This is a genomic window from Solwaraspora sp. WMMD937 (genome assembly GCF_029581175.1).
GTDB lineage: Bacteria > Actinomycetota > Actinomycetes > Mycobacteriales > Micromonosporaceae > Micromonospora_E.
Genome location: NZ_CP120738.1, coordinates 1,094,588 through 1,209,930, shown reverse-complemented (window position 1 = coordinate 1,209,930; position 115,343 = coordinate 1,094,588). Strand labels below are relative to the sequence as shown.

Sequence of the window (115,343 nt, the reverse complement as noted above, 5' to 3'; positions counted from 1 at the left end):
GTGCCGCCCCGCATTCGATGGTGCAGCAGCTGCTGAACCGCAGCGACCGGCACCTGTGGGCGGTGCTGTCGAACGGGCAGAAGCTGCGGCTGCTGCGGGATTCGACGACGCTGGTCGGTTCGGCGTCGATCGAGTTCGACCTGGAGGCGATTTTCGACGGGGAGCTGTTCGCCGATTTCGTGCTGCTGTACCGGCTGGCGCACGCGTCCCGGATGCGTCCGGCCGATCCGGCGGCCGGGCCGGTGTCGTGTGTGCTGGAGCAGTGGCGGGCGGCCGGCGCCAAGCAGGGCGAACGCGCGTTGGAGCAGCTGCGCGACGGGGTGGAACGGGCGCTGGAGATCCTCGGCACCGGTTTGCTGACCCATCCGGAGAACGCCGCGCTGCGCGGCCAGGTCGCCGACGCGACGCTGCGCCTGGAGGACGTGAAACGGTCGCTGCTGCGGGTGATCTACCGGCTGTTGTTCTGGTTCGTCGCCGAGGACCGGGATTCGCTGCTGGACCCGCAGGCGGACGCGGCGACCCGGCGACGCTACGCGACGTTCTTCTCGGCGGCCCGGCTGCGGGACCTGGCGGTGCGGCGGCGGCATTCCCGCCACGGCGACCTGTGGGAGGCGGTCCGCCTGGTCTTCGACTCGCTGGGCCGGGAGGCGGGCCAGCCCCGACTGGGTCTGCCGGGCATCGGCGGGCTGTTCGAGCCTGGCCCGCTGGACCGGCCGTTGGCGGCGGCGAAGCTGTCGAACCGGCATCTGCTGGAGGCGATGGAGGCGCTGGCGGTGCTGCCGCAGCGGCGCGGCGGCGGCCGGCAGCGGGTCGACTTCCGGCACCTGGGCGCGGAGGAGCTGGGCAGCGTCTACGAGTCGCTGCTGGAGCTGCGGCCCCGCTGGGACGCGTCGGCGTGGCGGTTCGGCACGGAACGGCTGGCCGGCAACGAACGTAAGACCACCGGCTCCTACTACACCCCGTCGCCGCTGGTGGAGTCGCTGCTGGACTCGGCGCTGGATCCGCTGATCGACGAGGCGTGCGACCGGCCGACCCCGCCGGAGCGGGTGGCGGCGCTGCTGGAGTTGACGGTCTGCGACCCGGCGTGTGGGTCGGGGCATTTCCTGATCGCGGCGGCCCGGCGGATCGCGAAGCGGGTCGCCGCGGAGGAGACCGATGAGTTGGAGCCGACGCCGCTGGCGGTCCGCTCGGCGCTGCGCCGGGTGATCGGCCGTTGCATCTACGGCGTCGACGTCAACGAGATGGCCGCCGAGTTGGCGAAGGTGTCGCTGTGGCTGGAGGCGATGGAGCCGGGCCGGCCGCTGGGCTACCTGGACGCCAACATCCGGGTCGGCAACTCCCTGCTCGGGGTGACGCCCCGGCTGCTGGCCGACGGCATCCCGGACACGGCGTTCACCGCGTTGACCGGCGACGACAGGAAGGTCGCCACCGCGTTGAAGAAGCAGAACGCGGTGGAGGCCGGCGGCCAGACGGAGCTGTTGTGGAGCGGCGGCGTCCAGGTCGGCAACGCCACGCTCGCCGAGGAGGCCGCCCAGATCACCCGGGCCGAGCCGGGGTCGCTGGCCGACGTGCACGTGCAGGCCAAGCGGGCGCAGGTCCTGGAGCAGGAGCGCCGTCACGCCCGGCTGGTCGCGGACGCCTGGTGCGCCGCGTTCGTGCAGCCAAAAACCCCAGATTCCCGGGGTACGGCGATCACGCAGGCGGTGTTGGAGCGGCTCGGCAAGGGTGAGGCGTCGCTGGAGTTGGCCGCGGTCGAGGAGCAGGTGGAGCGGCTGCACCGGCAGTTCCGCTTCTTCCACTGGCACATCGAGTTCCCGCACATCTTCCGGGTGCCCGACCACGGCCCGGTCAACGACGCCACCGGCTGGCAGGGCGGCTTCTCCTGCGTCCTCGGCAACCCCCCGTGGGAGAAAATCGAGTTCAAAGAGCAGGAGTTCTTCGCGGCACCAGCGCCACACATCGCGAACGCGGCCCACGCCTCGGCGCGGAAGAAGGCGATCGCCGCACTGGAGCACGCCGAAGAGCCCTCGTATCAGTCGCTGTACCGGGACTACCTGAACGCTGTCCGCGAAGTCGAGGCGATCAGCCACATGATCCGCAGCTCCGGACGCTATCCACTGACCGGCCAGGGCCGGCTCAACACCTACGCGATGTTCGCGGAGTCATCTCGCATCATCCTTGCACCTGCCGGTCAGCTCGGCATGATCGTGCCGACCGGGATCGCCACCGATGCGACCACCCAGGACTTCTTCAAGGACCTGGTGCGTCGGCGGAGTCTGGTGTCGTTGTTCGACTTCGAAAACGAGGACCGGGTTTTCCAGGGGGTCGATCATCGGGTCCGGTTTTCGTTGTTGACGGTGGCGGGTGTGCGGCGGTCGGTCGATCGGGTGTCGTTGGTGTTTCGGGTGCGGCAGGTGGATCAGATCGCGCGGCGGGCGTATGTGTTGACGCCGGAGGAGATCAGCTTGTTGAACCCGAACACGGGGACGTGTCCGGTGTTTCTATCTCGGCGGGATGCAGAGATCACGTTGGGGATTTACCGGCGGGTTCCGGTCCTGTGGCACGAGGCCAAAGTGGGCGGCAACCCGTGGGGTGTCTCGTTCAGTCAAGGCCTGTTCAACATGGCCACGGACTCGGGGCTTTTCCGAACGAGGGAGGTCTTGGAGCCAGACGGCTGGACGTTGGAGGGCAACCACTTCGTCAGAGGCGACGATCGGATGCTGCCGTTGTACGAGGCGAAGATGGCGCACTTCTACGACCACCGGTTGGGCACGTATGAGGGTGCGACGCAGGCGCAGTTGAACGTCGGGACGCTGCCCCGCTTCACCGACGCCGATCATGACGATCCGGCGCGGCTGCCACTGCCACGCTATTGGGTGTCGAAGCAGGTGGTGGACGAGCGGCTGGCCGGGCGCTGGTCGCACGACTGGCTGCTGGGTTGGCGCGACATCGCCCGCAGCACCGACGAGCGCACCCTGATCCCAGCCGCGCTTCCGCGCGTTGCCGCAGGAGACAAATTGCTGCTGGCCATGCCGTCCAAAAGCGCTGTTTGTCTGCAGGCAAATATGAGTGCCTTCGTTGCTGATTATGTGGTGCGTCAGAAATTTGCCGGTACTTCGCTGAAGTACTATTTAATGAAACAGATTGCGCTGCTGCCGCCGAGTGAATATGAGAACCGAACTCCTTGGTTGCGCGATGACATCGAGTTGAGGAAGTGGATAGGCGCCCGTGTTTTAGAGTTGACATATTCGGCTCACGACATGTCAAGCTATGCTGCGGACCTGGGTGACGACGGGTTGCCTTTCCGATGGAATCTGGGTCGACGGGAGCTGATCCGAGCCGAGTTGGACGCTGCCTATTTCCATCTGTACGGGGTGGACCGGGATGACGTCGACTACATCATGGAGACCTTCAAGGTTGTCCGGGAGAAGGACGAGAGGGCACACGGCGAGTACCGCACGAAGCGCCTGATCCTGGAGCGCTACGACGCCATGGCCGATGCCGTCCGCACCAGTACGCCGTACCAAACCCCGCTAGACCCCCCACCTGGCCAAGGCCCGCGCCACTCCGCATAGGGAGCCAATCACTGATGAAGCTGGGCCGCTGTGCAACGGTCGGATGCGGGGACTTGGTCTGCTGACGCGCCAAAGGTTTCCCTTGCCGATTTTTCCAGTGCAGTAAATAAGAAATCTACTTAAGGTCTTGTTCGTTAGCATTAGACGTCTAATGATTCCCACTGGACGTCGGTCGGAGTGGCGTTGGGATTGACGAATTCATCCCAATCCACACCGGCTGGGCGACTGTCCGTAGCGACCAACTGGCGGACGAGCGCGATAGCCCGACCAGGCGTGATCCGCGTCTCGGAGGGATCATAGCCGGTGGGCTGGCCGCCATAGCTGAACTCGATCTCACAACCCCAGGGCTCAATACCAGGCTCGACCGCGTACCCTCCGTCTGGCTCGCCAAAGTAGAGCACGAACGACCGGTGCGCATGACCTACCCCGACTTGGACGCCACCGTCCGGCCTGCCGTCGCGGTACCGAAAAACATCGACCACGCAGGGCTGCCCGGCCTCGTGTAGTGGACCAAGCACGTCGTCGATCTGCGAGGGGTCGGTCACGACGGCGTGGCCCGTCCCCAGCCAGGTAACCTCGTATGTCGTCACGTGACTGTTCCTTCCCCGGTGCCGATATAGGTCTTCCAGAGTCGGGCCTGGCCATCCGCACTCGCGAGATAGACCGTTAGACGAGAGTTTACGGGTAGGAGGGCCGGCAGGACCGCGTTGCAGCCGTACGGCCCAGGGCAAGGCGGCTGGCTGACGACCAGGACCGCCTCCGTTGGTGCGCCCGCGCGACGCATGACAGCTGCAGCGTGGCCCTCGACATGCTCGACCGCCGACTTCAACCGCGGCCACTGGTTGATCTTGTCATCGCGCCGTAGACCCGGCGCGCCCGCGCCCGGACCTTGTCGTCCGCTCCAGATCGGCTTGCTTCGGGTACGCCCATCGGGAAGTGCGAGGACACCGGCGGTCTTGCCACCGCCGGGCATGAGCGCGTAAACGGCGCTTGCGACGTCGTGCACCCAGGTGGGCACAGCATCCGGGCGAAGGTACTCGGGCTGCCGTAGCGTGCGACCGCTGCTCTCGGCGGATAGCGGGAATCCCAGCACCGTTGTGGAGAAGTGCGCGAGGCTTTCGGTCGTTTGGATGACGAGGGAAGCGCCATGATCGACCCGAACCGAGCAGCGGACCAGCTCCGCGATCGCCTGCGAGGGGCCCGCATCATCAGTGCCGCGCGTAGCGGCGGCCATCTGCCAATGTGCCCGCTCGATCTTTGAGCGAGCGGTGTACAGCTCACCGATGGCCACGTTGAGATCAGCGACTCGGGCTCGCACGATCGCGGCGACGTCAGTAAGGATGCTCATGACCTTCACCCATCGAACAGACGCTCACGGTCTGGCGGCCTACTCGCGCTGTGGGAGGATGAGGACGTCGTAGGTGGGGGAGTTGTCCCAGTTGGGGCGGAGCTGGGCGACGGTGCGCCAGCCCCAGGAGGCGTACGCTGCCTGCGCCGGGGCGTTCTTCGGGTCGGCGAGCAGGGTTGCCCGGGACTCTTGCCGGTTGCCGAGCAGCGCGTCGTGCAGCGCGCGGGCGATGCCCTGTCGCCGCCACGACTCGCGGACCATGAGTTCGCTGATCGCGAAGGTGCGCTGCCCGTCTTCCTCGGTGAAGCCATCCGGTACGGGCGTGAGTAGCCCGGCCCACCAGCGGTCCGATGAGAGCGGGAAGCCGTAGGCGTAGCCGACGAGTTCGTTGCCGACTGTGCCGGTGACGAGCTTCCAGCCGGGCAGTGTCATATGCCCGTTGATCTGCCGGCGGTAGCGGTCCTCGCCGTGGAACGCGTCGGCCGGCTCGTCGTAGATCTCGATGTAGACGGCGACCAGGTCGTCGAGGATTACCTTTGCCTGGTCAGCGTCGTAGACGTCGAGCTTGAGACCGTCGACCGCCATCAAGTCGCCTTCCTTTGAATCCAGTCTCTAGTGGGCTAGGCCGCGAGAACCGCCAGTGGGTGGCTGTTGGTCCGCTGCCCCATGATCTCGCCGATGGTCGTGCTCTCCGAGATTCCCAGATCGACGAGAGAACGCGCGTCTTCGTCGAGTTCTTCGCTGTTGGTGAAGTGGAAGGTCCAGATGAAATTGTCTGCCACGCTGCAGACAATTACTGCAGCGTCCCCGGAGGGGTGGAGTTGCGCCGCCAGCTCGCTGAGCGTGTCGGAAGCGACCGCGCTGATGAAAAGAACTTCGCCCGTTCGGGTGCGGGGCGAACTAAGGAGGTCGTACCGCTGTCGCTCATCCGTCAGTGCTGCCCGGAGGCGGTTGGCAGTCGCCGCACGGTCCTTGCGATAAGGATCCTGAGCCACTCGAATGACGTAGTCGGCATCGGTTGAGTCGTAGATCTCCTCAACGTGGGTCCGGAGGTGCGCAGAAAAATCGACTCCGGCAAAGCGGAGGATTTCGGGTAGATCCTCGCGAAGTTGTAGAAAGCTGTCGTGACCGCCCGCCAGCCCGGGAATCTGAGGGCTGTAGATGATCCAGTCTTCCTCGTCGGTCTGTGGAGAAACCACAATCAGGTCGAGAACGGTCTCAGGCATCCTTCAACACCTCTCTCGCCTCGTCCAGCGACAGCCTTCCTGCTGGCTCGGCCGTCAGGCGACCTTGGCGGCGTCGTACGCCTCGATGAAGTCACGAGCCGCCGGCACATGGGGAGCCGTCCGCCCGAGGTCGGCACGCAGGGCCGCCAGTCGCTTCCGGGTTCGACGGGATTCAATCGAGGCCACGGCCGGCACGACGTCGTTCGCGACTCTGCCGGCTTCGACGTAATCGCCCTGCTGGTACAGGGCATCTGCGACGTCAACCCTGGTAAGGACGAGGTTCCGTCGAAAGAGGGGATCGGGATCCACGAGACCTTCAGCGAAGAGGCTGGATGCACGGTCTGGTCGGTTGAGGGCGAGATGACCGGCGCCCTCGATGCCAGTCATCTCCAACGTGTTGACGAACTGAAGGTATGGCGGGTCGTCGAGTGCCGTCCCTCGGTCGAACTGGGTCTTGGCCTTGACCAGCTCGCGTCCGAAGCCGGATGCATCGCCCGCCTTGGCGTAGGCCAACGTCGCGCGCAGGTGCAGGAGGGTCTTTAGACGGGGCGTAGCCCAGGGCGCGGCGATCCGCTGGGCAGCGTCAGCGAAGCGCAACGCCTCCGATGGATTGGCATCCCGTACCAGCATCGAGAGTTGTTGGAGGGCACGCACCTCAAGCCGGGGGTCGTCGCGGAGCCGGGCGCGGACGAAGGCTTCGTGTAGGAAGTGGCGGGACTCCTGACGGCGTTCGGCGTCGAGGGCGAGCCAGCCGGTCTGGACCTCCAGGTCACCGAGGCAGTCCTGCAGGGCCTCGCCGACCTGGCGGCTGTAGCTCGTCTCGCGCTCCCAGCGGGTGAGTCGGCGGTGCATGGCGATAGCGACGTCGCACAGGCTGTCACCGCCGACCGCCGCGTCGGCACGGCGGAAGGCCAGGATCGTCTCGGAGACCTGCTGCATGTGCTCCATGCCGAGGTGCTGCGGCACCTGCGGCGATGTGATCCAGTCGCGCAGTGGTGTGGCGATGCCGAGGCCGGCGAGAGCGGTGTTGATCGTGAAAGCGCGGCGGTCCACAAGATCACCTCCATCGGTATCCCCAAATGCCACCGTACCGCCGGAATCGGTGCTGTCCAGAGCGAGATTCGTCGGCTCATCAGCGAGCAACGCATCGAGCTGATCAATTGGCAGGTCAAGGGCTTCGGCGAGTCGTGCCCGTACCGCTGGGTGTGGGTCTGTGTCACCGCGCTCCCAGCGGGCGATCGTCGTGCGATCGACCTGTAGGAGCCTGGCCAGTCCTTCCTGGCTGAAGCCTGCCGTCCTGCGCTGCCTGACCAGGCCCTGTCGCCGTGCCGTCACCTGGACGCCCTCCCGTCGCGTCGGACCAATGTCCACGGTGCACGTAGTACACACAGATCTACAAGATCAAAGCAATGGGCTGTGGATAACTCTTGCGATCGACTTACCGTGGAAATTCCACGGCGATGCGGGTAGGTTAACGCACACCTGTTTGTGCAGGTCAGCGAGCGATGCAACAGAAATGCATCAGAAGTGCCGCAGAAATGCATCTGCCGGCGGGCCGCGTGCATCCGGCATCGTGGTGGCACGGCCCGGGGCGGGTGCCCGGCAACGCGGCTCCCAGGTCTGCAAACTCGGTTGGCGTGATCCCGCCCGCCCCGGCGCCTCTCCACGATTCTCTCCCACCAGGAGGCACAACGTGTTCAGGCGCAACGCGGCGACCGTACGGCGCCGGCTGACGGCGGCGACCGGCGGCGACTACCAGAGCAACAGCGGACGCAACGGCGTACGGCGATCGCGGCTGACCGGGCCGGCGGTGCGTGCCATGCGGTTCCTGCCGCGCCGCTGGCGCGGCGGCCTCGACCCCGACGAGGTGTACGGCTACCTGGAACGGGTCGCCGACGAGGTCGACGAGCTGCGCCGTGAGCTGCGGATGGCCTGGACCGAAGCCGACCGGGTGCGCAACGCGCTGCGCGAATGGCAGACCGAGCAGTTCGAGGCCCGGTTCGACCCGCAGCGGCAGGCCAACGGCCGGCACCACTATTACGCGGGTGCGCGGTGAGCAGCGGGCCGTCCGTCGGGGAGGCGGTGCCGGTCCGCGAGGACCTCGTCGCCGTCTACCGGGACGTGCTGGCCGCCCACACCGACTCGCCGACGCTCAAGGTCTGCGTGTCCTGCCTGCGGAGCCGCTGCGACGACTGGCTCTGGGCGTACGAGCGGCTCGCCGCCGCTGGCCGGCTCCCCGACGGAGTCACCGACGACGGACCCGTACTTCCTCTTCTCGACGAGGAGGAGTAGCCCCATGAGCTTGTACGACGGCGCGAAGTACCCCGGCATCCTGCTGCGCGACGGGCCGGCCGGGCAGCGGGCGGCGCTGGCCGGCGGCCCCGACGTGTGGGAGGTCATCGCCGCGCGGCACGCGCTCAAGGCCGAAGCCCCGGAGCTGGACGGCGACGAGCTGGTCACCGAGATGATGGCCAGCACCGGGCTGGCCCGGCACAGCGTCGACGTCGCGCTGCGCTACTACGCCGACCACCGGGCCGAGATCGACGAATGGATCGCCGCCAACGAGGCAGCCGCCGAGCAGGGCGAACTGCTGTGGCGAGCCGAACAGGCCCGACGAAGCGTCAGATGAGTCGGCCGGTCTCAACCGGCAGCGCCGTCGCCGTTCATCGGCTCCAGACAGTCACGCAGCATCTGCCAGCCTGCCGCGTCGTCGGCCGAGCCGGTGTGCGAGCGGCTAGATTAGGTACTTAGCACCTGTCTGTCCGTAGATTACCGATATGCCATGCTGGCAGCTTGACTGCTAGCTCCTCGCCTGGGGCTACACGCTCACATGATCAGGTGCAGACTTCGCAACGCGGTCGCCGTACCAGCCTAGGACCAGTATCGTTGAGAGGTTAGGTGCTAGGTGTTGCCGGGTACTTTGGTACCAAGGTACTGTAGGTCACAGGAAGGGGGCCTCATGGCTGCAACGTCCGCTCCCATCAAGGTTGACGTCGGTACTGACCAGCTCATCTCTCACGCCGCCCACTTTCTGGGCATGGCCAAGAAAGACATCGTCGACGCTGCTGTGCGCGAGTACATCGAGGCGCATCGTAGCGAGATCAACGAGGGCGTTCGCGCTGCTCTTAGCCATCTTGACGGTTCGTCCAGGTCCGCTGTCTCACTCCTTACCGGGGTGCCTGCCGATCGGCTTGACGAGTACGGTGGCATGCCTGACGGGCGCTGAGCCCGTCTGGATTTGGGCGGGTTTGGGCTCTAAACTCATCGAATGAGCGGTGAGGCCAAGCCCGTCCGACCAACGCGCGTCTGTATGACGAATCTTGATCTTCGAGTTCCACCTATCACCGAATCGCTCAGTGAGCATGATCATGATCTGATAGTAGAGGCTCAGCGCTTACCGGAAGCACATGCTGCTGGAGGTGTTGAAAGGGTCGTTACTCTGAAGGACCGCGTGTGGTTCAAAGTCAAGACGGGTCGTTGGCGCGGTGTTGCCACTCGCTTGTTGGAAGCAGACCACGCAGATGCGGGACCACAGGTTCGCGCTGCTCCATGGTGGATGGGAGCCGCCGGATTTAGACGCGAGGGCGATCCGGCCGACTTCTATGAAGCCCTTGCTGGAGCTGTTAAGCGCGAGGGCGGATCATCCGAAAAGTGGCTACCTGCAGACTGGGACTGGAAACGCCTCGAACTAGAACATGCCGCAGCATGGGAGGCGGAAATACGTAGGATCGTATGTGACCTAATTGCTCGATCTCTCCGGAGTGGCCACGTTTATCAGGCAGAGTTCCACAACTACAGCGTGAGGGCCTGGGCCAGGGCTAACGATGGCGAGACCTACCTGGTTATAGGTGCTGAAAACGTCGCCGATCCGAAGGTGTTCGCGGTAATCATAAACGCGATTCCTGATGTTGATCTCAGCAGCTGGATGCCAGAGCCAAACGGTGTGGTTGGGTTGAATCCTGGTCCCGGTGAAATAATCTGGTCAACTATTTTGCCACCAGCTGTCGCTGCACGGCTCCTCGACGGATATCCCGGAGACTGAGCTGCGGCGCTATACGGCTCCATCAGCTACGGCACCGCCCGGACGCCGGTCGCCTACGGGGCGGTAGATGCCATGGGCGAGCCGGTCAAGCTCTCCGGCACGAGCCATGCTGGCCAGCCTGACTGCGGTGATCCCGAGATGCGCGGCCTGTGCTGTGCTGATCATGCCCCACTGGTCGCTGGCGACGCCGGCCAGAGCTGTCGAATTTGTCCGGTTCACCACCGCTCCCTGCTGCAAAATTTTGCTGCCTTCTGCAATATCAGTCGTACAGGCAAGTTTTGCAGTAGCTGAGCCGAATGTTGCAGCCCTCGCGGTGGCTGTGCCGCCATGTTCACGCCTGAGCTAACCTGGATGTTACTAACATCGGTGTTACTAACATGGGAGTTAGCGTGGCGAGCTTCGTTGGGCGTACCCGGGAACTCGGCACCCTCGCTGCCGAGCTGGACCGCATCGCCTCGGCCCGGGACGACCGGCCCGGCCGCTGCCTGCTCATCCGAGGGCGGCGGCGGGTCGGCAAGTCCCGCCTGGTCGAGCGGTTCGTCGACGACGCGCAGGTGCCGTACCTCTACTTCACCGCCGCCGGTGCCGGCACCGCCACCGAACTGCGGCAACTCGTCGCCGACGCGGCCGAATCCACCCTGCCCGGCCGGGACCTGATCGCCGCCGCCAACCCGTCGGACTGGGACGCCGCGTTCCGGCTGCTGGCAGCGGCGCTGCCCGACGACACTCCCAGCGTCGTCGTCCTCGATGAAGTGCCCTATCTGATGGATCCCGAGCAGCAGTTCGAAGGCGTCCTGCAGCGGGCCTGGGACCGGCTGCTGTCCCGCAAGCCGGTGCTGCTCGTCCTCATCGGCTCCGACCTGGCGATGATGGAGGCGCTCAACGACTACCGTCGGCCGTTCCACCAGCGTGGCCGCGAGATGGTGCTCGGCCCGCTCAACCCGGCCGACCTCGCCACCATGCTCGACCTGCCACCCGCCGACGCGATCGACGCCGCCCTGATCACCGGTGGACTGCCGCTGGTCGCCGCCGAATGGCCGCCCGGCGCCAGCGTCTGGGACTTCCTCGGCGCGGCACTGGCCGACCCGACATCGGCGCTGCTGGTCTCCGCGGAACGGTCACTCGCCGCCGAGTTCCCCGCCCAGCTCCAGGCCCGCAAGGTGCTGACCGCGATCGGCTCCGGCGAGCGGACGTTCACCAACATCGCCCGTACGGCCGGCGAAATGTCGGCTACGTCGCTGCAACGATCCCTGGAAACCCTGCAGGCCAAGCGGCTCGTCACCGGTGAACTACCGCTGTCCACCCGCCCGTCGAAGGACCGCCGCTACCGGATCGTCGACCCGTACCTGCGCTTCTGGCTGCGGTTTCTCGCCCCCGCGATGCCGGAGATCGAACGCGGCCGGGGTGACCTGACCCTGACCCGCATCCGGACGAGCTTTCCGAGCTGGCGGGGCCGGGCCGTCGAGCCACTGATCCGCGACGCGCTCGCCCGGCTGCTGCCCGACGACTCGCTGCCGGCGGCACCCGCCATCGGCGCGTACTGGACCAGATCCAACGACGTCGAGATCGACATCGTCGGTGCCGACCGGGCACCGATCGCCCGCGAGTTGTACTTCGTCGGCTCGATCAAATGGCACGACCAGTCGCCGTTCGACGGGCACGACCTGTCCGCGCTGTTCCGGCACCGGGCATCGCTGACCGACGAGCCGGTGCCGACCGTCGCCGTCTCCCGCAGCGGCGCGTCCTGCCGTGGCCTCGACGTGCTCTACCAGCCCACCGACCTACTTGCCGCCCGGCAGGACCGGTAGCACGCGGTGATCTGTCGGCTACTCGACAGCGAAAGATTGCTGATCGTGACTGAATGATCGCCACATGTAGACGCGGGGGCTCGGCCTGGGGAGGGCGAGCATGGCGCTGGCGCACTCGGCGGTCAACCTGGTCGGCAGCCTGCTGCCCGGCGGCGTCCTGGGCCGCATCCGCGACGGCGACCCGACCGTGCCCGGCATCGACGCCCGCTCATACCACCTGACCGCCGGCGAATCCGTCCGCCGGATCGCCAACCGCGACTTCGGCTACCTGCGCGACGAATTCAACCGGTACGCCGACCAGCAGGCCGGCACCGGCAGCCGCCGCACCCGGCGGCGCGCCGCCGACGACTGGCGGCACACCCTGCTGCGTACCCTCGACTTCGACGGCATCGAACGCCTACCCGGCGGCATCGTCGTCGACGAACAGCCGTTCCCGGTCAGCCACCGATGGCAGCAGGCCCTGCCGGTGCACCTGGCCCCCTGGGGTGCCGACCTCGACCGGCGGGCCGCCGGAGTGCCGCGCGGCACCCGCTCCCCGTCCGACGCGGCACCACACGTCATGGTGCAACGGCTGCTCAACCAGAGCGACCAGCACCTGTGGGCGGTGCTGTGCAACGGGCCGCAGCTGCGACTACTGCGCGACTCCACCAACCTCGCCGGCAGCGCGTACCTCGAATTCGACCTGGCGGCGATCTTCCAGGGCGAACTGTTCGCCGACTTCCTGCTGTTCTACCGGATCGCCCACGCCAGCCGGTTCGAGATCAGCGACCCGCAGGCCGGCGCCGCCTCCTGCCCGCTGGAAAAGTGGCGCATCCACGGTGCGGAGCAGGGCGAACGCGCCCTCACCAGCCTGCGGTACGGCGTTCACGAAGCGTTGGAAACCCTCGGACAGGGCTTCCTCAGCCACCCGCACAACCGGCAACTGCGCGACGACGTCGCCGCCGGCCGGCTGACCCTGGCCGACCTGAAACGCTCCCTGCTGCGGCTCGTCTACAAGCTGATCTTCTGGATGGTCGTCGAGGACCGCGGCGTCCTGCTCGACCCGCACGCCAGCCGGGCCGCCCGCGACCGCTACGACACCTACTTCTCCTCCCGCCGGTTGCGCCGCCTCGCCGACACCCGCCGCCACTCCTGGCACGGCGACCTGTGGCAGAGCACCGCCCTGGTGTTCCAGCTGCTCGGCTCGGAAACCGGCGGCCAGGTGATCGGCCTGCCCGCCCTCGGTGGCGTCTTCGAAACCAGCGAACTCGACCTGCCGCTGCGCCGCGCCCTGCTCGCCAACTCGGCACTGCTCACCGCCGTAACCCAGCTCAGCGTCCTGACCGGCCGGCGGGCCGACCGCCGGCAGTGGGTCGACTGGGCGCGGCTCGGCGCGGATGAACTCGGCAGCGTGTACGAGGCACTGCTGGAGCTGCACCCCTGCTGGGACGCCCACACCGGCAGGTTCTGCTTCGTCAAGGTCAAGGGCAGCGACCGGAAGAAGACCGGCGCCTACTACACCCCGCCGTCCCTCGTCGACGAACTCCTCGACTCCACGTTGGAGCCGCTGCTCGACGAGGCCTGCGACGCCGACACCCCCGCCGAACGCGTCGCCGCCCTCGAACGCATTACCGTCTGCGACCCGGCCTGCGGATCCGGGCACTTCCTCATCGGCGCGGCCCGCCGCATCGCCCGCCGCATCGCCATCGAGGAAACCGACGACCTGGAACCCCACCCCGACGCCGTCCAGGCCGCGATGCGCAAGGTCACCACCCGCTGCCTGTACGGCGTCGACAGCAACGAAATGGCCGTCGAACTGGCCAAACTCTCCCTCTGGCTGGAAGCGGTCGAACCCGGCAAACCCCTCGGCTACCTCGACGCGCACCTGCGGGTCGGCAACTCGCTGCTCGGTGCCACCCCGGCACAACTCGCCGCCGGCATCCCCGACGCCGCGTACACCGCCCTCGACGGCGACAACCGAGCCGTCGTCACCGCCCTACGCCGGGAAAACGCTAGCCAGTCGCCCGGTGTCCGGCCACTGACCACCGGCAGCGCCGGGAACCTCGACCTCGCCGCCGAAGCCGCCGCCATCGCCCACCTGGCACCCTGCGAAACCCTTGCCGACGTGCACATCCAAGCCCAGCGGGACCGCACCCTCGACCCGCACCGGCGCCGACTGCGGCAGATCGCCGACGCCTGGTGCGCCGCGTTCGTCGCCCCGAAGATCCCCAGGAACCGGGCGTACGGCCTCACCAACGCGATGCTGGCCCGCATCGCCACCGACGAGCGCAGCGACGACGTCGAGCGCGCCCGGCAGCTCGTCGAGACGATGGTCCGGCAGTACAGCTTCTTCCACTGGCACATCGAGTTCCCGCACATCTTCGAAGTCCCCGCCGACGGGGTCCACGCCGACAGGGCCGGTCTCGACCCGGCCACCGGCTGGCGCGGCGGCTTCAGCTGCGTACTGACCAACCCGCCCTGGGAGCGGGTCAAACTCCAGGAGCAGGAGTTCTTCGACGGCCAGCACGAAGCGGTCGCCGGTGCGCCGAACGCCGCTGCCCGCAAGAAGCTGATCGCCGCACTCGCCGACAGCGAGCAGCCCGCCGAGCGTGACCTGCACCTAAGCTGGACGAAGGCGCTACGCACCGCCAGCGGGATCAGCCACCTGCTGCGCACCGCCGGCCGGCACCGGCTCACCGGCCGCGGCGACATCAACACGTACGCCGTCTTCGCCGAAACCAGCCGGACGCTGCTCGCCCCGCGCGGCCAGCTCGGCATGATCGTCCCGACCGGGATCGCCACCGACGCGACCACCCAGGACTTCTTCAAGGACCTTGTCCGTCGTCGGAGTCTGGTGTCACTGTTCGACTTCGAGAACGAGGACCGGGTCTTCTCGGAGGTGCATCACTCGTTCCGGTTCGTTCTGTTGACGGTGGCGGGTGTGCGGCGGCCGGTTGATCGGGTGTCGTTGGTGTTCCGGGTGCGGCAGGTGGATCAGATCGCGCGGCGGGCGTACGTGTTGTCGCCGGAGGAGATTAGCTTGTTGAACCCCAACACGGGGACGTGTCCGGTGTTTCTGTCCCGGCGGGACGCGGAGATCACGTTGGGGATCTACCGGCGGGTGCCGGTGTTGTGGCGGGACGACGCTCCGGACGGTAACCCGTGGGATGTGTCGTTCCTGCGAATGTTCGACATGGCCAACGACTCGGGGTTGTTCCGTGGCTACGACGACCTGGTCCAGGATGGCTGGGCGTTGGAGGGCAACCACTTCGTTCGGGGTGGTGAGCGGATGGTGCCGTTGTACGAGGCGAAGATGGTCCACTTCTACGACCACCGGCTCGGTACATACGAAGGGGCGACGCAGTCGCAGCTTAACGTCGGGACGCTACCCCGGTTCACCGACGCCGATCACGAAGATCCGGCGCGGTTGCCGCTGCCACGCTACTGGGTGTCGAAACAGACGGTGGACGAGCGGCTGGCCGGGCGCTGGCGGCACGACTGGCTGCTGGGTTGGCGCGACATCGCCCGCAGCACCGACGAACGCACCCTGATCTCGACCGTTATCCCGTTCGCGGCCGTCGGGGACACCTACCTGCTCGCGATGCCCAGCATCGTTTCGGCTGGACTGCAGGCCAACATGAGTTCGTTCGTCTTGGACTACGTGGTGCGCCAGAAGGCATCCGGGACTCACCTGAAGTACTACGTCATGAAGCAGCTACCTGTCCTCGCGCCCGACGGCTACCGTGACGGTGGCCGGCTGGCCTCTTGCCTCGGATCGTTGGATTCGTGGATCGCTGACCGCGTTGTCGAGTTGGCCTACACCGCTGACGATCTGGCCGGTTATGCCGAGAGCCTCGGCTGCGACGGCCCGCCGTTCCGGTGGGATCCGCAGCGACGTGAACTCATCCGCGCCGAACTCGACGCCGCCTACTTCCACCTGTACGGGGTGGACCGTGACGACGTCGACTACATCATGGAGACCTTCAAGGTCGTCCGGGACACGGACGAGAACGCGCACGGCGAGTACCGCACCAAACGCCTGATCCTGGAGCGCTACGACGCGATGGCCGCTGCCATCCGCAGCGGTACGCCGTACCGTTGCCCACTCGACCCGCCCCCTGGGCGTGGCCGGCGGTCCGATCAGACTGTGGAGACGAGGCGCTGACGGTAGGCCTGAAGCTGGTCACCGTCGCGGGTGTGCCAGCACGGCCCGAGCTCCCAGCCGAGCCGTTCGTAGAAGCCGGTCGCTCCGGCCGACCCGACCGGGGTAACCAGCTCCGCCTCCGCCGCCCCGGCGCGCCGGGCGTCCGCAACGAACCGGCGGACAAGCTCCGCCCCGATGCCACTGCCCCGCCACTTCGGTTGCACCGCCACCGCGACCATCACCGCGACCTGCGGATTCTCGGACGGCGCGTCCGCCGGGGTCGGCTGGCCGGACCGGCGCTGCGCGATCTGCCGGGCCCACGGTCCAACCCGGGAGGACAGCTGGCGGGCCAACCATGGACGGCGGACCACCGCACCTACGCCGGAAACTGACAGTGCGGCCAGCGCCCGCCGGTCGGCGAACAGCGCCGCCATGTGGGCGGCCTGGTCGGTGGTACCCAGCAGGAATCCGACAACGTCGTTGTCGGGTGTCGTCGGGTCGGTGACCACGTAGCCGACGCCGTGCCGCGAGTCCAGGTAGGTGCGGTGCCAGCGACGAACGAATCCGGGCCCGAGTGACGGAAACAGCCCGACCGGTAGGAACTCCACATGCGTACGGGCCGTGGTCGCCAGGTCGGCGTGCTCGGCTGGCCGCACGAGGGCTCCGCTGCTACGCGACCCCGTCACCGGAGTGCGGGACCGCGTCAGAGTGTTGGCGCTGCCCATCATGGCCTACGAGTACCCGCCGTCAGGGTGGTCATGCGAGGGCTGGACCTGCCGCCCGACGGGGTCAGGCCCGCAGGTCGAGAAGCAGGGCGCGGTGGTCGGAGACTTCCGGCTGACGCACGATCTCGAAGCGTTCGACGGCGGCGACGTCGGAGACGAGCAGATAGCTCGCGTGCCGGACCGGCTTCGGATAATGCGACGTACGGGTGTCCGCCGCGCCGACCAGCTCAGTCAGACCGATACCGCCCAGCACGTCGAACGTCTCGCTGTCGGGCAGCACGTTGAAATCCCCGCACACCACCACCAGATCGTCCGGGTCGCGTACCCGCTGAACCAGCTCGGCCAGCCGTACCGCCTGGGCCCGGCGCGCCGGGGTGTCCGCCTTGCCGACCAGGTCGCGCAGCCCGTGCACCTGCACCACCCACACCCGCCGGCCGTCCGTGCGCCCGACGACGCCGACGGCGAGCGCCACCCGTGGACGGTCCGCGACGGTCCACTCGCCATGGGCGACAAACTCCCCGTGTACGAAGGCCGAGTCGACACCGACGACAGGCAGCCGTTCGGCGACCATCGTCGCCACGCCGAAGTCCTGCCGGTGCCGGGCACCCGTCGCGTCGGTCACCGGCCCGGAGTCACTGGTCAGGAAGAACCCCTGGTGGCGGGGCAGTACGGCGCGGACATCGTCGAACAGGTTCGCGCGCTGCGGCAGGGCGCGGTCGCCATCGTCGAAGCGGGTCCACCCGGTCAGACCAGGCGTCCGGGTCACCTCCTGCAGACAGACGACGCCCGCCGGGCAGTCGGCCAGCCAGGGCAGCAGCCCGTCGGCCAGCGCCCCACCCCAGGCGTTCACACTCACGATCCGCATCGTCCCCCCGGACCCCATGGGATCACGGGATTCCGCTCTCCGACATCCGAGTTTCGAGTCGGTGGCTCGTTGGTCGTAGGCTGCGAGGTCACCTGAGATCAAGGAAGGGTGACGCTCGTGGCTGACGGTGTGCGGTACGGGCTGCTGGTGCGTACCTGCCTGGAAGTGCTCCGCGACAGCGGGCAGCGGCTGCATGGCAGGGACGTGCTCGACCAAGTCGCGGAGCGGATCGATCTCAACGAGGCCGAGATGCGACCGCACCGCAACGGTTCACCGGCCTGGGCGGTCGCGGCCCGCTTCTACGCCGGCGACGCTGCCACCATCGGCTGGCTGATCAAACGGGACGCGCTGTGGTGGATCACCGACGACGGTTTGGCCGCCCTAGACATGTTTCCCGACCCGGACACCCTCTTGAGTGAGATCAACAAGCGATACAACGGCATCGTCCGAGATCGAAAGGCCGCACGGAAGAAGTACGACGACCGGCTCGAGAAGATCACCAGCACCCTGGAGCTCGTACCGGCCGGCTCCTGGACGGCGTACGACGATCTGGCCGAGCTGGTCGACGGCACGCCGGACGACATCGCCCACCTACTGGCCGACACCTACGTCGACAACGCGCACCGCGTACTCGACGCTTCCGGGCGGGTTCCCGACGCCAGGCACCAGCATGCCCGGCTACGCGGTAGCGACCTGGCGGCCCGGCTCAGCGAGGAAGGTGTCGAGTTCGTCGACGGTCGGGCGAACGCCGAACAGCGGATCACCGCTGACTTCCTCGCCGAGCGACTCGCCGAGACCGCCACCCTCGCGGCTGAACCCGTCGCGCGGCGGGCCTGGCTGGTCCGGGGCAGCAACGTCGACGGCGCCGACCTGGTGCCGCAGTGGCTAGCCGAAGGTTGGGTGTCGCTGGCCGCCTCCCAACTGCCGCAACTCGGCCCCGGCATCGACGAGCAGCAGCTGACCCAGGCCGTCGCCGACGCCTACCGGCACAAGAGCTATTCGGTACGGGAGAAGCTGACCGGCGAGTTCAACGCCTTCCTGCGGCTGATGCGGGACGGGGACTTCGTGGCGACCGCGCACCACGGCGACGTACACCTCGGATTGGTCACCGGCCCGCCCAGCTTCACCGGCGCCGGGGAGCTGCCGTCCCACCTGCGCCGGCCGGTGCGCTGGCTGGAGCTCGACCCGCCGGTGGACCTGTCGGCGCTGCCCGCCGCCCTGTCCAACCTGTTGCAGAGCCAGGACGACGTGGTCGACCTGACCGACGGGCTGGCCGCGCTGGAACACCTCGCTGCGCCGCTGCTGCGCGAACCGGCGCCGACCGCGGCACCGGCCACCCCCGCGACGCCGCCGCCAGGTCCGGTGGCGACCCCGACCCCGACCCCGCCGCCGGCGGCCGAAGCGCGACTCGGTGACGTCCCCGCCGACCTGGCCGACACGCTGCTGCTCGACCTCGACTGGCTGCGGGAGCTGCGGGAGCTGCTGACCAGGCGGCGGCAGATCATCCTGTACGGCCCACCCGGGACCGGCAAGACGTACGTCGCCCGCGCCCTCGCCGCCCGGCTCACCGAACCCCACGCGGTACGGCTGATCCAGTTCCACCCGTCGTACACCTACGAGGACTTCTTCGAAGGATTCCGGCCCGAGGCCGGCGACGACGGCACCCTGCGATTCAAACTCACCTCCGGACCGCTGCGCCGGCTCGCCGACGCCGCCCGGGAACACCCGTCCACGGCGTACGTGCTGATCATCGACGAAATCAACCGGGGGAACCTGGCGAAGGTCTTCGGGGAGCTGTACTTCCTGCTCGAATACCGTGACCAGCCGATCGCGCTGCAGTACTCGGCGAAGGACTTCACCCTGCCGGCCAACCTCTACCTGATCGGCACCATGAACACCGCCGACCGGTCGATCGCCCAGATCGACGCCGCGATGCGCCGCCGCTTCGCGTTCGTCGAGATGCACCCCGACCGGCCGCCGGTGGCCGGCCTGCTGCATCGCTGGCTCACCGCCCGCGACCTGCCCACCGAGGCCGCCGACCTGCTCGACGCGCTCAACGCCCGGCTCGCCGACGCCGACTACGCCGTCGGGCCGACGTACCTGCTGGACGAGGCCGACCACCGCGACCCGGACGGCCTCGACCGGGTCTGGCGCCATGACATCCTGCCGCTGCTCGCCGACCACCACTACGCCGACGACCTGGACGTACCCGACCGGTACGGGCTCGACGCGCTGCGGACCGCCCTGGCTGATCGGCAGCCCTCACCGTGATCCGGGCGATCCAGCTGCGGGAGGCCGGTCCGGCGCTGAACGTGGCACTGACCGGCGAGCAGGCCCGGCAGCTGGCGGCGGCCCGCGCGGGCCGGCAACCGGTCGTCGAGGTACGCCCGGGCCCGTCAGCCGGGCGTTGGCTGCTGCGCGCCACCCGGCTCGTCGGCGCCGCCCGCATCGGCGACCTCGATGTGTACGTCGCGCCGAAGGTGCCGGTAGCGCGGCTGTTGTTCCTGTTCGGCTACGCGCGGAACCCGCACCGGTGGCAGCCGGCGAGCCTGCCGGTGGGTGCCAGCGACGAGCTGGCTCCGGCGCTCGCCGAGGCGCTGTGTCGGCAGGTCGACCGGGCGATCCGGGGCGGGCTGCGACACGGCTACCAGGAGGTCGACGCCGCATCGACGGTTTTGCGCGGGCGGATGATGCCGGCCCGGCAGTTGACCCGTCGGCTCGGCCAGCCGCTGCCGCTGGAAGTCCGCTACGACGAGTTCACCGCCGACACGCCGGAGAACCGCATCCTGGTCAGCGCGGTCGAACGGATGCTGCGCGTTCCCGGCGTGGTGCCGTCGGTACGTCGCAGGCTCGGCCAGCTGGCTGAGCGGTTCCCCGGTGTCACTCGGCTGCGTCCCGGCGCCCCGGTGCCGATCTGGCGTCCGGGCCGCAGCAACGCCCAGCTGCACACCGCCCTGTGGCTGGCCGAGCTGGTCCTCGCCGGATCGTCGCTCGACGCCCGCGTCGGTGACCGGGCCGCGAACGGCCTGCTGCTCGACATGGCGCGGGTCTTCGAGTCGTTCGTCGCCGCCGCGCTGCGGGCCGTGCTGCCCGCCGGCCAGCTGCGCACCCAGACGGCCGGTCACCTCGACGAGGCCGGCCTGATCGGAATCCGCCCCGATCTGACCTGGTGGGACGAGGGCCGGGTAGCTGCGGTGGCCGACACCAAGTACAAGACCCGGACGCCCGTCGACGACTTGTATCAGATGCTGGCCTACTGCGTCGCGTACAGTCTGGACACCGGTCATCTCATCTACGCCGGGGAGGGCGGTCCGACCGCGCACGTGGTCCGCCGGACCGGGATCCGGCTCGTCTGCCACCGGATCGACCTGGACGGGTCCACTGGCGACCTGCTGGAGCAGGTACGGCGGGTCGGTGCCGGGATGACGCTGGGCCGACGCCCGGGACGCGGGTCGATAGAGTCAGCGGCGTGAACGCGGCGTACCTGGTGGTGCTCGGTGAGCGGGCAGCGATCCGCTGGGTGCTGGAGCAGCAGCGGATGGCGTTCCCGGCGACCCCGCGGGCTGAGGTGGCCGCGTTGGCCGCCGGCGACCAGCTGCTGCTGTACGCGACCCGGGGCGCCTGGCACAACCCGACCCGGGACCGGGGCCGGGTGATCGGTACGGCGACCGCGACCAGCGCGGTCCGCGCCTTCGGCGAGCCGGTCGAGATCGCCGGGATGCGGTTCGTCTCCGGCTGTACCTTGGACGTCGACGGGGTGGTGCCGTACCCGGGCGGGGTGGAGTTGCAGCCGCTGGTGCACCAGTTGGCGGCGTTCCCGAAGCCGCATGCGTGGAGCATCTACCTGCGCCGCCCGCTGCTGCGGCTCGCCGCCGCCGACGTCGAGTTGCTGGCCGGCGCGCTCCGGCCGATGCTGGCTGCCCGGCCGGCGGCGCTGTCGACCTATCCGACGCAGCCGAGCTGAGGCGCGGGCTGACGCCCGCCCTCTCGAGCGGCTGCCAGCCGCCCTTGTCGATCTTGTCGCGACAACAGCGCCGATGCCGGGTTTGCGGCTGACATCGCCTACTTAACGGCAAAGATGACAACGAGTCGTTGTTACGCCCAGGTAGGGCGGTAATAATTCGGCCTGTGGGCATAGCTTCATTTGCGGGACGATTATCCTCAAGTTCGGATTGAACGAGCCGCTGGTTCCTCCCGGGCTAACTTGAAGTATTGACATGCTTGCGCTCCGGTTGGGGCGCTGTTAGCCTTCTGTCCGTGGCCCGGTCAGGGGCCGGTAGGTCGATCTATTTCACCTGAGTTACGCCCGCCAAGACAGTCTCAATCAACCACCCCTTGGGACGTTCATGTCGACGATGTGGCCGAAGTGATGACCGCTGCCTCAACCGCTGATTCAACGCCGACTGATGGAGATCGTAAGAGGGATTTCCGGCTGTACTGGATAGCCGGGGCCGTCGACCAACTCGGGTCGCAGACCTCCGGCATCGTCTTTCCGCTGGTCACCCTCGCGATAACCGGTTCGCCCGCCGCCGCCGGTCTGGTGGGCGCGCTGGCCCTGGCCGGTCGACTTGTCGCCGCGCCTGCGGCCGGCGTACTGGCCGACCGGTTGCCCCGCAAGCGGATGATGGTGGCGTCACTACTGCTGGCCGCCGCCACGATGGCGGTGCTCTTCGTCACGGTCGCCAGCGGTACGGCGACCCTGGTGGTGCTCGCTGCCGCTGCCTTCGTCGAAGGGCTGGCTCAGAGCGGCTACGAGGCGGCCGGCGCGGGCTCGATCCGTCGGGTGCTGCCGGCTGACGACAAGAAGGCGCTGTCCCGGCTGGAGGCGCGCAATCATGCCGTACAGATCGTCGGTCCGGTTTTCGGTGGTGCACTCTACCAGATAGGCCGGTGGGTGCCATTCCTGGTGGACGCTGTGTCATATGTGGTGTCCGCATTCCTGGTCGGTGCGATCCGCACCGATCTCACCCCGGACCGTGTCGAACGCACATCGTTCCTCACTGATCTGCGGGACGGCTTGCGCTTCGTGTGGCGGCAGCCGTTTCTACGATTCGTGACCATCTGGGCTGCCGGGATCAATTTCACCTTCGGCGCACTCATCTACTACGCGATTCTGACCGCCGGGCAGCAGGGCGCGGCCGCGTCGTCGATCGGCCTGGTGCTGACCGTGGCCAGCGTAGGCGGGTTGACCGGCGCGTTGTTGGCGCCCGCCGTGTTCAGCCGGGTCCGGCCGATGACCGTCATCGTCGTCGCCTCCTGGGCGATGGTCGCCCTGGTCGCGGCCATGTCGCAGGCCCGGCAGACCTGGACGTACGGCCTGCTCTTCGGCCTGGTCTTCCTGCTCAGCCCGTTGCTCGGGGTCATCTTCCAGTCGCGGGTCATCGCATTGACGCCGGACGAGCTGCAGGGCCGGGTCGGCACCGTGATGGGCACCGCCGGCGAGGTGCTGCAGACCCCGGCGCCGCTGCTCGCCGGCCTGCTCGTCGCCTGGTACAGCCCGACCGCCGTCGCGCTGATCTTCGCCGCCGCACTGGCCGGGCTGGCCGTCTACACGACGGTCAACCTGCGCCAACTGCGCGCCGGGGCGGAGGACCCACCAGACGACGCGACGTCGACCGAACCCGACGCGACGTCGACCGGATCCGTGGCAGAGGAGGCACGCCGATGAGCCGTGAATACCGACTGTTCTACCCGGCACTTCCAGCGGTCGCCGAGCACGCGCCGCACCGGGTGGTCTACGTCGGCGACGCCGACGGTCGGTGCCAGATCCTGGCTTGGGACCGCCGGACCGACACGGTCACCCAGCTGACCGACCGGGCGACCGGAACGATCCGGGCCGCGTTGGACCCGGACGGCGAGACGGTGTGGTGGTTCGACGACGACCTCGCCGGGGTGGGTGTCTGGCGTACCCGCGACTTCCCGAACAGCGCCACTGACCAGGTCACCTCGCCGGTCTCGGCTCCGGCGCTGCCCGGGGTGACGCCGGCGCGGCACGCCGGGATCGCGATGGCCGACGACGGAACCGCCCTGGTCGGGCTCGCCGACGACGACGGCCTGACCCTGCACCGGCGCGACCCGCACGGACGAATCACCGAGGTCACCCGGACCGCCGGGTACGCGTACCTGGTCGACCTGGACCCGACCGGTGAGCTGGCAGCGGTCGGCACCGACCCGGCCGCCGCGGACGCCGTGACCGTGGTCGGCCGCGACGGGGCCACGGTCGGGGTGGTGTCCGGCCAGCCGGATCGGCGGGTCTGGGCGCTCGGCTTCGCCCCCGGCGGCGGTCAACCCCGGCTGCTGCTCGTGCTGGAGCAGGACGACCGGTACTTCCCGGCGACCTGGACCCGGACCGACGGACTACAGCCGCACAGCTGGTGCTGGTTCGACACCGAGATCACCGCGAGCTGGTACCCGGACGGCCGGCGGATCCTGATTCGTCAGGATCGGCACGCCCATACGATCCTGCACGAGGCCGACCTGACGGTGCGGGCCAGTGCGGTGCTGCCGACTCCGCCGGGCAGTGTGCTGGACGCGGCGGTCTGGCCGGACGGCGACGTCGTCTACATCTGGACCGACTCGCTGACCCCGCCGCAGCTACGGTCGGGCCGTGACGTCCGGCTGCCGGACAGTGGCGCCGGTCCGGACCCGGCGGCGTCCGCCACGGTCGACGACTACCAGCGGCAGGAGCTGTGGGTGCCGGGGCCGGGCGGGCCGATCCACGTGCTGCTGACCACACCGAACGACGACCGGCGTACCCGTCCCGCCGTTTTCCTGGTCCACGGCGGACCGTCGCAGCACGCGCGGGACGCGTACGACCCGCTGGTGGAGATCCTGGCCAGCACCGGCTGCGCGGTGGTGCGGGCCAACTACCGGGGGTCCAGCGGCTACGGCTCCGCCTGGCGTAACGACTTCAGCTCCGGCGTCGGGCTGACCCAGGTCGCCGATCTGGCGGCGGTCCGCGAGCATCTGGTGACCGAGGGGTTGATCGAGGCGGGACGGGCCGCCCTGTGGGGCACCTCGTGGGGTGGCTATCTGACCCTGCTCGCCCTCGGTGTGCAGCCACGGCTGTGGCGTCTCGGGGTGGCGATCAGCCCGATCGCCGACTACGCCGCAGCGTTCCATGCGGCGTCCCCGGCGGTCCAAGCGCTCGACGTGATGCTGTTCGGCGGCACCCCGGAGCAGGTTCCCGAGGCGTACGCCCGGTCGTCGCCGGCCAGCTACGTCGACCAGGTCACCGCGCCGGTGCTGCTCGCCGTCTCCAGCGACGACGTGCGTTGCCCGCCGGCTCCGGTGGAGCGGTACGCCGGCCTGCTGGCCGCCCGCCGCGTTCCGCATCAGCTGGTCCGCCGCCGGGCCGGGCACGACGACTTCGACGCCCGCAGCCATCTGTCGCTGATGCAGACCGTGCTGCTGTTCATGCAGCGGCACTTCGACGGCGTGCAGGAGGAGGGTACGGCGGTCGCGCTCGCCATGGCGCGGCCAGTGGCCTGACCCTGTTCCCCGCACGTTGGCAGGTTCGGTCCGATCGGGAGAGGAGGTGAACGGCATGCGGAAGAACGTTGTCGAGAACGACCCGATCAACGGCAACCGCGACCAGCTTCGCAGCGCGAACGTCACGGTCACGGTCTCGGTCAAGATCAAGTTCTGATCCGGGTCGTACGGGGTGGAGGCGGGCGGGTCGCGCCCTGGCCGGCATCGCCTGACCGCCTCCATCCCATCGCCGTGGCCGTCGCCACCCCACCGGGTCCTGACCGCCTCCGTACCTCCGGCACACCTGTCCACCTCCGACACCCGCGCTGACCGGGATCGTCGGTAGCGGCTCGCATAGAAGGGAAGGGCACATGCGGATCCTGCTGGTCAACATGCCGTGGTCATCGATCGATGTCCCGTCGCTGGCACTGGGCATCCTCACCAACAGCGTCCGCCAGAAGATGCCGGACGCCGAGGTCGAGGTGATGCACGCCAACCTCGATTTCGTCGACTGGGTGGTCGACCGACGTGAGTTCGGCCTCGGCGACTACTACTACTATTCGCTGTTCACCTACTTCTCCGGCTGCGGTGACTGGGTCTTCTCCTCCGCCCTCTACGACGACCCTGAATGGCGGGTCAGCGAGTTCACCCGCGTCGTCCAGGGCCAGATGTCCGAACGCGACCTGAGCCGCAACATGGACCTGCACCGGGCCGCGCCGGAGTTCATCGACGAGATCGCCGCCCGGATCGTCGACCGGGCACCAGACCTCGTCGGATTCACCTCGACGTTCCAGCAGAACACCGCAGCGCTGGCGACTGCCCGGGCGGTGAAGAAACTCGACCCCCGGATCCGTACCGCCCTCGGTGGGGCGAACTGCGACGGCGAGCAGGGCGCGGCGCTGCACCGCAACTTCTCCTTCATCGACTTCGTGGTACGCGGCGAAGGCGAAGCGGCTTTTCCCCGGCTGCTCACCGCGCTGGCGGCCGCGCCAGCGGACAACCAGGGCGACTTTTCCAGCATCGAGGGCCTGTGCTGGGCCACCCCGGACGGCCGACACGTGGCCAACCCGATGAGCACCGCACCACTGCCGCCGGCTGAGATCGTCAGCCCGGACTACACCGGCTACTTCGAGCGGCTGGCCCGCTCCAAGGCGAACAACTGGGTCGAACCCCGGCTGGTGGTGGAAGGCGCCCGCGGCTGCTGGTGGGGCGAGAAGCACCACTGCACCTTCTGCGGGCTCAACGGCTCGTTCATGCAGTTCCGCAGCAAGCATCCCGGCCGGTTCTACGACGAGATCATCGGGCTGGTCGAGCGCCACCAGGTGCTGGACATGTTCGTCGTCGACAACATCCTCGACATGAGCTACGTCAACTCGCTGCTGCCCCGGCTGGCCGAATCCGACTACGACCTGCGGCTGCAGTACGAGATCAAGTCGAACATGCGCGGCCCGCAGGTGCAGGCCCTGGCCGACGCCGGCCTGGTCAGCGTCCAGCCAGGCATCGAGAACCTGAACAGCCGGGTGCTGAAGATCATGGACAAGGGGGTGACCGGCTGCCTCAACGTGCGGATGCTGCGCGACGCGGAGACCAGCGGCATCACCATCGCCTGGAACTACCTGTACGGCTTCCCCGGCGAGACCGACGCCGACTACCAGTCGATCATCGACCAGATGCCGGCCCTGCACCACCTCTGCCCACCCGACGGCAGCACCCGGATCGCCATCGAACGGTTCAGCCCGTACTTCGTCAAGCCGGAACTCGGCTTCACCGACCTGCGGCCGGCCGCCCAGTACCGGCTCATCTACGACCTGCCCGAGTCGGAGCTGATGGACCTGGCGTACATCTTCGACACCCCGACCCAGGGCATCGACGAGGACCTCGCCGAGACGCTCGACCGGGCCGTCACCGGCTGGCAGCACGAGTACGCCCGCAGCCGGCTGACCCACCACGACCTCGGCACCGAGATCGTGCTGGTCAGCGAGCGGCGGCAGTTCGACTGGCACGTGCTGCGGTTGACGGATCCGACCGAGGTCGCCGCCTTCCGGCAGCTGGACCAGCCGCACAGCGTCGCCTCACTGGCCCGGCGGATCTCCGCGTCGGAGGAGGCGGTGGCCACGCTGCTCGCCCGCTGGAGCGACCTCGGCCTGCTGTTCAGCGACGCCGACCAGTTCATTCAGATCGCACCGCAGGCGATGAACCAGGACCTGCTCCGCATCGACCACCTGCACCAGGAGCGGGCCGCCGCGCAGGCGGAAGCCGCGTCAACGGATCCGGCCACGTCCGCCGGGCACCCCACGCCCGAGCCCGCGCTCACCGCCGTCTGACAGGAGCACCGCGTTGATCAGCACCGACATCGAGGCACCGCCGACCGGGCCGGTCGTGGTCCGACTGCACCGGGACCACGATCCGGCGGTCGCCGACATTCCCGGCATCGACCTGGGCACGGCCGAGTTCACCGGGCTCGCCGCCGACACCGTCGCGGACTGGCTCGACCGGGGGGTACGCAAGGTGGCGCTGCCCGGCGTCGTCGACCTCACCGCCGCCGGCTCGGTGGCGGCGGCCGACGCGGTCCGCCGGCTCGTCCTGGTCCGCGAGTTGACCAGCTACGCCATCGAGGTGGACTGGTCGATACGGCTGCCGGGCGGCGACGGCGACCTGTGGCGGGTGTACGGGCATCTGCGTCCGCCAGCGACGGTCGAGATCGTCGGCGCAGCCGGCTCCGTTGACGCGGCTGGCTCCGCCGGCGCCGACCCTGAATCCGACCCGGGTACGGTGGCCGCTGCCGCTTGGCGGGACGCGTTCTACTTCGACAAGTGCACCTACCGGCGTGGCCCCGGCTTCGTCCAGGTCCGGGATCGGCGGGCTGGTCGGCTCAACCTGCTGACCATCGACGACCCGGCGTACCTGGCGGTGCTGGAGCAGCTGCTCGACGGTGCCGAGATGACCACTGTCGACCTGGACATCGCCCGCGAGTTCGGCGAGGAAGGGCTGGTCACGAAGGTGGGCGACCGGCTGGTCTGGTTGCCGCACCGGCTGCGCCGCTGGCCGCTGCCGTCGATGGTGGTGTGACCTCGTCGCCCATCGCCTCCGCCGGGACGCCGGTCCAGCGGGAGTACGCGCTGTCCACGAAGTACGCCTCGCCCGGATCCCAGGTGTGCCCGGTGGGCCGCCGATGGTAGAGGTAGCCGAGCGGATGGGTGCGGTAGATGGTGGCGCCCTCCGCCCGGAGCCGCTCGATCAGCCCGAGGTCGACCGAGCGGGGCACCGGGCGCCAGCCGCCCACAGCCTCCAGATCGCTCTTGGCGAGCAGCATCGTGCCACCGGCGACCACTCCGCCGTACGCCTCCGGGATGCCGGACCGTCGGCGGAGGGTGACGCCCTGATCGTCCAGGTGGACGAACTCGGCACCCTTGCCGACCAGGGTGGCCCCGGAGTAGTGCCGGGCCAGCACCAGATCCCAGACGTGTTCGACGCCGTAGCTGTCGTCGTCGTCGAACTTGGTGATCAGGGTGCCACGGGCGCGCCGGGTGGCCGCTGCGAGCCCGGCGCCGAAGTCGACCGACTCCGGCAGGTGCAGCACCTCGAACGGGCGGCCCGCGTCGGACAACGCCCGGCGGGCCGACTCCGGCAACTCGATGCCGTGCAGTCCCAGGATGATCTCCATCTCCGGATAGGTCTGCGTGATGATCGCGGCCAGCGCGGTGGTGACCAGCTCCGGCCGTCGGGTGATCAGGACCGCGCTGACCGATGGCGGCCGACCGAGTGCCGGCAGCCCGCCGTCGGCGAGGCCGGGCAGCCGCAACCCTGCGGCGTGGCCGCGCATCGCGGCCCGGCGCTGCCGTACGCTGCGCGCCTCGACGGTCAACGACCCGTCCGGCCCGGCTGATCCGTCCGGCCCGGCTGATCCGGGCGGCTGTCCGGTGACGAGCACGCGTAACTGCGGGTCGAGCAGGTCGGCCACGGCGGGCGGCAGGACCGGGGCGTGCACGAGCACCCCGGTCGCGGCGAGCTGCACCAGCAGCCCGGCGGTCTGCTCGGGATGTTCACCGGGCACCAGCCGACAGTGCACCGCGCGGACCCGCCGCAGCGCGGCCAGCGCCGCAGCGTCCAGCCCGGGGCCGGTCAGTGACCCGTACCGGGACGATCCACTGACCGGTCCGCGGAACCTGCTGGCCCCGGACCGGTCGGCGCGGGCGAACTCCAGAGAGATCTCTGCCGCCTCCGGCCGGTACGCGGCAGCCAGCCGGCCACGCGGGTTGATCCGTTCGGCGTCGATCAGCACGAGCCGCTCGCCAGCGGGCGTCGTGACCGCGTGCCCGGCGCCGGCCAACCGGACACCGTACGCCGCACCGCGCTCGCCCTGCGGGCCGGTGGCATCCCGGCCGGGATCCTGCGGGCCGCTGACGTCCCGGCCGTCGAGCACCAGGTCGTGGGCGCGGATCTCGTCGCGCTCCGGCAGCGGTCCGGCGGTCAGCACGGTCGCCCCCGCCGGCAGGTACGCCGGCGGGGGACCAAGCGCGGTGACACCGGTGGTGCCGGGGGAGGGCATCGGCCGAGACCCGTCCAATGCGCGCAGCGCCGCCCGTACCGCCGACCGCAGCGGCACCGGGGCGGCGAGCGCCAGCCGGACGGTGGCCGCGCCTCGGCGCAGCCTGGGCAGCCCGACCCGGTGCCGACGCAGCTGCGGCAAGGTGCCGACGTTGCCGGACCAGCCAAGCCCCGGGTACCGCCACCAGACGACGACCACGGTGGCAGCGCGTACCGGCTGACCGGCCGACGGGTGGTGGGGCAGGTCGCGTAGCCGGTCCACGGTGCCGGCTACCACCAACGCGCGCCGGATACCGGGTATCCGCAGCACCCGCAACCCCACCGCGCGGCCGAGGCGTTCGGCGGGGTGGGGTGCCGGTAGTCCGGTGAGGCGCCAGGTGATCCGGCTACCGGCCGGCGCGGAGGCGTCGGAGCCGGCGTCGCGCCTCACCTGATCGCCCCCTCCTCGGCTTCGTCGTCGACCGCACCATCCCGGGCGGGTACGGTGCCGGGCCGCGCCGCCGCTGACGGCGGTGTCCGACCGGCTGTGGTCGGCCGCCCACCGGCTCCAGCAGCTCCACTGGTCCGGTCGGCCCGGCCGAGCAACCGTTTGCGCAGTGACCAGATGGCCATCAGCGTTCGATAGAGAGAATAGGCGTTCGCCGCGACGAGTCGGTGCTTGACCGTCTCGTTGCCGTTGCCCGGCACCGGGTACCCGCCGGCCGGCCGGTACCGGTGGTAGAGCTCACAGACGCGCCGGAAGTAGCGCCGCCGGTGGGACCTGGGGACCCGGTGCTGGTGTCCGAGCACCTGCAGGCAGTGCCAGATCATCCGACCGAAAATCAACGGGCGTACGCCGGCGGCCCGGCCCGGGTGGGCGTCAAGGTAGGTGAAGACCCGCTGCCACTGGTCGAAGACGTCGAAGTGCCGGTCGCTGACCGTCCGGGTGATCGCGCCGTCGTAATGCTGTCGGTACGCGTAGCAGTCGCGATCCAGCACGGCGATCCGGTCCATGGCGACCAGCAGCGGGATCACGAACGAGACGTCTTCGTACCAGCCGGACTGGAAGGTGATCCCGGTGTCCATCAGCCGGTCCCGCTTGATGATCTTGTTGCAGGCGATCCACAGCACGTCGAGCAGCCCCGGCTCGTCGGCGAAGCGGAAGACCTCCGGAAGCTGGCGGCCCGGGGCGATGCCGGTGACCGGATGTTCCTCAGCCCGGCCGTCGGGATAGACCCGGGAGTACCCGGTGATCAAGATGTCCGGGTCGGTGTGCTCGAGCCGGTCGGCGACCGCGTCCAGCGAGCCGTCCGGCAACCAGTCGTCGCTGTCCACGCACCATACGTAGCGACCGCTGGCATGGGCGATACCCGCGTTGCGGGCGGCGCCTAGCCCGCTGTTGCGGTCCAGGGTGACCACGGTGATCTCGGGGTGTCGCTGTGCGTAGCTGGCCAGAATGGCGCTGGACCCGTCATCAGAGGCGTCGTCCACCGCCACGATCTCCACACCCGCCCGACGCTGCGTCAGGACCGAGTCGAGGCACGCTGCGAGGTACTTCTCGACCCGGAACACCGGGATGATCAAGCTCAGCAGTGCCATCGGTGCAGCGCGCCTTCCACGTACGTCGGTGCGTCGGTCCGGCGGCGGGGGGCAACCGTCGGTCCGACATCGTCCGTCGGGTAGGGGAAGGGGGCCCTGGCAAAAGGCTAACAGCTGGTGACCAGATGGCGAACGTCCGGGACTTTCCGCCCCATGTCACCGATCGTCGCCCATGCGACGTCTATCTCAGCAGGGGTCGGACACCGGCAGGTCCACACCGGGGAGGGTGCCCAGGCATGGGAGTGCAGCGTGTACGGCGCGGCTGAGATCATCCTGCCCGGACATGTGGCGGGCAGGCCGCGACCCGCCGTCGACCAGGCGGTATCCGCGTCAACGTTCCTGGACGGGTCGAGGACGGCGGACCGGGCTCCGTCCGGGGCGGTGGAGGAGGAGTTCGCCGCGTTCGCCTCGGCCGCCGCGCCACGGTTGCGCCGCACCGCCTACCTGATGTGCCGCGACTGGCATCTGGCCCAGGATTTCACCCAGACGGCACTGGCCAAGATGTACGCCGCGTGGCAGCGGGTGTCCCGGTTCGACAATCTGGAGGCGTACAGCCGCAAGGTGCTGCTACGGGTGGTGCTCGACCACCGCCGCCGGCTGAGCGCCCGGGAGCTGCCGATCGCCAGCCCTGGTGAGGACGGGGATCCGGCCCGGTCCGCCCGGCCCGATCTGCGGGTCACCATGATCGACGCGCTCGGCTGTCTGCCGCCCCGCGACCGGGCGATCGTGGTGCTGCGCTACTGGGAGGACCAGAGCGTCGAGACCGTCGCCGAGACGCTCGGCGTCTCGGTGTCGGTGGTCAAGACGCAGAGCCGGCGTTCCCTGGCTAGGCTGCGGGAACTGCTCGGCGACAGCCGCGCCGACCTGCTGGCCGAGGACCCCTGACCGGCCGCCGGCCAGTCGACGCCAGTCGACGTCAGCGATCGGTCGGTATCAGCGGGTCGGTATCAGCGGGCGGCCAGGCGGCGCAGCCGTTGGCGGCCCTGGCGGGCCACTCGGACCCCGCGCCGCGCCGCGCGTCCGGCCTGGTAGCGGGCCATCCGGCTCCACCTTGCCGGTGTCGCGGCGGCGGTGACCAGCGGGTCCGAGACCACCAGACGCAGCCCACGGCGGCCGGGTGCGACCCACACGGCACGCCCCCGGGCGGTCAGCGTCGCCCGGGTGCCGGGCGCGCCCGGTGCCGGCGGGAGCACCAGTTCGGCACCGTCGTCGCGGGCGACGATCCGCAGCGCGTACCGGCCGCGGGGCAGCGTGGCCAGCGGTACGTCGACCCGCCAACGAAGCCGGCCGCCGCTGCCGTCAGCCACCGTCAGCGGCAGCCGCAACCGGGTGTCGCCGATCTCCAGTACCAGGTCGTCCCGCTGGTCGCCGGGCGCGCCGCCGGGGCCGGGCAGGCCGCACCACCCGGTCAACCGGACCACCTCGTCGCCGGCCGGGCCACCACGACGGACGTGGTGCACACCGACGGTCGGCGCGGGTACCCGCAGCAGGTCACGGTAGCGGTCCCAGCGCGGATGGTCGAGGTAGAGCTGTCCACCGCACAGCCGTACCGGGCCGGCGTGCCGGGGCTGGCGTACTCCGTCCGGGTCCTGCTCGTAAAGGGCCACCGCGCGTAGCCCGGCGTGCGGGTTCCGGCTGAACTCGGCGGCGACCGGCACCGGTACGTCGGCCAGCAGCGCCGCCATCCGGCGGGTGAAATCGGTCAGCTGCCCGTCGTCGAGGGCGTCGGCGGCCCGCCCGGCGTAGTGCAGCTGCATGTACGCGACCCACCGCCCGATCGCCCCGGCCACCTCGGGCGCGACGTCGGAGCTACCGGCGACCAGCCGCTCGATGATGTTCAGATGCTGCATGATCTTCACCGGCCGGAACCGGCCCTCCATGATTGACGAGCCGTTGCCGCGTTGCCGGTAGAGGTAGACCAGTCGCGGGCTGAGCGCGGTCAGCGGGGAGCGGACCAGCAGCGGGACGGTGAACAGGACATCCTCGAACGCGCTGCCCTCGGTGAACTCGGCCCCGACCTGGTCGACCAGGTCGCGGGCGAACACCTTGTTGCAGGCCGACGGGTTGCCGATCAGCAGCGGCGCCTCGGCGACGGACCCGATGGTGCGGGCCGGCCCGACGATCTCCGCCCGCCAGGGCGGGCTGGGCCGGGGCGGGAAGCCGTGCATGTCGCCGACCGCCACCGGCGCCCCGGCCCGCTCGGCGATGTCGACCAGGTGGTCCAGCCCGCCGTCGGGGTAGAGGTCGTCGGAGTCCAGGAAGCCCAGGTAGTTGCCGGTGGCCAGGCGTACCCCATGGTTGCGAGCGGCACCGAGACCGGCGTTGTCCTGCCGGACGTATCTGACCCCCGGCGCCCGCCGGGCGTAGTCGCGGGCGATTTCGCTCGACGAGTCGGTGGAGCCGTCGTCGATGATGACTACCTCGAGCTCGGTCCTTCGCGGCTGACGGTCGATCGACGCCAGGGCCGCGCCGAGCCAGGCCTCGGTGTTGTAGACGGGTACGACGACGCTCGCCCTCGGGGCAGCCACGATCACCTCTCGGCGGGTTGTCCGACGATGCCGTGCCGCTCCCGGCGGCGGGCCGGGTAGGCGGTGGCAGCGGCGGTCAATCTACCGCGCCCGGGTGACCGGTGCCCCTCGGCACGGCTCACCGGCCGTCGGGTGCATGATGGCGGACGTGCTGGGGAAACTGCAGACTGAACCGGTCCGGGGCCGACTCGACCTGGTGGCCCCGCCGGTGGCGGCCGCCGTTGAGCAGTGGTCGGCCGAGGTGCCGGTCGACGTGGATGACGTGGTGGTGGCGTCGATCGATCCCGAACTCGCCGACACGGCGGCCTTCTGCGCCGCGTACGGGGTAGCGCTCGACGCGTCGGCCAATTGCGTGGTGATCGCCGGCAAGCGGGGTGGTGTCGTCCGGTACGCCGCCTGCATGGTGCTGGCCACCACCCGGGCGGACGTCAACGGGACGGTCCGTCGGCTGCTCGACGCCCGTAAGGCGAGCTTTGCTCCGATGGCCGACGCGGTGCAGACGACCGGGATGGAGTACGGCGGGATCACCCCGATCGGGCTGCCGCCGGAGTGGCCCATCCTGGTCGACGCGCGGGTGGTGGCGGTGCCGCACGTGGTGATCGGTTCCGGGGTGCGGGGCAGCAAGATCGTGCTTCCCGGTCCGGCGCTGGGGGTACTGCCCAACGCACGGGTCGTCGACGGGCTCGCGCTCCCAGCCGGCACCTGACCGGGCTCGCGCTCCCAGCCGGCACCTGGCGGGGCTCCGCCGGGGGTGAGACTCGGCGTCGGTGACGGTACGGTGATCGGCGGGCGTCGGGTCAGCGTGGACACCGGAGAATCAGTCGGCGGCATCTCGGTGACTGAACGGTCGTTCAATTCGGCTCGACACACGGTTAGGCTGGCCAGGTGACGGTAGATCAGCAGGCGGCAACGACGGACGGGGCGGACCCGGGCGCGCCACGGCGACGCTCACGTCGCGACGAGATTCTCCAGATCGCGGTCGGGCTCTTCGCGGCCCGCGGCTACCACGGCGTGTCGATGGACGACATCGGTGCCGCCGCAGGGGTCACCGGTCCCGCTCTTTACCACCACTTCGCCGGCAAGGAGGCGATGCTCGCCGCCGCGCTCATCCCGGTGAGCGAGGAGCTGCTCGACGGCGGCCGCGCCCGGGTCGCGGCGCGGCCCGGCGAAGCCACCGCCGCGCTCGCCTCACTGATCGAGTTCCACGTCGAGTTCGCCCTGGCCAACCCGGCGGTCATCGCCCTGCACCTGCACGAGCTCGACCGGTTGCCGGAGGAGCCGCGTCGGCGGATCCGGCGGCTGCAGCGGCTCTACGTCGAGGAGTGGGTGGCGGTGCTCACCGCGCTGCGGCACGATCTCGACGCGGCCGAGGCCCGGGTGCTGGCGCACGCCGCGTTCGGCCTGATGAACTCCACCCCCTTCCTCGGCGGCGAGGTCGACCGGGAACGACGGGCCACGCTGCTGCGAGCCGCCACGCTCGCCGCCCTGCACGGCTGAGCAGCACCCCGGGCCCATCCCCGCGCCCGGCAGCGGGCGCCGCACCCCGCGAGGAGAGGCATGATCGAGTCGTTGCTGGTGGCCAACCGGGGCGAGATCGCCCGGCGGATCATCCGAACCGCCCGACGGTTGGGGGTCCGGACCGTCGCCGTGCACTCCGAGGCCGACGCCGGTATGCCCTTCGTCACCGAGGCCGACCAGGCGATCTGCGTCGGGCCCGCGCAGCCGGCGCAGAGCTACCGCGACACCGGAGCGATCCTGGCCGCCGCCAGGAGCAGTGGCGCGCAGGCGATCCACCCCGGCTACGGGTTCCTGTCGGAGAACGCCGACTTCGCTCGCGCGGTCGAGTCCGCCGGCCTGACCTGGGTCGGGCCCGGTGGTGACGCGATCGAGGCGATGGGCGACAAGATCAACGCGCGGAACCTGATGTCCGCCGCCGGGGTCCCGGTGGCCGCCGGCAGCACCGAGCCCGCCGAGACCGTCGAGGCCGCACTCGACGCCGCCGCGACCATCGGCTACCCGGTGATGGTCAAGGCCGCTGCCGGCGGCGGCGGGATGGGCATGGGCGTCGCGGCCGACGACGCCGCGCTGCGGACCGAGTTCGACAAGGTCCGGGCGTTCGCCGCGCGCATGTTCGGCGACGGGTCCGTGCTGATCGAGCGCTACTTCCCCCGGGTACGCCACGTGGAGGTGCAGATCCTGGGCTGGCGTACGGCCGACGGCACCGACCGGGTCGTCGCCCTCGGCGAGCGGGAGTGTTCGGTGCAGCGGCGCAACCAGAAACTCGCCGAGGAGTCGCCGTCGCCAGCGGTGACCGACGAGATCCGGGCCGGGTTGCTCGCCGCCGCCGTACGGGCCGGGGAGGCGGTCGGCTACCGCAACGCCGGCACGGTCGAATGTCTGCTCGACCCGACCACCGGCGAGTTCTTCTTCCTGGAGATGAACACCCGGCTGCAGGTCGAACACCCGGTCACCGAGCTGGTCTACGGCGTCGACCTGGTCGAGGAGCAGCTGCGGGTGGCCGCCGGGCTGGAGCCGACGTTCGACCCGGCCACCCTCGCGCCGCGCGGGCACGCGATCGAGCTGCGGATCAACGCCGAGGACCCAAAACGCTTCCTGCCCGGACCGGGCGCGATCACCGCCTGGTCGGAGCCGACCGGCGACGGGGTCCGGGTCGATTCCGGGTACGCCGCCGGCACCACCGTCACGCCGTTCTACGACTCGCTGATGGCCAAGCTGATCGTCTCCGGCGCCGACCGGGCCGAGGCGATCACCCGGGCCCGGGCCGCGGTCGCCGGGTTCGAGGTGGCCGGGCCGAAGTGCAACCTGCCGTTCTTCGCCGAGCTGCTGGAGCACCCGGAGTTCGTCTCCGGCGACTACGACACCGGCATCGTCGGCCGGATGCGGGCGCGGTGACCTTCACCGGATCCCATTGAGTGGACGGCACGGGCGCGGGATGCTGGACTGATGGCAGCGACGCCCCTTCCCGAGTCCGTGTCGATCCGCGAGGTCGGGCCGCGTGACGGCCTGCAGAACGAGCAGCCGATCCCGACCGAGGGCAAGGTCCGCCTGCTGGACGCGCTGTCCGGCACCGGCGTACGCCGGATCGAGGCGGTCTCGTTCGTCCATCCGAAAGCGATCCCGCAGATGGCCGACGCCGACGAGGTGTGGCAGCGGGCCCGGCGGGTGGCCGGGGTGCGCTACTCGGCGCTGGTGCCGAACCTGCGAGGTGCCCGCCGGGCACTCGACGCCGACTTCTCCGAGATCGAAGTGGTGGTGTCGGCCAGCGACACGCACAACCGGCGCAACGTCAACCGGGGCACCGCCGAGTCGTTGGACGACATCGCCGAGCTGATTGCGCTGCTGCACGCCGCCGGGGCGCACGTCGAGGTGATCGTGGCGACGAGCTTCGGCTGCCCGTACGAAGGGGACGTCGACCCGCACCGGGTGGCCGGCATCGTCGACCGGGTGGTGGCCGACGGCGCGGACCGGGTGGCGTTCGGCGACACCACCGGGATGGCCACCCCACGCCGGGTCCGCGAGCTGGTCACGGCGGTGCGTGACCGGCAGGCGGCCGTACCGGTGCTGCTGCACTTCCACGACACCCGGGGTACGGCGTTGGCGAACCTGCTGGCCGCGCTGGAGCTGGGGGTCACCGAGTTCGACGCCAGCGTCGGCGGGCTGGGCGGCTGCCCGTACGCGCCCGGGGCCAGCGGCAACGTGGCCACCGAGGAGGTGGTGCACATGTTGCACGACATGGGCGTCGAGACCGGGATCGACCTGGATGCCCTGCTGGCCGCCGCCGAACTGGCCGAGGAACTGGTCGGCCGGCAACTTCCGTCCGGGGTGCTGCGCGCCGGCCCCCGTACCCGGCTCACCCCGACCAGCTGACCCGCTGGCGGGGGGTCGCGAGGGCGACCGCCGTACGGTAGCCTAACGATCGTTTAGTACGGGCTGCGGCGAGGGGGCGGCGTGACACTGAACGGTGAGGCGCTGGATCGGCTCGACAAGCGGATTCGGGCCGGCGGTGCGGAGAAGTACCATGCGGCCAACGCCGCCCGGGGCAAGATGTTCGCCCGGGAACGGGTCGACCGGCTGGTCGACGCGGGCTCCTTCGTGGAGGACGGCCGGTACGCCAACGCCCTCGCCGACGGGCTGCCCGCCGACGGCGTGATCACCGGCACCGCCACCATCGACGGCCGCCAGGTCTGCCTGATGGCCAACGATTCCACGGTCAAGGCCGGCTCGTGGGGCGCCCGTACCGTCGAGAAGATCATCCGGATCATCGAGCGGGCGTACGACGCCGGCCTGCCGATGGTCTACCTGGTCGACTCCGCCGGGGCCCGGATCACCGACCAGGTCGACCTGTTCCCCGGCCGGCGCGGTGCCGGCAAGATCTTCTGGAACCAGGTCCGGGCCTCCGGGGCGGTCCCGCAGGTCTGCGCCCTGTTCGGGCCGTCGGCCGCCGGCGGTGCCTACATTCCGGCGTTCTGCGACGTGGTGGCGATGGTCGAGGGCAACGCCAGTATGTACCTCGGCTCGGACCGGATGGTCGAGATGGTCACCGGTGAGAAGACCACGCTGGAGGCGATGGGCGGTGCCCGGGTGCACTGCGCCGAGTCCGGCGTCGGGCACTTCCTGTGTAAGACCGAGGACGACGCGCTCGACGTGGTCCGCCGCTACCTGTCCTACCTGCCGGGCAACTGGCGGCAGCCGCCACCGGCGACGGCGGCCGGCGATCCGCCGGCCGGGGTCGACCTGGCCGCGCTGGTGCCGGCGAGCGAACGGCAGGCGTTCGACATGCGCCGGTTCGTCAAGGGACTGGTCGATGAGGGCAGCTTCCTGGAAATCCAGGCGTTGTGGGCCCGCGAGCTGACCGTCGGCTTCGGCCGGCTGGCCGGCCAGGTGGTCGGCGTGGTCGCCAACAACTCGATGTTCAAGGGTGGGGTGCTGTTCGTCGACTCCGCCGACAAGGCGACCAGGTTCGTGCAGCTGTGCGACGCGTTCAACGTACCGCTGCTGTTCCTGGCCGACGTGCCCGGCTTCATGGTCGGCAGCGCCGTGGAGAAACAGGGCATCATCCGGCACGGCGCGAAGATGATCAGCGCGATCTCGGAGGCCACCGTACCCAAGATCTGCGTCGTGGTCCGCAAGGCGTACGGTGCCGGGCTCTACGCGATGGCCGGCCCCGGATTCGAGCCGGACGCCACCCTGGCCCTGCCCACCGCGAAGATCGCGGTGATGGGCGCGGAGGCTGCGGTCAACGCGGTCTACGCCAACAAGATCGCGGCGATCGACGATCCCGACGAGCGGGCCGGCTTCGTCGCCGCCCGCCGCGCCGAGTACGAGCGCGACATCGATCTGACCCGGCTCGCCAGCGAACTCGTCGTCGACGACATCGTCCGGCCCGAACAGTTGCGTGCCGAACTGGTCCGGCGGTACGCGGCGGCCGCCGGCCGGGACCGGCAGTTCTCCCACCGCAGGCACGGCGTCACCCCGGTCTAGCGGCACCGCGGGTGCGGCGACCGGTGCCAGTGACAGCCGACCGGGCTGCGAGTCCTCCAGAAAGGATCTGAGCATGGACTTCAGGCTGACCGACGAGCAGGAGGCGCTGCGGGAGAGCGTCCGCGAGTTCGCCCGCGAGGCGATCGCGCCGGTGATAGGTGACTACTACCAGCGGCACGCCTTCCCGTACGACATCGTCCGCCAGATGGGCAAGATGGGGCTGTTCGGGTTGCCGTTTCCGGAGGAGTACGGCGGGATGGGCGGCGACTACTTCGCGCTCTGCCTGGTGCTGGAGGAGCTGGCCCGGGTCGATTCCAGTGTGGCCATCACGCTGGAGGCGGCGGTCTCGCTCGGTGCGATGCCGATCTACCGGTTCGGCACCCCGGAGCAGCGCGAGCGGTGGCTGCCGGAGTTGGTCAGCGGGGTGGCGTTGGCCGGTTTCGGGCTGACCGAGCCGGGATTCGGGTCCGACGCCGGGGGGACGGCCACCCGGGCGGTGCGCGACGGCGACCATTGGGTGATCAACGGTTCGAAGGCGTTCATCACCAACTCGGGTACCGACATCACCTCACTGGTGACGGTCACTGCGGTGACCGGGACCAGACCGGACGGGTCGAAGGAACTGTCCACCATCATCGTGCCGGCCGGGACGCCGGGGTTCACCGTCGCGCCCGGCTACTCGAAGGTCGGCTGGTGTGCCTCGGACACCCACGAGTTGACGTTCGACGATTGCCGGGTTCCGGCCGATAATCTGCTGGGTGAGCGGGGTCGGGGGTTCGCGCAATTCCTCCAGATTCTTGACGAGGGGCGGATCGCGATAGCCGCCCTCGCGGTCGGCCTCGCGCAGGGGTGTGTCGACGAGTCCGTCCGGTACGCGGGTCAGCGCCGCGCATTCGGCCAGCTCATCGGCGGGTACCAGGCGATTCAATTCAAGATCGCGGACATGGAGGTACGGGCGCACACCGCCCGGCTGGCCTACTACGACGCGGCCGCCCGGATGCTCGCCGGTGACCAGTTCAAACGTCAGGCCGCGGTGGCGAAGTTGCACGCCAGCGAGTGCGCCGTGCAGAACGCCCGGGAGGCGACCCAGATCCACGGTGGTTACGGCTTCATGAACGAGTTCCCGGTCGCGCGATTCTGGCGCGACGCGAAGATTCTCGAGATCGGCGAGGGCACCTCGGAGATCCAGCGAATGATCATCGCTCGTGATCTTGGGCTGGCCGACGCTTGATGAGCTTGTAAGGGTGCCCGGAGGGCACCGCACCTCACCGGTTGTGTCGGAAATCCGTTCCTTTCGGGTCGTGAGCCGGACGGAAAGCTGACCCGGGCACCCTGCAATGCGTACCCTCTCCTGCCATGAGTCCGGATCATGCTCCTGACCAGAGCAGGGTCGGGTTCGACGAACTACTCCGCAGCCGTCGGCTGGCCGTCGGCCTGACCCAGGCGGAGCTCGCCGCGGTGGCCGGGGTCGGCGTGCGTACCGTCCGGGACCTGGAGCGGGCCCGTACGGCCCGGCCGCAGCGGACCACGGTCGATCTGCTCGTCGCCGCGCTCGGCCTGACCGGCGAGGACCGGACGGAGTTTCATGCGGCGGCGCGGGGCCGCCCGGCCGAGCCGCGTGCGACGATTCCGCGCCAGCTGACTCCGGCACTCGCCACCGCAGCGTTATCGGCCGGGTCGCGCGGCGAGGCTGCCGGCGACATCGAGACATTGGTCGGGCCCGGCCGTAGCCGGGGTGTCCCACTGCCCGGCGAACTGATCGGCCGCGACTGTGACGTGGCCGACCTGGCCGGCCTGCTGACTGCGGGACCCGGTGCCGGGGCAGGGCTGGTCAGCCTGGTCGGACTGGCCGGAGTCGGCAAGACCAGCCTGGCGCTCGCGGTCGCCGCCGAGGTGACCGACCGGTATCCGGGCGGCACCGGTGGCATCGTCGTCACCGAAGGTTCCACTGTCAGTGACGTACTGACCGCCTCCGCCACCGTCTTCGGCGTCGGGCGGGTCAACGATTTGGCGGCCCGGCTCGCCGACGGCCCGGCACTGCTGCTGGTCGACGCGGTGGAACGGGCGCCGGTGGCGATAGCCGATGCGCTGCACTGGCTGACCCGTACCGCGCCGTCGCTGCAGGTAGTGGCGACCGGCCGGCACCCGGTCGGGCTCCCCGGTGAACGGGTCTGGCCGGTCACGCCGCTTGAGGTGCCGCCGGCCGACACCGAGACCGACCTGGCCACGGTCGCTGGCTACCCGGCGGCGCGGCTCTTCCTGGCCCGGCTCCGGCAGGTACGCCGGGAACCGGTGCACCCGGGCGAAGTCGGCGCGCTGGTCGGGCTCGTCCGGCGGCTCGGCGGGCTGCCGCTGGCCATCGAGCTGGCCGCCGCCCGAGGGCGGGCGCTCGACCTGAACGAGATCTTCAACCGGTACGGCGACCGGCTGCTCGATCTGGCGGTGCCACCACCCAGCAGGGAAGCCGTGGCGGTAACCCTGCGCGACGCGGTCGCGGCCAGCTACGCGCTGCTCACCCCCGCCGAGCGGCGCGGCGTACGTCGGCTCTCGGCGTTCCGCAACCGGTGGTCGGTCGAGCTGGCCGAGGGGATGCTCGCCGAGGATCCGATCCAGCCGGATGTCGGCCAACTCGACATCGGCCAACCCGACATCGGCCAGTCGGATCACGACGGTCGGGTCGACCCGGTGCCGTTCCTCGACCGGCTCATGTCGTTGGGGCTGCTCGGTGCCCGGGGCGCGGGTCCGTACCGGTTCCGGCTGATCGACGTGGTGCGGGATCTGGCCACCGAGCGGGCCGCCGCACACGGCGAACTTTCGGCGATCCGGCGTCGGCACGCCGTGCTGTTCGCGCGGCTCGCCGAACGGGCGGCGGTCGACCTGGCCGGGCCGAAGCTGGTCACCGTCGTCAGTCGGCTCGACGAGGTGGCCAGTGACCTGTGGGCCGCGCTCGCCCACTCGGCCAACGACGACCCGCACACCGCACTGCGCCTGGCCGCCGCCCTGCCCCGGTGGTGGCGGTTCCGGGGACGCGACGTGGCCGGACGGCGCTGGCTGCGCCGGCTGCTCGACGACCCGCGGTCGGCCGACGCGGACCCGGCGATCCGGGCCTGGGCCCAGATCGGCGTGGCTCAGCTCGCGCTGGAGCACGACGCCGGTCCGCAGGAACTTCCGGCGGTCCGGTCGGCGCTGGCCAGCTTCATCGAGCTCGGGGAGACGTCGGGTGAGCTGGCCGCGCGTACCGTGCTCAGTTCTGCCTGCCTGGCCGCCGGTCGGTTCGACGAGGCGCGGGCGCACTCCGAGGCGGTGCTTGCCCTGGCTGGCCGGATCGGCCGGGTCCGGGAGATGACGCTCGCCCAGCACGCGTTGGCCCGGCACGAGATCCGTTCGGGTGACCTGCGGGCCGCCCGGCGGCGGCTGGCGGCGGTCGACCGGCTCGCGGCCAGGTCCGGCGAGGACCGGTTGCGGCTGCTGGCCCGGGCGAACCTGGCCGAGGTAGCCAGGCTCGAGGGCCGGTACGCGCGGGCAGCCGACCTGGGACGCCGGGTGCTGGCGGCGTTGACCGCCGTCGGGGATCCGAGTCACCGGCGGCAGGTGTTGGGCATCGTCGGGCTGGCGCTGGCCCAGGACGGCCGCCTCGCGGAAGCGGCCGACGCCCTGACCGAGCTCCGTGGCCAGGTGATGCCGGTGGAGGTGGTGGACCGGCCTGGTCACCCTGCCGACCAGGCCGGGCCGGGCGACGATCCCCGGTGCGCGTTGATCGAGGCGACTCTCGCGGCGCGGCGCGGGGAACGGGAGCTGGCGTTGGAGTGGTACGCCGTGGCGGCCCGTTCGCTGGGCAACGGCCCGGAGCCGCGGGACGCGGTGGAGGCGATGGTGGGGCTGGTGGTGCACGCCGAGACGGCGGTGTCGCGAACCGCGGCCCGGGACCGGTTGGCGGCGGCCTGCCACAGTGCCGGGATCACGCTGCTGCCCCGGGAACGGGACGCGGTGGGCCAGGGATGAATCAGGCCAAGACGCGGACGTCCGGCGGGGCCATCACTGGCCACCCGCCGGACGTCGACACGCCCCCCGGGTTGGCGCGGAATCGCCCCCCGGCCTGGACCAGATGTCCTGGCCTTCGCGCCGCACCCCCCGTTACGCTCCCGGTCGCCAGTACGCTATCCGGCCCATCCGAGCTGTTTGCGGCTTTCACGGCCTTATGTCGTTGATAGAGGGTGCTTTCTGCCGGTCCTTCTGCCGGTGCCGGCGTCGGTCAACGGGCCGGCGCGGTCGCTTCGTCACTGCCGGCGGTCGCCTGCGGATGCACCGCGTCACGAAGGCGCCGGAGGGTGTCGAGCAGCGTCGTCAACTCCGCAGGCTCGAACTGACCGGTGAACCACTGCCCGATCAGCTGTAGATGACCGGGGAGGGTGTCGTCGAGGCGTTGCTGACCGGCCCGGGTGAGCACCGCGTACGAGCTCCGCCGGTCGGACGGGCAGGCGCGCCGGCAGACCAGCCCGTCGCGCACCATCCGGTCGACCACCCGGGTCGCGCCACTGGTGGACAGCGCAGCCTGAGCGGCCAGGTCGGTCATCCGCAGTTGGTGACCTGCGGAACGGCGCAGCCGCATCAGCACCTCGAACTCAACCGTCGACAGGCCGTGCTCCTCGAACTGCGCCGCGAAGCGGGCCGCGAGCCCGGTGTGGACTTCGAAGAGGAGGCCGATCGCGGTGATCCGGGGATCGTCGGCGAGGTTCTCGGTCACCAGGTCATCGTAGCAGTACTTGACATGAGGAATATTGCCTAGTCTATTGTTGCTGTCGCACATGTTCCCCCTTCAATCGGATGTCCCGCGAGAGGCAGCAGCCATGAGCACCGACCAGACCACCCGCGAGTGGAACGGCATCACCATCCCCACCGCCGGCACCTACGAACTCGACCAGGCCCACCGGCGGGTCGGGTTCGTCGCCCGCCACATGATGGTCAGCAAGGTCCGAGGTGAGTTCACCGACGCCACCGCCACCATCACCGTCGCCGAGGACCCGCTGCAGTCGTCGGTCACCGCGGTGCTGCAGGCGGCCAGCATCAACACCGGGCAGGCCGACCGGGACGCCCACCTGCGAAGCGGCGACTTCCTCGACGTCGAGAAGTTCACCACCATCGAGTTCCGCAGCACCGGGATCGTCTCGCACAGCGGCAACGAGTTCGTGCTCGCCGGTGACCTGACGGTCAAGGACGTGACCCGGCCGGTGGAGCTCGCCGTCGAGTTCGAGGGCGCCGGCCGCAGCCCGTTCGGCCAGGACATCTTCGGCTTCACCGCCAGCACCGAGATCGACCGTGAGGAGTTCGGCCTGACCTGGAACGTCGCCCTGGAGACCGGCGGCGTGCTGGTCGGCAAGAAGGTCAAGATCGAGATCGAGGGCGAGGCCATCCGTCAGGGGTGAATCCTGGCGCCCGTACCCGGCGTGACACAGCGGCACCCCGGCCACCTCCTCGGTGACCGGGGTGCCGCTGTCTGTAGTAACCCCAGTAGAAGACGCCCGTCGGATGTGAAAAGGTGAAACCGAGCGCTTCGGTCCGCTCACTTTGGGGCGATCAACGCCTGTCCCGGCTGGGGGAGCCGACGACAGCTGCGGTCGAGCAGGGTTGCACCACCACACAGTCGGAACGGTTCTGCCGCGCCGCTCGGCCAGCGAGCGTGGCGGCGGTCGTTCAGGGCGCGCCGGGGAGGGCATTATGGGCAGGGATGTCGGTTCACGCGCGTCGTTCAGTCGGGAGGATCGCGTACGTTACCGGCAAAAAGTTCGCCGCTGCCTCGACGTCTTCGCGCTGATGCTCGACGACTTCAAGTTCGACGCCGACCGGCCGACGACCGGGCTGGAGATCGAGCTGAACCTGGTGGATCCGTACGCGGAGCCCGCGATGCGCAACGCGGAGATCCTGGCCAACCTCGCGGACCCCACCTTCCAGACCGAACTGGGGCAGTTCAACCTCGAACTCAACGCGCGCCCGCGGCTGATCGAGGCCGACGGATTCGCCGACTACGAAGCCGACCTGCAGGCCAGCCTGGCCCGCGCCGGTGACCGGGCGGCGAAGGCCGAGGCGGCCATCATCCTGATCGGCATCCTGCCCACCCTCACCCCACAGCACCTGGTGCTGAACAACATCTCCACCAACGGGCGTTATCGGGTGCTCAACGAGCAGATCGTCGCCGCCCGCGGGGAGGACATCCGGCTGGACATCCGGGGCGTGGAGCGGCTGCAGGCGTACACCGACTCGATCGCCCCGGAGGCCGGCTGCACCAGTGTGCAGTTCCATCTGCAGGTCTCCCCGGACAACTTCGCCAACTACTGGAACGCGTCCCAGGCCATCGCGGCGGTCCAGGTGGCGCTCGGGGCCAACGCACCGTACTTCTACAGCAAACAGCTCTGGGCGGAGACCCGCATCGTGCTGTTCGAGCAGGCCACCGACACCCGGCCGGACGAGCTGAAGGCGCAGGGCGTAAGGCCTCGGGTGTGGTTCGGTGAACGGTGGATCACGTCGATCTTCGACCTCTTCGAGGAGAACGTGCGGTACTTCCCGCCATTGCTGCCGATCTGCGCCGACGAGGACCCGGTCGAGGTGTTGCAGGCCGGCGGCGTGCCCGAGCTCAGCGAGCTACGGCTGCACAACGGCACCGTCTACCGGTGGAACCGGCCGGTGTACGACATCATGCACGGTCGACCGCACCTGCGGGTGGAGAACCGGGTGCTGCCCGCCGGGCCGACCGTCGTTGACATGCTCGCCAACGCCGCCTTCTACTTCGGCCTGGCCAGGGAGCTCGCCGAGGCGGACCGCCCGGTGTGGAGCCAGCTGAGCTTCGGCGCGGCCGAGGAGAACTTCCACCAGGCGGCGCGGCGCGGGATCGCCGCACAGATGCACTGGCCGCAGCTCGGCGAGATCCCGGTCACCGATCTGGTGTTGGACGTCCTGCTCCCCAAGGCGTACGCCGGTCTGGACCGGTTCGGGGTCTCGCCACAGCAGCGCGACCGGCTGCTCGGCATCATCGAACAACGCTGTCGGTTGAGACGCAACGGCGCGGTCTGGCAGACCGAGTCGGTCTGGCGGGCCGAGCGGGAGCAGGGCCTGGCCCGACCCGACGCGCTGCACCAGATGCTGCAGCGCTACGCCGAACTGCAACGCAGCAACGAACCGGTGCACACCTGGCCGGTTGACTGAATCGCGTTGTTCAGCTGCCGTCGGGGGTGGTCGGCGCGGGCCGGCCCCCGCCGGTGACCGAAGCCGTGCCCCGGGCCGGCGGGTCGGCCACCTGGCCACTGGTCGGCTGCTCCGGCACCGGCGCGTCGCGGCCTTCAGCGGAGCCGGTTGCGTCGTCCCGTCCGTCGGCGGACCCGCCGGTGGCCGGGGCATCGGTGGCCGAAGCGCCGTCGTGGTCGCGGTCGGTGCCGCTGGCGGGCTGCCGGCGGGACATCTCCAGCCGCTGCGCGATCGCGGTGACCAGCACCGACCCGGCCAGGCCGGCGATCACCGCGTACGGGGCGAGCAGATGCGCCGAGAGTTGCTCCGCCCGCGGCCCCACCAGCCGGGGGGCGGCCAGGAAGTACGCGGCGGCGATCAGCACCGGGCCGACGCCGCCGGAGATCGCGGCGCCCACCCGGCGCCGGGCGTCGCGGGCGGCCGGCCAGGCGGAGACCGCACCGATGATGAACGCCGAACCCAGCGACAGCGCCGCCCCGGGCAGGTAGATGTTGCGGAACCAGTACTGTTCGCTGTCCGCGGTGATCTGCCAGACGCCGAGTTGGGCGCTGGTCAGCCCGGTGCCGGAGACCACCGAGTCGATCACGGCGACCACCGCCAGCAGCCAGAGCCAGCCGACAGTGGCGATGGCGTTCGCCGCCGCCGCCCGGGAGGCGACCGCCCAGATCGCCATCAGCAGTCCGACGACCGCGCCCACCATCGCGTACCCGGCGGCGATGGTCTGTGGGGAGAAGGTGTCGGCCCGGGTCGCACTGCGTGCGGGTACGGCGATCAGGGCGACTGTGAGCATCCCGCCGATCGCGGCCGCTGCGGCGAGGGCGAGTCGCCACAGGCTTGCGGTCAGCAGGCTGTCCGGCGTTCGATCCGGATCGGCGCCGGCCGACAGCTCCGAATTGGGAGGTGACGGCGCGAGCCGGTCCGCGACGACGGCACCGATCACCACTGAGGTCGCCGTGATCCACGTCGCCCAGGCGAGGCTGGCGACCCAGGAAGCCTCTCCTCCGCCGTCGACTGACGGTAACCAGGCAACTATGCCGAGGCCGTAGCCCAGACCGAGCTGCGCGGCACCTGCGCCCGCAGCGATGCCGGTCGCCGTCGCGACCGATCTTCCCCAGCCTCGTACGGCCATGCCGGGCACTGTAGCGGTAGTGGCGAACTCCGGCGACTCGTGGGCGTGGGGCGCGCTGTCCGGCGGCCGGGTCGATATCTTGAGCCCTACGGAAAGTCACGCCCGGTGGTACGGAGAGGACGAGTCATGGCCGACAGACCGAGGGATCCTGCGCAGGACGGCTCGGCGGGGCGTGACGCCGGGGACTACACCAGCCAGCTGCCCCGGCCGGTCGACCCCTGGGCGACCAGGGCCGGTGGGTCAGGTGACCAGGCCGGCGAGTCGACCGGTGGGGCCGACCAGCCGCCCGGTCGGCCCGGCACACCGGGTGGCGACCCGGGAGCGACGGTCGCCGACCGGGGCGGGCACCTCGGCTCGACCGCACCCGACCTTCCGGCGGGTTCCGCCGCCGGCGGTGCCCGTGAGCCGGCGTGGTCCGGCCGGGCCGGGGTGCCGGTGCGCCCGGCGACGGGTGGCGGCGGTACCGGCGACTGGCCGGGACCGGGCGGTACGGAGGGCGGCGGCCGGCCGTGGTGGCTGCCGATCCTGATCGGTGTCTTGGTGCTGCTGCTGGTCGCGTTGGTCGGCCTGGTGATCTGGTGGGCCAGCACGCTGGACGACTCCACGGATCCGGGCGGGCCGACGCCGACGGCGGTGCCGACCGCGACGGTGCCGACCGCGCAGCCGGAGACGGAGCAGCCCGAGCCGACCGAGGAGCAGCCGGAGCCGACCGAGGAGCAGACCAGTGAGGCGCCGCTGGTGGTCGTACCGACGCTTACCGGGCTGCCACTGGCGGACGCCCGTGCCGAGCTCGACGAGCGCGACCTGGTCTACCGGCTGGAACAGCGCGGCTCAGACCAGCCTGCCGGCACGGTGCTCGAGACCGATCCGCCGGCCGGGACGGAGGTGCCGCCCGGCACCGAGATCCTGTTGGTGATCGCCGCGACCAACACCGAGCCGACGGGTCCGGCTGAACCGACCGGGGCGGCCGAGCCGACCGGGGAGCCGGGCGACGCAGACGAGGATTGAGCCGGGGTCAGCTGGCCCGCGCCGACATCACCGTCGAAGCCGGCCGCCGGGCGGCTGCCCGACCCGGCCGGTCGGCCACCACCCGGAGCTGGCGTAGGCCGTCGATCTGGACGAAGATGGAGCGTCGGTCGACGGCATCGCCGCTGGCGTTGAGCTCGTAGCCGTCCAGCCAGACCCAACCATGGTAGGTCGGCCAGTCGTGGACCCGGATCACCCGGAAGAGGAGCGGCTCGAGGAACTGCACGCTTGCCGCACGGGTCACGTGGAGGACGTCTCCTGAGCGGGGTAGTAGCACCGCTACTCCTGTTCCGAGCTGCCGTTGTCCGATTGCTGCCAGGCATGCGGATCCGCACCGGGCACTGTCGGATGTTCCACCGGTTGCCGGTGGTCAGACGGGCACGGCGTTGCCGGTGTCCGGGCAGCAGGCACCGTCGCGGTACGGCGCAACCGCGGCGGATACGATCTTGGATGAACGCTGAGTGACCTGTGGCCTACGCAAAGAGTGCACCACCGTCGCCCTCGATGCAAGTTGCAAAGTGGTTTTGGCGTTATGCGAAAATCACTCGGTCGATTGCTGCTTGAAGTCCTACATGTACGGGCGGCAGACTGAACAGGCTTTCTTTCCGCGTCGGCTTTCCTCCCCGTCCACGCACGACCGCTCGCGACGTCACCCCGTCGCCCCTCAACCGCGTGCGCGGGGCCGGCCGACTGCCCCTGCACCCCTGACCGGAGGTGACCGGTGACCGAGCGTCGAAGCCCAACCGTCCGTCGCCGCCGTCTCGGCGCCGAACTGCGCCGGCGGCGGGAAGCCGCGAAAGTCACGATCGATGCGGTGGCCGAACGACTGGAGTGCTCCGCCTCCAAGGTTTCCCGGATCGAGACGGGACACACCACCGCGACTCCGCGGGACGTTCGCGACATGCTGGGGATCTACGGCGTGACCGGTGTCGAGGCCGAGGAGCTGGTGCAGATCGCCCGGGAGGCTCGGCAGAAGGGCTGGTGGCATCCGTACTCCACGGTGCTCACCGGCGCGTACGTCGGCTTCGAGGCGGCGGCCCGGTCGGTCCGGGCGTACGAGCAGCAGGTGGTTCCCGGTCTGCTGCAGACCGCCGATTACGCCCAGGCGATGATCCGCTCGGCCCGGCCCGACATCACCGACGAAGAAGTTGCCCACCGCGTCCATGTCCGACTGAAGCGTCAGTCGTTACTGACTCAGGAAGATCAGATCGATGTATGGGCGGTGCTCGATGAGGCGGTGTTGAGTCGGCCGGTCGGCGGCGACGCGGTGATGCGCGCCCAACTGCACCGCCTTGTCGAGGCGGCGGATCTGCCGAACGTGACCCTGCAGGTCCTTCCGTTCGAGGTGGGGGCACACGCGGGGATGGACGGGACGTTCACCATCCTCGACTTTCCGGAGCCCAGCGACGCGGACGTCGTCTACGCGGAGAACGCCACCGGTGGGCTCTTCCTGGAGAAGACCGAAGAACTACGCAAATACCTATTTATCTTCGATCACATACGCGCGGCGGCACTCACTCCCGAGGAGTCCGTCGCGATGATCGCTAAACGCGCGAAGGAGCCATTGTGGACATCGAGGTCAAGGGGCTTCGGGTAGACCTGACCCGTGCGGCCTGGCGAAAGAGCTCGCGTAGCGGGCCGAACTGCGACAACTGCGTGGAGATCGCGTTCGTCGACCAGGCCATCGCGGTTCGCGACTCGAAGAACCCGACCGGGCCGGTCCTGATCTTCACCTCCGACGAGTGGGACGCCTTCCTCGGCGGTGCCCGAGACGGCGAATTCGACCTGGACTGACCAACGGTTGGGCCCCGGGCACGTCCCGGGGCTCAACCGTGCCCAACCTCGACCGTCCCCCGGCGTGGCCGCTGGGCCAGCCCAGCTCAGCCTCTGGGTAGCCGCCCGACCAAAGCATGCTCAGCGAGCGCGCTGTGCCGCAGTGCATGTCGCACCCCGATGGCGACCAGCAGGATCACCGCCACCGTCAGCACCAGCCCGTCGGCGACCGCCCCCAACCCTGGCACGCCACCGAAGTACCGCGCCGCCACCGCCACCAGCGCCAGCGCCGTCACCTGCACCGGCAACGCCACCAACGGGTGCGCCGCGCGGGCCAGCAGCCCTGGCGGACTCGGCGCGGCGGGCGCGGTGACGAACGCCGCCGATCCGCCGTACAGCCGCCGCAGGCGCGGCAGGGTCACCACCGCGACCGCCGCCGCCGGGACGGCGACCAGCAGTACCTGGGCGCTGGCCGCCCCGCCACCGATCAACCCGGCGATCCCGCCCAGACCGGCCAGCACGAACGCGGTCAGCCAGCCGACCCGGCGCCGTAGCGTTGCGGGGCTGCCCGCCGACGGCAGCGACTCGGCGATCACGGCGGCGGCGAGCCAGCCACCAGTCAACGCCAACCAGCAGACCAGAGCGATGTCCATGCACCGAATCCTGCCGGTCGGTCGATGTCGGCACCTCCGGGTGCAGCCCTGGTCGACCCCCAACGGTCACCCGTAAGGGCGCCGGCAGGTTGAGGCGTCCGCTGGCTACTACAGCGTCCGTACGTGGAAGCCACCGTCGACGTCGAGCACCTGGCCGGTGCTGAACGGCAGCAGGTCGGTGGCGACCGCCACCACCGCCCGCCCGACGTCGTCCGGCTGGCCCCACCGCCGGATCGGCGTCAGACCCTGGTTGAGAATCAGATCGTCGTACTTCGCCTGGACCGGACCGGTCATGTCGGTGGCGATGATGCCGGGCCGGATCTCGTAGACGTTGATGCCGTGCTCAGCGAGGCGGGCGGCGTACAACTTGGTGGTCATCGCCAGTCCGGCCTTGGCCACGCAGTAGTCGCCCCGGTTGACGCTCGCCGTGTAGGCGCTGATCGACGAGACGATGACGATCTTCGGCGCGGTGACGGTGCCGGCCGCCACCATGTCGATCATGGCTCGGCTGACCTGCTGGGTCAGAAAGAAGGGACCCTTCAGATTGATGTCGATCAGCCGGTCGAAGGACTCCTCCGTCGCGTCGAGCAGGTCCGCCCGCACGTCTGGGGCCACACCGGCGTTGTTGACCAGCAGATCGATCCGGCCGAAGGTCGCGACGGTCTGATCGACCAGCCGTTGCCGGTCCGCGCCGACCGACACATCCGCGCCGACCAGTAGCGCCCGCCGGCCGGCCGCCTCGATCTGCTCGCCGGCCTGCTGGGCCGCCGTCGCGTTCCGGGCGTAGTTGACCACGACGTCGTACCCGGCGGCGGCGAGCGACAGCACGATCCCGCGCCCGATCCCCCGGGAACCGCCGGTGACGATGGCGACCCGCGCGGAGGCGGTCACCGCCCGCCCCCGACGGTGCCCGCGCTGTCGGCGCTGCCCGTGCCGTCGGTGGCGTCGGCGTCGGCCGGGCCGAAGAACGTGTAGTACGGCTCGTCGCGGGCCACCCGCTGCAGGTAGAGCGCCAGTTCGCGGGCGTGGTAGTCGCCCCACATGCTCGACTCGCCGTGCGGCACCCGGCTGCCGGCCGGCACGTGGTCCCAGCCGTTCGGTCGGTGGTAGATCGAGTGCAGGATCAGTCCCTGGTGGCGGGTGTCGGTGCTCAGGTACGGCTCGTCGAACAGGGTGCCGGCCACGGTCAGCCCGGCCTGCCAGTAGCGGCGACCGGCGTCGGGCTGCCCGGCACCGGTCAGGTAGCGGCCGAGTCGCAGCAGCCCCTGTGCGCCGATGCAGGCGGCCGACGAATCGACCGGCTCATGATCGTTGTACGGGTCCGCCGGGCGATCCAGGTAGTCGCCGAGATCGGCCAGGCCGGGCGCTCCGGTGTCCCAGTACGGGATGCCGTCGGTCGGCGTGTGTTCGAGGTAGAAGTCGCAGGTGGCGGTGGCGGCCCGCAGCAGCGTCGCGGTCACCTCGGCCCGCCCGCCGTACGGTTCGAGGTCGCTGTCCGGCAGCACCGCCAGGTATTCGAGCTGCTCCGGGAAGCCGAGCATCGCCCAGGCCAGCCCGCGCGTCCAGGTGGTGAACGGCGAGTAGCCCTGCTGGGTGCTGGGGCAGCGGAACCGGCCGTCGTTGACGTTGAAGATCGACTCGTGGGCGGTGCGGCCCCGGATGTCGTAGCTGTCCCGGCCGTCGCCGTAGAAGACGTTGTACCGGGCGGTGTTGGTGGCATGCTCGATGAGCCGGCCGAGCAGCGAGATCCGCTCGTCCTGTTCACCCATGAGTACGTGGCCGAGCAGGTGGGACACGGCCAGCGCCCGGCAGGAGCGGATGGTGTCGACGAACAGCGACTGCGGCCCGTTGAACGAGTAGATGTAGCCGGTGCCGTCGGCGGTGTCCCGCCAGCGGGCCGCCTGCACCGCCCCGGTCAGCTTCAACGCCAGCTCGTAGAAGTCCCGTTCGGCCCGGTCGTGCGGGAGCCGTCCTTCGGCCATCAGCCGCCACAGGTTGCCGTACGTGCTGACGTTGTTGAAGCCGTGGTCGTGCACGCCGATGTGGCTGACGTGGCTGGCCATCACAGCGACGGTCAACTCGCGGGCGGAGTCCAGAAACCGCTGCTCGCCGGTGGCGTCGAACTGCAACAGGGCCGAACCGTACTGGAAGCCCTGGGTCCACTCGGTCCAGCCGCGCGCGGCGTACCGGCCGTCGACGGTGAAGACCGGCGACGCCGACCCGGGTGGGCAGGTCTTCTCGATCGAGTCGATCTTGTGGGCGGAGGCTTCCCAGAGGCGGTCGATCCTGGGTTGCAGGCTGGCCGGGGTCAGCGCGTCGTCGATCCGAATCATCGGGTCAGCATAGGAAAGCGCTTGCCTAGGCGGAAGACCTTGGCCGTGGCGGAAGACCAGGCCGCCGAACCCGCGTCCCGCTACGCGACGAGTTCGACCCGGCAGTACGCGCTCGCCGCGCGGGCGAGTTTGCCGTCGGCGGTCACCAGCGTCAGTGCGCGGCGTTCCGCGAGGGCGACGTAGGGGGCGTCGTACGCGCTGATGTTCGCCTTGACCTGCCACATGCGGGTGAGCAGGTCGTCGATCGGGACGGTGTCGACGCCGAGGCGGCTGATCCGGTCGACCGCCCGCGCCGCCGTCTCATTGGTGATCTTTCCGCCGAGGGCGAGCCCTCGCATGACGGAGAAGACCTCGACCTTCCAGTGTTCCGGTGCCGCCCACTCGGGGTCTCGGCCCAGGACGGCGCGGGCCTTGCGGCCACGGTCGTCGCTGTAGACGAGCACGCTCGCGAGGACCGAGGCGTCGACGACGATCACGCGACGTCTCGCCCGGATGGCGCGGAGTCCGGGAAATCCCGTTCAGCGCGGGAACGGGCTAGCAGGTCGGCGGCGTCCGGCGCGGTCGGTCCGGCTCCGCTGCTGCCGCCGTCGAGTTCGTCGCTGAGCTCGGCGAGGAGCTGCCGGTTGCGGCAGAAGTCGGCCTGACGGTTGAGGACTGCCAGCAGGTACGCCTGCAGTGACTGGCCGCGCTCGCGGGCCTGCTGGGCCAGGAGGTCCCGCACTTCTTCGGGTACGTCGCGGATGGTGAGCACCACAGTCATGACTTCATTCTGACTGCATCGTGATCGCAGAATCAAGTCACCTTCGGGATTGGCTGGTGGACTGCGAACCCGATCTCGCGCTCGCGCATAGAGATAGCTGAGAGGATGCAGGCAGGAAGGAAGGATCATCGTGAACCTATCGCCACCGCTGGGCTCCGGGTGAGGGGCATTGCGGCGGAGTCGACCAATGATGCTGTGATCATCGTGGCGTCGCTCGACGACCCCGATCGATTCGCGCAGGTGTACGAGAAGCACGCCGGGATGTTGTACGGCTATGCCTACCGACGGGTGGGCCGGGAGATTGCCGAGGACGTCGTCGCGGACGCGTTCGTGGCAGCGTTCCGCGCCCGGCACACCTACGACCCTGGCTACCCGAACGCGTTTCCGTGGCTGCTCGCGATCGTGCACCGTGAGTTGGCCCGACATTACCGCGCCGAGAGCGCCCGGTACCGAGCGTATCTGCGGGTGAAGCCCGACAGTGGCGAAGAGGCGTTGGCGGATCGGGTGGCAGCCGCAGCGTCTGCCCAGGCGTGGCGAGGACCGCTGGCCACGGCGCTCGCCCGGCTCGGCCGCAAGGAGCGGGACGTGCTTCTCCTGGTTGCCTGGGGAGACCTGAGCTACGAGGAGGTCGCTCGAGTCCTGCAAATCCCGATCGGCACGGTCCGATCACGATTGAACCGGGCACGCCGCAGGATGCGGGACGTGTTGGAGAGCGATCCGGCCCGGAGCACTTTGACAGGTACTGAGCTTGAGGAACGATGGTGGAAGAAATGGAGCAGGGCGTGAGTGAGATGGATCGACTCAAGGAACTCGGCGCCGACTTGGCTCCGGACGCCGGGGACGCACCGACAGCCTGGCGCGATCGCATCCTCGATGGACCCAGCGCGGAAACAGGAGTGCCGCGCGGCGGCACGGCATGGCCCGGCCGGCGGTTGAACCTCGGCCTGGCAGGAGCGGCATTAGCTGCCGTTCTCGTGTTCGCCACCGCAGTCGTAGGAGGCGGGTGGCCGGTAGGTGGATCAGCGCCCCCGTCGGGCGCGGCCGAGGCTTCTTCCATCCTGCGTACCGCTGCCTTGGTGGCTCACGAAGCGGACCTCCCCGTCCCGGCAGCTGGACAGTTCGTGTTCACCGAGACGGTGGCGAGCCCGATCAACCAGGCGCAGCAGCCGGACGGTGGCTTCACCATTAGCAACGGGCCGCGGGTATTGCGGCAGATCTGGCTTTCGGCAGACGGTGCTCAGGACGGATTGATCCGGGACAGGGCGTACCAGCAGGACCAGGCCGAGCCAAACGACCTAGTGCTGCCGGCCTGCTCACCGAATCGTTCCGGTCCAGCCGCCGATCCGACGAGTGACCAGCCGTGTGTGCTGCAGCGGGGGTACGACGCGGAGATGCCGGACAGCCCAGCAGCGGTGCTCGACTGGCTCCGAGCTGATGTGTCTTCGGTGGGGGAAGCGCAGTCAGAGCTGCAGGTCACGTCCTCTGCCTCCCCAGATGGCCGAGCAACTGATGCGCTCGTCTTCCAGCGGGCCGGTGAGTTGCTGGTCGGTGGTAGGTACCTCACCTCACCTCAGCGAAGCGCTTTGTTCGACGCGTTGGCCTCGCTGCCAGGCGTGACCGTCCGACAGCAGGCACAAGACCTTGCCAACCGGGATGGGGTAGCGGTGGGCATGCCCGAAGGGACGACGCTCATTTTCGATGCGACGTCGTTCGTGTTTCTCGGCACCACCAACAGCGCCCTGCTACGCCAGGTCATCGTGAACGACGCAGGTAGGTCGCCGGCCTGACTGAGGCACGAACCATAATCGACGTTGTTACCATTCTGTTATCCGATCGCACTCTGTCACTCCTTCGGCTAACTCGGGTTAGATCTCCCCTGCTAGCCCTGGCATCAGGCGGTCGTCCTACAAGCACTCTCTGTCATGTCGATCATGGAAGGCGAGCATGGCGCACCGCAATCCGCTCAAAAAACCTCTGTGCATCGGTAGATGCCGATACAATCGGCTGTGGGTCGACCGCCGTGGATCGACCTACGGGTGCCTGTCGCGATTGGTTTTAGCTTGCTAGGAAACAGCTTGCGTCACCCGTTCCAGTGTGTACGGAGCAGGGGGAGTCCAGATCTTGGTGAACCAACGTATTGGACGCACGCTCTTGACATTTGTGACTGTGTCGATGGTTATCCTGACCTCAGCGGCCTCACCAGTGCAGGCTAAGAGTCTTCCAGCAACGCCTCAACACTCGATGGCACTCCAGTCTCTGCTGGACTATTATCCAGGATCTATCGCTATCGACGAGAACACGGTCCGAGCGGCACCCGGCGTGCTCGTCACACTGCCTGCCGATCATCCGCGGGATAAGCGCTTCGCCAACACCACCGCAGCTGAAATGCCGACCGTCACTAAGCGCATCGCTCCACCCGCACCGTCCGCAGTTCATGTAGCCAAGAACGCCGAGCCAATTTCGCCCGCCGCAGATGACTATTTCTACGGCTGCTACTATGAATATCTTTGTCTTTATACAGAACCAAATTTGCATCCTAGTAGTGCGATCATTTCTTTTTATTACTGCCAGTTCAAGGATCTTGGTGCCATTCCATTCCCTGGGGGTGGGTACTGGAACGATCGAATCTCATCCTGGGTGAACAATCAAACACCAAATACTGCTAGCCATTTCTACAACTGGAACGGCGTCAACCAATGGACCCTCCTGTTTAGCTCCTATGCGTTCGAGTACAATACTGGAATGGGTCCATACGATAACATTCTCGATGCCGTCCGCGTTTGTTAGTGGCTCTTGAGGATCGGCTCTGATATTTAGCTCGCTGGCTTTGCCGGTGGCGATGGGGTGAATCGCGGTCTGGCTGCGCTCTCTTCGCCACCGGCAGTTTGCGATAGTTTGTAACGAACCCGGCAATATGTCTTTACCAGGACGGTTAGTATCTGCCGGCTAGATTTGCAGTTCCCGTTTTCAATCGACGGGGGGATGTAGGGGCTCGGCTCAGTTGCGGCCGCATGAAGTCTCCCACGGGGTGCGTGCTTCGGCCGGCGTACTCATGAAATGTCATCAGGTTGCCGTGGGGTGGGTGCGGTCGGGGTGGATGCGGACGGTAGCCGGGGTGCCGGGGTGGGTGGCGGCTTGGTGGCGTACCTCAGTGATGAAGCTGGTGGTGTCGGGAGCTGGGCCGGCGGTCGCGGGCCGGTGGGGGACGGACATGGGCTTCTCGGGGTCGGTGGGGATGGTCGCGCGGAGTGCGCCGTGCAGGTAGCGATTGCACAGGGCGACGGCTTCGGGCAGGGCGGCGCTGGTGGGGACCGGGTCGACGGTCGGCGGGGTGGCCGGGTCGGCGACCTGGACCGACCAGGTGTGGCCCTGCATCAGCTCCGGTCGGCCGATGCTGTCGCGGTGGTCGACGACGGTGATGTCGAGGGCGAGGCCGAGTCCGGTGACGAGTCGGGCCAGCTGGTCGAGGGTGGGGCCGGGCCAGTCGGTGGCGCGGGCGATGACGCGGGCGCCGTCGTGGGCGGCGGCGGCTTCGGCGAGGTACGCGGCGAGCGGGTCGCGGCCGTGGTGGATCTGGCTGACCCCGTTGCGCAGGTGCTGGTCGATGACGTGTTCGCCGTCGATGTCGGTCAGGTCGGTGGGCTGTACGCCGAACTCGGCGGCGAGGGAGCCGATCCGGTAGTGCTCGGGCAGTTGCCACACGCTGGTGCCGGACGCCTGGTCGGTGTGGGCGAGGGCAGGTGGGGTGCCGTCGTCGTCGGGTCGCCAGTTGCGGTGCACGGTGTGGCCCCGTAGGTCGGTGACGGTGACGACGGCACCATGTCGGACCCGGCGGGTGCCGTAGCAGTCGGTGCAGTAAGGCGGATCCGCCGCATTGGTGCATTGTGGGCAGGGGCGGGTGGGGATCGGCTCGCCCCAGTATCTCGGAGCCGGCGGCTGCCAGCCGCGCCGGAACCTGCCGCCGCCCTCGCCCGGCTCGGTGTCGTCGGGTCGCAGGCTGGTGTGCCACCAGTGCCGGTTACGCCAGATCGCCTGCGCGCCGCCGTGCTGCTCGGCGTCGGCGATCATGCGTCGTTCGAGTTGGTCGAGGTCGTGGCCGCCGGGGTGACCGTCGAGCCCGACCGGCACCGGGTGCGGGGTGAGGGCAGCCTCGGTGAGGTAGTGGGCGGGCAGGTTCCAGTCGGCCACGGCCAGCCCGGACGCGGCCCGTTCCGGGCTGATTGCGGCGATCGCCGCCGGCAGGTCGGCTACCCAGCGGTGCGGGTAGTCAGGCACTTTCCCGCCGGCGAGTTCGTACCGGATGTCCCAGCTCAGCCCGCTCGGGGTCGACGCTGGTCGGGCTTCGAGGACTAGGTCGACGTGGAGTTGGTTGGCGAGCGCGCACAGCCGGCCGAGCAGCCGGGCCGGGTCGCCCGGTGGCGGCGGTTCGCTGCTGCGGCCGACCAGGACCAGCCACGGCGCGGTGAGCCGGTTGGCGAGCGCAGACGCCTCACACCGGTGGCGGTCCCGCTCCGGTGCACCGGGCTGCCACTGGATCGGCAGGGTCAGCCCGGACGACGGGAGCCGGCCGGGTTCGTCGGGGAAGTCCGGGTCGCGCAGCGTCGCGGCAGCCACGCCGGCACGCTGGGCGAGGTCGGTGACGATCGGTGCGTACGGCAGCCACCAGGTGCCGTTTGGGGTCGGCAGCGGCGTGAACGAGCCGGGGACGAGGCTGGTCGAGGCCACCGCCCCGGTGTCGAGGTTGGCGACGGTGACGACGAGCTGCGCCCGCCGCCGCTCGGACCCGAACCCGACGACGCGGACCGGGCTGGCCGGCACTCCGTTGACCCCGGTCACCCCGTCACCCCCGTCCCTGCCTGGAACTGTTGGAACTGCTGCGACTGCCAGTCCCGCAACGCCTGCTTGACCCGTACGTTCTCGTCCTGGGTGGCGCGCAGCTCGGTTCGCAGGGCGGTCAGCTCGTCGGCGACCAGGTGCAGGAACGTGCGTACCTCGGTGGGGTCACAGCCGCGCCGGGTCCGGTCGCCGAACCGACGCTCGCGGACCAGGCCGGGACTGATCGACGGCCGCACCGCCCGCCCGTACAGGTGACCGACGTTGTTCGGTGCCCGCCGCACCGGCCGGCGCTGGCCGGCCGCAGCGTCGATCGGCCGCTGGTTGTGGCGCGCGATCTCGGCGAGCAACCGCCGATTGCGCCGGCTCCGCACCGGCAGTCGACGGAACAGGTCAAAGAACCTACGCACAGCAGGAACCACCTTCCAAGAGTCGGAAACCTTCAGGGGTACGGGTCGAGAGGGCGCGGCTGACGTCGCAGTTGTGCCGCCGCCCTGGTCAGCGGTGTCGGCGCGGGCGCGGTGCCCAGCGGAGACCGTCACGCTGGACGAAGATCTCCCGCCGTTCGCGGGCTTCACCGTCCGGCGCCAACACGTACCCGGACAACCAGACCCAGTCCTGATACGTCCACCGTTTGTCCACTGTCGTCACCCGGAACCGGAAACCTCGCCCAGCCGCGAACTGCACACTCGCCCGGCCGTCGATGATCAGCTCATCGCCGGGCCGGGGGGCCGCCGGCGACCGGTCGGCCGGCACGCTACCGATCAGCCGCGGGCTGCGTCGTCCGACCGCAGTCGGGACACCAGCGAGACTTGACCTTGAAACTGAACAGCCCTGCGAAGAACCCGAGCAGGACTCCGCACGACAGTGCGGCAAACGCCACCATGATCAACCCTTTCGATTGGGCTGGGGCGACGAATGGGACGCCGCCGTGTTGAGCGCCAGCGCACTTGGCGCTACGCCGGATCTTCCGTGCCTTCTGGCTGACAACCGGATGTCGATAGGGCAACGATCTCACTCGATCTTGATGGGCGGCAGGTGTCACTGCGGTGACAGGTCAAAGTCCCCTGCCATATCACCCCTGTGTGGTGGATACTCGAAGTCATGAGGGATGAGCTAGGGGAAGACTCCCGGCCGGCGTGGGCGCAGCGGCTTCGCTCGGAGCGGACTGCCCGGGGGTGGTCCCAAAGTGACGCGGTACGGGCACTCAGGGCACACGCAGCCGAACCGTTGCCTTCCGACAGCACCCTGTTGCGCAACTGGAAGCGCTGGGAAGCCGGTAGATCCGAGCCCGATCCTTTTTACAAGACGCTGATCGCCAAGACCTACGGCACTGTCACGGCGGCGTTCTTCCCTCGCCAGGGTGGGGCGCATGTCGAAGCGGACTTGCTGGCGGACAGTGGCCTGGAAACCCTCGAAATTCTCTCCCGCATCCGCGCTTCAGATGTCTCGGAATCCTTACTTGACGCGCTCCGGATTACCGCCGACCGGCTCTGCTGTGAGTATCCATACGCCCCTCCGGATCAGCTCTACGTGGAGGGGAAGGCGTGGCTTCGACGCATTACAGGGCTCATGGACCGCCGGTTGACGCTCGCGCAACACCGAGAGGTCCTGTCGCTTGCTGGTCTGGTTGCCCTGCTCATCGGGTGTATCGAATACGATCTGGGGCTGCGGCGAGAAGCGGAAGGCACCCGTAAGGCGGCGTTGACCCTCGGTGAAGAGGCGGGCGACGCTGCAATTATCGGATGGGCGTACGAGATGCGCGCGTGGTACGCGCTGACGCAGGGCGACTACCGGGGAGCGATTGCCGCTGCTGACACGGGGGTAGCGAAGGCCCCCAGCCAGAGTGTTGCTGTGCAGCTGGCAGCACAGCAGGCCAAGGCATGGGCACGTCTCGGAGACCGCAGGCAAGTGGAGACGGCACTTGATCGAGGCCGGTCACTCCTGGAATCGCTGCCCTACCCGGAGGATACCGACCACCATTTTGTCGTTGATCCGTCGAAGTTCGACTTCTACGCGATGGACTGCTATCGGTTGGCCCGAGAAGACCAGCTTGCCGGGATGTATGCCCGTGAAGTCATGCGGTCTTCCACTGATCCGGACGGCACCGAACGGAAGCCCATGCGGAACGCCGAGGCACGCTTGACGCTAGGTGTGGTCGCCGCGCGCAGCGGAGAGATCGAGGAAGCGGTGGCCTACGGCCGCGAAGCGCTGTCCGGCGACCGCAGGTCTTTACCGTCACTGCTCATGTGCTCCCGTGAGCTAGGGCAGCTGTTGCACGAGCGGTACCCGAACCACCCTGAGGCGCTGGCCTTCCTGGACGAACTGCGAGTCCTAAGCACCCCAGCAGGGACTCGGTAGTTCAGGCAACGTCTGGTGTGGGTGATGATGCCGGTCGGCCATGCCGTGGCAACTACCCGCAGCGGCGTCGAACCAGGGGATGCGTGATGCCCTCAGCACCAGCCGATTACCGACGGATCGCAGACGAACTGACCGCGAAGATCAAGAGCGGCGAGCTACCGCCGGGCACGAAGCTACCCAGCACCGCCCAGCTTGCCGACCTGTACGACGTCAGCCCGGCGACCGTGTACCGTGCCGTCTCACTCCTGCACGACCGAGACCTCGTCGTCGGACATTCCGGTCGTGGCGTCTACGTAGCGGAGAAATAGCTACGGTCCTACGCTCAACTCCCCGGCACAGAACGTCAGCGTCTCCAGGCGCAAGCCGCCCTGCGGCTGCTGCGCGACTGTTGCGTGGTCAACGGCCACCAGGGCAGGGCGCGTCCGTCGCTGACTAAGCTATGAAGATGTAGCAACTGCCGCCGGCCAGGTGGCGCAGACCTGCGGTGCCTGCACACCGAGGCGCGGACCATATGGGACGGACGTAGCGATGGGTAGGCGTTCGGGTGACGGTGATTGCTGACACTCTGTTGTATGAGCATGACCAATAGACGCGCCAGTCTTACCTGGTAGAGCAACGTCAAGTAGCCGGGCAAGCGCTTCAGTACTGACAGACATGCCCACACCCGATGTCACAGGTACGAAGGTTGGGATGCGCCGGCACATGAAGCTACAATGATTCAGCTTGGCGGAAGGCCGACCAGCTTTGATGGACGGCCGAACTCCAGCGGTAGATCTCCGAAAGGCTGACGCTATGACCTGGCCCGGATCACTAGAACATCGGCCGCTACTTGTGGCGGCAAATCAGCTCGTCGATGAATTGCAGGGCCTTCGGGGACGGCTCCGACACCAGAACGACACCCAACACATGCAGCATACCGACTGCGCAGACCGTGTTCGAAACCTGGGCATGTATCTGCAAGCGGCACTACTTCAGGCGCAGAGCAATGCGTACCTGTCTGCCTTCGCGACCTTGCGTACAGCGCTGGAACACATGCTCGTGGACCACCTTGTATTTTCGGGTGCCCGTTACATTCGTGTCATCAGGGGTGTGGATGATGCGACCTGGTCAGAATGGCAGCGGAAGCGTGCTGCCGCTGAAGAATTTACCGACGTCATCGATTGGGTCCGTAAGAAAACCGATGTCGAGATCACCACCGAGGGCCTTCGGTCTGCACCGGACGACGGTGGACAGTCCTACATTATCAGCCCGCACTACTTCTTGCTTCGCGAGTATCAGCCATATCTGGGCCCCGCCAGCGCGCAGGCTGAGTTCGATGACGGCATTGGCGACCTCGCGGATGACCGTAAGTTCGCCAAAGAGAACGACCACCTCTACCGGACGTATTTGAGCTGGTCCAGCATCAAGAAGAATCTGCTGTCAAACGACTTCGTTGACGAGAAGACGATCACGATGATCGAGGTCCATTACCGCTTCCTGAGTTCCTTCGTTCATCCGATAGCGGACGTTACAGAGATTGTTTACGGGCGCAACAATTCTAGTGTACCGTCCTATGATCACTACAGCAGTGAGCTGGTTCTCCTCTATGTCATCGTAATCGCCGTCGAGGAGCTGAACCACTTTCACGAGATGGCCCAAAGGTACCCCGTTGTGGGTATCGCAGGCTGGTCGTCGACGATGGATCTATGTCGGAGCGCATGGCAACTAGCCTCCCATCTTTGGTTCCCGGGGCACCGGCCGCATCGATACGACTACATTCAGGAGGCGAACACAAGGGCCTTCCGGCTGCTGCAGGAGGATTCAAGCGGTGAAGTCCAGCGCGAAGATCCGATGTCCATACCTGAAGATGAAGTCCGATACTATCGCGACCCAATGCGGCGGCTGGTCGCGCTCCACGGAAGCTTCTCGGAGATTATGAGCGGCTACTCCTACATTTCTCCATGGCCTCGTCCGGACGCGCGATTCCGGTAATACTCAGCCTTCCTGTGGCTGCGCTAGGTAGCCGTGGCGCATGGTCAACTAAAAAAGATAATCATGTATGAACTGCGTCGTCAGAGTATTCTCGAGGAGTGTGTAGTTGGGCACCGACGAGACGTGGCCTTTTCGCATCGATTATTTAGCGAGGCACGAGGATGCTGAATGGCCTGGTCATCTCGCTTGTTCGGCCTTATCGCCAGCGTCCAGCGCTGCCGTGACTGTTCCGGGTGGCTCCGGATGTACCTCGACGTCTACTGTGGCTGGGTCTATCTCGAGCAGCAACGCGATCGCCTCGCGAGCCATGGTGGCGACTTGGTCGAGTCGGCTGGCCTGGGTGTGGACGCCTTTGAGTTCGGGCACGCTGACGGCCCACCAGCTGCCGACCCGCCGGCAGGACACGGAGTAAGTCGTCATTTCACCAGTCCTCCCCGAGTTGGTCATCGAGATCACTCATGATGCCTCGTCCATACGTCCCGTGGCACATGTGTCGGCCAGCGGCAACTCAGCTCGGCGCACGCGGACAGGGAACCCGGAGCCGGGGCAGGGTGAGTGGGGTCAGACGGCGAAGGTGGCGGGGCGGTCGGTGGCTGCCGGCGGCGGGGTAGCTTGCCACATGCCGAGCTTCTGTGCGCCCAGCCGGCTCAGGTACGCCGGGTTGAGGATCACGTACCGGCGCCACAGCCGTTTCGGCTCCAGCCCGAGCCGCCACAGCCACTCCAAGCCGTACCGCTGCATCCAGGACGGCGGCTTGCGCAGCAGGCCGGCGTGGTAGTCAAAGGCCGCGCCGACCGCCATCAGCGGCATGTCCAGCAGCGGGCGCATCGCGTACGCGAAGACCTCCTGACGCGGGCAGCCCAGCCCGACCAGCACCAGCCGGGCACCAGAAGCCCGGATCCGGTCCGCAATCTCCACCTCTTCGCCCGGCTGGACGGCGCGGAACTTCGACGGCTCGACGCCGGCGAACTTCAACGCCGGGAACATCTGCTCCAGCTTCGGCACCAGCCGGTCCAGCGTTTCCTCGGTGGATCCGTACAGGTAGACCGGCAGCCCTTCGTCGGCGCAGCGCTGCAGCACCCGCAGGGTCAGTGTCGGCCCGTAGACGCGGTCGGTAAGACCTGCGCCGTGCAGCAGGTTGAGTCCCCAGCGCACCGGTTGGCCGTCCGGGGTGACCAAGTCGAACGAGTTGAGCCGGGCGTTGTGCGCCGGGTCGAGCACCCCGGTCATCACCCCGTGCACCGCCAAGGCGGTCATCGCCAGCGGCCGACGCTCCCGGGCGGCGGCGAGGATCCGCTCACTCGCGGCCTCGTAGTCGACGGCGTCGACCAGTACGCCGAGGACGTTGCGCTTGCCCTGGTCGATCATTTTCCGGGCACCCACTTGTCGACGTTGGCCTGGTAGATCTCCTGCAGGATCATCGGCACGTCGTAGACCTGCTTCCAGCCAGGGTAGTCCCGCTGGAAAGCGGCGTTCGAGCCGATCCACCACTGGTGGTCGCCGACCCGGTTCGCCTCCTGGTACTCGGTGATCATCTTTTCGCCGGTGATCTGCTCGGCCAGCGCGAACGCCTCCAGGTGCGAGCAGTTGGAGTGCCGGCCGCCGCCGAGGTTGTAGACGGCTGCCGGGCGTGGGTCGCGGAAGAACGCCTCGAAGGCGGAGACCACGTCGTGGCTGTGGATGGCGTCGCGGACCATTTTGCCGCCGTACCCGAAGATCTTGTAGGTGCGTCGCTCCATGTTGCAGCGCATCAGGTAGCCGAGGAAGCCGTGCAGCTCGGTCGCCGAGTGCGCCGGGCCGGTGAGGGTGCCGCCCCGGAAGCAGGCGGTACGGATGCCGAAGTAGCGGCCGTACTCCTGCACCATGATGTCGGCGGCGACCTTCGACGCGCCGAACACCGAGTGCAGGCAGGCGTCGATCGACATGTCCTCGGTGATCCCACCGGCGTACGGGTGGTCCGGGGCGATTTCCCAGCGGGTCTCCTGCTCGATCAGCGGCAGGCTGTTGGGCCGGTCGCCGTACACCTTGTTGGTGGAGCAGTGGATCACCGGTGCTTCCGGGCAGTGTTCCCGGACGTTCTGCAGGACGTTGAGGGTGCCGCCGGCGTTGACGTCGAAGTCGGTGAACGGGTCGCGCACCGCCCAGTCGTGCGACGGCTGCGCGGCGGTGTGGATCACCACGGCGATGTCCCGGCCGTACCGCCGGAACAGGCCCGCCAGGGCGTCGCGGTCGCGGATGTCGACCGCCTGATGGGTGTACGCCGCACCGAGGTCACGCCGCAGCGTCTCGACGTTCCAGGCGGTGGACGCCTCGGGGCCGAAGAACTCGCGGCGCATGTCGTTGTCGATGCCCACCACGTCCAGGCCGAGTCCGGCGAAGTGCCGGGCCGCCTCCGATCCGATCAGACCGCCGGAACCGGTAACCAACGCGACGCTCACACGACACTCCTGAGCTGGGGGGTGGAGTAAACGGTCAACAGGATATCCGGGCGATATGTGAAGAAGGCCCCGCCGTCGGGCGGAGCCTTCTCAATCGTTGCTAGCTGGTGCAGGCGGCTGATGCCGCCCGACCTGCTGGTGGGGAAGGGGGGAGTTGAACCCCCACGCCCTTTCGGGCACACGGACCTGAACCGTGCGCGTCTGCCATTCCGCCACTTCCCCGGATGCTGTCCGGGACAGTCGGTAGAAGACTAACCCGGCCGGTCCTTCCCGATCCCGGTGGGGGTGTCGGTCGGGGCCACCCGCTGGCAGGTGCCGAGACATACTACGCTGTCCCTGGTCGCCCCGAGCCAAATATCGCCCGCGACGCCTGGCGAAGAGTAGCACGGGGCGGGTCGGTCGTTCGGGACAGGCCGGGAGCGGTGGTCGATCGGCGTGCGGGTGGCACGGGCGACGGCCGGATACCATCATGTCCTCGGAACCCGAGGAGGAGCCGGTGAGCGTGCTGCAACGCTTCGAGAAGCGTCTGGAAGGCCTAGTCGAAGGGGCCTTCGCCAAGGTGTTCAAGGGTGTCGTGCACCCGGTGGAGATCCTCAACGCGATGCAGCGGGAGGCTGAGGCCCACAAGGCGATCCTGGCTGGCGGGCGCACGCTGGTGCCCAACCGCTACGTGATCGATCTCTCGCCGTACGACCACAGCCGGCTGGCTCCGTACGCCGCTGCCCTGGCCCAGGAGCTCGCCCAGTCGCAGGCGGAGTTCATCGGCGAGCAGGCCTGGACGGTCTACGGCGACGTGATCGTCGAGATCGAGCGGGGCGACGGGCTCGACACCGGGATGTTCCGGGTGACCGCCGAAGTCTTCACCGGCGGCGACGTCGCGCCGGTGCAGCAGCCCGGGTACGACATGCCCGGCGGTGGTCAGGGCGGCTATCCGCCGTACGACCAGCAGGGCGGGGGGTACGGTCAACCGCCGCACTCGCCGGCCGGCGCCCGCAACGTACGGCTGGTCTCGGGTGACGGGCGGACCTATCCGCTGCAGATGGGTTCGACCGTGATCGGCCGGGGTGACCAGGCCAATCTGCGACTGCCGGACGTGGGGATCTCCCGCCGACACGCCCGGCTCGACTTCGACGGTGCTCAAGTGGTGCTGACCGATCTGGGGTCGACCAACGGGACCATGGTCAACGGGCAGCGGGTCTCCGCAGTGGCCCTGAACCCCGGTGACATGATCCAGCTCGGGACGACCACGCTCACGTTCCGAGTGGATGGCTAACCTTGCCCGAATTCGTCGTTGCCGTCGCCCGGGTCGGCTTCATCGTCCTGCTGTGGATCTTCGTGTTCACGGTGGTGGGGGTGATCCGCCGGGATCTGTTTGCCGGTGCCCGCTCCAGCCGCCTCGTCGCGGCTCCGCGCGGGGTCAGCAGCAGTACGGCACCGGCCCGGCCGGCCAAGGTCAAACGGGGGCGGGCCGCTCATCAGCTCGTAGTGACCGCTGGCCAACTGGCCGGGACCAAAATTACCTTGGGTGAGTCTCCGATCACGATAGGTCGGGCAGAGGACTCCACCCTGGTCATCACCGATGACTACGCGTCGGCGCGACACGCCCGGCTGATGCCCCGGGACGGCCAGTGGTTCATCGAAGACGCGGGTTCCACTAACGGGACCTACCTGGACCGCGCTAAGGTCACCGGACCTACCCCCGTACCCCTCGCCGTGCCGATCCGAATCGGCCGCACATCTCTTGAGTTACGGCCATGACTCTGACCCTGCGCTATGCCGCCCACAGTGACCGCGGACTGATCCGTGACGGAAACCAGGACTCCGTCTACGCCGGGCCGCGGCTGCTCGCCGTGGCCGACGGCATGGGCGGGATGGCCGCCGGTGACGTCGCCAGCAACCTCGTCATCGGGGCACTGGCCCCGCTCGACGAGGACGTTCCCGGCGACGCCATGGTCGACGCCCTACGCGGCGCCGTCGGCCTGGCCAACCAGCACCTACGGGACACCGTCGACGCCAACCCCCATCTGGAGGGGATGGGCACCACGCTGACCGCGACGCTCTTCTCCGGCAGCAAGATCGGCATGGTGCACATCGGCGACTCCCGGGCGTACCTGCTGCGCAACGGGGAGTTCGCGCAGATCACCAAGGACGACACCTACGTCCAGATGCTGGTCGACGAGGGCCGGATCAGCGCCGAGGAGGCCAGCAGCCACCCCCAGCGGTCGCTGCTGACCCGGGCGCTGGACGGTCGGGACATCGACCCGGAGTACTCGGTACGCCAGGTCGTCGCGGGCGACCGCTACCTGATCTGCAGCGACGGGCTGTCCGGCGTGGTCAGCCCGGACACCATCGCCGAGACGCTGCGCGAGTACACCGATCCGGGCAAGTGCGTCGAGCGCCTGGTCCAGCTGGCGCTGCGCGGCGGCGGCCCGGACAACATCACCGTCGTCGTGGCCGACGCCACCGACCAGAGCATCCACGAGCAGGCACCGATCGTCGGCGGTGCCGCCGCTCGGGACCGCGGCATGGCGACCGCCGCCGACGACTCCACCCCGGCCGCCCGGGCCTCCGCACTGTCCGCGCCACGGGCCGCCGTGCCGGAGCCGGCCGACGCCGCCGCTGCCGCCCCGGACGACGACCCGCAACGCCCCCGCCGCCGGCCACTGCGCGCGGCGATCGTGCTGGTCGTGCTGGTCGGCATCCTCGGCGGCGGGGTCTGGGCCGGCTGGGCCTACACCCAACGGCAGTACTACGTCGGCGCCACCGGCGAGGGCCAGCTGGCGATCTTCCAGGGAATGCCGGGCGAGGTGGCCGGCGTCAGCCTCTCCACCGTGCACCAGACCAGCGACCTCGCCCTGGACGACCTGACCTCCGTCGCCCAGGACCGGGTCAAGCGCGGCATCCACGCCGGCAGCGAAGCCGAGGCGCAGCGGCACCTGCTGGAACTCACCCGGGACGACCCGGGCAACCCCAACCTGAAGCCGATCTGCCCGCCGTCGCCCTCCCCGACCCCGTCGCCGACGCTGTCCCCGTCACCGGAAGCCGACGTGACCGGATCGCCCGATGCGACGCCCGAGGGCCTCGTCTCCGGATCACCGGCCGGCCCGGCGAACAGCCCGTCACCGGGCGGCACGCCGAGCCCGTCCGGTGCCCCGGAGAGCTCCCCGGACGCCCCACCGGTCGAGCCGGTCCCGCCGGTGACCAACCCGGCCGGTTGCCGGACGGTCGGCTGAGCCGGCGAGCGAGGTGAAGGAAATCCAGTGACCGCTTCAGTCGGACCCGCCCCGCCGGCCAGCACCGGTGAGATGCCGCGGATCCGCCCCATCAGGACGCGGCGGAACGCCGAACTCGGCCTGTTGGCCCTCGCGCTCGCCGTGGTCGCGCTCTACTCGGCTGCGGCCGAAGCAGCCGTGCTCGGCACCATCCGGCCCGGCTTCTGGGTGCCGACCGCCGTGGTCGGCGCGGTCTTCGTCGGCCTGCACCTGGTCATCCGGTTCTTCGCCCCGCACGCCGACCCGGCCCTGCTGCCGGCGGTGGCCCTGCTCAACGGCATCGGCGTCGGTTTCCTGCGCCGCTACGACCTGGCCCAGGTAGCCGCCGCCGAACGGATCGACTACCCGATCTTCGCCGGCACCGGCGGGCGGCAACTGGCCTGGACCCTGGCCGCCGTGGTGCTCGCCGCCGGGTTGCTCGTCCTGGTCCGCGACCATCAGGTCGTCGCCCGGTACGCGTACACCCTCGGCCTGGCCGGGATCGTGCTGGTGATGATCCCGGCGGTGCTGCCGGCGCGGTACTCCGAGGTCAACGGCGCCAAGCTGTGGATCATGATCGGCGGCTTCTCCATCCAGCCCGGCGAGTTCGCCAAGCTGGCCCTGCTGTCCTTCTTCGCGTACTACCTGGTCCGCAAGCGTGAGGTGCTGTCGCTGGCCAGCCGGCGGGTGCTCGGCATCGACTTCCCCCGGGGGCGCGACCTCGGCCCGGTGCTGGTGGTCTGGCTGCTCAGCGTCCTGGTCCTGGTCTTCCAGAAGGACCTCGGGACGTCGCTGCTCTACTTCGGCATGTTCGTGGTGACGCTGTACGTCGCCACCGAACGGGTCAGCTGGCTGATCATCGGTCTGCTGCTGTTCTTCGGCGGGGCGTTCCTGGCGTACCACCTGGGCAGCATCGTCGGCGGCCCGTTCGCCAACTTCTACCAGCGGGCCAACATCTGGCTCGACCCGTTCTCCGACCCGTACGCCGACGGCTACCAACTGGTCCAGGGCCTGCTCGGGCTCGGCACCGGTGGGCTGTTCGGCGCCGGACCCGGCGGTGGCCAGCCGCTGAAGGTGCCGGAGGTGCACAACGACTTCATCTTCGCCGGCCTCGGCGAGGAGATCGGCCTGTTCGGGCTCTCCGCGCTGCTTGTCGTCTACCTGCTGGTCGCCGAGCGCGGGCTGCGGGCCGGCCTGGCGGTACGCGACTCGTTCGGCAAGCTGCTCGCCGGCGGCCTGGCGTTCACCCTCTCCCTGCAGGTCTTCGTGATTGTCGGCGGGATCAGCGGGTTGATCCCGCTGACCGGTCAGACCACCCCGTTCCTGTCCGCCGGCGGCTCGTCGCTGATGGCGAACTGGCTGCTGGTGGCGATGCTGCTGCGGATCTCCGACGCCGGCCGCCGGCCGGTGGTGGGGGCCGAGCCCCGGCCGCCCGGTACGCCGACCGGACCACCTGCCCAGTTGCACGGCGCGCCGACGGAGGTGATCCGCCGATGAACGCTCCACTGCGCCGGGTCGGCGTGGTCATCATGGTGCTGTTCGGCCTGCTCTTCGTCAACCTCAACTGGGTCCAGGGCTACAAGGCCGAGGAGTACCGCACTAGCGACTACAACGGCCGGGTGCAGGTCGCCGAGTACGACCGGCAACGCGGCAACATCGAAGCCGGCGCCCGTGCCCTGGCCACCAGCACGCCGACCGACGGCGAGCTGCAGTACCTGCGGACCTACCCGGACAACGAGCTCTACGCGCACGTGATCGGCTACAAGCCGGTCAACCTGGCCGCCACGGGCGTGGAGAAGGCCGAGAACGAGTTCCTCGCCGGCACCAGCGACCAACTCTTCGCCGACCGGGTCCGGGACCTGTTCACCGGCGAGGAGACCGGCGGCGGGAACGTGTTGCTCACCATCAACCGGCGGGCGCAGGAGACCGCGTACCGGCAGTTGCTGGACAACCGGGTGGGCGTCGACGTGGGCGCGGCGGTGGCGCTCAATCCGCGTACCGGCGCGGTGCAGGCCCTGGTGTCACTACCCAGCTTCGATCCGAACCCGCTGGCCAGCCACGACACCGGGGCGGCCCAGGATGCCTTCAACGAGCTGGACAGCGACCCGAACCGTCCGCTGAACAACCGGGCCCTCGGCGAGGTGCTGCCGCCCGGTTCCACCTTCAAGGTCGTCGTCGCGGCGGCGGCCCTGGAGAACGGCACCACCGTCGAGACGCCGATCTCCGCCGGCCCGGTCTACCGGCATCCCGACTCCGGCACCGACATCCGCAACGCCGTCGACTCCATCTGCCCACAGGACGAGGTCACCCTGATCACCGCCCTGACCGACTCCTGCAACACCGGCTTCGCCAAGCTGGGCGTGGAGCTCGGCGCCGAGACGGTCAAGGCAAAGGCACGCGACTTCGGCTTCGAGGACGAGGAGCTGGTCGTCGGCCGGACCAGCGGCGACGACGGCCTGCCGGTCGCGGCCAGCCGGACCGGCGACATCGCCAACCCGGACGGCAGCGAGGACGGCGCGGCGCTGGCCCAGTCGTCGATCGGCCAGAACAACGTCCGGATGACCCCGCTGGAAGGCGCGATGATCGCGGCGGCGGTGGCCAACGGCGGCAGCCAGATGCGTCCGTACGTGATCCAGCAGCTGCTGCATGCCGACCGGACCAGCAGCTACTACACCGCGGACCCGCGGGAGCTGCGCCAGTCGGTGAGCGGGTCGGTCGCCGCCGACCTGCAGGAGATGATGGTCAGCGTGGTGCGCAACGGCACCGGCCGCAACGCCCGGATCGACGGGTACACCGTCGGCGGCAAGACCGGCACCGCGCAGGCCGGCGAGGGCGACGACGACCACGGATGGTTCATCGGCTTCGTCACGTCCGAGGACGGTGAACCGATTTCGGCGGTCTGCGTACTGCTGGAAGGTGCCGGCAGCGGCGGCAGCGCGGAGGCGGCCCGGATTTCCGGCCAGATCATGCGGGCCCTCGTCGCCGAACGTGAGGGGCGATGAGATGCTGAGCTCCGGAGTCCTGCTCGGCGGCCGCTACCGGCTCGACGAGCGCATCGCCAGCGGCGGGATGGGCGACGTGTGGCGCGGCACCGACGAGGTGCTCGGCCGTACCGTCGCAGTCAAGAGCCTGCTTCCCGCGCTGCTCGAGGAGCCCGGCTTCGCTGAGCGGTTCCGCGGCGAGGCCCGCACCATGGCCACCATCAACCATCCCGGCGTGGTCGACGTCTACGACTACGGCAGCGACAAGCACATCGCCTTCCTGGTGATGGAGTACGTCGAGGGCGACGCGCTGTCGCGCACCCTGTCCCGGGTCGGGCGGCTCACCCCGGCCCGCACCATGGCGCTGGTCGCCCAGGCCGCCGACGCGCTGCACGCGGCCCACGAGAAGGGCATCGTGCACCGCGACGTCAAGCCGGGCAACCTGCTGGTACGACCCAACGGCACGCTGGTGCTGACCGACTTCGGCATTGCGCGCTCAGAGATCGTCGGCCAGTTGACCGCCGCCGGCTCGGTGCTCGGCACCGCCTCGTACATCTCCCCCGAGCAGGCGTCCGGCGCGGTCGCGACACCGGCTTCCGACGTGTACGCGCTCGGCGTGGTCGCCTACCAGTGCCTGTCCGGTCGGCGGCCGTTTGAGGGCGACAATCCGCTGGAAATCGCCATGAAGCACGTGCGGGAGGTGCCGCGCGCGCTGCCGTCGGACATCCCACCCGTGGTCCGCAGCTTCGTCGAGCGCGCGCTCGCCAAGGATCCGGCGGCGCGCTGGCAGAGCGCCGCCACGATGGCCGCCGTCTCCCGGCAGGCCGCCACCACTCTCGCCGGCCAGACCCGGCCACCGGCCGGCCCGCCCCGGCCACCACACGCTCAGCAGCACCCGGGCCAGCAACATCCTGGCCAGCAACATCCTGGCCAGCAGCACCCCGGCCAGCACCCGGCCGCGCCCCGGCCCACGTCGGCAGCGCCGGTTTCGCCGATGGCGTCCGGCCCCGCACCCATGTCCCCCGGGCCGATGTCTCCGGGGCCGATGCACCCCGGCTCGGTGCCGCCCAATCCGGTGCCGCCCGGTCAGCGGCCGCCGCCGGGGCAGCCGATGCCCGGACCACCCGGCTACCTGCCCGCCACCACGCCGATGATGCCGGGCGGGTATCCGGCCGGCTACCATCACCCCGCCACCCCGACGCGGCAGCCCCTTCCCGCGTCGGGTCGTCCACCCAACCCGTACGGCTACAACCGGCCACCAGCCCCGCCCCAGCGGTCCGGTGGCCTGCACCGGCAAGTGTTCACCGTCCTGGCGATCATCCTCGGAGCGTTGATCGTGCTGCTCTGCACCGGGCTGGTCGCTTACCGGATCATCGACAGCGCCAGCAGTTCGACCGCTCTGGGGCAACCCGTGGTGCGATTGGTTACGGCTGAGAACCAGATGGCAGCCGGACACGTCGAAACCAGCGTGGGACCCGTACCGTCGATGGAAGCACCCGACTTGGTCCGACCCGATGACGACCAGACGAGCGAAGGACGACAAGGACGATGACCGCGCAGGCCCGCCTGCTAGGCGGCAGGTACCAGGTCGGCGAGTTGCTCGGCTACGGCGGTATGGCCGAGGTTCACCGCGGCCGTGACCTGCGGCTCGGCCGTGACGTCGCAATCAAGATGCTGCGCACCGACCTGGCCCGGGACCGGACCTTCCAGGAACGGTTCCGGCGCGAGGCGCAGAACTCCGCGTCGCTCAACCACCCGGCGATCGTCGCGGTCTACGACACCGGCGAGGAGTACGCCGCCACCGGCGAGCCGCTGCCGTTCATCGTCATGGAGTTCGTCAACGGCCGCACCCTCAAGGAGGTGCTCGCCGCCGAGGGCCGGCTGCACCCGCGTCGGGCCCTGGAGTACTGCGCCGACGTCTGCGCCGCCCTGGAGTTCAGCCACCGGCACGGCATCATCCACCGGGACATCAAGCCCGGCAACGTCATGCTCACCCAGACCGACCAGGTCAAGGTGATGGACTTCGGCATCGCCCGCGCGCTGGCCAGCGGCGCGACCACGATGACCCAGACCTCGGCGGTGATCGGCACCGCGCAGTACCTCTCCCCGGAGCAGGCCCGGGGCGAGTCGGTGGACGCCCGATCCGACGTCTACGCAGCCGGCTGTGTGCTGTTCGAGCTGCTCTGCGGCCATCCGCCGTTCGTCGGGGACAGCCCGGTCAGCGTCGCCTACCAGCACGTCCGGGAGGACCCGCGGGCGCCGAGCGAGATCAACCGGGACGTCACCCCGGCGATCGACGCGATCGTGTTGAAGGCGCTTGCCAAGAACCCGGTCAACCGCTACCAGAGCGCCGGCGAGATGCGTGCCGACCTGCTGCGCGCCGCCTCCGGCCGGCCGGTGCTGGCCACCCCGGTGCTGCGCGACGACGAAACCGCGGCGATGGGCGCCACCGGGCGTACCGGCTCGACCCAGCGGATCCCCGGCGGCCTCGGCGGCCCGCCGCCGAGGCGGACCTCGCCGGCGGTCATCGCCGGCCTCAGCGCGCTGGGCGTCTTCGCGGTGATCGCCCTGGCCACCGGGCTGATCTGGATGAACTCCGGCCCCGACGAGCCGGTCACCGTCGATCTGCCCAACCTGGTCAACGAGCCGATCGAGCAGGCCCAGCTGACCCTCACCGACCTGCAGCTGACAGCGGACGTCACCCCTCGCGACGACGCGAACTGTACGGTCAACACCGTCATCGAGCAGTCACCGGAGCCGGGCGCCGTCGAGCGGGGCTCCGAGGTGGCCCTCGTCGTCTGCTCCGGCCCGGGCAAGGTCCAGGTGCCCGACGTGAAGGGCTTCACCCGCAGCGCCGCCGAGCAGCAGCTCACCGACCTCGAGCTGATCGCCGTCTTCGAGGAGGTGGACAGCTCGGCTGCGAAGGACCAGGTGGTCGAGGTGCCCAGCGCCGGCGAGTTGGTGGAGGTGGGCAGCGAGGTCGAGGTGCACGTCTCGCTCAACAATCTGCGGAACGTACCGAACGTCGTCGGCTACACCGAAGCCCAGGCCGTAGCGCGGCTGGAGAACGCCGGCTTCGACCCGCGGGTGATCGACGGGGAGGAAGTCGACCCGGCCGATGCCGGCATCGTCACCAGCCAGAGTCCGAACAACGGCGAGCACCGGGTCAACTCCCGGGTGGAGATCGTCGTCTCCCAGCCCCGGCAGGAGGTGGAGCCGTCGCCGGACCCGACCGGCAGCCCGTCGCCGACCGGCTCACCCCCGACGACCAGCCCGCCACCGGGCGACGGTGACGGCGAGGGCGGTGGCGGTGGCTCCAGCACCCCAGGCAGCGGAGTGAGCGGCCTGCTGCCCACCGCGCCCGTCTCCCGGCTGTTCGACTGAGTCGCGGTCCTAGTCCTAGCGGCCGGGCCGGCGCTCAGGCCGACACGAACGCGGCCCGCCGCCGGGTCTCCACCTCGGCGGCGAGTCGCGGTGCCCGCTGCCGGGCCTGCGGCAGACCGCACCCGGCCAGCCAGTTCGCCAGCATCAGATGGCCGCCCTCGGTGAGCACCGACTCGGGGTGGAACTGCACACCCTCGACCGGCAGGCTCCGGTGCCGCATCGCCATCACCACCCCGGACGCGGTCCGCCCGGTGACCCCGATCTCGGCCGGCAGACTGTCCTCGCGTACCGCCAGTGAGTGGTAGCGGGTGGCGGTGAACGGGTCTGGCAGCCCGGCCAGCACCCCGACGCCCCGATGCTCGACCAGCGAGGTCTTGCCGTGCAGCAGCTCGGGAGCACGTTCGACGACCCCACCGAACGCGGCACCGATCGCCTGGTGGCCGAGGCAGACGCCGAGGATCGGCAGCTGTCCGGCGTACCGCTCGATGACCTCCAGACAGATGCCGGCGCTGTCCGGCGCACCCGGCCCGGGGGAGAGCAGCACACCGGCCGCGCCGAGCCGGCCGACCTCGTCGACGGAGATCTCGTCGTTGCGCCGAACGTCGCAGTCGGCACCCAGCTGGCCGAGGTACTGCACCAGGTTGAACACGAACGAGTCGTAGTTGTCGATCACCAGTACGCGCACGCGGACACCTGACTCTAGTCGCCGTTCTCATCGGGTACGGGGTTGTTCGTCTCGGTGTCGTACGGCAGCTCGTAGTCGTCGGCGCCGCCACTGTCCGGGTCGCCGCCGTCGCCGTCGGTGCCGCCAGCCGGACCACCGTCACCGGGGTCGGTACCGGTGCCGCCGCCGTCCTCGGTCACCTGGACGTCGTCGAACGGCAGCAGCGGCTCCGCCCACGGGAAGACCACGTACCAGAGCAGGACGACCGTCAGCCCGGCGAGCAGCGCCGAACCGATCAGCTTGCCGGGCGTGCCGAACGGGAGCTTGCGCCAGATCCAGGCGTACATGGCTCAGCCGCCGAGTTCCGCCGGTCGGCCATCGGCCTTGGGCTGGCTGCGGACCAGCGCCGCGTGCACGATCAGCCGCTGGTAGTTGTCGAACTTCGGGTGGCAGGTGGTCAGGGTCAGCATCGCCTCGGTCGGCTGCGCCCGGCGGTCGCCGGGTACGGCGGCGACCACTTCGGTCTGGTTGGGCAGCACGATGTGGTTGCGAGTGACCGCGTACACGTGCCAGGTGTCCCGGTCCTCGACGACGATCGTGTCGCCGTCGTCCAGCTCGTCCAGCCGCCAGAAGGTGGCCCGGTTGCGGTGCCCGGCCACCGAGAAGTTGCCGACCTCCCCGGGGCCGGCGCTGTCCGGGTAGTGACCCGGTGCGTACCGGATGTCGTCCTGGCCGACGCCCTCGACGACGATCCAGTTCTTGTCCAGCTTCGGGATGTAGAGCCCGGCGACCGGGGTGCCCTGCACCTGGATGGTGGGGGACGCCTCGGGCTCGGGCGTGGGGCCGTCGCTGACGACCGGCTCGGGCACTTCGGCCCACTGCTGGGCGAGCTGTTCGCTGAGCTCGTCCTGGTGGGCGTTGACAATGACCGACTTGCCCCAGATCTCGTAGCCGGCGAAGAGCAGCACCACCATGCCGAAGGTGATCAGCAGCTCGCCGGTGACCCGGGCGGTGGTGCGCAGCGCGGTCCAGATGGTGGGTCGGGTCAGTTCGGAGTACACGCTCTTGTAACCGCTGTCGGTGCGCTCCGGTCGCAGCTTCACCACCCGCTCACCGCGCCGGGGGGCGGCACCGTTGCGCTCGCCGGGACCAAGGTCCCGCCCGCTGCCGGCCGGTGACTCGCCGTTCGGCGGCGGCTGGTAGCTGCTGATCACGACCGGCAGCACCGTGGTGGACGCGGCCGGCTCGGCCGGGTAGGCGGGGATGACGGCCGTGCGGGCAGCATCGTCGCGCTCCGGCGGCCGGGGGCGCTGGTACTGGGCCAGTTGCTGGGGCGAGTAGCCGGGCGGGTGCTGATGCGCCGGGGGTGTCGGGCCCGGGGCCGTTGCCGGGTCCGGCCCGGTGAAGCGCGGAAGCACCGTGGTCGAGTCGTCGGTGTGGTATGTGCGGTGCCGGCCCGAGTCGTGCGGTTGGTCGGGATGGCCGGGTGCCTCTGGATGGCCGGGCACCCCGGGCCGGGTCATCGCGCCGACTCCGCAACGGTGGTGTGCCGCAGCGCTGCCGAGCCGTCGAACGCCGGCACGGTCAGCTCGGCTTCGACCGTCTCCTGGTAGCCCAGCTGGAAGTGGGTCACGGCGTCCCTGAACAACTGCACCCCTTCGGAGTCGGCCAGCGCCTGCTGCAGGGCGCTGGGGTCACCGATCGCGGCGATCCGAAATGGGGGCGAGTAGACCCCGCCGTGCAACAACAGCGTGTTCCCGACACAGCGTACCGCGCTGGTCGCCAACACCCGTACATTCATGATTGACATCGCCTCGGCGCCGCCGGCCCACAGTGCGTTGACCACTGCCTGTACGTCGCTCTGGTGCACCACCAGGTCGTCGTTGCTGGCACCGTCCGGCAGGTCGGTCAGCCGCGGCGCGTCGTCGAGTTCGATGATGACGCCCGGGCCGGCCAGCGCGGTGAAGCCGGCCGCCGCCCGGTTCGCGTCGATCCGGGCCTGCTGCCGGGCGATCGGCTCGTCCGACCCGGCGACCAGCTCCGTCTGCTGGTCGACCTGGTCGCGCAGTTGGGCGGCTCGTTCCTCGGCGGCGGCCAACTGGGTACGTCGGTCGTCGATCAGCTGCGCGAGTTGTGGTCGACGGTCCTCCCGCAGGCTGGTGCCGCTGGCGGTGGTGGCGGTCGTGGTGAACAGCAGGCCGGCGAGCAGTGCGATCAGCGGTACGCCGGCGGACCAGCCGGGCTGCTCCGCGCCGCGCCGGCGACGCAGCAGCCCGCGAACGGCGCGCCGGACCACGTCCCGCCAGGACGCGCTGCCGGAGGTGTACTCCACCTCGGCCCCCTTTCCGCCTGCCAGCCATCGACAAGTGTCCGCATGATGGACCACCTGGGCGGTCTATCGCACCTGGTGGACCTGGTTGTGCCCAAATGTCGCTGCTGCCGTGCTGCGGCCCGTGGCCGGATCGCGGCAACTTGACTACGCTAGCTCCTGAACATTATTGGCCATGGACCGTCGCCGCTGCGTCCGGTTGCCGGGCCGGATGATAGCCACCAGGAGAGCGTCGTGCCCAAGTCGCAGGTTCGCAAGAAGAAGGTCTACACCCCGCCGACCGACGTCCGCCCGACCCAGACGGCTGCCACCCGCAAGCCGAGTCCGGTCTGGCTGCCGATCAGCGCCGTCTCGTTGATCGTCTTCGGCATCGGCTGGCTGGTCGTCTACTACCTGTCGGAGACCGCCTACCCGGTCGCCTCCTGGGGCTACTGGAACCTGGCGATCGGGTTCGGTGCCATGGTGAGTTCGCTGATCCTGCTCTCCCGCTGGCGCTGACCCGTTCACAGTCGGTCCGCAGTCGGCCCACCAGCGCCGCCACGGTCGGTCGGTGTCCACGAGGATGCCGGCCGACCTGCTGTTATGTCGGGGGCCGGGCGGCGGCGCGGCGGCGACGCTGCCATAGGGTGGCGAGTACCGGGCGCCGGTCCGGTGCGACGCTCGTCACATTACCCATGGGTAACCTGGCGGTAGGCTGAAGCTCCGTGGCCGGCCTTCCGGTCACTCTGCCGCTCGTCCGCAGCACACCGAAGGGCCAACGAATGGGTACGGTCCAGATCGTCACCACGGTGGTCGCCGCCATCGTCACCGCCGTCGCGGTGGTGCTCGCCGGCCGGGCGGTCTGGCAGTTCGTCTCGATCATCCGACTCGGCAAGGCCGACCCGCACCGCACCGGTGACCCGGCCACCCGGGCGAAGGTGATGCTGAGCGAGACCCTCGGCCACACCCGGATGCTCAAATGGAGCGTCGTCGGGGCGGCCCACTGGTTCGTCATGGTCGCCTTCATCGTGCTCTCCATCCTCGTGCTGGAGGCGTACTTCGAGGTGGTCGACGCCGGCGGCGGCATTCCGGTGATCGGCGGTTGGCTGCTGTACGGGCTGGTCACCGAGCTCATCTCGATCCTCGGCATGCTGGGTATCGGCGTGCTCATCGGGATCCGGTTGGCGAACCGGCCGACCCGGACCGGTGGCCGGTCACGGTTCACCGGCTCGACGATGTGGCAGGGCTACTTCGTCGAAGCCGTCGTGCTCGCCGTACTGATCTGCGGGTTCCTCATCCGCGGCTTCCGGGTGGCCACCGACCACTTCGACTTCCCGGTCTGGGCCACCCCGGTGAGCCACGCGCTCGGGGCCGTCCTGCCCGGCTCCGAGTCGGCGATCAGCATCACCGCCCTGATCAAGATCCTCATCTCGATGACCTGGTTGATCGTCATCGCGCTGACACTGACCATGGGAGTGGCCTGGCACCGGTTCGCCGCCTTCTTCAACATCTACTTCAAGCGGGACCCCGGCCGGCCCAACTCCGGCCTCGGCGCGCTGCGGCCGATGATGAGCGACGGCAAGCCGCTCGACTTCGAAGAGGCCGACCCGGAGTCCGATCAGTTCGGCGTCGCCCAGGTCGAACAGTTCAGCTGGAAGGGCCTGCTCGACTTCACCACCTGTACGGAGTGTGGCCGCTGCCAGTCGCAGTGCCCGGCCTGGAACACCGGCAAGCCGCTGTCGCCGAAGCTGCTCGTGCTGTCGCTGCGCGACCACGCCTACGCCAAGGCGCCGTACCTGCTCGCCGGCGGCGGCAAGGACCTCACCGGCGAGGAGAAGGGCACGGCCGAACAACTCGCCAAGGTCGACGCCCTGGCGCTGGCCGAGGCCGACCGCCCGCTGATCGGCGGTGCCGACGACGGCGGCGTCATCGACCCGGACGTGCTCTGGTCGTGCACCACCTGCGGGGCCTGCGTGGAGCAGTGCCCGGTGGACATCGAACACGTCGACCACATCGTCGACATGCGCCGCTACCAGGTGCTGATCGAGTCGAGCTTCCCCAGCGAGGCCGGCGTGATGCTGCGCAACCTGGAGAACAAGGGCAACCCGTGGGGTGCTCCGCCGAACACCCGGGAGGACTGGACCAAAGGTCTCGACTTCGAGGTTCCCCGAGTCGGCGAGGTGGACGACTTCGAGTACCTGTTCTGGGTCGGCTGCGCCGGCGCGTTCGAGGACCGGGCCAAGAAGACCACCCGCGCGGTGGCGACCCTGCTGCACGAAGCCGGCGTCGACTTCGCCATCCTCGGCGAGGGCGAGACCTGCACCGGCGACCCGGCCCGCCGGATCGGCAACGAGTTCGTCTTCCAGATGCTGGCCCAGCAGAACGTCGAGACCCTCAACGAGGCGTTCGGCGACCGGGAGCCGGCGAGACGCAAGATCGTCGCGACCTGCCCGCACTGCTTCAACACCCTCGGCAACGAGTACGGCCAGCTCGGCGGCCACTTCGACGTCGTCCATCACACCCAGCTGCTGGCCCACCTGGTCGCCGCCGGCAAGCTCACCCCGGTCACCCCGGTCGACGGTGGGTTGACCTACCACGACCCGTGCTACCTGGGCCGGCACAACCGGGTGTTCAGCCCGCCCCGGGAAGTGCTCGGTGCCGCGTTGACCGCAGGTGCCGGGGCGGGCGGCGACGCGGCCCAGCTGCGGGAGATGCCACGCAACTCCGAACGCTCGTTCTGCTGCGGTGCCGGCGGGGCGAGGATGTGGATGGAGGAGCGGATCGGCAAACGGGTCAACGTCGACCGGGTCGAGGAGGCGCTCTCCACCGGTGCCCAGACCATCGCGGTCGGTTGCCCGTTCTGCTACACCATGCTCGGCGACGGGGTCACCGGCAAGCAGTCCAGCGGCGCGGCGGACGAGAACGTCGAGGTCGTCGATGTGGCGACGGTGCTGCTCAGGTCGGTCAAGCCGGCGGTAGCATCGTCGGCGTCATCGTCGGCCGAGGAGTAGGGAGAAGCGGGTGCTGGGTTGGGCCCGCGAGTTCCTCGCCCAGCCCTGGCCGTTCCTCACCCTCGCGGTGCTGGCCGGCGTGAGCCTGCTGGTGCACCGGCCGCTCGCCGTACGGCTCGGCTGGGCGCGCTGGCCGACGCTCGGGATGCTTCTCAGCGCTGCCGCGATCGCCGCGCTCACCCTGCCACCGGCACCGACCGGGTCCGGTGTACCGCTCGCCCCCGGGGTCTCCGTTTCCGGCCCGGACGGCCAGGTCTTCGCCGCGTGCCTCCGGTCGCTCACCGATCCGGCGGTGCTGTGGTCCGGGCTGGTCACCGTCGACTCGCTCGGCGAACGGGTCGGCAACGTGGCGATGTTCGTACCACTGGCGTTCTGCACGGTGCTGGCGGTCCGCCGGCCGGCGCTGGCCACCGGGCTGCTCCTGCTGGCCCCAGTCGTCGTCGAAGTAGGCCAGGCCGTGCTCGGCGTCGGCCGTGAGTGTGTCGGCTACGACTGGGTCAACAACGCGACCGGGGCGCTGATCGGGGCGGTCGGCGGCGGCGTGGTCCGGTTGCTGTGGCGGCGGTTCGCGCCGTCACCTACCAAGGTCAGCTAGCTGCCAGTCGCGACATCGGTAGCGGCGAAGACGCTGCGGGCGACCGTCGCCCGGTACCCGGCGACGACGTCGGTGGTCGCAGCGATCGGCCAGGCTGCCGGCCCGAGCACTGCGGGCGGCCGGCGCCGCGCGTCCAAGGGCTGTGCAACAGCGACGTTCGGTACGTCGAGTGCGTTCAGCAGGCAGGCCAACGCGGCGGTACGTGGTCCGACCGGTCCGGCGCCGCGCTCGGCGGCGGCCAGCCGTCGCCGGGTCTCCGTCTCGGCGGGCGGTTCGCCGCCGTCCGGCGGAGCGAATTTGGGCCGGGGCAGCACCCAGAGCACCCGGTCCCGTTCCCGGCGGAGCACCCCCGAGACGACCAGCCCGTTGAGTACCTCGTCGACTACACCGTGGGACAGATCGACCACCCAGTCGCGGGTCGCGCGGCCAGGCTCGGCCTGAATCCTGGTCCGGACCTGGTCGAGCAACTCCCGACCGTGGCCTCGACCCCGGGCATCGCCGGGTGCGTACCCGCCGGCGGGATCGTCGTCGGTCAGCACCCGGCCGTCTGCGTCAATCGCAATCTGGCCGCCGACGGCGAGGTCGCACAACACCGCCCCGGCGACGGCGTAGTCGAGCTCTGGGGAAGCGACGGTCGCGGTCCCGGAATCGTCATAGCTGAGCAGGACCAGCTCCTCCGCGAGGCTGAGCGATTCCATGTCATCATGCTAACCGCCCAGACCGGTGACCGCAGGAGAAGCGGTTGCTTCGGGGAAGCAGAGGCGGCAGGCGGTCTTGAACGAACACCGCGCTTTCCAATAAGGTGATGCACCGACCGCTGCGGATGTCGGCCTCCGTACCCCCGCCCGTGAGGCCCCAGCGATCGAACCATTGAAGGAGTCGCTGCCAATGGCACGTGCGCTCGTAAACTCGCACATCCATCGTCACAGTGGGTCCCGAAATCGATGCGGAGAGCATCGGCCTTTACGGCTCTTGCGGCGTAGTGCGATCACCCTGTTGCTCGCCGTAATTGCGTTGGTCATCCCGGCTGTTCCGGCCCACGCCGAGCCGACGCTGGCTGAGATCGAAGCCGAGTTGGACGCCCAGTGGCTGAAACTGGAACCGGTCATCGAGCAGTACAACAAGGTGCACAGCGAGCTCAAGGCCAACGAGAAGAAGGCGGCTGCGCTCGACGAGAAGATCCGCCCGCTGTCGCTGCAGGCCAACCTGGCGGCGGACGAGATCGGTGAGGTGGCCAACCGCTATTACCGGACCGGGCCGTCGAGCGAGCTGAACGCCCTCCTCCGGACCGGATCACCGACCAGCCTGGCGGATCAGCTCGTGGTGCTGGACCGGATCTCCAAGCGTCGGCAGGAAAAGATCACCGCCGTTCTGGAGACCCGCGACCGCTATCTCGCTGAACGGCAGACGCTGGACGAGTTGATCACGAAGCAGCAGGCACAGGACAAGACGCTCGCCGAGCAGCGCAAGACCATCGACGCCGAGATCAAGCGCCTGGAACGGGCGCGAAACGCCGCGTACCAGTCCACCGGCTACACCGGCGGATCCGGTGCCTCCGGCCCGTGCCCGGCGGTGTCGGTCGGCGGAGCCGCCGGAACTGCGGTCCGCACCGCGTGCGCACAGCTCGGTAAGCCGTACGTCTGGGGTGCCACCGGGCCGAACGCCTTCGACTGTTCCGGCCTGACCCAGTACGCCTGGGCAAGTGCCGGTGTCAGCCTCACGCATTACACCGGAACTCAGTGGAATCAGGGCAGTTCGGTCAGCCGCGCCAACGCCAAGCCCGGCGATCTCGTATTCTTCTTCAGTGATCTGCATCACGTGGGGATCTACATCGGTAATGGCCTGATGGTGCACGCTCCCCGCGCGGGTCAGCCTGTGCAGATGGAGAACATCGACAACATGCCGCTCGCCGGTTTCAAGCGGGTCGGCTGATCGCAGCAGGTCAGCCAGCCCGCCGAGGCAATCTGAGTGGCGCGCGTTGGTCGGCCGAACGTACGGGCGGACCGGTATGAACGGGCCGGTCCGCCCGGCAGAATTCGAACGCTTGAACGATGGCAGCCTATGCACGATACGCAATCGTCTGCGTACTCAATGAGATAGTCCATGTTTTCGCTTGCGTAGCGAGAACACCGCTCTCTACCCTTGGGGATCGTCGAGTCGGGAGGACGTCAACCAACCGGGTTGACCTCGGCCTGACACCGCCTAATCGCCGTCTGACGGCGAGCCGGGGACCCACGGCACTCTCGGGGTGAATCCGCAGGCCACCTGCGGTAGGGCGTCTCCTTTCCGCCCGAACCCGTCAGCTAACCCGGTAGGCGGTCTGGGGAGAAGGAGTCCGGTGGCTACGAGCGCCCCTCGGCGATACCTCCGGTGGTCCGGCCGCGACCATCGGCGAAAACCGCCGCACGACCCTGGCCGAATACTCACCACGTTGATCGCCGCCACCACCGGCGTCGGTCTGCTGCTGGTCGCGGCGCCGGCGCAGGCGCAGCCCACCGTCGCCGAGATCGAGTCGCAGATCGACGAGGTCTGGGCCGAGCTCGAACCGACGATCGAACGGCACAACGCCGTACGGCAAGACCTCGCCGCCAAGAAGAAGCAGGCGGACGAACTGCAGAAGAAGATCAAGCCGCTGCAGATCCAGATCGACCTGGCGATGGACCGGGTCAGCGAGTTCGCCGCCCGGTCGTACAAGGGTGGTAGTCCGTCGGTCTTCAACGCGATCCTGACCAACGGCAAGCCGACCCACCTCGCCGACCAGCTCGAGCTGCTGGACCAGTTCGCCCGGCGGCAGGCCCGCGACGTGCAGGCTGTCGTCGACCTCAAGAACGAGTACGCCGCGAAGAAGGCTCCGCTGGACGATTTGATCATCGAGCTGACCAGCACCGAGGCTCAGCTGGCGGCGAAGGCCAAGGAGATCGACGCCGAGGTTGACCGGTTGCAGGACCTGCGCCTGGAGGCGTACGGCTCGACCAACACCCTCGGCTCGCTGCGTCCCGCGCCCTGCCCGGCGACCTACCCCGGCGGTGCGGCCGGCAAGGCGGTCACCTTCGCCTGTGCGCAGATCGGCAAGCCGTACGTGTGGGGTTCAGCGGGACCGGGCAGCTACGACTGTTCGGGTCTCACCCTGGCCGCCTGGGGGCAGGCGGGTGTCTCACTGCCACACAACGCGGCCCGGCAGCGTCAGGTGACCGCCAATGTGAGCCGGGACCAGCTGCGCCCCGGTGACCTCATCTTCTACTACAGCGGGCTCTCCCACGTCGGCATGTACGTGGGTGACGGCTGGATCGTGCACGCCTCCCAGGCGGGCGAACCGGTGCAGATGCGCAAGATCGGTTCGAGTGTGCACAGTTACGGCAGGCCCGGCTAGACCTCACTCCTCCCCATGGCCTGGCGCGTGTCGCTGATCCCCCCGTCAAGCGGCAGCACCGGCCACCGGAAAGGCGCCCTCCCATGTCTCCCCCCGGCTTGGGAGGGCGCCTTTCGCCTCCCCGTCGCCGGTGCGCCGGCTCTCCGACAGCCCAGCCGGTTCAGCTGGTCGGCCAGGTGCGCCACCGCTGCCAGGACCGGCTCGGAGTGGGCCCACGCTGGCCCTGGTACCGGGATCCGTAGACCGCCGACCCGTACGGATGCTCCGACGGCGACGAGAGCCGGAAGATGCACAACTGCCCGATCCTCATCCCGGGCCAGAGCTTGATCGGCAGGTTCGCCACGTTGGACAACTCCAGCGTCACGTGGCCGGAGAAGCCGGGGTCGATGAAGCCGGCGGTGGAGTGGGTCAACAGGCCCAGCCGACCCAGGCTCGACTTGCCCTCCAGCCGGGCGGCCAGGCCGTCGCCGAGCGAGACGACCTCGAGCGTGGAGGCAAGGACGAACTCACCGGGGTGCAGGACGAACGGGTCGCCGCTGGGCACCTCGACCTGGGACGTCAGATCGTCCTGCCGGGTGGCCGGGTCGATGTGGGTGTACAGGTGGTTGTTGAAGACCCGGAAATACCGGTCGAGCCGGACATCGATGCTCGACGGCTGGATGAGCGAGGATTCGAACGGCTCGAGGGAGAGGCCGCCGGACTTGGTCTCCGCGACGATGTCCCGGTCGGAGAGGAGCATCGTCACACGATAGCGACCGTGCGGCCGGTGTGACCGTGCGGTCGGTGTCCTGGCCGGAACGTACCCGGATCGGCGTGGCCGGGCGATCCCACTATCTCTTCGTACACATGTTCGATAGAATCACCGCATGGCAACCTGGTCCGAGTTCGCAGCCGACGAGCCCCGCCTGGCCACGGCGATCCGACTCCTCATGCAGCAGTACGGTCCCGGCCTCGGCTACCTCGCCACCGTCCGAGCCGACGGTGGTCCCCGGGTGCACCCGGTCTCCCCGGTGATCACCGACAGTGGGTTGTTCTGCTTCATCATCGACTCGCCGAAGCGGCGTGACCTGGAGCGGGACGGTCGGTACGCGCTGCACTCGTTCCCGCCGGAGGAGAGTGACGACGAGGCGTACCTGGCAGGTCGGGCGCATCCGGTCACCGATCCGGCCAAGGTGGGTCGGCTCGCCAGCGATCTCGGGGCCGTGCCGCACGTCGACTGGCGGCTGTTCGAGTTCACCGTCGACGTGGCGATGGTGGCGCAACGCGCTGGCAGCACCGGCCACTACGCGGCGGCGGCGCCACGGCAACCAGCCGTCCAGGTCTGGCTCGACCCGACCAGTGGCAGCGTTTCCCACCCGGTGCCGGCCCCGGTCGCCTGCTGATCCGCCGCATGGCACCGGCCGACGCCTCGACGCCCTACCCGTTGACGGTCGGTCGACGGGCGCCGAGCCGTTACCCCATGCTGTGCTCGGTCGGCGGCCGGGCCTGTTGCGCAGCGACCGGGCGGACCGGGTAGAGTGGGGCCGCTCGCGGGTGTAGTTCAATGGCAGAACATCAGCTTCCCAAGCTGACAGTGCGGGTTCGATTCCCGTCACCCGCTCCACACCGAAAGCCCTGGTCAGGATGCGAATCCCAACCAGGGCTTTCGTCGTATGAGCGCGGGGATCGCCGGCAGCTTCCTACTTTCGCGGGTACGCGGCCTGCAGCACTTCGCGAAGCAACTCGCTGGGGCTGCGATTGGTTAGCTCTGCCACCTTTACGATCATCTCGTAGGTTTGGTCATCAATCCAACTGCCCGAGCTGCCCGCCTCGGAACCCATGCTGCGTCGGCGGACGTGATGCCGCAGGTACATCTTGATGCACCTGCGGCATCAAGCTGAACAGGTAACCCCTGGACCGAGGAGGTTGCACTGCGTGCAACGACCGCCGCGTGTCATCACCGACCTTGCGGTGTGGACGACGTCGGGCCGATACCCAGCAGCGCCAGCGCGGCGACCCGGCTTTCGATCACCTGGATCCGGTCGGCCCGTTCCGTCGGGGACCAGTGGGCCCGCTGGTTGGTCACCTGCCCGGGCCACTTCCGGTAAAGCAACCCCGGCTCGTCGATGAAGTGACCGTCGCTGACCGTGCTCGCGGCGAGGAGCAGCCCGGTGTCCTCGGAGGCGGGCAGCGCCAGCCAGCCGCCCAGGGCCAGCAGCAGGTCCGTACGGATGCACAGCGTCGCCGGGTGCACCGGCAGCCGGTAGGCGTCCTCCTGCCAGCACCGGTGGACCGTACCGGCGGGCAACCGGCCGCCCGGTGGATCGGTGGCCATCCGTACCGTGCGGTGGTCGCTCAGCAGATCGAGCGCCGCCGCCGTCGTCCAGCCGACCGTCGGGTCGGCGGTGAGGACCGCGATGTCGCGGGCCAGCGCGTCAGAGGTCAGCCGGTCGTCGGCGTCGAGCACCTTGACCAGCGGCCCGTCGGCGCGGGACAGCGCCATGGTGCGGGTGACGCCGGGGCCACCGGGGCGGTTGTGGCCGACGCTGATCCGGCGGTCCTGAGACAGCGCGGCGGCGACCTCACCGGTCTGCCCGTCCTCCTGCACCAGCCAGCGCCACTGCCAACCAGGCGGCATCCGCTGCGCCCGCAGCGAGGCGTACGCGTCGGCGAGGTACGGGATGCTCGCGGGATGGACAGGAGTGACCACCGAGATGGTCTGCGGGGGCCGGCGCATCGCTCCGACTCTACTATGGGTCGTTCATCGTTGACCCAGCGTTGTGTCGCCCCGGTCTCTGGTACGAATGTTCCATGTCGGAACCGAAGGATTTGCCGGCTGTGGATGCCGACCACGCCCGACCTCGAGGGGTGGACGACGCCACGGTCGCGGCGCTCGGCGAGTTGAGCAAGGCACTGGAGACGGTGCACCGGGCTCGTGGCCACCTCTACTCGATGCACCAGTTGATCGGCGGCGCGGACGCGACCCTGGACCGGGTCGTCCAGCTGCTGCGCGGGGCCGGCCACCGGCACATGGCTGACCGGGTCGAGACGGAGCTGATCGGTCGCAACGTCCTGCCGGGCCGCTGGACATTCCAGATCGTCGAGGAGTTCGACGACGGCTACTACGCGACCTTCCAGGCGGTCGAGCGGGCAGCCCGGGAGGCGCTGGTGGGCGGCCGCCGGCACATCCACGAGGCAGAGATGAAGCAGGCCCGGCGTACCGTCGGCCGACCGGGACACGAGGCGACGCCGTAACGGCCCGACGCCGTAGCCGATAGCGACCCCGGCGGCTCAGAGGTCCTCGCTGTGAATCAGGCTGCGGATCCGGAGTTCGTCGACGACGGGGGGCGGACAGTCGGCGACGATCACCGCGCTGCCGACGACGAGCGCCCCGCGAGCTGCGGCGAGCTGCGCCATGGCCCGCAGCTGCGCGCCGCTGCTGACCCAGTCGTCGACGAGCAGGACCCGGTCGCCTGGGCCGAGGTGCCGGTCACGGACACCCAGCCGCAGCGTGCGGCCCCGGTAGTCGGGCGCCGTCGTGGTCCAGGTGGTCGCGTCCGCGATTGCCCGCTGCGGATCCTCCTTGTACGCGGGTACGACGCCAACGCCGAGCGCTGTCGCCACCAGCGGGCCGACGAGCAGCCCGGTGACCTGCGGGGTCATCACCGTGCTCGGTCGGTCCGCGTCGGCCAGATCGGCGCTGGCCAGACCGGCGAGGGCGGGGCCGATCCCGGCGAGAATCCGGGGGTGTCGCCACCACCCGGACAGGTCGCTCACCAGATGGCTGCTGGCCGGGCCGGGGTCGTGCCAGACGAAGGTGTCGATCAGCAGCCGCCGGAGTTCAAGCGGGTCCGGCGCGTCGCCGGTTGCGGCCGGGCGCGGCAGGTTGCCGGTTGCGGCCGCGCGGGACCGGTGCGGGCGAGCGGCTGCGGCGTCGGTCACCGGCCGAGTATGCCGGGATGGTCATGGCCGCGCGCCATCGCAACCCGCGTCCCCCGACTCAGAACGGGGGCCAGACCGGTGGCCAGGTGGTGGAGAGCGCCAGACGCTGCTCTGCACGACCTGACCGCACCTGTGGTGCGTCGTACTACGCCAGGCTCGTGCCGCTTTCGCGAAGATTGCGGCTCTTGACCTGGGTCACCTCCAGGTCCGCTACGAGATTCTCGGCGACTGACCGCGACACTGAGTTGCCGCTCAGTGTCGAGTTGCTGGTCAGCAGCGTGATGTGCCATTTCCAGGTTTGCCCACAGGTTGAGCAACCGCTCGCCGCCCGCCCGGGGGATAGCCAGGGTGCCAAGGTTGTCCAATACTCCGGGTGGCCATATCCGGATCAGACGACAGGCCAACTCCGTTGGGCCACCGCCACCGATGAGTCATGCTGTTTCGCGTACCCATGCACATCATCCCGATGGGCGGCCGCCGCCCACTCAGCGCTGGTTCCCGCGTCGGCCTCGGCGCGGCCCTCGTGCTGCTCGCGCTCGTCTCCGTGGTGGAGATCGCGGACGGGTCCGGTGTCAACTACGTCGGTCTGGTCGCCGCTGCCCCGTTCCTCGCGGCGGCCTTCGCGACGTGGCGGGTGGTGCTCTCCACCGGGGTGCTGGCCACCCTGGTCGGTGGCATCTTCGCACTGACCGGTCAGATGCTCTCGCTGGCGACCGCGGTGAACGTGGTCGGTATCGCGCTGGCCACCGGGCTGGCGGCGGCGGTGGCGGTGATCCGGGAACGGCAGGCACAGCAGATCGCCGAGCTTTCGCGACTGGCGTCGGTGGCCCAGCAGGCGGTGTTGCGTCCGCTCGGACCGCAGGTCGGCACGCTCGCCGTGGCGGGACGCTACATCTCCGCCACCGCCGCCGCTGACATCGGCGGTGACCTGTATGAGGCGCTCGACACGCCGTACGGCGTACGCATGATCATCGGAGATGTACGGGGCAAAGGCCTGGACGCGGTCCGACTAGCCAGCATCGTCCTGGGTTCGTACCGACACGTCGCCTATGAGCGGGCCGACCTGCGGGCCATCGTGGCCGACCTGGACCGGGCGGTGGCGCGCAGCGTGGGCGACGAGGATTTCGTCACCGCCGCCCTGGTCGAGGAGCGCGGTGGAACGCTGACCATCGTCAACTGCGGGCATCCGGCGCCGCTGCTGCTGCGCCGAGGCGAGGTGATCCCGCTGGAACCGCCGGCTCCGGCGCCGCCGCTCGGGTTCATGCCGGTGGTACGTCCCCGGGTCGAACGTCTCGAGCCGGGTGACCGGTTGCTGCTGTTCACCGACGGACTGGGCGAGGCACGTCGGGACGGTGCCTTTTTCCCCACTGCGGACCGGGCCTGGCGGCTGCTGGGTCACGGAACCGTCGGTGACGGCCTGGCATCGCTGGAGACGGCGTTGGTCGAGTGGGTGTACGGGCGGCTCGACGACGACATCGCCCTGGTCCTGATGGAGTACTCGGGCTCCGGGGTGGTGCCCGCTCCGTCCGTGCCGAGTTGGGAAGTCGGCGCGCCCGGCGGCTGACCGGCCGGAGTGTCCGACGGGGCGGAGCGCCGACGGCAGGTGGCGCCGAGGCCCCGGGCGGGTCAGACCGGCTGGGCGATCGCGAACAGGAAGCTGGTGCCGCCGAGGGCCCGGTGCCGGCCGACGTAGCGACGGCTGGCAATCGGTTCGACCAGTGCGTTGAGCAGGCGGGTGACGGACATCTGTGCCTCCTGATGACAACTGCGGCGCTTCTTGGGTTTTGCCCAATTTTTGCCTCTTGCACCGGGCAAAACGACTGTATACCGGACAAGTGACGACTGATGGGCCGTCAGCTGCCCCGTTGCTGTCCTCGGTTTGCCAGACGGCGCGCTTGTCGTTGGCTACCCGGGAGTAATACAGTGGTGGTTACTGACCAGTAACAGCTGTCCGGAAGCGGGGCCACCACGCGATGACCCACTACAAGAGCAACCTTCGGGACCTCGAGTTCAACCTGTTCGAGGTTTTCGGCGCCGACCGCACCTTCGGCCAGGCACCCTACGCCGACCTGGATGTCGACACCGCCCGGAGCATCCTCAGCGAGGTCGAGCGGCTGGCCCGCGAGGAGCTCGCACCCAGCTTCGTGCCGGGCGACCGCAACCCGCCGGTCTTCGACCCGGCCACCCACTCGGTGACCTTGCCGCCCGAGTTCCGCCGTTCGTTCGAGGCCTTCATGCAGGCCGAGTTCTGGCGGCTGGACCTGCCGGAGGAGCTCGGCGGCACCAACGCGCCACGGGCGTTGTGGTGGTCGCTGGCCGACCTGGTGCTCGGCTCCAACGCGCCGGTCTGGATGTACGCCTCCGGGCCGTCCTTCGCGCACACCCTCTACGTCGAGGGCACGCCGGAGCAGAAGGAGTGGGCCAAACTCTTCGTCGAGCGGCAGTGGGCGTCGACGATGGTGCTGACCGAGCCGGACGCCGGCTCCGACGTGGGTGCCGGGCGCACCCGGGCGATTCCGCAGCCGGACGGCTCGTACCACATCGAGGGCGTCAAACGCTTCATCACCAGCGGCGAGCACGACCTCAGCGAGAACATCATCCACTACGTCCTGGCCCGCCCGGTCGGCGTCGAGGGCGCCGGTGGTCCGGGCACCAAAGGGCTGTCGCTGTTCGTCGTGCCCAAGTACCACTTCGACGGGGCAACCGGTGAGCTGGGCGAGCGTAACGGCGTCTTCGCCACGAACGTCGAGCACAAGATGGGCCTGAAGGTCTCCACGACCTGCGAGCTCACCTTCGGTGAGCACGGCGTGCCGGCCAAGGGATGGCTGCTCGGCGACGTGCACGACGGCATCCGGCAGATGTTCCTGATCATCGAGTACGCCCGGATGCTGGTCGGCACGAAGGCGATCGCCACCCTCTCCACCGGCTACCTGAACGCCCTCGAGTACGCCAAGAACCGGGTCCAGGGCGCCGATCTGCTGCAGATGACCGACAAGGCGGCACCGCGGGTGACCATCACCCACCACCCCGACGTCCGTCGGTCGCTCATGCTGCAGAAGTCGTACGCCGAGGGCCTGCGTGCGTTGGTCTGCTACACGGCCAGCTGGCAGGACAAGATCAACGTAGCCCGGGCGGCCGGCGACGAGGAGACCGTTCAGCTCGCCAAGCGGGTCAACGACCTGCTGCTGCCCCTGGTCAAGGGGTGTGGCTCGGAACGGGCGTACGAACTGCTCGGCCACGAGTCGCTGCAGACCTTCGGCGGCTCCGGCTTCCTGCAGGACTACCCGCTGGAGCAGTACGTCCGGGATTCCAAGATCGACACCCTGTACGAGGGAACCACTGCGATCCAGAGCCTCGACCTGTTCTTCCGCAAGATCGTCCGGGACAACGGCCAGTCGCTGATGGCGGTCGCCGGCGAGATTCAGGCCTTCATCGCCGCCGAGGGCGGAAACGGCCAGCTCAAGGAGGAGCGCGCCGCGCTCGGCCGGGCGCTCGGCGAGGTGCAGAACATCCTCGGCGTGATGACCGGTTGGCTCGGTGAGGTGCAGAGCGGCGAGCCGCGCTCGCTGTACAAGGTCGGCCTGAGCAGTCGGCGACTGCTGCTGGCGCTCGGCGACGTGGTGATCGCCTGGCTGCTGCAGCGCCAAGCCGAGGTCGCCCTTACCGCGTTGGGCGGCGACGGGATCTCCGACGCCGACCAGAGCTTCTACCAGGGCAAGGTGGCCGCCGCCCGGTTCTTCGCCAGCGAGGTGCTGCCCCGGATCGGTGCCGATCGTCGAATCATCGCCGGAACCGGACTTGACCTGATGGACCTACCCGAGGACGCCTTCTGAGCAGACGACAGGAGGTTCCGCCGCCACCGTTTCGGGCCCTCCCCGGCGGGTAGATCAGCAGGCGACCGCACAACTTGTAGCCACCGCACAAGGAGTGCACGCATGGGTATCGGCAGTGGAATCTTCCTCATCGCAATAGGCGCCATCCTGGCGTACGCCGTCCGGGCCGACGTCTGGTGGCTGGACGTGCGGGCCGTTGGCTGGGTGCTGATCCTGGCCGGGTTGGCGATCCTGCTCACCGTGCTCTGGTTCTGGAACGATCGCCGCCGCCGGGCCCGGACGGTCATCGTCGAGGAGAACAAGCTGGCCCATCCGGCGCAGATGGTGCCGCCGCCAGCCGAACCGCCGCAGCCGCCCAACTGACCATATCGCCAGCCTGACTGGCCATGTCGGTCGAGCTGACTCGGGGCCGCGCGGTCAGCTGGTTCGGCCCGCCCGGGCGGTGTACGTGTGGGTCGCAGGAGCCCTCTGCGGCCCACCCGCCGTCCAGTCGCCGGTGAACTCGTGAACGGCGATCCCACAGGTCCGCAGCCCGCTGTCGCTGGCACCGACCGGGTCGAGCAGCGCTGAGGCGTAGGAGACCGTCGGGTTGTGCCCGACAATCAGCACCCGGGACACCGAGTCGTCCAGTTGCCGCACCAGGCCGAGCAGGTCGACCGCGGTCCCGCCGTACAACCGGGGTTCGAAGCGGGCGGGTGCCGGCGGACCCGCCGCCGACACCTCCTGCCAGGTCTGCCGGGTACGCCGGGCTGGCGAGCAGAGCACCAGCTGAGGCCAGAGCTGGTGTTCAGCCAGCCACTGCCCGGCGTGTGCCGCGTCCGAGTGCCCGCGCGGGGTGAGCCCGCGTTGCTCGTCTGCCATCTGTTCGGGCTGCTCCGCCTTCGCGTGCCGGAGCAGCACGATGCTGCGTCGGGTCATCGGTTCAGCTTGCCTGATTGAGCTCGCAAACGTCTGGGTACATCCGTGCCCGCCGCTACCTCACAAGCGGCATCCGGCCGGCACGACGGTGCCGGCAACAGCCAAGGAGGTACGAAGTGGGTATCGGCGGAAGCATCTTCCTCATCGCCCTGGGCGCCATCCTGGCCTTCGCGGTCGAGGCCGAACTGGGCTTTCTCGACCTGACCACGGTCGGCTGGGTGTTGATGGTGGCCGGCGTGTTCGGGCTGGCCCTGACGTTGTGGTTCTGGCAGAGCCGCCGCCGTACGGTGGTGTCCCGGACCGCGCAGGACGAGCCGGCACCGGCTGCCCCGGTCGAGTCGGACCGGGTTGTGGAGGAGCAGTACCGGGAGGTGCGTCGCCCGGGCGGCCCGGTGCGGCGGTGATCCGGACCCCGAGCAGACCGCCACCCCCCGACGGATCAGGATCTGCCCCTGACGAAACAGGATCTCCGACGATCCCGAACACCGGGCGGTCCCCGCCGGGGTGGTGGCGGGTCAGGCGTAGAGCGCGAAGTAGATCGCGATGTGATGGCACAGCGCGGCGACGAGGGTACAGGCGTGGAAGAACTCGTGGTGGCCGAAGACGGTGGGCCACGGGTTGGGGCGGCGCAGCGCATAGAATATCGCCCCGACGCTGTAGATTGCGCCGCCGACGATCAGCAGGACCAGCGCGGTGACCCCACCGTGCTGCAGGATGTCGGGTAGTACCACCACCGCGACCCAGCCGAGGGCGATGTAGAGCGGGGCGCCGGCCCAGCGCGGCAGATGCGGCCAGATCAGCTTCATCGCCACCCCGGCCAGCGCACCGACCCAGACCACGGTGAGCAGGGTGGCGGCGCTGCGCCCGGGCAGCAGAAGCAGGCAGAACGGTGTGTAGGTGCCGGCGATGAAGACGAAGATCATCGAATGGTCGAGGCGGCGCATGATCTGGTACGCCCGTTCCGACCAGACCCGGCGGTGGTAGAGCGCGCTGGTGCCGAACAGGCCGCACACCGTCAGGCTGTAGACGACGCAGCTGACCAGCGCGGTCCAGCCGGGTCGGGTGGCGGCCAGTGCACAGAGCACAATGCCGCTGACCAGGGCCACGAAGAATGCGTACGTGTGCAGCCAGCCGCGCATCCGGGGTTTGCCGATGTCGACCGGCTTGAGGCGAAGGGGCGCTTCGGTGGTCACCAGACAAGGTTACGGCACCGTAGGTTACCCGCTGGTAGTGAATCGCCTCACGTCCGCCTGACGTCCAGCTGACGCCCGGCGGCCGACAATGGACCCATGCGGATCCACCCCGTCGGCCGGCACGCGCTACTGCTCGAATGGGCGGCGCCGGCTGGCACCGTGCTACCCGGAGACAGCGAACTCGGGGGCAGCGCACGCGGCCCCGTCGACGCTTGGCGCGCCGAGCTGAGCCGGCGCCGTGAACTTGGCGAACTGCGGGTAGCCGAGATCGTCCCCGGAGCCCGGACCATCCTGCTCGACGGCCTGCCGGACCCCGCACTGACCGCCAGCCAACTGGCCGGCTGGCAACCGGCGGCGGCCGAGGCCGTCGACGACACCGGACGGTGGATCACCGTACCGGTCCGGTTCGACGGTCCCGACCTGATCGACGTCGCCGGGCAGTGGGAGGTCGACGTCGCCGACGTCGTGGACCGGCTGACCCGGACCGAATTCACCGTGGCGTTCTGCGGCTTCGCGCCCGGCTTCGGATACCTGACCGGCCTGCCCAGGCGATGGCGCGTGTCCCGCCGAGCCACGCCCCGCCCCGCCGTCCCGGCCGGCTCGGTGGCCCTGGCCGGCGAATATGCCGGCATCTACCCGACCGCGTCGCCCGGCGGCTGGCAGTTGGTCGGGCGTACCGACCTGGTGCTGTTCGACCTGGACCGGGAGCCGCCCGCGACGTTGACCCCCGGCACCCGGGTCCGGTTGACCGCCACGGGGCCGACCACCGCACCCGCGCCGGTCGCGCCGCAGGCACCGGCCGGAACCGGGGCGGACCGATGATCGAGGTGATCCGGGCCGGCGCGCTCACCACCGTGCAGGACCGCGGCCGGTACGGCTGGGCGCACCTGGGCGTACCTCGGGCCGGTGCGCTCGACCAGCCGGCGTTGGCGCTGGCCAACCGGCTGGTCGGCAACCCCCCCGACGCCGCCGGTCTGGAGGTCACCCTGACCGGCTGCACGCTTCGGTTGCGCACCGGCGGCTGGGTCGCGCTCGCCGGGGCACCGGCAACGGTCCGGATCGCCGGCCGGTCCGGTGGCTTCCTCACCCCAACACCGGTGCCGCCGGACGCCGTGGTCGAGGTCGGCCCGGCCCGGTACGGCGTCCGCAGCTATCTCGCGATCGCCGGCGGGATCGCCGTACCGGCGGTGCTCGGTAGCCGGTCCACCGACACACTCGCCGGCATCGGACCGCCGACCGTACGCGACGGCGATCTGCTGCCGGTCGGCACCGCACCGCCGCCAGCGGCGCTGAGCCGGGCCGCGGCCGACGCGGTGCCCTGGTCCGCGCCGGTCGTTCCGGTCCGGCTCGCCGTCCGGCTCGGGCCACGGGCGGACTGGTTCACCGAAGAGGCGGTCCAGCGGCTGCTCACCACCGGGTACGAGGTCAGCCCGTTGAGCAACCGGATCGGTGTCCGACTGACCGGCGCGTCGCTCACCCGGTCCGTCCGCGACGAACTCCCCAGCGAAGGGCTGGTGCTCGGCGCGGTCCAGGTCCCCGCCGACGGCCAGCCACTGGTCTTCCTCGCCGACCATCCGACCACCGGCGGATACCCGGTGGTCGGTGTCGTCGACGACGTCACCCCGCTGGCCCAGGCACGGCCCGGTACTACTGTGCGGTTCCATGGATCTCAACGCGGACCTCGGTGAGGGCTTTGGCGTCTGGCGTCTCGGCGACGACGAGGCGTTGCTGGACGTGGTGACCTCCGCGAACGTCGCCTGCGGTTTCCACGCCGGCGACCCGGTGACGATGCGCCGGATCTGCGCGGCCGCCGCCGCGCGGGCCGTCGCCGTCGGAGCCCAGGTCGGCTACCGCGACCTGGCCGGCTTCGGGCGGCGACGGATCGACTACCGTTTTGACGAGTTGCGCGACGACGTGCTCTACCAGATCGCCGCGCTGGACGGCTTCTGCCGGGTGGCCGGGACCCGGGTTCGCTACGTCAAGCCGCACGGCGCGCTGTACAACACGGCCTGCGTGGACGAGACACAGGCCGCCGCCGTCGTCGCTGCGGTGGCCGACTACGACCCCGCGCTGCCGGTACTCTGCCTGCCGGGCTCGGTCCTTGGACAGCTCGCCACCGGTGCCGGGCTGCGGGCCGTCGCCGAGGGTTTCGCCGACCGTGGCTATCTGCCCGACGGTAGGCTGGTGCCCCGATCGGATCCGGGCGCGCTGCTCGGCGACCCCGACAGGGTCGTCGGGCAGGCGGTGTCCCTGGCCCGGCGGCACAGTGTCACCGCGACCGACGGCAGCATCGTCGCCTGCCCGGTCGAGTCGATCTGCCTGCACGGTGACACTCCCGGCGCGGTCGGGTTGGCCGGACGGATCCGCGCTGCACTACGCGCGGACGGTCAACGCCTCGCCGCCTTCGTCTGACCGCCGGCCCGGCAGCGGTAGCGGTAGCGGTCAGTGTGCGTCGACTCCGCGCAGGATCAGCGGCAACCGACCCGCACCGGCCGGATCGATCCGTACCGGCACTCCCCAGTCCTGCCGGGTCAGGTGGCAGGCGGCGTGCTCGGCGTCCGCGTCGCATGTCGCCGCCTGGGCGACCACCTGCAACACGCCAACGGCCACCGCCGGGTCGATGACCAGTCGCCGGGTCAGCCCGGTGTCGCTGCCTGCCCCGTCGAGCAGCAGCTCCGGTGGGTCGGCCGAGACCTCCAGCCGGGTCGCCGGACCGAAACTGGCATCCAGCTTCTGACCGGGCGCCGGAGTGAACACCACCTCGAGCGACAGTGCACCGGGCGCGATCAGCGTCGGCGGACGCTCGGCGCGGCGCCGGGCACCGACGACCGTGGCGCCGGCCGCCGACAGGGCACCCGGGGCCAGCCGGGTGAGCCGGTGCGCCGCCGACTCCACCACCCATACGGTGCCGTCCGCAGTCACCAGCACGTCACTCGGCTCGGCCAGACCGTCGGTCACCGTGGACACCCGGTCGGTGGCCGGGTCGTAGCGACGGACCGCGCCGTTGTAGGTGTCCGCCACCAGCACCGAGCCGTCCGCCAGTGCGCACACTCCGAGCGGATGCTGCAGCAGCGCATCGGTCGCTGCCCCGTCGACCTGGCCGAAGTCGAACAGGCCCTGCCCAACGACGGTACGCAGCTCGCCGTCGGCGAGCCGGCGCAGCGCACTGGTCTCGCTGTCGGCGATCCACAGCTGGTGGCCGTCGACACTGGCGGCGAGGCCGGACGGCTGGGCCAGCCAGACGTCCGGGATCGGGCCGTCACGCAGCGACTCCACGGTGGTGCCGGCGTACATGCCCGCGGTGCGGGTCACCGGGTCGAACCACCAGAGCTGGTGGATACCGGCCATGGCGACGATCACCTTGCCGTCGTACCAGGCCAGGTCCCAGGGCGAGGAGAGGTCGACGGCGTGGGCGTCGTGCGGGTGGTAGTCCACCGTCGAGCGCCACTGGCGGCCGGAGCCGGCGACCGTGCGTACCTCCCCGGTGGCGTACTCCAGGCCACGCAGCAGATGGTTGACGGTGTCCGCGACCACGATGTCGTACCCGGCCACGGCGGCGACGTCGGCCGGTAGCCGGAGCAGCCCCTGCGGTTCGTTGAACGTCGCGGACCGGGCGGACCCGTCGGCACCGCCGCGCTCGCCGACGCCGATCCGGCGACGGACGGTCTCGCCGTCCGGTTCGAGCTCCACCAGCTGGTGCCGGGCCGAGTCGGAGACCAGCAGGGCACCGTCGTCGAGCGCCACCGCCTTGCCGGGGAAGCGCAGGGTGGTGTCGGTCGGCGTCGGCGGCAGGTACGGGCCGTCGCCTCGGTGCAGCGTGCCCTTCGCCTCGTGCGTCCGGATCAGCTGGTCGATCTCCCTGGCCAGACCGTCGGCGTGTCCCTCGCCGGCCATGGTGGCGACGACGTAGCCCTCCGGGTCGACCAGTACCAGGGTCGGCCAGGCTCGAGCGGCGTACTGCTGCCACATGTCCAGCTCCGGGTCGTCGAGTACCGGGTGGCTCACCCCGTACCGTTCCACGGCGGCCGCCACCGCCGCCGGATCCCGTTCGTGGGCGAACTTCGGCGAGTGCACCCCGATCACCACCAGGACCTCGGCGTACTTCTCCTCCAGCGGCCGCAGCTCGTCAAGCACGTGCAGACAGTTGACGCAGCAGAAGGTCCAGAAATCCAGCAGGACGATCCGCCCACGCAGCTCCCGTAGGCTGAGTTCCCGGCCGCCGGTGTTCAGCCACTGTCGACCGTTGAGCTCTGGTGCCCGGACGCGGGGTGCGGTCACTCGGTGGCTTCCTCGCCAGTGTCGGCACTACTCTGCGGGTCCGGTTCGGTTGCTGCGCTCTGCAGGCAGAGGACCTGGGCCCGGCCCGAGTCCGCCGGGATCTCGATGTGCGGGGCGGTCGGGTCGTCGCACTGGTCGAGCTGGTCGACCTTGGCGATGATCTGATACGCGCCCGGCTCAGCGCAGTCGGCCGGTGCGGCGGTGTTGCCCGACTGCTTCACACAGTCGCCGACGGCCGGGTTGAACGGCTGCTCCCCGGGCCGGGTGATGAGCCAGACCAGTGACATCGGAATTCCCACCAGCAGCACGGCGGCGACGAAGACCGCGACGAGTACCCGTCCGTTGCGGACCTGGGGGGCCGGCTCCGGCTTGGCCTCGTCGGCTGCTGGTTCGGCCGCATCCGGCCGGAACGCGTCAAACCGGTTCTGCTCCGGATCGGGCGGCCCCCACTGGCCGGCCGGCGGGGCGCCGTCGACAGCCGGTGTCGCTCCTGGCTGGCCGGGGCCGGCCGGGTGCTGCCGGCCGGCCAGGTCCGGGTGGTTCCAGTGGCCCGCCCCGGGGTTGCCGGAGTCGACGAGATCACCGTACGGCGGCGCACCGGCTGGTCGGTAGCCCTGCGCCGACTCCGGCGGTGAGCTGGGCTGGATGTGCGCCCCGGCGCTCAGGTGCGGCAGCGCGAGCGCAGCAGCGTCGGGGCCGGCGCCGTCCGGTGCCCCGTCCGGCGTCGGCCGGGCACCGAAGGGAGGTGCGACCTGTCCGGGTCGGCGCGGCGTCAGCGGAGGCAGCCCGGGGTTGTGCTCCGGCATGGGGACCGGTGAGCCGGGTGGTGCGAACGGAACGCCGTTCTGGCCGGGTGGCTGGGGCCGCTGGCCGAACGGTTCGGGGTGCTGCTCGGCGGCCGGTGCGGCACCACTGACCGGCCGGCCGTAGACGCGGGGCTGGGCCGGTGCCCGACCGGCGGGCAGCGCGGCCGGATCCGTCGGCGGGGCGACCCGACTGGTGCTGGGCACGGCTGCGGTGGCGGTCACTGCTCGGCCGGTGCTGCCGGCTGTCGCGGCCGCTGGGCGGTGCTGCTCGACCCCGGGACCAGCCGGTGTGGACGGCCCGGCGGCCGTTGCCGGGCGGTCGGCGGCCGGCTCCGGGCCGCTGGCTTCGCCGCCGGGTTGCCCGGAGCCGGGGAAGCCTGGGTGGGCGTCGGCCAGTGCCGGATCGGGGTACGGACCACGTTGTTGCGGTACGTGCGGGGTCTGCTGCTGCGGGTGCGGGGTCTGCTGCTGCGGTACGTGCGGAGCCTGCATCGGATCGGCCGGCATCGGAGCGCCGCCAAGCGCGGCGGCCAGCGACGCACCGGGCACCCGCGTCTCCTGGGGCGGTAGCGGCGTGGGGCCGGACGGGGAGAACGGTAGCGCCCCGCCGGGCTGTGGCGACTCCGCCGGTGGACCCGGAGCGAATCGCGGTGGTTCCGGCTGCTCGGGTTGCTGTTGCGCTTCCGGTCGGCGGAACGGCTCGGGTTGCTGTTGCGGCTCCGGCTGACGCTGCGGTAGTTCCCCGAACCCTGCGGCGGCCGGCGGCACGGCGGGGGGTTGCGGCGCGGGAGCCGGCGGCGCGGGCCGCTCCGGGTCGGTCCGCCAGGCTTGCTGGGGAGACCAGGGCTCGGCCGGCGGAATGCTGGGCGCCGCAATACCGGGCGGGGCTGGGTAGGGCGGCGGCGCCGGGTAGCCGGCACCGCCCGGCTGGTCGCCGAATCCGGTTCGCCAACCGCCACCGGCCGGTGCCCACTGCTCGGGTTGGTGTCCGGCGCCGGGGTCGCCGGGATCGGCTGCCGCGCCGCGTTGCGGCTGGCTGCTGCCGTATGGCGCGGGTCCGCCGACACCCGCCTCCTCCGGCTCCTGGCCGGGATGCTGCGTGCCCTCGGACGTCATGTGCGCCTCCTCCATGACATGTCAGCCGCGCCGGTGCCGCCGACCTGGCTGGTCGGTCGACCAGGGACACCGGTGGACCGGCCGGGCGGGCTCACCCGACCTGCGGCGGCTCTGCTGCCACCGTGGCCGGGCGGGCCCGGCTGGCTCTCTGCACTACCAGCCTGGGTGTGCCGGCTGGTCGTCCGGCGGCTGCCGACCGGTTCTGGTCTCCAGCGCGCCGGATCGACCCGACGGCGACCGAGCCCACCGTACCGGGCCATCCCGCAAGGGAGGAATCCTGGTGCCGTCGAAGTGGCGGAGGTGTCGCGGGACAGCGGACCGTGACGGCGGTCCGTTCAGCTGTGGTAGCGCTGTGCAATGGCGCGGATCTCGTCGCGGACGGCGGCCGAGTCGGTGGAGCGCAGCGCCCGCTCCAGGGCCCGGGTCCGTCGGCTGGCTTCCCGGTGGCGGCGGATGCGATCGATCATGGACATGGTGCTCTCTCCTGTGGATCTCTTGTCGACCGCTTCGGCGGTCGCCTCAAGTGAAGCGCACCGACCCCCTAGGTTGCCAATGATTCTTAGGTGAGAGCCGCCACTCGCCTAAGAATCTGTGATCTGATCGAGCTTGGTCCGATGATGATTAGGGCAACAACGGAGAACGGCGTCGCCACCAGTGACGGTGGCGACGCCGTTCGTAGTCGCGTCGGGTGTCGGCGGTCAGGTCCAGGCGAGCAGTGCCGCCTCCGGGTCGGTCAGGAACGCTCCGACGTCGCGAAGGAAGGCGGAGCCGAGTTCGCCGTCGATGATCCGGTGGTCGAACGACAGCGCCAGGGTCGCTACCTGGCGTATCCGAATCTTCTCCTTGTGTACCCAGGGTGCCTTGCGGATCGTGCCGATCGCGAGAATCGCCGACTCGCCCGGCGGGAGGATCGGAGTGCCACTGTCCACTCCGAACACGCCGACGTTGGTCACGGTCATCGTGCCGCCGGCCATGTCGGCCGGTGCGGTCCGCCCCGCCTTCGCGGTCCGCACCAGATCGGCCATCGCCTCGGCGAGTTCCCGCGTGGTCAGCCGCCCAGCGTCCTTGATGTTCGGAACGATCAGGCCCCGCTCGGTCGCCGCCGCGATGCCGAGATTCACGTACTCCTTAACCACGATTTCGTCGCCGGCCCAGGTGGAGTTCACCAACGGGTGCCGGCGGGCCGCCAGCAGCATCGCCCGGGCCACCATCAGCAACGGCGAGACCCTGATCCCCTGCCAGTCGGGCTGGCTCCGGATCCGGTCCAGTGCCTTCACCGATCTGGTCAGGTCGACGGTGAGGAACTCGGTGACGTGCGGCGCGGTGAACGCCGACGCGACCATGTTCTCCGCAGTCAACTTGCGTACCCCTTTGACCGGAATCCGCTGTTCGCGGTCGGGGCCGGGCAGCAGTGCGGCGGACTCGTTCTGTGCCGACCCGTCCTGCGTCGATCCGGCCTGCTCGTTGGCCCGGAGTACATCGTCGCGGGTGACCGAGCCGAGCGGACCGCTGCCGCGCAGCCCGGCCAGGTCGACGCCAAGGTCCCGGGCGAGTTTGCGTACCGGCGGCTTGGCCAGCGCCTTCGTCGCCGGTCCGGCTGGTCCTGGTCCGGCTGGTGCCGGTTCGGCCTGGGCCGGCTGGGCCGTCAGCGGGCCGGTCGACACCGGCATCGGTTCAGCGGGCTGGGCCAGTTCGCCCGCTGCGCGGCGCGGCCGGCGCTTGGCCGCGGTGGTCCGCGGGCCGTAGCCGACCAGCACGGCGGTCCGACCACCGGGGGCCGGCCCGCCGATCATGCCCGGCTCGATCGCACCGCCGGGGGGCGGGATCTCCGGCTGTGGCGGTTCGGGTCGGGACGGTGCCGGCACCGGGCCGGTCGGTTCAGCGGCGGGGCCGGCGGCCGGCTCGGTGTCGATCGCGATGATCGCTGTGCCGACTTCGACCGTGGCGCCTTCCGGGTGGAAGATGGTCTGCACCCGCCCGCCCCATTTGGCGGGGATCTCCACCGCGGCCTTCGCGGTCTCCACCTCGACGATCGGCTGGTTCAGCTCGATGACGTCGCCGACCTTGACGAGCCACTTGAGGATTTCTCCCTCGGTGAGACCTTCGCCGAGGTCGGGCAGGTCGAACTGCTTGATCCGAGACATCGGCGCTCACCAACCGAACACGCGGTCGACGGCGTCGAGTACCCGGTCCAGGTCCGGCAGGTACTCCTCCTCCAGACGGGCAGCCGGGTACGGCGTGTTGAAGCCGCCCACCCGCAGGACCGGCGCTTCCAGGCAGTAGAAGCACTCCTCGGTGATCCGGGCGGCGATCTCGGCACCGAGACCGAGGTTCGTCGGCGCCTCGTGCACCACCACGCAACGGCCGGTCCGCCGGACCGACTCGTACGTGCCGGCCAGGTCCAGCGGGGACAGCGACCGTAGGTCGATCACCTCGAGTTCGCGGCCCTCCTCGGCGGCGGCGGTCGCCGCGTCCAGCGCGGTGCGCACCATCGGCCCGTACGCCAGAACCGTCGCGTCGCTGCCGGGCCGCACGGTGCGGGCGGCATGCAGCGGGTACGCCGTACCCGGCGGTGCCTCAAGCTCGACCGGCGCCTTTTCCCAGTACCGCCGCTTCGGCTCCAGGAAGATGATCGGGTCGTCGGAGAACACCGCCTGCTGGATCATCGTGTAGGCGTCCTGCGGGTTGGAGCAGGCGACGACCTTCAGCCCGGCGGTGTGCGAGAAGTACGCCTCAGGCGACTCGGAGTGGTGCTCCACCGCACCGATACCGCCGCCGAACGGGATCCGGATCACGATCGGCAGCTTCACCTTGCCCTGCGACCGGTAGTGCATCTTGGCCACCTGGGACACGATCTGGTCGTACGCCGGGTAGACGAAGCCGTCGAACTGAATCTCGCAGATCGGACGGAAGCCGCGGATGGCCAGGCCGACGGCGGTGCCGATGATTCCGGACTCGGCCAGCGGGGTGTCGATCACCCGGTCCTCGCCGAAGTCCTTCTGCAGGCCGTCGGTGATCCGGAAGACGCCGCCGAGCTTGCCCACGTCCTCGCCCATCAGCACGACCTTGCTGTCGCTGTCCAGCGCCCTGCGTAGCCCGGCGTTGAGCGCCTTGCCGAGAGTGAGTGTCTCAGCCATCAGTGCGACCCTCCCTCGAACGATGCCAGGTACCGCTCGAACTGGGCCCGCTCGGTGTCGAGCAGCGGCGAGCCGTGCGCGTACACGTGATCGAAGAGCGCGCCGGGCTGCGGGTCGGGCATGCTCAGCACCCGCTCCCGCAGGTGCACCGCGTCCCGCTTGGCCTGCGCGTCGACCTCGGCGAAGAAGTCGGCATCGGCGATCTGCTGCTTCTCCAGGAAGGCGCGGACCCGGGCGATCGGGTCCTTGGCCTGCCACGCCTCCACCTCGCTGGCGATCCGGTACCGGGTCGGGTCGTCGGAGGTGGTGTGCGCCCCCATCCGGTACGTGTACGCCTCGATCAGCGTCGGACCCTGCCCGTGCCGGGCGTTGTCCAGCGCGGTCCGGGTCACCGCGTAGCTGGCCAGCACGTCGTTGCCGTCCACCCGGACGCCCGGGAAGCCGAAGCCGGACGACCGCTGGTAGAGCGGGATCCTGGTCTGTCGTTCGAGGGGTTCGGAGATCGCGTACTGGTTGTTCTGACAGAAGAAGACGATCGGCGCGTTGAAGACGCTGGACCAGACGAAGGCTTCGTTGACATCACCCTGCGCGGACGCCCCGTCACCGAAGTACGCGATGACCGCCTCGCCGTCGTCGCCGCCGACCTTGCCGTCCATGGTGATGCCCATGGCGTAGCCGGTGGCGTGCAGCGTCTGGGCACCGATCACGATCGTGTACATGTTGAACTTGAACTCGTTCGGATCCCAGCCACCCTGGTCGACCCCGCGGAACAACCCCAGCGGCATGATCGGGTCGATGCCGCGGCAGTAGAGCACACCGTGTTCGCGGTAGGTGGGAAACGCCATGTCCTGAGCGCGCAGCGCCCGTCCGGAACCGACCTGCGCGGCCTCCTGACCGAGCAGGCTCGCCCAGATGCCCAGCTCGCCCTGGCGCTGCAGAGCGGTCGCCTCGGCATCGAGTTTCCGCACCACGACGAGGTCCCGGTAGAGGGCACGGTACTCGGCGTCGGTGAAGTCGACCGTGTACTGCGTGCCGTCGGGGCCGGTCACCCGGTCGATCCGTTCGCCGTCCGGAGTCAGTAGTTGCACCAACTCCGGATCGGCGGCGTTCCTGTTGACGCGCCGTCGAGCTGCGGCCGGTCTGGCACGGGCCGCTGTCCCGCGCTCACCTTTCGCCATCCGTCTCTCCCATCGTTCGTGCGTGGCAGCGGGGGTGTCCCGACCGCGCAGCTCGTCCTGCTGCCGGCTGCTGCCGGTGCAGGTCCTCTCGCCGCGCCTGGCCCGGGTCAGGGTTGCCGCGCGGCACGGGCCGGGTTCTGGCTGGACCCGGTCCGGGAGGGACGTCATCGAGTCGTGCCCGCCGCGGTGGAGGCGGAGGCAGCGGCTGCGGTGCCGTCCGGTCCATATTCGCATTGGAGGTGAGGGGTGTCATAGGTCGGTCCGGTCGTGCAGGTGCGATGTCCGCGTTGCGCGGAACTTGTAACCTCGCACTGCGTTCGGCCGAGTGTGACTCATCCGTCCGGTTCTGATAACACGATGTATTGAACTGGAAAACTTTCTGTCACTGCTTCACGATGTATCCAGAGCCGGTGATCTGTGGGACCGTGGATCGACCGGAGGCCATACCGATGAGGAGACGAGCCGTGCTGCTGCCGCAGGATCGCGTGGCCCGGCCCAACGGGGTGGACGGACCTGCCCGGCGGTTCGCGTTGATCGTGGCGTTGCTGGTGCTGACCGCCTCGTTACCGCTGCTTGCGACGCTCGGCGCGGGTTCGGCGACGGTGGCCGGAGGTGGCCCGGCCACGGTGCTGCCGCTGATCGGTCAGCCGGGCGGCGGACCGATCGTCGTGCAGCCGCTGCCGCACCCGACCCCGTCCGGACCGGTCCAGCCGACCGGCGGGGACGGCACGGAGCAGGACGCGTCGGCGGACCGTCGTGCCGGCGGCCGGGATGGACCCTCCACCGGCACGAAGCGCGACAGCGGGAGCGGATTGTCGGATCGTGACCGGCCGGCCCCGGGCGCACCGGCGGACTCCGATGGCCCAGCACCGACGACCCCCAGCGATCCTGGGTCCGAACAGCCACCATCCGACACTCCGGACGTCTCGCCGGACCCTGACGACCCGCCGCCCGTCACCGACGTCGACCCCGACATCGACCCGGAGCCCGATCCGACGCCTACACCGTCGCCGAATCCAGACGTGGATCCGGACATCGACCCGGACATCGACCCGGACATCGACCCGGACATCGACCCGGACATCGACCCGTCCCCGGATCCCGGTCCGACGCCGACCCCGGACCCCGATGTGGATCCGGACATCGACCCGTCGCCGGATCCCGGTCCGACGCCGACCCCGGACCCCGATGTGGATCCGGGTCCGACGCCGGTCCCGTCCTGCAGTCCGCACCGATCGGACGCGGCGTGACAGGGTAGACCCGTCAGGATCCGCCCTGCTCGTCGGCGAGTCGTTGCCGGTTGGCCTCGATCCAGGCGTCGAGCGCCTGCGGATCGTTGAGGTCGACACCCTCGGCAAGGAGTTGAGCGACTGCGGCCGTGGCCGGGCTGCGGCGCTCCCCGGTGGTGTAGAGGCGGACGAACTCCGGCACCATCTCGGCGATCGCGGCGTCCGTCTGGCTGAACGCCGCCGCCGGTAGACCGCGCTGGCGGCCGGCGTACGCGGACCAGCCGCGGACCACTCCGGGCAGCATGGCCGCGTCGTCGATGTCCAGCACCGCCCGGCGGTGCACCCAGTCCAGCAGGAACATGCCGGCCACCGCCGGGCTCCAGCGCATCGGGTCGGGGTCGAGCAGGCTCGCCGAGTGATCGAGCACCAGGCTCAGGCAGAAGTGCAGCGAGGCAAGGTCGGCGTCGCCGGCCGCGTCCAACCCGAACCGCTTGGCCTCGGCAGACGCGAGGAACTCCCGTACCAGAACGGTCCGCCGGTCGGCGGGCAGTGGATCGTCCGGTGCCGGCGCCACGGTCCGCTGCGGCGCGGGCAGTACGGCGAGCCGCGCGCCGACCAACGCCCGGTCGGTGGCGAGCGACCCCTCGCCGGGCAACTCGCCCAGGCCGTCGGTGATCGCCAGGTGCCGGCTCACCTCACCGCGCAGCACCCGGGGATCCTCTTCGCGGAACCAGGTCAGCTCGTCGTTGGCACACATCTGCCGGACCTGACCGAGGACCCGCTCGGCCGGACCACCGACGAAGACGTCCTTGGCGATGCCGATGTTGTGGTCGACCAGCGCCACCATCGCGTGCTCGGGGCCGCCGAGCTCGTCGTCGTAGGCGAAGGTGGCCAGGTACGAGGTCTGGTCGCCGTACACGTCGCCGTAGGCGTAGCTGCCGGTCAGCCGGACCCGGCCCAACCGGTCCGACCAGGGCGGCGCGGTCTTGCCGACCTTCACCGCGGCGGCGCCAGCCGCCTCCGGCACCAGCCGGGCGAAGACGGTACGGATGGTGGTCGCGGCGGCGGCGCGCCGGCGGGTGGTGGCGGCGAGAAAGCCGCCGACGAACTCCCGGACCGCGTCGGCGCGGTCCGTCTCCGCCACAGCGTACACGCTGCCGAGCAGGGCGGCGCCGAGCATCTCCGCGTCGAGGGCACACTCCAACTTGGTCACGTCACGGGCGGCGGCGAGCACCGCTTCGTAGGGGGTTTCAGGCGTGGCCATGAATCGACCCTACGCCGTGCTGCGGCGGCTGGCATCACCTGTGCGTCACATGTCGGGCACGCCGGGCGGGCGGACTCCGGCCCTGTCCAGCCTGCCCTGCCGATGGGCCGCGTCGGAAGACGGGACGAGGTCGTCAGCGGTGGGACGACCGGGCACGGTCCAACGCGTCTCGGGCGTCGGCGTGCGCCTGCATGACCGCCCGGACCGGGGCGACGACCAGCCGGCGGGCAGTCTCGGCCACCACGTCGTACAGCCGGTCCTCGGCCCGTCTGCGGACCCGCCGGGCCGCCCACCCGGTCACCGGCCGGATCAGCAGACTGAGCAGGATCCCGCCGAGCAGGCCGCCGAGCAGCATCGCGGTCGGCACCGGCAGGACACCGACCGTCGGATAGTCGAGGGCCGGCAGACCCAGCGTACGGATGATGAAGCCGACCAGCAGCCAGCCGAGCCCGGCGGCCGCCGTAGCGGTGACCGCCCACTGCACCGCGCCGACCAACCGCCACCACATCGGCTGCCGGCCCAGGCCCAGATCGGCGCTGCCGATCGCCCGGTCGAGAGCGTCCGGCAGCTCGGCCCGTTGCGACCGGGCGGCGGCGGTGACCGCCGCCGACCAGGGCGTCGGCAGCCGACTGCCGGCCTGCTCGGCGAGACCACGTACGGCCAGGTCGACCGCGGCGCGCTGTGCGGCACTCGGCGCCGGCAACGAGGTGACCGGCACCGGTCCACCAGCCCCGGCCAGTGACGGCGGCCCCGGTCGATCGGGCGCGGTCACCGGCGCTGGCTGGTCGGCCGGGTCGCTCCCGCCGGCCCGGCGGGAGCCGAGCAGGTGCAGCCGTAGCAGCGGATCCGGGCGCAGCCTGCGCCAGGCCCGGGTGAGCGGCCAGCCGGTCGCGGCCCCGGCCCGGTGCCGGTACGCCGAGTCGACGGCGTCGATCACGCTCGGCACCCCGGCCGCCGCCGCCAGCGCCAGGCTGAGCCGGCGCACCGTGCCACGGTTGATCTCCTCCTCGGCGTGTTCGCCGGCCGGGCCGACCAGCTCCGCCAGGCCGTCGGTGACCGAATCCAGGTCACCGGAGAGTCGCCGAAGCGCCGCCTGCCGCTCGGCCACCGTGCCTTCCAACAGCCGGCGCAGCTCGGTCATCGCGGCCGGCACCAGCGCCGAGGTGGCCAGCAGCGGGACTCCGTCGAGCCCGTCGGCGTCGAGCAGCCGGCGCAGGTCGGCGAGCAGCCGGGGCAGCTCGGCCCGGTCCAGCCGGTCGGCGTGGTTGAGCACCACCACGGTGACGTCCCGGTTGCGATGGAACTCCCGCAGATAGCTGCGGTGGATCACCCGGTCGGCGTACTTCTGCGGGTCGACCACCCAGATCACCAGGTCGACCAGGCCGAGTAGCCGGTCGACCTCCAGCCGGTGTCCGTACTCGACCGAATCGAAGTCGGGCAGGTCGAGCAGGACCAGACCGTGCAGCCCGGCCTCGTCGGTGCCGTCCAGGGCGCTCTCCCGGACGAACCGGTGCCGGGGCAGGACCCCGACCCAGTCCAACAGCCCGCTCGCCCCGTCGACCGCCCCCCAACCGCACGCGTGCGCGTACCCGGTGGTGGGGCGGCGCACGCCGACCGGAGAGAGGTCCCGCCCGGCCAGCGCGTTGAAGATGCTGGACTTGCCACTACCGGTGGCGCCGGCCAGCGCCACGACGGTGTGCTCCCGGGACAGCGCCAGCCGGGCTCCGGCCCGCTCGACCAGGGTGCGGGCGGCTCCGAGCCGGTCGTCGGGAATCCGACCGTCGGCGGCGCGCAGGAACTGCCCGAGCGCGTCGAGCCGGTCGACCAGCAGGTCGGCGTCCACCCGTGAGTCTCCTCGGACCAGGTGTCGGACCCGGTCGACGAAGCCGGTCACGCGACCGCTCCCGGCAGCGGTCCGGTCGCGCCGGGCAGGGTGTCCGGCAACCGGTACGGCACACCGCCGCTCAACCCGGCTGCCGCCCGGGCCTGCTCGACCTCGACGGCTGCGGCGCGCAGCCGGTCGCCGGGCGCGGTGGCCGTGGCGTCGACGGCCTGCGGCGGGACACCGGCCGCTTCGATCAGCCGCAGATAGCGGCCGGCCTCCTCGTCGAGCAGTGCCCGGATGCGGCGCAGCAGACCCTCCCGGGACCGGTTGGCGAGGTTGCGGATCGCCTGGTCGCCGAAGATCGCCTCGAGCACCTTCTGGGCGGCGACGGTGGTGCCGCCGGCGGCGGCGACCTCCAGCCCGGTCGGGATGAAGGCGGTCGAGGCGAAGACGGCGATCATGACGGCGAGCCCGGTGGCGTTCACCGCGTACGCGGCGGTGCGGGCGACGAACCGCTTGTCGCCGGCCTCGGCCCGGACCAGTTCGAGCACGTCGCGTTGCCAGTCGCGGACCAGTCGCTCGGCGCGTTCCGGCAGGTCGGCGCAGGGCCGGGCGAGGTCCGGGGTGAGTAGCGCGGCGCCGGCCGGGTGGGTCCGCCAGGCGAGGTGCGCGGCGTCGGCGGCCTCGGTCGCCGCACCCTTGATCAGGGTGACCAGTTGTGACTCGATCGCGGTCCGCAGCTGGTTGGCGGGTGCCGGCCGCCCGGTGACGGCGCTGAGTACCCGGTCGCGAAGCCGCCCCACCCTGGCCTCCAGTGAACGGAACAGTTCGCCGGTGCCGACGAAGTCCTGCCAGCGGCCGAGTACCTCGCCGCGGAGCAGCCGGCCGTCCTGCACCGCCTGCTCGGCGTTGCGACTCGCGCTGCGGTACGCGGCGCGGACCCGGTCGGTCAGGGTGCGGGCCGCGTCGAGCTGGTCGTCGGCGGCGGAGGCCAGCCCTTCGACGGTCGGCGCCAGCGCGCTCAGCGCCCCGTCCAGGGACTGCCGGATCACCGCGGCGCGGGCGGCGGCGTCCCCGGCGAGCCGGCCGAACCATTCGCGCAGCGGCGCGGCGACGATCTCCGGCAGCAGCCCCTGGCCGCCGACCACCGTCTCCGGCACCACGAAGATCGGTACGTCGCCGAGGTCGTGGTCGGCGAGCATCTCCCGCAGGTGCGCGGTGATCTCGTCGACCGCCTCGGTCGGCACCCGGTCCAGGGCGAGCGCGACCATGGTCCCGCGCAGCTGCGCGGTCTGCAGCAGCTGCCAGGGGACCGCGTCGGCGTACCGGGCGGCGGTGGTGACGAACAGCCACAGGTCGGCGGCGGCGAGCAGTTGGACGGCGAGCGCCCGGTTGGCGTCGACCACCGAGTCGATGTCCGGCGCGTCGAGGAAGGCCAGCCCGGGGGGTAGCGCCGGCGCGGCGACGAGCTGCAGCGCGTCCGGGGCGTCGGTGGGGCCGGCGGTGCGGGTCAGACCGGGCAGCAGCTCGCCCTGCCGGAACCAGCTGGCGTCCGCCGGGTGGCTGACCAGCACCGGGGACCGGGTGGTGGGCCGCAGTACGCCGGTGGCGCTGACCCGGGCCCGGACCATGCTGTTGACCAGGGTCGACTTGCCCGCACCGGTGGAGCCGCCGACCACCACCAGCAGCGGTGCGTCGAGTCGGGCGAGCCGGGGCAGTAGATAGTCGTCCAACTGGGCGATCAGGCCGGCACCAACCTCGCGGCCCTCCTCGGCTGAGGGCAGCACGAGGGGGTACGCCATCGCCGCGATTGCGGAGCGTAGTCGTCTGAGCGCAGCGGGAAGTTCGGGTGCGCCGGGGTTGGGCGCGGCCGGTCCGCCCTGCGTGGTCACGGGTAAAGCGTGCCTGATCAATGCATGCCAGACAACCTGAACCGGCCCGGCGTGGCTGCTGATGACACTGTGTGCAACGGGGTTGGAGAGGGTATCGGTGCTGGTGGGGGCATGAGTTGCGCGACTCCGACTCAACCTGACTTGACGGTGGCTGCGATCGTGGCAGTATTGAGCCAAGTCCACTCAACTTGTGGTGGGTGTACGGCGGGGCGGTGCCCCGGCACCTGCTCTACGAACGAAGCGAGGAAGCGACCATGGCACGTGCGGTCGGTATCGACCTGGGCACGACGAACTCCTGCGTCAGTGTGCTGGAGGGTGGTGAGCCTACCGTCATCGCCAACGCGGAAGGCTCCCGGACCACTCCTTCCATCGTCGCGTTCGCCCGCAACGGTGAGGTGCTCGTCGGCGAGGTCGCCAAGCGGCAGGCGGTGACCAACCCGGACCGGACGATCCGGTCGGTCAAGCGGGAGATCGGCACCAACTGGACTGTCGACATCGACGGCAAGAAGTACACGCCGCAGGAGATCTCCGCCCGTACCCTGATGAAGCTCAAGCGGGACGCCGAGGCCTACCTCGGTGAGCGGATCACCGACGCGGTGATCACCGTCCCGGCGTACTTCAACGACGCGCAGCGTCAGGCCACCAAGGAAGCTGGCGAGATCGCCGGGTTCAACGTGCTGCGGATTGTCAACGAGCCGACCGCGGCGGCCCTGGCGTACGGCCTGGACAAGGGCTCCAAGGAGCAGACCGTCCTGGTCTTCGACCTCGGTGGCGGCACCTTCGACGTCTCGCTGCTGGAGCTCGGCGAGGGCGTGATCGAGGTCAAGTCGACCAGTGGTGACAACCTGCTCGGTGGTGACGACTGGGACCAGCGGATCATCGACCACCTGGTGAAGACGTTCCGTGGCCAGCACGGCGTGGACCTGGCCCAGGACAAGATGGCGATGCAGCGGCTGCGGGAAGCTGCGGAGAAGGCCAAGATCGAGCTGTCCGCCGCCACCACGACCAGCATCAACCTGCCGTACATCACCGCCGGCCCGGCCGGGTCGGACGGTGCCCCGTCGGCGCCGCTGCACCTGGACGTCACGCTGACCCGCGCCGAGTTCCAGCGGATGACCCAGGACCTGCTGGACCGCTGCAAGGGCCCGTTCGAGCAGGCGATCAAGGACGCCAGCGTCAAGTTGGCCGACGTCGACCACGTCATTCTGGTCGGCGGGTCCACCCGGATGCCGGCCGTTTCCGACCTGGTCAAGCAGTTGACCGGCCGGGAGCCGAACAAGGGCGTCAACCCGGACGAGGTGGTCGCGGTCGGTGCCGCGCTGCAGGCCGGTGTGCTCAAGGGCGAGGTCAAGGACGTCCTACTGCTCGACGTGACCCCGCTGAGCCTGGGCATCGAGACCAAGGGCGGCATCTTCACCAAGCTGATCGAGCGCAACACCACCATCCCGACCAAGCGTTCCGAGGTGTTCACCACGGCTGACGACAACCAGCCGTCGGTGCTCATCCAGGTCTTCCAGGGTGAGCGGGACATCGCCGCGTACAACAAGAAGCTCGGCACCTTCGAGTTGACCGGGCTTCCGCCGGCGCCGCGGGGCGTGCCGCAGGTCGAGGTCGCCTTCGACATCGACGCGAACGGCATCGTCCACGTCAACGCCAAGGACCTGGGCACCGGCAAGGAGCAGTCGATGACGATCACCGGCGGCTCGGCGCTGCCGAAGGACGACATCGAGCGGATGATGCGCGACGCGCAGGACCACGCCGACGAGGACAAGCGGCGTCGCGAGGAGGCGGAGACCCGCAACCTGGCTGAGCAGCTGCAGTGGCAGACCGAGAAGTTCCTCGCCGAGAGTGGTGACAAGCTGCCGTCGGACTCCCGCGACCAGATGAACGACGCGCTGGGCGAACTGCGTGGCGCGTTGGCCGGCAGCGACATCGAGGCGATCAAGTCCGCGCACGAGAAGCTTGCCCAGGTTTCCCAGCAGGCCGGCTCGCAGCTCTACGCCCAGCAGGCCGAGCAGCCGGGTCAGCCGGGCGGTGCCGGCGGCCCCGGCGAGGCCGGACCGGGCACCGCCGGACCGGGCGCCGCTGGGGCGTCCGCGTCGGGTGGTGCCGCCGGCGGGCCGGACGACGTGGTCGACGCGGAGATCATCGAGGACGACAAGAAGTGAGTCTTCGTCGAGGCCGAGGACCAGCGATGATCTTCCCTCGAACTGCCGCACGGAGCGAGGTAGCCACATGACGGAGAAGTCACGGGCCGCTGATCCGGCCGGCACCGGCCCGCCGAGGCGCCGCTCGGCACCGGTCGAGCAGGCGGACGGTGAGATCACCGAGCGCCTGGTGATCCGGGACAAACGCCGGATCGACCCGACCGGGACGCGGCCCCGGACCGCGCGGCACGCGGCGGCCGAGCCGACGGGTGCGGCACCCCCCACCGACCATCGTCCGACCGGGCGGCACGCCCGGTCGGGCACGGAGGAGGAGCCAGTGAGCGGGAAAGCCGACGACAGGTCCGCTGACGGGTCGGCCGCCAGCGACACCGGAAAGGACGAGCCGACCCGATCCGCGACCGAAAGCCGGTCCGCGACGAGCACCGGGTCCGCGACCGGCGGCGGGTCCGGCGCCGACCGGGCAGTTCAGCCCGACTCGTCGGACACCGCCGTCGTCGACGAGCCGGTGGTCGGCGAGGTAGTGGAGCAGGCGCCGGAGCCGGACGCCGAGGAGGCGCCCGGGGGCGCGGCCGGTTCGGGTCCGCTCGGCGCCGAGCTGGAGGCGCTTCGCTCCGATCTCGACGAACGCACCCGCGACCTTCAGCGGGTGACCGCCGAGTACGCCAACTATCGCAAGCGGGTCGAGCGGGACAAAGGGGTCGCCGCAGAGCAGGCCACCGGTGCGGTTCTCGCCGCGCTGCTGCCGATCCTGGACGACCTGGACCGGGCGCGGGAGCACGGCGACCTGGTCGGCCCGTTCGGTGCCGTGGCCGAGCAACTCGGCGCGGCGCTGGGCAAGTTCGGGCTCACCGCGTTCGGTGAGAAGGGCGACCCGTTCGATCCCACCCAGCACGAGGCGGTCGCCCACCTGACCTCCGCCGAGGTCACCGAACCCACCTGCGTCGATGTGATGCGGCGGGGCTACCTGCTCGGGGACCGGCTGCTGCGGGCGGCACTGGTCGCTGTCGCAGACCCGGAATGACCGCCGCCGGTGGTCCACCGGCGTACATCACGGCCGGCGGCGGGACGCGGAGTGCGTCCCGCCGCCGGCACCGCGGTACCGGCCGCCGCGCGTGGGTCGGGCCCGCAGTGGACGGCCGGTCGTCCACCTGCACCAGGGCGGTCAGGGTC

Annotated in this window: 99 protein-coding genes, 2 tRNA genes, 1 pseudogene and 1 riboswitch (1 of these 103 cut by a window edge); of the genes and pseudogenes, 59 read left to right on the top strand and 43 right to left on the bottom strand. The window is 69.8% G+C overall.

Annotated features, from left to right (window positions below):
• On the top strand, positions 1-3,575 hold the 3' portion of the coding sequence (locus tag O7621_RS05345; RefSeq protein WP_282232999.1) for a DNA methyltransferase. 433 nt of this gene lie to the left of the window's left edge; 3,575 of the gene's 4,008 nt are visible here — the last part of the coding sequence; the start codon falls outside the window, past its left edge; its stop codon occupies positions 3,573-3,575.
• Between the two features lie 140 nt (positions 3,576-3,715).
• Here O7621_RS05345 and O7621_RS05340 read toward each other — a convergent pair whose 3' ends face one another.
• The 5 genes from O7621_RS05340 to O7621_RS05320 are packed head-to-tail and all read right to left on the bottom strand — an operon-like array spanning position 3,716 to position 7,484.
• Entirely contained in the window at positions 3,716-4,165 is a 450-nt protein-coding gene (locus O7621_RS05340; RefSeq protein ID WP_282232998.1) for an Imm1 family immunity protein, read from the bottom strand.
• Positions 4,162-4,923 (bottom strand): DddA-like double-stranded DNA deaminase toxin, encoded by a 762-nt coding sequence (locus O7621_RS05335; protein WP_282232997.1) that lies wholly within the window; start codon positions 4,921-4,923, stop codon positions 4,162-4,164. Before O7621_RS05335 ends, O7621_RS05340 begins: the two co-directional genes overlap by 4 nt.
• 39 nt (positions 4,924-4,962) lie before the next feature.
• Entirely contained in the window at positions 4,963-5,508 is a 546-nt protein-coding gene (locus O7621_RS05330; protein WP_282232996.1) for a GNAT family N-acetyltransferase, read from the bottom strand.
• Between the two features lie 35 nt (positions 5,509-5,543).
• Positions 5,544-6,149 (bottom strand): hypothetical protein, encoded by a 606-nt coding sequence (locus tag O7621_RS05325; RefSeq protein WP_282232995.1) that lies wholly within the window; start codon positions 6,147-6,149, stop codon positions 5,544-5,546.
• Positions 6,150-6,203: 54 nt separating this feature from the next.
• Positions 6,204-7,484 carry a helix-turn-helix transcriptional regulator gene (locus O7621_RS05320; protein ID WP_282232994.1) on the bottom strand — a complete coding sequence of 427 codons (1,281 nt, stop codon included), beginning with the start codon at positions 7,482-7,484 and terminating at the stop codon, positions 6,204-6,206.
• 358 nt (positions 7,485-7,842) lie between these two features.
• Here O7621_RS05320 and O7621_RS05315 point away from each other — a divergent pair, with 358 nt between their 5' ends.
• The 7 genes from O7621_RS05315 to O7621_RS05285 all read left to right on the top strand — a co-directional run bounded on the left by O7621_RS05315 (position 7,843) and on the right by O7621_RS05285 (position 16,143).
• Positions 7,843-8,205 carry a hypothetical protein gene (locus tag O7621_RS05315; RefSeq protein ID WP_282232993.1) on the top strand — a complete coding sequence of 121 codons (363 nt, stop codon included), beginning with the start codon at positions 7,843-7,845 and terminating at the stop codon, positions 8,203-8,205.
• Entirely contained in the window at positions 8,202-8,441 is a 240-nt protein-coding gene (locus tag O7621_RS05310; RefSeq protein ID WP_282232992.1) for a hypothetical protein, read from the top strand. The genes O7621_RS05315 and O7621_RS05310 overlap by 4 nt, the downstream gene beginning before the upstream one ends.
• Before the next feature lie 4 nt (positions 8,442-8,445).
• Positions 8,446-8,778, top strand: a complete 333-nt coding sequence (locus tag O7621_RS05305) for a hypothetical protein (protein WP_282232991.1) — start codon at positions 8,446-8,448, stop codon at positions 8,776-8,778.
• A 330-nt stretch (positions 8,779-9,108) separates the two neighbouring features.
• The gene (locus tag O7621_RS05300) at positions 9,109-9,375 is read left to right on the top strand and encodes a hypothetical protein (protein ID WP_281552375.1); all 267 of its coding nucleotides are present in this window, start codon (positions 9,109-9,111) and stop codon (positions 9,373-9,375) included.
• Positions 9,376-9,417: 42 nt separating this feature from the next.
• Positions 9,418-10,191, top strand: a complete 774-nt coding sequence (locus O7621_RS05295) for a hypothetical protein (RefSeq protein ID WP_282232990.1) — start codon at positions 9,418-9,420, stop codon at positions 10,189-10,191.
• Positions 10,192-10,580: 389 nt separating this feature from the next.
• The gene (locus tag O7621_RS05290; protein ID WP_282232989.1) at positions 10,581-11,999 is read left to right on the top strand and encodes an ATP-binding protein; all 1,419 of its coding nucleotides are present in this window, start codon (positions 10,581-10,583) and stop codon (positions 11,997-11,999) included.
• Between the two features lie 100 nt (positions 12,000-12,099).
• Complete coding sequence (locus O7621_RS05285; protein ID WP_282232988.1) at positions 12,100-16,143, top strand: DNA methyltransferase; 4,044 nt, start codon at positions 12,100-12,102, stop codon at positions 16,141-16,143.
• Here O7621_RS05285 and O7621_RS05280 read toward each other — a convergent pair.
• Entirely contained in the window at positions 16,119-16,778 is a 660-nt protein-coding gene (locus O7621_RS05280) for a GNAT family N-acetyltransferase (protein ID WP_282232987.1), read from the bottom strand. The two genes, O7621_RS05285 and O7621_RS05280, sit on opposite strands and share 25 nt — an antisense overlap.
• Positions 16,779-16,911: 133 nt before the next feature.
• Entirely contained in the window at positions 16,912-17,712 is an 801-nt protein-coding gene (locus O7621_RS05275) for an endonuclease/exonuclease/phosphatase family protein (RefSeq protein ID WP_282232986.1), read from the bottom strand.
• 117 nt (positions 17,713-17,829) lie between these two features.
• Here O7621_RS05275 and O7621_RS05270 point away from each other — a divergent pair, with 117 nt between their 5' ends.
• The 7 genes from O7621_RS05270 to O7621_RS05240 all read left to right on the top strand — a co-directional run bounded on the left by O7621_RS05270 (position 17,830) and on the right by O7621_RS05240 (position 28,251).
• Positions 17,830-19,983 carry an AAA family ATPase gene (locus tag O7621_RS05270; protein WP_282232985.1) on the top strand — a complete coding sequence of 718 codons (2,154 nt, stop codon included), beginning with the start codon at positions 17,830-17,832 and terminating at the stop codon, positions 19,981-19,983.
• The gene (locus tag O7621_RS05265) at positions 19,980-21,185 is read left to right on the top strand and encodes a restriction endonuclease (protein ID WP_282232984.1); all 1,206 of its coding nucleotides are present in this window, start codon (positions 19,980-19,982) and stop codon (positions 21,183-21,185) included. Before O7621_RS05270 ends, O7621_RS05265 begins: the two co-directional genes overlap by 4 nt.
• Positions 21,182-21,676, top strand: a complete 495-nt coding sequence (locus O7621_RS05260) for a hypothetical protein (protein WP_282232983.1) — start codon at positions 21,182-21,184, stop codon at positions 21,674-21,676. The genes O7621_RS05265 and O7621_RS05260 overlap by 4 nt, the downstream gene beginning before the upstream one ends.
• A gap of 405 nt (positions 21,677-22,081) precedes the next feature.
• Complete coding sequence (locus tag O7621_RS05255) at positions 22,082-23,380, top strand: MFS transporter (RefSeq protein WP_282232982.1); 1,299 nt, start codon at positions 22,082-22,084, stop codon at positions 23,378-23,380.
• Complete coding sequence (locus O7621_RS05250; RefSeq protein ID WP_282232981.1) at positions 23,377-25,203, top strand: prolyl oligopeptidase family serine peptidase; 1,827 nt, start codon at positions 23,377-23,379, stop codon at positions 25,201-25,203. The genes O7621_RS05255 and O7621_RS05250 overlap by 4 nt, the downstream gene beginning before the upstream one ends.
• A gap of 350 nt (positions 25,204-25,553) precedes the next feature.
• Entirely contained in the window at positions 25,554-27,506 is a 1,953-nt protein-coding gene (locus O7621_RS05245) for a RiPP maturation radical SAM C-methyltransferase (protein ID WP_282232980.1), read from the top strand.
• 13 nt (positions 27,507-27,519) lie between these two features.
• On the top strand, positions 27,520-28,251 hold the full coding sequence (locus tag O7621_RS05240; protein WP_282232979.1) for a DUF5825 family protein: 732 nt from the start codon (positions 27,520-27,522) through the stop codon (positions 28,249-28,251).
• Here O7621_RS05240 and O7621_RS05235 read toward each other — a convergent pair.
• A complete protein-coding gene (locus O7621_RS05235; RefSeq protein ID WP_282232978.1) occupies positions 28,175-30,160 on the bottom strand; it encodes a glycosyltransferase family 2 protein in 1,986 nt (661 codons plus the stop codon). The two genes, O7621_RS05240 and O7621_RS05235, sit on opposite strands and share 77 nt — an antisense overlap.
• Positions 30,157-31,308: a glycosyltransferase family 2 protein gene (locus O7621_RS05230; protein ID WP_282232977.1), complete on the bottom strand. Its 1,152-nt coding sequence runs from the start codon at positions 31,306-31,308 to the stop codon at positions 30,157-30,159. Before O7621_RS05230 ends, O7621_RS05235 begins: the two co-directional genes overlap by 4 nt.
• Before the next feature lie 249 nt (positions 31,309-31,557).
• On the opposite strand from O7621_RS05230, the gene O7621_RS05225 reads away from it, so the two are divergent.
• Positions 31,558-32,193 (top strand): SigE family RNA polymerase sigma factor, encoded by a 636-nt coding sequence (locus O7621_RS05225; protein WP_282232976.1) that lies wholly within the window; start codon positions 31,558-31,560, stop codon positions 32,191-32,193.
• A gap of 62 nt (positions 32,194-32,255) precedes the next feature.
• Here the strand turns inward: O7621_RS05225 and O7621_RS05220 are convergent, their stop codons facing one another.
• Complete coding sequence (locus O7621_RS05220; protein WP_282232975.1) at positions 32,256-33,836, bottom strand: glycosyltransferase family 2 protein; 1,581 nt, start codon at positions 33,834-33,836, stop codon at positions 32,256-32,258.
• Positions 33,837-33,987: 151 nt separating this feature from the next.
• On the opposite strand from O7621_RS05220, the gene O7621_RS05215 reads away from it, so the two are divergent.
• The 7 genes from O7621_RS05215 (at position 33,988) to O7621_RS05185 (ending at position 43,340) form a co-directional block, all read left to right on the top strand.
• A complete protein-coding gene (locus O7621_RS05215) occupies positions 33,988-34,542 on the top strand; it encodes a YbaK/EbsC family protein (RefSeq protein WP_282234461.1) in 555 nt (184 codons plus the stop codon).
• A gap of 179 nt (positions 34,543-34,721) precedes the next feature.
• A complete protein-coding gene (locus O7621_RS05210) occupies positions 34,722-35,333 on the top strand; it encodes a TetR/AcrR family transcriptional regulator (protein ID WP_282232974.1) in 612 nt (203 codons plus the stop codon).
• A gap of 60 nt (positions 35,334-35,393) precedes the next feature.
• A complete protein-coding gene (locus O7621_RS05205) occupies positions 35,394-36,749 on the top strand; it encodes a biotin carboxylase N-terminal domain-containing protein (RefSeq protein WP_282232973.1) in 1,356 nt (451 codons plus the stop codon).
• Positions 36,750-36,800: 51 nt separating this feature from the next.
• A complete protein-coding gene (locus tag O7621_RS05200; RefSeq protein ID WP_282232972.1) occupies positions 36,801-37,724 on the top strand; it encodes a hydroxymethylglutaryl-CoA lyase in 924 nt (307 codons plus the stop codon).
• Positions 37,725-37,805: 81 nt separating this feature from the next.
• Complete coding sequence (locus O7621_RS05195) at positions 37,806-39,338, top strand: acyl-CoA carboxylase subunit beta (RefSeq protein WP_282232971.1); 1,533 nt, start codon at positions 37,806-37,808, stop codon at positions 39,336-39,338.
• A gap of 73 nt (positions 39,339-39,411) precedes the next feature.
• A complete protein-coding gene (locus O7621_RS05190) occupies positions 39,412-40,569 on the top strand; it encodes an acyl-CoA dehydrogenase family protein (RefSeq protein ID WP_282232970.1) in 1,158 nt (385 codons plus the stop codon).
• A gap of 125 nt (positions 40,570-40,694) precedes the next feature.
• A complete protein-coding gene (locus tag O7621_RS05185) occupies positions 40,695-43,340 on the top strand; it encodes a helix-turn-helix domain-containing protein (protein ID WP_282232969.1) in 2,646 nt (881 codons plus the stop codon).
• A 250-nt stretch (positions 43,341-43,590) separates the two neighbouring features.
• Here the strand turns inward: O7621_RS05185 and O7621_RS05180 are convergent, their stop codons facing one another.
• Positions 43,591-44,082 carry a MarR family transcriptional regulator gene (locus O7621_RS05180; RefSeq protein ID WP_282232968.1) on the bottom strand — a complete coding sequence of 164 codons (492 nt, stop codon included), beginning with the start codon at positions 44,080-44,082 and terminating at the stop codon, positions 43,591-43,593.
• Positions 44,083-44,185: 103 nt separating this feature from the next.
• On the opposite strand from O7621_RS05180, the gene O7621_RS05175 reads away from it, so the two are divergent.
• Positions 44,186-44,761, top strand: a complete 576-nt coding sequence (locus tag O7621_RS05175) for a YceI family protein (RefSeq protein WP_282232967.1) — start codon at positions 44,186-44,188, stop codon at positions 44,759-44,761.
• A gap of 292 nt (positions 44,762-45,053) precedes the next feature.
• Complete coding sequence (locus tag O7621_RS05170; RefSeq protein ID WP_282232966.1) at positions 45,054-46,535, top strand: glutamate--cysteine ligase; 1,482 nt, start codon at positions 45,054-45,056, stop codon at positions 46,533-46,535.
• 10 nt (positions 46,536-46,545) lie between these two features.
• Here the strand turns inward: O7621_RS05170 and O7621_RS05165 are convergent, their stop codons facing one another.
• The gene (locus O7621_RS05165; RefSeq protein ID WP_282232965.1) at positions 46,546-47,703 is read right to left on the bottom strand and encodes a hypothetical protein; all 1,158 of its coding nucleotides are present in this window, start codon (positions 47,701-47,703) and stop codon (positions 46,546-46,548) included.
• A gap of 126 nt (positions 47,704-47,829) precedes the next feature.
• On the opposite strand from O7621_RS05165, the gene O7621_RS05160 reads away from it, so the two are divergent.
• The gene (locus O7621_RS05160) at positions 47,830-48,711 is read left to right on the top strand and encodes a PASTA domain-containing protein (RefSeq protein WP_282232964.1); all 882 of its coding nucleotides are present in this window, start codon (positions 47,830-47,832) and stop codon (positions 48,709-48,711) included.
• A 7-nt stretch (positions 48,712-48,718) separates the two neighbouring features.
• Here O7621_RS05160 and O7621_RS05155 read toward each other — a convergent pair whose 3' ends face one another.
• Positions 48,719-49,006 (bottom strand): hypothetical protein, encoded by a 288-nt coding sequence (locus O7621_RS05155; protein WP_278172766.1) that lies wholly within the window; start codon positions 49,004-49,006, stop codon positions 48,719-48,721.
• 444 nt (positions 49,007-49,450) lie between these two features.
• On the opposite strand from O7621_RS05155, the gene O7621_RS05150 reads away from it, so the two are divergent.
• Both O7621_RS05150 and O7621_RS05145 read left to right on the top strand, forming a co-directional pair.
• Positions 49,451-50,326, top strand: a complete 876-nt coding sequence (locus O7621_RS05150) for a helix-turn-helix transcriptional regulator (protein WP_282232963.1) — start codon at positions 49,451-49,453, stop codon at positions 50,324-50,326.
• Entirely contained in the window at positions 50,296-50,523 is a 228-nt protein-coding gene (locus O7621_RS05145) for a DUF397 domain-containing protein (RefSeq protein WP_123606573.1), read from the top strand. Before O7621_RS05150 ends, O7621_RS05145 begins: the two co-directional genes overlap by 31 nt.
• Before the next feature lie 86 nt (positions 50,524-50,609).
• On the opposite strand, the gene O7621_RS05140 is transcribed toward O7621_RS05145, so the two are convergent.
• From O7621_RS05140 to O7621_RS05120, 5 genes are all read right to left on the bottom strand, one after another.
• Positions 50,610-51,155 carry a hypothetical protein gene (locus tag O7621_RS05140; protein WP_282232962.1) on the bottom strand — a complete coding sequence of 182 codons (546 nt, stop codon included), beginning with the start codon at positions 51,153-51,155 and terminating at the stop codon, positions 50,610-50,612.
• A 108-nt stretch (positions 51,156-51,263) separates the two neighbouring features.
• Positions 51,264-52,046 (bottom strand): 3-ketoacyl-ACP reductase, encoded by a 783-nt coding sequence (locus O7621_RS05135; RefSeq protein ID WP_282232961.1) that lies wholly within the window; start codon positions 52,044-52,046, stop codon positions 51,264-51,266.
• Entirely contained in the window at positions 52,043-53,488 is a 1,446-nt protein-coding gene (locus tag O7621_RS05130; RefSeq protein ID WP_282232960.1) for a hypothetical protein, read from the bottom strand. The genes O7621_RS05135 and O7621_RS05130 overlap by 4 nt, the downstream gene beginning before the upstream one ends.
• An 80-nt stretch (positions 53,489-53,568) precedes the next feature.
• A complete protein-coding gene (locus tag O7621_RS05125; protein ID WP_282232959.1) occupies positions 53,569-53,964 on the bottom strand; it encodes a type II toxin-antitoxin system VapC family toxin in 396 nt (131 codons plus the stop codon).
• Positions 53,961-54,248 (bottom strand): hypothetical protein, encoded by a 288-nt coding sequence (locus tag O7621_RS05120; RefSeq protein ID WP_282232958.1) that lies wholly within the window; start codon positions 54,246-54,248, stop codon positions 53,961-53,963. Before O7621_RS05120 ends, O7621_RS05125 begins: the two co-directional genes overlap by 4 nt.
• A 195-nt stretch (positions 54,249-54,443) precedes the next feature.
• Between O7621_RS05120 and O7621_RS05115 the strand changes: the two genes are divergently transcribed.
• From O7621_RS05115 to O7621_RS05105, 3 genes are all read left to right on the top strand, one after another.
• Positions 54,444-55,034, top strand: a complete 591-nt coding sequence (locus tag O7621_RS05115) for an RNA polymerase sigma factor (RefSeq protein WP_282232957.1) — start codon at positions 54,444-54,446, stop codon at positions 55,032-55,034.
• 5 nt (positions 55,035-55,039) lie between these two features.
• The gene (locus tag O7621_RS05110; RefSeq protein ID WP_282234460.1) at positions 55,040-56,035 is read left to right on the top strand and encodes a CU044_5270 family protein; all 996 of its coding nucleotides are present in this window, start codon (positions 55,040-55,042) and stop codon (positions 56,033-56,035) included.
• Positions 56,036-56,372: 337 nt separating this feature from the next.
• Positions 56,373-57,035: a hypothetical protein gene (locus O7621_RS05105; protein ID WP_281552408.1), complete on the top strand. Its 663-nt coding sequence runs from the start codon at positions 56,373-56,375 to the stop codon at positions 57,033-57,035.
• A 276-nt stretch (positions 57,036-57,311) separates the two neighbouring features.
• Here O7621_RS05105 and O7621_RS05100 read toward each other — a convergent pair whose 3' ends face one another.
• From O7621_RS05100 to O7621_RS05090, 3 genes are all read right to left on the bottom strand, one after another.
• Positions 57,312-59,084 carry a hypothetical protein gene (locus O7621_RS05100; protein ID WP_282232956.1) on the bottom strand — a complete coding sequence of 591 codons (1,773 nt, stop codon included), beginning with the start codon at positions 59,082-59,084 and terminating at the stop codon, positions 57,312-57,314.
• Complete coding sequence (locus O7621_RS05095; RefSeq protein WP_282234459.1) at positions 59,081-59,365, bottom strand: DivIVA domain-containing protein; 285 nt, start codon at positions 59,363-59,365, stop codon at positions 59,081-59,083. Before O7621_RS05095 ends, O7621_RS05100 begins: the two co-directional genes overlap by 4 nt.
• A gap of 214 nt (positions 59,366-59,579) precedes the next feature.
• Positions 59,580-59,837, bottom strand: a complete 258-nt coding sequence (locus O7621_RS05090; RefSeq protein WP_282232955.1) for a hypothetical protein — start codon at positions 59,835-59,837, stop codon at positions 59,580-59,582.
• 495 nt (positions 59,838-60,332) lie between these two features.
• Here O7621_RS05090 and O7621_RS05085 point away from each other — a divergent pair, with 495 nt between their 5' ends.
• The 3 genes from O7621_RS05085 to O7621_RS05075 all read left to right on the top strand — a co-directional run bounded on the left by O7621_RS05085 (position 60,333) and on the right by O7621_RS05075 (position 63,413).
• A complete protein-coding gene (locus O7621_RS05085; RefSeq protein ID WP_282232954.1) occupies positions 60,333-61,442 on the top strand; it encodes an XRE family transcriptional regulator in 1,110 nt (369 codons plus the stop codon).
• Positions 61,443-61,528: 86 nt separating this feature from the next.
• A complete protein-coding gene (locus O7621_RS05080; RefSeq protein ID WP_282232953.1) occupies positions 61,529-61,750 on the top strand; it encodes a winged helix-turn-helix domain-containing protein in 222 nt (73 codons plus the stop codon).
• A gap of 598 nt (positions 61,751-62,348) precedes the next feature.
• Complete coding sequence (locus O7621_RS05075; protein WP_282232952.1) at positions 62,349-63,413, top strand: hypothetical protein; 1,065 nt, start codon at positions 62,349-62,351, stop codon at positions 63,411-63,413.
• Between the two features lie 561 nt (positions 63,414-63,974).
• Here O7621_RS05075 and O7621_RS05070 read toward each other — a convergent pair.
• From O7621_RS05070 to O7621_RS05060, 3 genes are all read right to left on the bottom strand, one after another.
• Entirely contained in the window at positions 63,975-64,781 is an 807-nt protein-coding gene (locus tag O7621_RS05070) for a WecB/TagA/CpsF family glycosyltransferase (RefSeq protein ID WP_282234458.1), read from the bottom strand.
• Complete coding sequence (locus O7621_RS05065) at positions 64,778-65,851, bottom strand: NAD-dependent epimerase/dehydratase family protein (protein ID WP_282232951.1); 1,074 nt, start codon at positions 65,849-65,851, stop codon at positions 64,778-64,780. Before O7621_RS05065 ends, O7621_RS05070 begins: the two co-directional genes overlap by 4 nt.
• Before the next feature lie 136 nt (positions 65,852-65,987).
• Positions 65,988-66,073 (bottom strand) — tRNA-Leu (locus O7621_RS05060).
• 247 nt (positions 66,074-66,320) lie between these two features.
• Here O7621_RS05060 and O7621_RS05055 point away from each other — a divergent pair.
• The 7 genes from O7621_RS05055 (at position 66,321) to pknB (ending at position 75,467) form a co-directional block, all read left to right on the top strand.
• The gene (locus tag O7621_RS05055; RefSeq protein ID WP_123606559.1) at positions 66,321-67,124 is read left to right on the top strand and encodes a DUF3662 and FHA domain-containing protein; all 804 of its coding nucleotides are present in this window, start codon (positions 66,321-66,323) and stop codon (positions 67,122-67,124) included.
• A gap of 2 nt (positions 67,125-67,126) precedes the next feature.
• On the top strand, positions 67,127-67,609 hold the full coding sequence (locus O7621_RS05050; RefSeq protein WP_281552418.1) for an FHA domain-containing protein: 483 nt from the start codon (positions 67,127-67,129) through the stop codon (positions 67,607-67,609).
• Positions 67,606-69,084, top strand: coding sequence for a PP2C family serine/threonine-protein phosphatase (locus O7621_RS05045; protein ID WP_282232950.1), 1,479 nt, complete (start codon positions 67,606-67,608; stop codon positions 69,082-69,084). The genes O7621_RS05050 and O7621_RS05045 overlap by 4 nt, the downstream gene beginning before the upstream one ends.
• A 72-nt stretch (positions 69,085-69,156) precedes the next feature.
• Positions 69,157-70,599, top strand: a complete 1,443-nt coding sequence (locus O7621_RS05040) for an FtsW/RodA/SpoVE family cell cycle protein (RefSeq protein WP_282234457.1) — start codon at positions 69,157-69,159, stop codon at positions 70,597-70,599.
• The gene (locus tag O7621_RS05035; protein ID WP_282232949.1) at positions 70,596-72,104 is read left to right on the top strand and encodes a penicillin-binding transpeptidase domain-containing protein; all 1,509 of its coding nucleotides are present in this window, start codon (positions 70,596-70,598) and stop codon (positions 72,102-72,104) included. The genes O7621_RS05040 and O7621_RS05035 overlap by 4 nt, the downstream gene beginning before the upstream one ends.
• Before the next feature lies 1 nt (position 72,105).
• Positions 72,106-73,635 (top strand): serine/threonine protein kinase, encoded by a 1,530-nt coding sequence (locus O7621_RS05030; protein WP_282232948.1) that lies wholly within the window; start codon positions 72,106-72,108, stop codon positions 73,633-73,635.
• Positions 73,632-75,467 (top strand): Stk1 family PASTA domain-containing Ser/Thr kinase, encoded by a 1,836-nt coding sequence (gene pknB / locus O7621_RS05025; protein WP_282232947.1) that lies wholly within the window; start codon positions 73,632-73,634, stop codon positions 75,465-75,467. Before O7621_RS05030 ends, pknB begins: the two co-directional genes overlap by 4 nt.
• 34 nt (positions 75,468-75,501) lie before the next feature.
• On the opposite strand, the gene O7621_RS05020 is transcribed toward pknB, so the two are convergent.
• From O7621_RS05020 to O7621_RS05005, 4 genes and pseudogenes are all read right to left on the bottom strand, one after another.
• Complete coding sequence (locus tag O7621_RS05020; protein WP_282232946.1) at positions 75,502-76,152, bottom strand: aminodeoxychorismate/anthranilate synthase component II; 651 nt, start codon at positions 76,150-76,152, stop codon at positions 75,502-75,504.
• A gap of 14 nt (positions 76,153-76,166) precedes the next feature.
• Positions 76,167-76,478: a hypothetical protein gene (locus O7621_RS05015; protein WP_282232945.1), complete on the bottom strand. Its 312-nt coding sequence runs from the start codon at positions 76,476-76,478 to the stop codon at positions 76,167-76,169.
• 3 nt (positions 76,479-76,481) lie between these two features.
• Positions 76,482-77,393, bottom strand: a pseudogene (locus O7621_RS05010) (class E sortase); the annotation flags it as partial.
• Positions 77,394-77,650: 257 nt separating this feature from the next.
• Entirely contained in the window at positions 77,651-78,463 is an 813-nt protein-coding gene (locus O7621_RS05005) for a DUF881 domain-containing protein (protein ID WP_282232944.1), read from the bottom strand.
• Between the two features lie 231 nt (positions 78,464-78,694).
• On the opposite strand from O7621_RS05005, the gene O7621_RS05000 reads away from it, so the two are divergent.
• From O7621_RS05000 to O7621_RS04990, 3 genes are all read left to right on the top strand, one after another.
• A complete protein-coding gene (locus O7621_RS05000; protein ID WP_123606549.1) occupies positions 78,695-78,958 on the top strand; it encodes a cell division protein CrgA in 264 nt (87 codons plus the stop codon).
• Between the two features lie 263 nt (positions 78,959-79,221).
• Positions 79,222-81,450 carry a heterodisulfide reductase-related iron-sulfur binding cluster gene (locus tag O7621_RS04995; RefSeq protein WP_282234456.1) on the top strand — a complete coding sequence of 743 codons (2,229 nt, stop codon included), beginning with the start codon at positions 79,222-79,224 and terminating at the stop codon, positions 81,448-81,450.
• 10 nt (positions 81,451-81,460) lie between these two features.
• The gene (locus O7621_RS04990; protein ID WP_282232943.1) at positions 81,461-82,045 is read left to right on the top strand and encodes a VanZ family protein; all 585 of its coding nucleotides are present in this window, start codon (positions 81,461-81,463) and stop codon (positions 82,043-82,045) included.
• On the opposite strand, the gene O7621_RS04985 is transcribed toward O7621_RS04990, so the two are convergent.
• Positions 82,042-82,743 carry a GPP34 family phosphoprotein gene (locus tag O7621_RS04985; RefSeq protein ID WP_282232942.1) on the bottom strand — a complete coding sequence of 234 codons (702 nt, stop codon included), beginning with the start codon at positions 82,741-82,743 and terminating at the stop codon, positions 82,042-82,044. The genes O7621_RS04990 and O7621_RS04985 overlap by 4 nt on opposite strands.
• Positions 82,744-82,933: 190 nt before the next feature.
• Between O7621_RS04985 and O7621_RS04980 the strand changes: the two genes are divergently transcribed.
• Together O7621_RS04980 and O7621_RS04975 are read left to right on the top strand one after the other, a co-directional pair.
• On the top strand, positions 82,934-83,977 hold the full coding sequence (locus O7621_RS04980) for an NlpC/P60 family protein (RefSeq protein WP_282232941.1): 1,044 nt from the start codon (positions 82,934-82,936) through the stop codon (positions 83,975-83,977).
• A 257-nt stretch (positions 83,978-84,234) separates the two neighbouring features.
• Positions 84,235-84,378: riboswitch (cyclic di-AMP (ydaO/yuaA leader) on the top strand.
• A gap of 98 nt (positions 84,379-84,476) precedes the next feature.
• Positions 84,477-85,415, top strand: coding sequence for an NlpC/P60 family protein (locus O7621_RS04975; RefSeq protein ID WP_282232940.1), 939 nt, complete (start codon positions 84,477-84,479; stop codon positions 85,413-85,415).
• Between the two features lie 160 nt (positions 85,416-85,575).
• Here the strand turns inward: O7621_RS04975 and dcd are convergent, their stop codons facing one another.
• The gene (dcd, locus tag O7621_RS04970) at positions 85,576-86,154 is read right to left on the bottom strand and encodes a dCTP deaminase (RefSeq protein WP_281552431.1); all 579 of its coding nucleotides are present in this window, start codon (positions 86,152-86,154) and stop codon (positions 85,576-85,578) included.
• 127 nt (positions 86,155-86,281) lie between these two features.
• Between dcd and O7621_RS04965 the strand changes: the two genes are divergently transcribed.
• A complete protein-coding gene (locus O7621_RS04965) occupies positions 86,282-86,797 on the top strand; it encodes a pyridoxamine 5'-phosphate oxidase family protein (RefSeq protein WP_282232939.1) in 516 nt (171 codons plus the stop codon).
• Between the two features lie 147 nt (positions 86,798-86,944).
• A tRNA-Gly gene (locus tag O7621_RS04960) sits at positions 86,945-87,018 on the top strand.
• A gap of 333 nt (positions 87,019-87,351) precedes the next feature.
• Here the strand turns inward: O7621_RS04960 and O7621_RS04955 are convergent.
• Entirely contained in the window at positions 87,352-88,131 is a 780-nt protein-coding gene (locus tag O7621_RS04955; RefSeq protein WP_282232938.1) for a glycosyltransferase family A protein, read from the bottom strand.
• Positions 88,132-88,205: 74 nt separating this feature from the next.
• Between O7621_RS04955 and O7621_RS04950 the strand changes: the two genes are divergently transcribed.
• Positions 88,206-88,649 (top strand): hypothetical protein, encoded by a 444-nt coding sequence (locus O7621_RS04950; protein ID WP_282232937.1) that lies wholly within the window; start codon positions 88,206-88,208, stop codon positions 88,647-88,649.
• Positions 88,650-88,685: 36 nt separating this feature from the next.
• Here O7621_RS04950 and O7621_RS04945 read toward each other — a convergent pair whose 3' ends face one another.
• Positions 88,686-89,225, bottom strand: coding sequence for a phosphoribosyltransferase family protein (locus O7621_RS04945; RefSeq protein ID WP_282234455.1), 540 nt, complete (start codon positions 89,223-89,225; stop codon positions 88,686-88,688).
• 544 nt (positions 89,226-89,769) lie between these two features.
• Here O7621_RS04945 and O7621_RS04940 point away from each other — a divergent pair.
• From O7621_RS04940 to O7621_RS04930, 3 genes are all read left to right on the top strand, one after another.
• A complete protein-coding gene (locus tag O7621_RS04940) occupies positions 89,770-90,900 on the top strand; it encodes a PP2C family protein-serine/threonine phosphatase (RefSeq protein WP_278172712.1) in 1,131 nt (376 codons plus the stop codon).
• A 409-nt stretch (positions 90,901-91,309) separates the two neighbouring features.
• Positions 91,310-93,169, top strand: a complete 1,860-nt coding sequence (locus tag O7621_RS04935; protein WP_282232936.1) for an acyl-CoA dehydrogenase — start codon at positions 91,310-91,312, stop codon at positions 93,167-93,169.
• A 102-nt stretch (positions 93,170-93,271) separates the two neighbouring features.
• Entirely contained in the window at positions 93,272-93,532 is a 261-nt protein-coding gene (locus tag O7621_RS04930; protein WP_123606537.1) for a DUF6458 family protein, read from the top strand.
• 54 nt (positions 93,533-93,586) lie between these two features.
• Here the strand turns inward: O7621_RS04930 and O7621_RS04925 are convergent, their stop codons facing one another.
• Complete coding sequence (locus O7621_RS04925) at positions 93,587-94,087, bottom strand: histidine phosphatase family protein (RefSeq protein ID WP_282232935.1); 501 nt, start codon at positions 94,085-94,087, stop codon at positions 93,587-93,589.
• A 116-nt stretch (positions 94,088-94,203) separates the two neighbouring features.
• Here O7621_RS04925 and O7621_RS04920 point away from each other — a divergent pair, with 116 nt between their 5' ends.
• Positions 94,204-94,491: a DUF6458 family protein gene (locus O7621_RS04920; protein ID WP_282232934.1), complete on the top strand. Its 288-nt coding sequence runs from the start codon at positions 94,204-94,206 to the stop codon at positions 94,489-94,491.
• A gap of 111 nt (positions 94,492-94,602) precedes the next feature.
• On the opposite strand, the gene O7621_RS04915 is transcribed toward O7621_RS04920, so the two are convergent.
• A complete protein-coding gene (locus O7621_RS04915; RefSeq protein WP_282232933.1) occupies positions 94,603-95,280 on the bottom strand; it encodes a hemolysin III family protein in 678 nt (225 codons plus the stop codon).
• A gap of 96 nt (positions 95,281-95,376) precedes the next feature.
• Between O7621_RS04915 and O7621_RS04910 the strand changes: the two genes are divergently transcribed.
• Genes O7621_RS04910 through O7621_RS04900 form a run of 3 tightly spaced genes read left to right on the top strand, consistent with a single transcriptional unit; the run spans position 95,377 to position 97,692 of the window.
• The gene (locus O7621_RS04910) at positions 95,377-96,102 is read left to right on the top strand and encodes an allophanate hydrolase subunit 1 (RefSeq protein ID WP_282232932.1); all 726 of its coding nucleotides are present in this window, start codon (positions 95,377-95,379) and stop codon (positions 96,100-96,102) included.
• On the top strand, positions 96,099-96,968 hold the full coding sequence (locus tag O7621_RS04905; protein ID WP_282232931.1) for a biotin-dependent carboxyltransferase family protein: 870 nt from the start codon (positions 96,099-96,101) through the stop codon (positions 96,966-96,968). Before O7621_RS04910 ends, O7621_RS04905 begins: the two co-directional genes overlap by 4 nt.
• On the top strand, positions 96,943-97,692 hold the full coding sequence (locus O7621_RS04900; protein WP_282232930.1) for a 5-oxoprolinase subunit PxpA: 750 nt from the start codon (positions 96,943-96,945) through the stop codon (positions 97,690-97,692). Before O7621_RS04905 ends, O7621_RS04900 begins: the two co-directional genes overlap by 26 nt.
• Before the next feature lie 30 nt (positions 97,693-97,722).
• On the opposite strand, the gene O7621_RS04895 is transcribed toward O7621_RS04900, so the two are convergent.
• The 6 genes from O7621_RS04895 to pdhA all read right to left on the bottom strand — a co-directional run bounded on the left by O7621_RS04895 (position 97,723) and on the right by pdhA (position 105,795).
• Complete coding sequence (locus tag O7621_RS04895) at positions 97,723-99,558, bottom strand: NHL domain-containing thioredoxin family protein (protein ID WP_282232929.1); 1,836 nt, start codon at positions 99,556-99,558, stop codon at positions 97,723-97,725.
• The gene (locus O7621_RS04890) at positions 99,555-101,480 is read right to left on the bottom strand and encodes a hypothetical protein (protein WP_282232928.1); all 1,926 of its coding nucleotides are present in this window, start codon (positions 101,478-101,480) and stop codon (positions 99,555-99,557) included. Before O7621_RS04890 ends, O7621_RS04895 begins: the two co-directional genes overlap by 4 nt.
• A gap of 335 nt (positions 101,481-101,815) precedes the next feature.
• Positions 101,816-101,953 carry a hypothetical protein gene (locus O7621_RS04885; protein WP_199758042.1) on the bottom strand — a complete coding sequence of 46 codons (138 nt, stop codon included), beginning with the start codon at positions 101,951-101,953 and terminating at the stop codon, positions 101,816-101,818.
• Between the two features lie 225 nt (positions 101,954-102,178).
• Entirely contained in the window at positions 102,179-103,624 is a 1,446-nt protein-coding gene (locus tag O7621_RS04880; protein WP_282232927.1) for a dihydrolipoamide acetyltransferase family protein, read from the bottom strand.
• A gap of 6 nt (positions 103,625-103,630) precedes the next feature.
• Entirely contained in the window at positions 103,631-104,620 is a 990-nt protein-coding gene (locus O7621_RS04875) for an alpha-ketoacid dehydrogenase subunit beta (protein WP_282234454.1), read from the bottom strand.
• Entirely contained in the window at positions 104,617-105,795 is a 1,179-nt protein-coding gene (gene pdhA / locus O7621_RS04870; RefSeq protein ID WP_282232926.1) for a pyruvate dehydrogenase (acetyl-transferring) E1 component subunit alpha, read from the bottom strand. The genes O7621_RS04875 and pdhA overlap by 4 nt, the downstream gene beginning before the upstream one ends.
• 449 nt (positions 105,796-106,244) lie before the next feature.
• On the opposite strand from pdhA, the gene O7621_RS04865 reads away from it, so the two are divergent.
• The gene (locus tag O7621_RS04865; protein WP_282232925.1) at positions 106,245-107,045 is read left to right on the top strand and encodes a hypothetical protein; all 801 of its coding nucleotides are present in this window, start codon (positions 106,245-106,247) and stop codon (positions 107,043-107,045) included.
• 13 nt (positions 107,046-107,058) lie between these two features.
• Here the strand turns inward: O7621_RS04865 and O7621_RS04860 are convergent, their stop codons facing one another.
• The 3 genes from O7621_RS04860 to O7621_RS04850 all read right to left on the bottom strand — a co-directional run bounded on the left by O7621_RS04860 (position 107,059) and on the right by O7621_RS04850 (position 111,915).
• On the bottom strand, positions 107,059-108,288 hold the full coding sequence (locus O7621_RS04860) for a hypothetical protein (protein ID WP_282232924.1): 1,230 nt from the start codon (positions 108,286-108,288) through the stop codon (positions 107,059-107,061).
• Between the two features lie 133 nt (positions 108,289-108,421).
• Positions 108,422-110,182 carry a GTPase gene (locus O7621_RS04855; protein ID WP_282232923.1) on the bottom strand — a complete coding sequence of 587 codons (1,761 nt, stop codon included), beginning with the start codon at positions 110,180-110,182 and terminating at the stop codon, positions 108,422-108,424.
• Complete coding sequence (locus O7621_RS04850) at positions 110,179-111,915, bottom strand: ABC transporter (RefSeq protein ID WP_282232922.1); 1,737 nt, start codon at positions 111,913-111,915, stop codon at positions 110,179-110,181. Before O7621_RS04850 ends, O7621_RS04855 begins: the two co-directional genes overlap by 4 nt.
• A gap of 344 nt (positions 111,916-112,259) precedes the next feature.
• Between O7621_RS04850 and dnaK the strand changes: the two genes are divergently transcribed.
• Both dnaK and grpE read left to right on the top strand, forming a co-directional pair.
• Entirely contained in the window at positions 112,260-114,173 is a 1,914-nt protein-coding gene (dnaK, locus tag O7621_RS04845) for a molecular chaperone DnaK (protein ID WP_281552450.1), read from the top strand.
• A 67-nt stretch (positions 114,174-114,240) separates the two neighbouring features.
• The gene (grpE, locus tag O7621_RS04840; RefSeq protein WP_282232921.1) at positions 114,241-115,194 is read left to right on the top strand and encodes a nucleotide exchange factor GrpE; all 954 of its coding nucleotides are present in this window, start codon (positions 114,241-114,243) and stop codon (positions 115,192-115,194) included.
• The last annotated feature ends 149 nt before the right edge of the window (positions 115,195-115,343 follow it).

Coding starts and splice junctions, on each gene's coding strand:
- O7621_RS05170 (WP_282232966.1), top strand. CDS start 45,054: ATGGGCAGGGATGTCGGTTCACGCGCGTCGTTCAGTCGGGAGGATCGC.
- O7621_RS05255 (WP_282232982.1), top strand. CDS start 22,082: ATGACCGCTGCCTCAACCGCTGATTCAACGCCGACTGATGGAGATCGT.
- O7621_RS04925 (WP_282232935.1), bottom strand. CDS start 94,087: ATGACCCGACGCAGCATCGTGCTGCTCCGGCACGCGAAGGCGGAGCAG.
- O7621_RS04985 (WP_282232942.1), bottom strand. CDS start 82,743: ATGGAATCGCTCAGCCTCGCGGAGGAGCTGGTCCTGCTCAGCTATGAC.
- O7621_RS04940 (WP_278172712.1), top strand. CDS start 89,770: ATGCTGTTTCGCGTACCCATGCACATCATCCCGATGGGCGGCCGCCGC.
- dcd (WP_281552431.1), bottom strand. CDS start 86,154: ATGCTCCTCTCCGACCGGGACATCGTCGCGGAGACCAAGTCCGGCGGC.
- O7621_RS04890 (WP_282232928.1), bottom strand. CDS start 101,480: ATGACGTCCGAGGGCACGCAGCATCCCGGCCAGGAGCCGGAGGAGGCG.
- O7621_RS05030 (WP_282232948.1), top strand. CDS start 72,106: ATGCTGAGCTCCGGAGTCCTGCTCGGCGGCCGCTACCGGCTCGACGAG.
- grpE (WP_282232921.1), top strand. CDS start 114,241: ATGACGGAGAAGTCACGGGCCGCTGATCCGGCCGGCACCGGCCCGCCG.
- O7621_RS05245 (WP_282232980.1), top strand. CDS start 25,554: ATGCGGATCCTGCTGGTCAACATGCCGTGGTCATCGATCGATGTCCCG.
- O7621_RS05165 (WP_282232965.1), bottom strand. CDS start 47,703: ATGGCCGTACGAGGCTGGGGAAGATCGGTCGCGACGGCGACCGGCATC.
- O7621_RS04935 (WP_282232936.1), top strand. CDS start 91,310: ATGACCCACTACAAGAGCAACCTTCGGGACCTCGAGTTCAACCTGTTC.
- O7621_RS05110 (WP_282234460.1), top strand. CDS start 55,040: ATGGATCGACTCAAGGAACTCGGCGCCGACTTGGCTCCGGACGCCGGG.
- O7621_RS05300 (WP_281552375.1), top strand. CDS start 9,109: ATGGCTGCAACGTCCGCTCCCATCAAGGTTGACGTCGGTACTGACCAG.
- O7621_RS05035 (WP_282232949.1), top strand. CDS start 70,596: ATGAACGCTCCACTGCGCCGGGTCGGCGTGGTCATCATGGTGCTGTTC.
- O7621_RS05140 (WP_282232962.1), bottom strand. CDS start 51,155: ATGGACATCGCTCTGGTCTGCTGGTTGGCGTTGACTGGTGGCTGGCTC.
- O7621_RS04980 (WP_282232941.1), top strand. CDS start 82,934: ATGGCACGTGCGCTCGTAAACTCGCACATCCATCGTCACAGTGGGTCC.
- O7621_RS05200 (WP_282232972.1), top strand. CDS start 36,801: ATGGCAGCGACGCCCCTTCCCGAGTCCGTGTCGATCCGCGAGGTCGGG.
- O7621_RS05055 (WP_123606559.1), top strand. CDS start 66,321: ATGTCCTCGGAACCCGAGGAGGAGCCGGTGAGCGTGCTGCAACGCTTC.
- O7621_RS04865 (WP_282232925.1), top strand. CDS start 106,245: ATGAGGAGACGAGCCGTGCTGCTGCCGCAGGATCGCGTGGCCCGGCCC.
- O7621_RS04995 (WP_282234456.1), top strand. CDS start 79,222: ATGGGTACGGTCCAGATCGTCACCACGGTGGTCGCCGCCATCGTCACC.
- dnaK (WP_281552450.1), top strand. CDS start 112,260: ATGGCACGTGCGGTCGGTATCGACCTGGGCACGACGAACTCCTGCGTC.
- O7621_RS05325 (WP_282232995.1), bottom strand. CDS start 6,149: ATGCCTGAGACCGTTCTCGACCTGATTGTGGTTTCTCCACAGACCGAC.
- O7621_RS05295 (WP_282232990.1), top strand. CDS start 9,418: ATGAGCGGTGAGGCCAAGCCCGTCCGACCAACGCGCGTCTGTATGACG.
- O7621_RS04900 (WP_282232930.1), top strand. CDS start 96,943: ATGGATCTCAACGCGGACCTCGGTGAGGGCTTTGGCGTCTGGCGTCTC.
- O7621_RS04885 (WP_199758042.1), bottom strand. CDS start 101,953: ATGTCCATGATCGATCGCATCCGCCGCCACCGGGAAGCCAGCCGACGG.
- O7621_RS04860 (WP_282232924.1), bottom strand. CDS start 108,288: ATGGCCACGCCTGAAACCCCCTACGAAGCGGTGCTCGCCGCCGCCCGT.
- pknB (WP_282232947.1), top strand. CDS start 73,632: ATGACCGCGCAGGCCCGCCTGCTAGGCGGCAGGTACCAGGTCGGCGAG.
- O7621_RS05160 (WP_282232964.1), top strand. CDS start 47,830: ATGGCCGACAGACCGAGGGATCCTGCGCAGGACGGCTCGGCGGGGCGT.
- O7621_RS05045 (WP_282232950.1), top strand. CDS start 67,606: ATGACTCTGACCCTGCGCTATGCCGCCCACAGTGACCGCGGACTGATC.
- O7621_RS05040 (WP_282234457.1), top strand. CDS start 69,157: ATGCCGCGGATCCGCCCCATCAGGACGCGGCGGAACGCCGAACTCGGC.
- O7621_RS05015 (WP_282232945.1), bottom strand. CDS start 76,478: ATGTACGCCTGGATCTGGCGCAAGCTCCCGTTCGGCACGCCCGGCAAG.
- O7621_RS05275 (WP_282232986.1), bottom strand. CDS start 17,712: ATGCGGATCGTGAGTGTGAACGCCTGGGGTGGGGCGCTGGCCGACGGG.
- O7621_RS04850 (WP_282232922.1), bottom strand. CDS start 111,915: ATGGCGTACCCCCTCGTGCTGCCCTCAGCCGAGGAGGGCCGCGAGGTT.
- pdhA (WP_282232926.1), bottom strand. CDS start 105,795: ATGGCGAAAGGTGAGCGCGGGACAGCGGCCCGTGCCAGACCGGCCGCA.
- O7621_RS04930 (WP_123606537.1), top strand. CDS start 93,272: ATGGGTATCGGCAGTGGAATCTTCCTCATCGCAATAGGCGCCATCCTG.
- O7621_RS04955 (WP_282232938.1), bottom strand. CDS start 88,131: ATGCGCCGGCCCCCGCAGACCATCTCGGTGGTCACTCCTGTCCATCCC.
- O7621_RS05330 (WP_282232996.1), bottom strand. CDS start 5,508: ATGGCGGTCGACGGTCTCAAGCTCGACGTCTACGACGCTGACCAGGCA.
- O7621_RS05250 (WP_282232981.1), top strand. CDS start 23,377: ATGAGCCGTGAATACCGACTGTTCTACCCGGCACTTCCAGCGGTCGCC.
- O7621_RS05230 (WP_282232977.1), bottom strand. CDS start 31,308: ATGGCACTGCTGAGCTTGATCATCCCGGTGTTCCGGGTCGAGAAGTAC.
- O7621_RS04880 (WP_282232927.1), bottom strand. CDS start 103,624: ATGTCTCGGATCAAGCAGTTCGACCTGCCCGACCTCGGCGAAGGTCTC.
- O7621_RS04950 (WP_282232937.1), top strand. CDS start 88,206: ATGTCGGAACCGAAGGATTTGCCGGCTGTGGATGCCGACCACGCCCGA.
- O7621_RS05205 (WP_282232973.1), top strand. CDS start 35,394: ATGATCGAGTCGTTGCTGGTGGCCAACCGGGGCGAGATCGCCCGGCGG.
- O7621_RS05335 (WP_282232997.1), bottom strand. CDS start 4,923: ATGAGCATCCTTACTGACGTCGCCGCGATCGTGCGAGCCCGAGTCGCT.
- O7621_RS05175 (WP_282232967.1), top strand. CDS start 44,186: ATGAGCACCGACCAGACCACCCGCGAGTGGAACGGCATCACCATCCCC.
- O7621_RS05285 (WP_282232988.1), top strand. CDS start 12,100: ATGGCGCTGGCGCACTCGGCGGTCAACCTGGTCGGCAGCCTGCTGCCC.
- O7621_RS05120 (WP_282232958.1), bottom strand. CDS start 54,248: ATGACTGTGGTGCTCACCATCCGCGACGTACCCGAAGAAGTGCGGGAC.
- O7621_RS05080 (WP_282232953.1), top strand. CDS start 61,529: ATGCCCTCAGCACCAGCCGATTACCGACGGATCGCAGACGAACTGACC.
- O7621_RS04965 (WP_282232939.1), top strand. CDS start 86,282: ATGGCAACCTGGTCCGAGTTCGCAGCCGACGAGCCCCGCCTGGCCACG.
- O7621_RS05190 (WP_282232970.1), top strand. CDS start 39,412: ATGGACTTCAGGCTGACCGACGAGCAGGAGGCGCTGCGGGAGAGCGTC.
- O7621_RS04910 (WP_282232932.1), top strand. CDS start 95,377: ATGCGGATCCACCCCGTCGGCCGGCACGCGCTACTGCTCGAATGGGCG.
- O7621_RS05185 (WP_282232969.1), top strand. CDS start 40,695: ATGAGTCCGGATCATGCTCCTGACCAGAGCAGGGTCGGGTTCGACGAA.
- O7621_RS05130 (WP_282232960.1), bottom strand. CDS start 53,488: ATGATTCGGATCGACGACGCGCTGACCCCGGCCAGCCTGCAACCCAGG.
- O7621_RS05075 (WP_282232952.1), top strand. CDS start 62,349: ATGCAGCATACCGACTGCGCAGACCGTGTTCGAAACCTGGGCATGTAT.
- O7621_RS04905 (WP_282232931.1), top strand. CDS start 96,099: ATGATCGAGGTGATCCGGGCCGGCGCGCTCACCACCGTGCAGGACCGC.
- O7621_RS05070 (WP_282234458.1), bottom strand. CDS start 64,781: ATGATCGACCAGGGCAAGCGCAACGTCCTCGGCGTACTGGTCGACGCC.
- O7621_RS05305 (WP_282232991.1), top strand. CDS start 8,446: ATGAGCTTGTACGACGGCGCGAAGTACCCCGGCATCCTGCTGCGCGAC.